The organism is Anaeromyxobacter oryzae (genome assembly GCF_023169945.1).
Classification (GTDB): Bacteria; Myxococcota; Myxococcia; order Myxococcales; family Anaeromyxobacteraceae; genus Anaeromyxobacter; species Anaeromyxobacter oryzae.
This window is the reverse complement of record NZ_AP025591.1, coordinates 4,928,201-5,041,882: the sequence shown is the minus strand read 5'-3', so window position 1 is coordinate 5,041,882 and position 113,682 is coordinate 4,928,201. Positions and strand designations below refer to the sequence as shown.

Below are 113,682 nucleotides of genomic sequence, written 5' to 3'. Positions count from 1 at the left end.
GGGGCGAGCGTGTTCATGGCGGACTTCGAGGACTCGAACTCCCCGACGTGGCGGAACAACGTCGAGGGGCAGGTGAACCTCAAGGACGCCATCGCCGGGACCATCGACCACGTCGCGCCCGAGACCGGCAAGGTCTATCGCCTCAAGGACCGGACCGCGGTCCTCATGGTGCGGCCGCGCGGCTGGCACCTGCTCGAGAAGCACGTGCTCGTCGACGGGAAGCCCGCGACCGCCGCCCTCTGGGACTTCGGCGTCTACCTCTGGAACAACGCGAAGGCGCTCCTCGCGAAGGGCACGGGGCCGTACTTCTACCTGCCGAAGCTGGAGAGCCACCTCGAAGCGCGGCTCTGGAACGACGTGTTCGTCGTCGCCCAGGAGCGCGTCGGGATCCCGCGCGGCACCATCCGCGCCACCTGCCTCGTCGAGACGCTGCCCGCCGCGTTCGAGATGGACGAGATCCTCTGGGAGCTGCGCGAGCACTCCGCCGGCCTGAACTGCGGCCGCTGGGACTACATCTTCTCGTTCATCAAGCGGTTCCACGCGGACGCGCGGATGGTTCTCCCCGACCGCGCGCAGGTCACGATGGACAAGGGCTTCCTCCGCGCCTACGTGCAGCTCCTCATCCAGACCTGCCATCGCCGCGGCGTCCACGCCATGGGAGGGATGGCCGCGCAGATCCCGATCAAGGACAACCCCGGGGCGAACGAGGCGGCGCTCGCCAAGGTCCGGGCCGACAAGCTCCGCGAGGTGACCGACGGCCACGACGGCACCTGGGTCGCGCACCCGGGCCTCGTGCCCATCGCGAAGGCGATCTTCGACCAGCACATGAAGACGCCGAACCAGATCCACCGCAAGCGCGAGGACGTGCACGTCACCGCGCGCGACCTGCTCCGCCCGGTGGAGGGCACGAAGACGGAGGCCGGCCTCCGCCACAACATCCGCGTCTCGGTCCAGTACATCGAGGCCTGGCTCCGCGGCTCCGGCTGCGTGCCGCTCTACAACCTCATGGAGGACGCGGCGACCGCGGAGATCTCCCGCGCCTCGGCGTGGCAGTGGATCCACCACGGGGTGACGCTCGACGACGGCAAGGCCCTCACCGTCGAGCGCTTCCGGACCGTCCTCGCCGAGGAGATGGACCGGATCCGCCTCGAGGTCGGGGACGCGCGCTTCGCGTCGGGGCGCTTCGAGGAGGCGCGCGCGCTCTTCGAGCGGATGAGCACGCAGGCCGAGTTCAGCGAGTTCCTCACCCTCCCCGCGTACGAGCTGCTCGAGGCGACGCCCGCCGAGACGAGCCGGATCCTCGCCGGCGCGGCGGACTCGCCGGCGCCGCCGCACCCGGATCCGCGCCGCTGGGACGGGGTCGTCCGCCGCTACACGCGCGCGGAGGTCGAGAAGCTCCGCGGGTCCGTGAAGATCGAGTACACGCTCGCGCAGCTGGGGGCGGAGCGGCTCTGGGCCCTGCTCCACTCGGAGCCCTACGTGAACGCCCTCGGCGCGCTCACCGGCAACCAGGCCGTGCAGATGGTCAAGGCGGGCCTCAAGGCGATCTACCTGTCCGGCTGGCAGGTCGCGGCCGACGCGAACACGGCGGCGCAGACCTACCCGGACCAGAGCCTCTATCCGGCGAACTCCGTCCCGGAGATCGTCCGGCGGATCAACCGCGCCTTCCAGCGGGCGGACCAGATCGAGCACGCCGAGGGGAAGGACGGAACGTACTGGTTCGCCCCGATCGTCGCCGACGCGGAGGCCGGCTTCGGCGGCCCGCTCAACGCGTTCGAGCTCATGAAGAGCATGATCGAGGCGGGCGCCGCGGCGGTGCACTTCGAGGACCAGGTCGCGAGCGAGAAGAAGTGCGGCCACCTCGGCGGGAAGGTGCTCGTGCCGACGTCGACCTTCGTCCGCACCCTCACCGCGGCGCGGCTCGCCGCCGACGTGATGGGCGTCTCGACGCTCCTCGTCGCGCGCACCGACGCGGAGAGCGCGAAGCTCGTCATGAGCGACGTCGACCCGTACGACGCGCCGTTCGTCCTGAAGGGCGAGCGGACCTCGGAGGGGTTCTACCGGATGCAGGGGGGCATCGAGGCGGCCATCGCGCGCGGCCTCGCCTACGCCCCGTACGCCGACGCGATCTGGTGCGAGACGCAGACGCCCGACCTGCACGACGCCAAGCGCTTCGCCGAGGGGATCCACGCGAAGTTCCCCGGCAAGCTCCTCGCGTACAACTGCTCGCCCTCGTTCAACTGGAAGAAGCACCTCGACGACGCCACCATCGCGAGGTTCCAGCGCGAGCTCGGCGCGATGGGCTACAAGTTCCAGTTCGTCACCCTCGCCGGCTTCCACGCCCTGAACCACGCCATGTTCTCGCTCGCCCGCGGCTACAAGGAGCGCGGGATGGCCGCGTACTCCGAGCTGCAGCAGGCGGAGTTCGGCGCCGAGAAGCACGGCTACACCGCCACCCGGCACCAGCGCGAGGTCGGCACGGGGTACTTCGACCTCGTGGCGACCACGGTGTCGGGCGGCACCGCCTCGACGCTCGCCCTCGAGGGCTCCACCGAGAAGGCGCAGTTCCAGGCCCACCCGGAGCAGAAGCCCACCCACGGCGCGGAGCAGGTGCAGCGCGCGATCGAGGAGGACCACAACCGCCTGAACGAGCTCATCCTCCGGCTGCAGCGCGCGCCGGATCCGGCGGCGATGTCCGCGACCCTCGACGAGCTCTGCCAGACGCTCCGCGAGCACTTCGCCCACGAGGAGCACGCGAAGGGCCTCTACGGCCTCCTCTCCGCCAAGAGCCCCGCTCACCGCGCCGAGCTCGGGCGGATGGTCGACGAGCACCAGCAGATCCTGCGCCAGGTGACGGGCCTGCTCGACCGTACGAAGTCGCCGAACGCGCTCACGGCGAGCGACCTCGGCCAGCTCGCCGGGGACATCGCGACCCAGATCGCGGAGCACGAGGCGCGCGAGCTGTCGCTGGTCACCGCCCTCGCCTGAGGCGGGCGTCGCGAGGTCGAGGGAGGCTCGGCTCCTTCGACCTCGCGCCCCCGGCGCTCGGCACGAGCGGTCGTGGCGCAGAAGCGGCCACGCGCCCCGCGCGCAAGGGCGCAGGTCGGCCGGGACCCCCGATCTTCACTGCGAGCGGACCCAGGATCTTCCCTCGTCTCGATCCTCCTGATAGGACATCGGACCCAGTCGAGGGAGGTCGTCCAAGGATGCGTCGTCTCAAGCTCGCCGCGGCGCTGATCGCGGTGCTCTCCGCGTGCACGCGACCCGCCCCGGTCGAGCCGGCACGCGAGGAGCCGCTCACCTACGACGGCGCCACCACGATCTCGAACCGCATCCTGCCGGACGCGCTGCCGCGCTTCGAGCGCGCCACGGGCCACCGGTTCGCGCGCGTCGAGCACAGCGGCGCGGGGCGTGGGCTCGAGGCGATGTTCGCCGGCCGGGTGACCGTCGCGGGCGTGACCCGCAACCTCACGGAGGCCGAGGTCGCGCGGTCCCCGCACGTCCAGATCATCGGGTACGACGCGCTCGGCGTCTTCGTGCACGCGGCGAGCCCGGTGCGCGGCCTCACCAAGGCACAGCTCAAGGCGCTCTACACCGGCAAGATCCGGAGCTGGAAGGAGGTCGGCGGGGCCGACGTCCCGGTGACCGTCTGCACCGAGCGGCTCGGGAGCGGGCGCGCCACCCTCGACGCCGTCCGGACGGTCGCGCTCGACGGCGCCGCGTACGGCACGGTCCGGGAGATGGACGACCCCGCCGACTGCCTGCAGCTCGTCGCCCGGGACCCCGGCGCGGTCACCGCCGCCACCATGGCGTATGCGATCCCGGGCACGCGGGCGCTCCCGCTCGACGGGCTCTCGCCGACGCCGGACCAGGTGCGGTCCGGTCACTACCTCCTCTCCCGCCCCATGCTCCTCGTCTCCCGAGAGCCGCCCACCGGCGCGCTCAAGGAGTTCTTCGAGTTCATGCTGTCGCCCGAGGCGCAGGGGATCGTCGCGGAGCGGTTCGTGCCGATCCGGTGAGCGCGCCCGCAGGCCCCGTCACCGTCCCGGCAGGATCCCGTTCCCGCCTCCCGTGTCCCCCGGAACGGGAAGGAACGAAGCCGGCGACGGCGCGGCGACGGCCGCTCACCTCGACGCAGCGCGTCTCCGGCGGCCGGACGGCCAGCCGCTTGCGTCCTGGCCCGCTGCCCCCGTAGCGTGAACCCCCGCTGGCCGTCTCCCCTCCCCGGCCCGCTCCGGAGGCGCACCCATGTCCCGTCGCATCCTCCCCGCGCTCGCCGCCGCGCTCCTCGTGCTCGGCGCGTGCGTCGCCCACGAGAAGGCTGGCGACCGCGCCGCCGCCAGCGGCGACTGGAAGACCGCGGAGCGCGCCTACGCCGAGGCGCTGCGGAGCGATCCCGACAAGAAGGACCTCCAGGAGAAGTACCAGCAGGCGCGCGCGGCGGCGGTCGTCGAGTCCACGCGACGGTCGCAGGCGTGCGCCGCGAGCAGGGACTGGGAGTGCGCCCTCGCGGAGTCCGATTACGTCCTCCAGCTCGACCCGGGCGCCGCCGCGATGGCGGCGGTCCGGCGCGACGCCGGCCGCGAGGTCGGCTACCTCCGCGCGCGCCGGGCCGGCGACGCCGCTGCCCAGGGCGACACGCGCACCGCGCTCGTCCTCCTCGATCAGGCGCGGCAGGCGACCGACGACCCGGGCGTCGGCGCCGAGGTGCGGCGCCGGCAGCCGGGCGTCGTGGCCGCCGCGGTCGACCAGGCGGAGCGGCTCCGCGCCGAGCGCCAGTACGAGCAGGCCATCGACCTGCTCGGGCTGGCCGCGCAGGCGGATCCGGGGCAGCGCGCGCGGCTCGACGGGGTGCGCGCCGAGTACGAGCGCTTCAAGGACGCCGAGGCGGAGCGGTACACGCAGGAGGGCGAGGCGCGCCTCGCGCAGCGCCGGTTCGCGGAGGCGAAGGCGAGCTTCGACGCGGCGCTCCGGCTGCGCCCGAACGGTCGCGCGCAGCCGCTCGCGCGATACGCGGCGCAGCTCACCGCGGCCGACGCCGCCGTCCAGAGGCGCGACTTCGCCGCGGCGGAGAAGGCGCTCGCCGACGCGCTCCGGACCGGGCCGAGGGACGGGATCGCGGCGCGGGAGCTCGAGCGCGTCCGGGTCCGGCCGTACGCGATCCGGCTCCGGTCGGTCCTGGTCCGCCCGACGCGGCCCGACGGCTGGCCGTGGGCCGGCGGCCGCGGCCGCGAGCTCGAGCGCGTCGTCGCACGCCTCGCGAGCTTCGAGGGCCCCGCGGCGACGAGCGGCCTCGCCCTCGATCTCGCCCGCCGGATCCCGCCGGAGAACCAGCCGGAGCTGGTGGTCACGGTCACGCTCCCCGACGGCCGCGCGCTCCGGACCCCGCCGCGCCGCGGCGTCTACGCCCTCCTGGACGGCAGCTTCGTCGTCCTCTCGAACGGCTACGACGACCGCCGCATCTCCCTGCACGTCGCGCAGCAGCTCGGCGGCGGCGCCCGGCCGCTCGACGTCGGCCTCGTCTCGTTCCGCCTGGGCGACGTCGTCTCCACGACCGGCATCGCGGGCGCGGGGCAGTCCGTCGTCGAGCTGCGGCTCGAGACGGATCCCGCCGACGCCGCCGAGGGCGCGTTCGCCGGGCTCGCGCCGATCCCGGACGGCGGGAACCTCTCCGGCGAGTGGTCCGTGCCGGCGCCGCGGGCCCGCGGCTTCCGCCTCCTGCAGGTCGACGCCGCCGGGCCGTCGGGCGCAGCCGCGCCGCCGGACCTCGCCGTCGAGATCGAGCAGCGCGGGCACGTCGTCTACCGCAGCCCGGTCGCGGCGCGCCGCGCGTCGGCGAGCTGGTCGCCCGCGGCGGCGTTCCTCTTCGCTGCGCCCGACGAGACGCTCCGCGTCCGGCTCGTCGCGAACGGCGCCCCGACGCTCTCCGAGCCGGTGAGCGGCGCGGCGCTCGAGCGGGGTGCGGTGGACGTCCGCACGCCCGCGGGGGCCAGCGTGCGCCTCCGCGTCGAGCCGCGCCGGGCCGGACCCGGCGCCGGCTAGCGAGAAGGCACGCACGGAGGGGCCCCCGCGCAGCGGAGGCACAGCCTCCGTCCCAGATGACCGCGCCGCGCGGCGCCCCGAACCGCGTTAGCTTCTCCCCGTGCTCGAGCCGACGAGAGCGGGGGAGGCGCTCGCCCCGGAGGTGGTGATCGGGATCCCGGCCGAGCCGGACCGGCTCGCCGCGAGCGAGGCGGCCCTCGCGCTCCAGGCAGGGCTCCGCGAGGCCTTCCCGGGGAAGGCCGGCCTGTCGCTCCTGCTCACCGGCGATCCCCGCGGCGCGGTCACCCCCGGCGAGCCGCTGCCGCTCGCCGGCCAGGGCCCGCCCGAGCCACCCGCCTACTACACGGGCGGTTACAGCGGGCCCCAGGCGGCGCTGCCGACGCTCCTCGAGGTGGCGGCGTCGCTGGGCGCGCCGGCGTGCGCGCTCCTCGAGCCGATGCCGCGGCCGTCGGACCCGCGGTGGCTGAAGGCGCTCCTCGACCCCGTGCTCGTCGGCGGGTTCGATCTCGTCGCGCCCGCCTACGCGCGCCGCCGCTTCGATGGCGTGCTCGTCACGGGCGTCGTGTACCCGCTCACGCGGGCCCTGTTCGGCCACCGCCTGCGTCAGCCGCTCGGGTCGGAGATCGTGCTGTCTCGGCGCCTCGCCGAGGCGCTGCTGCGCGACGAGGCGTGGCGCACCGACCCCGCCTACGCCGGCGCCGATCTCTGGGTGATCACCAAGGCGATCGCGCGGGAATGCCGGATGGCCCAGGTCTACCTCGGGCCCCGCACGCGGCCCCCGGCGCAGCCCGGCGACGTCTCCCAGGCGATCTCGAAGGTCCTCGGCGCGGTGTTCCACGAGATGACCCTGCATGCGGCGCGCTGGCAGCGCGTCCGCGGCTCGCACCCGGTCGCGACGACGGGCGACGAGCACGCGCCCGACGACCCCGGTCCCGCCCCCGCCCCCGGCCCGCTCGTCTCCGCGTTCGCCCTCGGCTGGCAGGACCTGCGCCCGCTGTGGAGCGTCGTGCTGCCACCGCAGACGCTCCTCGCGCTGCAGCGCATCCCGCGGGATCCGCCCGAGGCGTTCCGCGTCCCGGACGCGCTGTGGGCGCGCATCGTCTACGACTTCGCGATCGGCTGGCGCGTGCGGAGCATGGATCGCGAGCAGCTGCTCCGTTCGCTGACACCAATCTACCTCGGGTGGGTGGCGAGCTTCGTGAACGAGGTCGCCGCGCTCTCCGCCGCCGACGCGGACGCCCGCGTCGAGCGGCTCTGCGCCGCGTTCGAGGCGGAGAAGCCGTACCTCATCTCGCGGTGGCGGTGGCCCGATCGGTTCACTCCCTGATCGCGGAGGACGTCATGTGGGAACGCGTCGCGAGGGTGCTGTCAGAAGCGTTCGACCGCCTGGGCGCGGTGCTCGTCGCGGACCTGCCGGGGGTCGTCGCGATGGTGATCGTGCTCGTCTGCGCGCTGGCGGCCGCCTTCCTCGTCCGCACGGTGCTGCGCCGCGTCCTCGCTCGCGTCGGGTTCGACCGCCGTGCGCGCGAGTGGGGCATGACGACCGGGCGCAGCCTCGAGCCGCACCACGAGCCGTCCTGGCTCGTCGCCCGCGGCGCGTTCTGGTTCGTGATCCTGGGCGGCCTCGCCCTCGCGCTCGACGTGCTCGGGGCGAGCACGACGACCGCGGTCGGGCTGTCGATGCTCTCGTTCCTGCCGCGGCTCGTGGTCGGCGCCATCATCCTGCTCGTCGGCATCGGCGCGGCGCGCTTCCTCGAGCGGAGCGTGCTCATCAGCGCGGTGAACCAGCAGATCCAGCAGGCTCGCCACCTGTCCATCGGCGTGAAGTGGCTCGTGCTCGTGCTCGCCGCCTCCATGGCGCTCGAGCACGTCGGCGTCGGAGGGGGCCTCGTGACGATCGCGTTCGCGATCCTCCTCGGCGGCCTCGCGCTCGCCGGAGCGCTCGCCGTGGGGCTCGGCGCGCGCGACGCGGTGGCCCGGGCGCTGGATCGCCACCTCCCCGCGGACGGGGCGCCGCCCGAGGACGAGGAGCGCGACGAGCCCGGGCGTATCCAGCACCTCTAGCGCCGGGATCGGCATGCGCGACCGCCGCAGCGGGATCCTGCTCCACCCGACCTCCCTGCCCGGTCCGCACGGCGCGGGCGACCTCGGCGCCGGCGCCCACCGGTTCGCGACGTGGCTCTCCGACGCGGGGCAGCGGCTCTGGCAGGTGCTGCCGCTCTCGCCGACCGGCTTCGGCGACTCTCCCTACCAGGCGCTGTCGTCCGCGGCGGGGAACCCGCTCCTCGTCTCGCTCGAGGTGCTCCGGAACGAGGGGTGGCTCGACGACGCGGACCTCGCCGGCGCGCCGGCGGCCGCGCCCGGCCGGGCCGAGCTCGCGGGGGCGCTCGCCTGGAAGCGGGCGCGGCTGGCCCGCGCCGCCCTCACGTTCGCGGCCGGCGCGAGCGCGGAGCAGGCGGCCGAGCTCGCGGACTTCCGCGCGCGGGAGGCGGAGTGGCTCGAGGACTGGGCGCTCTTCGCGGTGCTGAAGGACCTCCACGAGGGCGCCCCGTGGACGCGCTGGCGCACGCCGCTCGCGCGTCGCGACCCGGCCGCGCTCGACGACGCGCGGGCCCGCTTCGCCGAGGCGATCTCCGCGGAGGTGTTCGCGCAGCACGCCTTCTTCCAGCAGTGGAGCGCCCTGCGCGCCCGCTGCCGCGCCCTCGGGATCGCCGTCCTCGGCGATCTCCCCATCTTCGTCGCGCACGACTCCGCCGACGTCTGGGCGCGGCCGGACCTGTTCCGGCTCGACGCGTCCGGTGAGCCGGCGGTCGTCGCGGGCGTCCCACCCGACTACTTCAGCGCGACCGGCCAGCGCTGGGGCAACCCGCTCTACGACTGGGACGCGATCGCGAGGGACGGGTACCGGTTCTGGATCGCGCGCGTGAGGCGGACGCTCGCGCTCGTGGACCGGATCCGGCTCGACCACTTCCGCGGGTTCGAGGCGTACTGGGAGATCCCCGCCGACGCGGTCACCGCCGAGCAGGGCCGGTGGGTCCCCGGGCCCGGCGCCGAGCTGTTCGAGGCGCTGCAGCGCGCGCTCGGACCGCTGCCGTTCGTGGCCGAGAACCTCGGCGTCATCACCCCGGAGGTCGAGGCGCTCAGGCGGCGCTTCGGCCTCCCCGGCATGGCGGTGCTCCAGTTCGCGTTCGGCAACGACCCCCAGGCGCCGACGTTCCGGCCGCACAACTACGCGCGCGACCTCGTCGCGTACACCGGGACGCACGACAACGACACGGTCCTCGGCTGGTGGGACGGAGGGGCGGAGGGCAGCGTCCGGACGGCGGACGACGTTGCGCGCGAGAAGGCCATGGCGCGCGAGTACCTCGGCACCGACGGCCGCGAGATGAACTGGACGATGATCCGCGCGGCGCTCGGCTCGGTGGCGGATACCGCCGTCGTGCCGCTCCAGGACGTGCTCGGGCTCGGCTCCGACGCCCGGATGAACCGGCCGGCGACGCTCGGCGGCAACTGGCGATGGCGCGTGCGCGAGGAGGCGCTCACGCCGGCGCTCGCGTCGCGGCTCGCCCGGCTCGCGTCGCTGTACGGGCGGTAGCCCCGCCTCCGGCCTCCCTCGTCCGGCGTACCCCCCGGACCCCAGGGGCATCCCTGGCTGCCGCCGGCAGGGAGTATTACGAACGTTCACGCCGAGAGCACCGGGCATGCCGGATCCGGGGGAACATCGAGAGCAGGGCGCCGCGCGCCCGGTCGAGAGCGTGCTCGGGCCGCACGCGCTCCGCGCCGCGGTGTCCGGGTTCTCCGCCGCGATCACCGGCGCGGACGTCGCGGCCTCCGTGTTCGAGCAGGCCCGGGCGCTCTTCGGAGCGACCGGCGGCAGCATCGCCTGGCGCACGTCGCCCGACACGCTCCGGATCGTCCACGCGCACGGCGAGCCGGCGGACGCGGCGGCGGCGCTCGGCACCTTCCCCGTCTCCGCGTCGCTGCCGCCGAGCGACGCCGTGCGGACCGGCGCGACGGTGCTCCTCGCGAACCCGGAGGAGATCGCGTCGCGTTACCCCGACCTCGCGGAGGCGTGCCGCGCGCGGGGCGATCAGGCGTGGATCACCGTTCCGCTGCGCGTCGAGGGCCGGTCGATCGGCGCGCTCGGGCTCACGTTCGCGCGACCGTCGCCGCTCGATCCGACCGGGCAGGCGCTGCTGCACGCCATCGCGAGCGAGTGCGCGGCGGCCCTCGCGCGGGCGCGGCGGTACGAGGAGGAGCGCACGCTCCGGGAGGCGGCCGAGCGATACGCGGAGGCGCTCGGCGCGAAGGCGCTCGAGCTCGCGCGCGTGCAGGAGGCGCTCCGCGAGCAGGTCGCGATCGCGGAGGAGCAGACGGCGCTCCTCGAGCAGCTGTTCCAGGCGAGCATGCCCGGGCTCGCCCTCGCGGACGCGGAGCTCCGGTTCGTCAAGGTGAACCCGGCGTACCGGTCCCTCACGCCGCACCCCGAGCTGGATCCCGTCGGGCGGACGTTCGAGGAGGTCTGGAGCGGCGTCGCGCCGGCGAGCGGCTCGCCCATCGTCGGACCCGGCCTCGCCGTCGTCCTCCAGACCGGGGCGCCGCTGCACGTCGACGCGTACGAGGCCGTGTTCCCGGATGGCAGCGTCCGTCACTTCTCGTCGCACGTCTCGCGAGTGCAGCACGGGGGCCGCCCGGCGCTGCTCGGCGCGCTCTGGGAGACGACGAGCCTCGTCCTCGCGCGCCGCGCCGCCGAGGCCGCCGCGGCCGGCGCGACCCGGACCGCGGCCGAGCTCGACGCGGTCCTCGCCGCGATCCCGGCCGGCGTCATCGTCTACGATCCCGAGGGGCGGATCCTGCGCATGAACGCCGCCGCGGAGGCGCTCATGGACTACGCGCCCGGCGAGCGGAACCTCCCGGCGCGGGAACGGTCCCCGGCGTTCCGCCTGATCGGCGGGGACGGCCGGCCGCTGCCCGTCGACGCGACGCCCGTGATGCGCGCGCTCCGCGGCGAGACCGTCCCCGGCGAGACGTACGCGCGCGCGCCGGCCCGGCAGGGTGGACCGACGACCTGGCTCACGGTGAGCGCCGCGCCGGTCCGCGATCCGGCGGGGAACCGGGTCGGCGCGGTCGCGGCGGTGTTCGACGTGACCACGGAGCACGGGCTCCTCGAGATGCGCGAGGACCTCCTCCGGATGGTGTCGCACGACCTCCGGACACCGCTGCACGCGGTCCTGATGCACGCGCACCTCATCCGGCGGACGACGGGCGTGCCGGAGCGGATCGCCGAGCGCGCCGACGCCATCGTCCGGACCAGCGAGCGCATGGCCGGGATGCTCCAGGACCTCGGGGAGATGGTCCTGCTCGAGTCCGGGCACCTGCCGCTCGCGCGCGTCCCGGTGGACCTCCGGTCGTTCCTGCGGGACGTCCTCCACCGGCTCGCCGCTCCGCTGCCGCCCGATCGGATCCAGCTCGCGATCGAGGACGACGTACCGTTGGTCGACGCGGACCCCGGCCGGATCGAGCGCGTCGTCGTGAACCTGCTCTCGAACGCGCTCAAGTACTCCGCGCCGGAGACGCCGGTCGAGGTGTCCGTCGCCTCGACGGCCGGCGGCGACGTCGAGATCGCCGTCGTCGACCACGGCGTGGGGATCCCTCCCGAGGACGTCACGCGCATCTTCGGCCGCTTCTACCGCGTGGCCGGCGCGAGGCAGCCGGAGGGGCTCGGCCTCGGGCTGTACATCGCGCGGCTCATCGTCGAGGCGCACGGCGGCCACGTCGCCGTCCAGTCCACGCCGGGGCGCGGGAGCCGCTTCACGGTGCACCTGCCACCCGCGCCGGCGGCCGGCGCGACGTGACGGGCGCGTGCGTCATGGCTGCGCGCCGGGCTGCTCGGCGTCGAGGTAGTCGTCGTCCTCGTAGCACCACCGCCAGTCCTCGCCCGGCTCGAACGACTGGATGATCGGGTGTCCGGTCTTCTTCCAGTGCCCGCGCGCGTGCTTGTTCTTCGACGAGTCGCAGCAGGCGACGTGGCCGCAGACCAGGCACTCGCGGAGGTGGACCCAGCGGTCCCCCTTCGCGAGGCACTCCGTGCACCCCTCGGCATCCGGCGTGACGTCCCGGATCTCCCGCGCGTGCTCGCACGTCATCTCGTCGCTCCTTCTCCCCTCCGCGGGGCTCTGGCCTCAGGGCTTGCGCAGCTCGAACCAGTAGAAGCCGTACGGCCCGAGCGTGAGGAAGTAGGGCAGCTTCCCGATCCGCGGGAACTCGGTGTAGCCGAGGATCTCGATGGGCGAGTAGCCCTCGAACTGGGAGAGGTCGAGCTCGGCGGGCTGCGCGAAGCGCGAGACGTTCGCGACGCAGAGCAGGACGTCCTCGTCGAGGCGACGCACGTAGGCGAGCACCTTCCGGTTCGCGACCGGCAGGAACTCCATCGTGCCGCGGCCGAACGCCTTGAAGAGCTTGCGGAGTGCGATGGTGTTCCGCATCCAGTGGAGGAGCGACGAGGGGTCGCGCAGCTGCGCCTCGACGTTCACCGCCTGGTACCCGTAAACGGGGTCCGAGATCGGGGCCGCGTAGAGCCGCGCCGGATCCGCGCGCGAGAACCCGGCGTTCCGGTCCGGGCTCCACTGCATCGGCGTCCGGACGCCGTCCCGGTCCTTCAGGTAGATGTTGTCGCCCATCCCGATCTCGTCGCCGTAGTAGACGATGGGCGTCCCGGGGAACGAGAACAGCAGCGAGTTCAGCAGCTCCACCCGCCGGCGGCTGTTGTCCATGAGCGGCGCGAGGCGGCGGCGGATCCCGACGTTCAGCTTCATGCGCGGGTCCTGGCTGTAGGCCAGGTACATGTAGTCCCGCTCGTCGGCGGTCACCATCTCGAGCGTCAGCTCGTCGTGGTTGCGGAGGAAGAGCCCCCACTGGCAGGTGTCCGGGATCGGCGGCGTGCGCCGCATGATCTCGATGATGGGCTCCACGTCCTCGAGCCGCAGCGCCATGAAGATCCGCGGCATGAGCGGGAAGTGGAACGCCATGTGGCACTCGTCGCCGTCTCCGAAGTACGGCCGGACGTCGGCGGGCCACTGGTTCGCCTCGGCGAGGAGCATGCGCCCGGGGAAGTTCGCGTCGACGAACGCGCGGACCTTCCGGATGATCGCGTGGGTCCCGGGGAGGTTCTCGCAGCTCGTGCCGTCCGCCTCGACGAGGTACGGCACGGCGTCGAGCCGGAACCCGTCGACGCCCATCTCCGCCCAGAAGCGGAGGGCGTCGAGCACCTCGCGCAGCACCGCCGGGCTCTCGAAGTTGAGGTCCGGCTGGTGCGAGAAGAACCGGTGCCAGTAGTACTGCTTCGCCTCCGGATCCCACGTCCAGTTCGACTTCTCGGTGTCGGTGAAGATGATGCGCGCTTCCCTGTACTTCTGGTCGGTGTCGCTCCAGACGTAGAAGTCTCGCTCCGGCGTGCCGCGCGGCGCCCGGCGCGCCCGCTGGAACCAGGGGTGCTGGTCCGAGGTGTGGTTCACCACGAGCTCGATCACGACCTTGATGCTGCGCGCGTGCGCCGCCGCGACCAGCTCGCGGAAGTCCTCCACGGTCCCGTAGTCGGGGTGGATGCTCCGGTAGTCGGCGATGTCGTAGCCGTCGTCCTTGAGCGGCGACGGGAAGAGCGGCAGCAGCCACAGGCACGAGACGCCGAGCTCCTGCAGGTAATCCAGCTTCTCGACGAGGCCGCGAAGGTCGCCGATGCCGTCGCCGTTCGAGTCGCAGAACGACTTGACGTGCGTCTCGTAGATGACTGCGTCCTTGAACCAGAGCGGGTCGACGACCCGCCTGCGCGTCGGGATGGCCATTGGTGCGGGTCCGCTCCTCGCATGAGTTAAGACCGTCTTCGCGCGCGCGCCGGGGTGTGCGCGCGTCCCGGCAGGCGCGCCCCGCGCGGCCATGCGCCCGCCCGGAGGCCCCGGCGGCGGGCGTCCCGGAGCGGCCGCCGCGCGCGCGGGGCGTTCCGCGCGGCCATGCCGCATGGCCACGTTCTGCGCGCCTTGACGCGCGGCCGACTGGAACGGCGACTCCTCCTCGCGGCGCTCGCGACGCTCACCGTGGGCGTCACCGCCTGTGACCCGTGGCGGTGCGATTTCGACAGCCACGGTGCCTGCATCGAGTTCGAGACGAACCCGGCCGATCTCGCCGCTGCGCAGGCGCGCGTGGACCGCCTCCTCGACCTGGAGCTGCCGTACTGGAACCTTCACCGCCTGGGCGGCTGGCGCATCCAGTTCCGCGACACTCCCGAGTACGTCTGCTACCTGGCGACCCGCAACGAGGGCTGCACCGACTACGTCAACAAGACGATCTCCGTCCGCGTCCCGCCCGATTCCATGGGCTGCTTCGAGGCCGCGGAGCTGCTGCATGAGCTCGGTCACTACGCGCTCGGGGATCCCATGCACGCGAACCCGGCCTGGGCCGGGGTCGACGCCCAGTTCGCGGGCATCGTGTGGGACCGGCCGGACGCGCCGGCGAGCTGCGTGCGCCGGTACGGCGGGATTCGCCACGGGATGTGGCCCGTGAACATGGATGGCTTCTAGCGGGGGCCGTGGAGGGGGTGGCGGCGCCCCTCTCACGCCTTCGGCGGGGTCCAGGGTCCCTCCACCTGCTTCCCGCGCGCGGTATCCGAAAGGGCCGCTGCGCCAGCGAGCGCATGCCGCGCGACCCGTTAGTCAATGTTTCCTGACCAGGAGGATCGCATGGCGACCATCCGGAAGCACGTGACGCGGGACGTGGTGGCCCTCGAGGCGACGGCGCCGATCCGGGAAGCGGCGCGGCTCATGGCGGAGCAACGGATCGGCTCGATCGCGGTGAAGGAGGGCGGCAGGATCGTCGGGCTCGTCACGGAGCGCGATCTCGTGCTGACGGTGCTCGCGCGCGGCGGCGATGCCGCTCAGCCGATCCGCGAGGCGATGCGGGCCGGCCTCCCGCGCGTGCAGGCGACGGCGACCGAGGTGGAGACCGCGGCGCTCATGCGCGATCACACGACGCGCCACCTCCTCGTCGAGGAGGAGGGCCAGGTCGCCGGCGTCGTCTCGATGCGCGACATCATCCAGCTCATGCTGGACGAGAAGCAGTTCCTCATCGACCAGCTGCAGACGTACATCGACGGGCGCTGACGCGGAGCGGGCGGCGCACCCGCCCCCTCGCGGTCCAGGCCGGTCCGGCTCGACCGAGCCCGCGACGCGTCTGGCATAACGGACGGCGGTCCGTTATACCGCCGGGATGTCCGAACCGGTCTCGTCCCCCGTCGTCGATGCCCGCGCCGTCCGCCTTTCGCAGGGGCTCGTCGCGGCGCTCATCGGGGCCGCCGCCGCGCTCCGCGCGTCGCCGGTCCTCCTCGCTCCCGCCGCGCACCTCGCCGCGAGCGCGTTCCTCGGCCCGCGCGGCAACGTCGTCGCGCAGCTGTTCCGCCGGCTCGTACGACCGCACCTCACCGGCGACGCGCCGGAGGACGCGCGCCCGCCCCGCTTCGCCTCGACCATCGGCGCCGTCTTCCTGTTCGCGGCGCTCCTCGCGCACGCGGCTGGCCTCGCCGTCGTCGGCTGGGCCCTGGCGGGCGCCGTCGCCGGACTCGCGCTGCTCTCCGCCGCGACGGGGCTCTGCGTCGGCTGCCGGCTGTACTGGCTCGTCGCGCTCGTCCGGCGCGCTCGGGCGCCTCGGGCGGGCGTGCCGCGCGCCTGATCACGCGCACCTCCGGTGCGTGCTGGCGCGCCCGACGGCCCGGGCCCGTATCGCCGGGCGGGCGTTCCGTGACTACAACCTCGGGTGCGCGTCCGCGACGCTCGAGCCCGACGGCTGTGCGCGCGCGCACCCGCCCCGGGGAGGGCCTTCTCCCGCGAAGCACCCGGGGGTACCCCACGCGGCCGAGGGTCATCGAGCGATGCGCATCGCGGTACTGCGGGAGACGGTGGCTGGCGAGCGGCGGGTCGCGCTCGCGCCGGAGCACGTGACACGATTGGTGAAGGGGAAGCACGAGGTCCGCATCGCGCGCGGCGCGGGCGCGGCCGCCGGCTTCCCCGACGAGGCGTACGCCGCCGCGGGCGCGGCCGTCCGGGACGAGGCCGCCGCGCTCGACGGGGCGGAGGTCGCCGTCACCGTGCAGCGGCCCTCGGACGCCCAGGCCGACGCCCTTCCCCGCGGCGCGGTGCTGATCGCGCTCCTCTCCCCGTTCCAGAACCGGCCGCTGCTCGAGCGGCTCGCGGCGCGCGGCGTCGACGCGCTGGCGATGGAGCGCGTCCCCCGGATCACGCGCGCGCAGTCGATGGACGCGCTCTCCTCGCAGGCCACGCTCGCCGGCTACAAGGCGGTGCTCCTCGGGGCGGACGCCCTCCCGCGCATCCTGCCCATGATGACGACCGCGGCGGGCACGCTCGCCCCGGCCAAGGCATTCGTCGTCGGCGCGGGCGTCGCCGGGCTCCAGGCGATCGCCACCGCGCGCCGCCTCGGCGCGGTGGTCTCCGCTTTCGACGTGCGGCCCGTCGTGAAGGAGCAGGTCCAGTCGCTCGGCGCGAGCTTCGTGGAGGTGCCGGCCGTCGCGGCGGAGGGCGCCGGGGGCTACGCGAAGGAGCTCGGCGCCTCCGAGCAGGAGCGGGTCCTCGCGGCCATCGCCGGCCACGTGAGGGACATGGACCTCGTCGTCACGACGGCGCAGATCCCCGGGAAGCCCGCGCCGCGCCTCGTCACCGCGGAGATGGTCCGGTCGATGCGGCCGGGCTCGGTGATCGTGGATCTCGCCGCCGAGACCGGCGGCAACTGCGAGCTGACGAGGCCGGGCGAGACGGTGGTCGAGGCGGGGGTGTCGATCATCGGGGCGATGAACCTGCCGTCCACGGTGCCCCACCACGCGAGCCAGCTCTACGGCCGGAACGTCGCGACGCTGCTCCAGCACCTCGGCGGCAAGGAGGGGATCCTGAAGGTCGATCCCCAGGACGAGATCGCGGGCCCGATGCTCGTCGTGAAGGACGGAAAGGTGCTCCTCTAGCCATGCACGGCACGAGCCTCCTCGAGATCTACGTCTTCGTGCTGGCGGGGTTCGTCGGGTTCTTCACGATCACCCGGGTCCCCTCCCTGCTGCACACGCCGCTCATGTCGGCGACCAACGCGATCAGCGCCATCTCGCTCGTCGGCTCGCTCGTCCTCGCCGGCGCCGACCGCGGCTGGATCCCGACGCTGCTCGGGTTCGTCGCGGTGACCTCCGCCACCATCAACGTGGTCGGCGGCTTCATCATCACCGACCGGATGCTGAAGATGTTCCGGCGCGCGCCGCGGGCGGCCGGGGAGAAGAAGTGACCGCGCGCACCGTGCTCATCGAGGCGGCGTACCTGCTCGCCTCGATCCTGTTCATCCTCGGCCTCCGCAGCCTCACGATCCCGGACCGGGCCCGCCGCGGCATGCAGCTCGCGGCGCTCGGCATGCTCGTCGCGATCGTCGGCACGCTCCTGAACCACGAGATCGTGGACTACCGGTGGATCCTCGCCGGACTCGCCCTCGGCTCCGTCATCGGGTACCCGCTCGGCGTCTACGTGCCGATGACGGCGATGCCGCAGCGGATCGCCATCTCGCACATGTTCGGCGCGATCGCCGCGACGCTCGTCGGCGTGGCGGAGTTCTACTCGCTCGGGAACGGCGGCCAGGTCGGCCGCGCCCAGATGGCGGCGCTCGGGTTCGAGGTGCTCTTCGGCGCGCTCACCATCACCGGCAGCTTCATGGCGTTCGGCAAGCTGCAGGAGCTGCTGCCGTCGCGGCCCGTGACGTTCCCCGGCCAGAACGTCGTCTCGCTGGGGATGTTCGCGGCGGCGCTCGTCCTGTTCGTCCGACTCGTCGTCGATCCCGCGCACCCCGCCGCGTTCTACGCGATGGTCGCGCTCGCGCTGGCGTTCGGGGTGTCGCTCGTCCTGCCCATCGGCGGCGCCGACATGCCGGTCGTGATCTCGCTCCTCAACTCGTACGCGGGCCTCGCGTCGTCCGCGACGGGCTTCGCCATCGGGAACAACGTCCTCATCATCGCAGGCGCGCTGGACGGCGCCTCGGGCTTCATCCTCTCCATCATCATGAGCCGGGCGATGAACCGGTCCTTCTCGAACGTGCTGTTCGGCGCGTTCGGCGCCGCGCCCCAGGCCTCCGCGAAGACCTCGGAGGGGCTCACGGTCCACTCCATCACGCCCGAGGACGCCGCGATCCAGCTCGCCTTCGCGCGCCTCGTCATCGTCGTGCCCGGCTACGGGATGGCGGTCGCGCAGGCCCAGCACCAGGTCCGCGAGCTCGCGAACCTCATCGAGAAGAACGGCGGGACGGTGCTCTACGCGATCCACCCGGTCGCGGGCCGGATGCCCGGTCACATGAACGTGCTCCTCGCCGAGGCGGACATCCCGTACGATCGGCTGAAGGAGATGGACGACATCAACGACGAGTTCAAGAACGCCGACGTGGCGCTCGTCATCGGCGCGAACGACGTCGTGAACCCCGCGGCGCGCAACGACAAGGCCTCTCCCATCTACGGGATGCCGATCCTGAACGTGGACGAGGCGAAGCAGGTGATCGTCCTGAAGCGCTCGATGAACCCGGGGTTCGCCGGGATCGAGAACGAGCTCTTCTACGCCGACAACACGGCGATGCTGTTCGGCGACGCGAAGGCCTCGCTCGCGAAGCTCGTGCAGGAGATCAAGCAGGCGTAGGGGCGGCGCGCGCCGCGCGGCGCTCATCGCCCGACGTCCTCCCGGATCGGCCAGATCTCGATCGCGCCCCTCGCCACGGCGCAGGGCGTCCCCGAGACGAGCTCGATCACCTCGTCGAGATCGCGCGCCTCGATCACCGCGAACCCGGCGAGGGGGACCTTCGCCTTCGCGAACGGCCCGCTCGTCGTCGACGTCATGTGGTTCCAGGCCCGCACGGTCACCGCTTGGCCGACCGCCGCCACGAGGTTGCCGCGCCTCCGGATCACCTCGTCGTGCGCGAGGAGCTCGTCCTGCTCCCGCTTCGGGAGCGCGTTCCAGTCCTTCTCGTCACCGTACGCCAGGCACAGGAACCTCATCGTCACCTCCCGCCGCCGGGTCGCCCCCGGTCGTGTGCATCCGATGGATCTGTCGCCTCCGGGTCGGGCCCGCACGGGCGGGGCGCGGCGGCCGTGCGGGGGTCGCGAGGCGGTGCGGCGCCTTGCCGCACCACTTTCCGAATGGCCATTCGGTCCACTTGACGTGGCGGTCGGACCGGAGCAAAAACGTCCCGTGCCCCGCCGGACCGCCACCGCCGATCGCCGCGCCCGCGAGGTCGAGCGCACCCGCCAGGACATCATGGACGCGGCGGCGCGGGTGTTCGCCGCGAGCGGCTGGCGCGACGCGACGATGCAGGCGATCGCGCGCGAGGCGGGCTTCACGGCCGCCTCCCTCTACACGTACTTCAAGAGCAAGGACGAGATCTTCGAGGCGCTGCTCCAGGACCTCAACCGGACGCTCCTGGCATCCTTCGACACGCACGTGCCCGCCGGGCTCACGTTCGAGCAGCAGCTGGAGCTGCTGCTGCACCGGCAGCTCGCCCTCGTCGCCTCGCGGCGCGACGCGCTGCGGATGGCGTTCGACCACGCGCCGCGGCGCATGCTGCCGGAGTGCGGCCCGGCCGAGTACCTCCGGCGCCTCGCGGCGTTCCTCGGCGAGGCCGGGGGGCGGCAGCTCCGGTTCGCGCCCGCGGACGCGGCGCGCCTCCTCTTCGGCATGCTGCACGCGACCCTCCTGCCCTCGATGCTCGAGGGCGACGCGCCCGACCCGGCCCTCGAGGCGGCGCGGATCCTGGACGCGTTCCTCCACGGCGCCGCGCGCGCCGGCTGACGACCTTCCTCCTCACCCATCCGCCGAATGGAGATTCGGACATGAAGCCCACCCTCCCCCTCGCGGCCGCGCTCGCCGCCCTCTCCCTCGCCGGCTGCAGCAAGGCCGGCGGCGCCGCCCTCCCGGTGGCCGCTCCGGCCGACGCGGCCACCGTCGGCGTGAAGACGGTCCGCGCCCGGTCGGACGCGGGCGCCGTGGTCCGCGCCAACGGCGAGCTGCGCGCCCGCAACGAGGCGACGCTCTCCCCGGAGGTCTCCGGCCGGATCCTGCGCTTCCGCGCGGACGTCGGCGACCGCGTCCACAAGGGCGACGTCCTCGTCGAGCTCGACGACGCCCTCGCGCGCGCCCAGGTCCAGCAGGCGCGCGCGGCCCTCGCCGCCGCCGAGGCGGGCCTGCGCAACGCCACCTCCGAGCACCGCCGCGCGAAGGAGCTCGCGCAGGGCGACGCCGCCTCGCCGGCCATGCTCGAGCGCGCCGAGATCGGCGAGCAGGCCGCCGCGGCCGCGCGCGAGCAGGCCGCCGCCGCGGTGACGGCGGCGGAGACGCAGCTCGCGAAGCACGTCCTCCGGGCGCCGTTCGACGGCTTCGTCACGACGCGCACGAAGAGCGCCGGCGAGTACGTCGCGAACATGCCGCCCACCCCGGTCATCGCCCTCGTCGACGTCGGGTCGGTCGAGATCCGCGCCGCCGTCCCGGAGTCGCTGGTGGACCTGCTCGCGCCGGGCGCGACGCTCGCCGCCACCGTGAGCCCGTCGGGGAAGGTCTTCCAGGCCCGCGTCCGCGCCATCGGCGCCTCGGTCGAGCCGGGCACCCGCACCGTCGACGTCCGCGCCGACCCGGTGGGCCCGCTCTTCCGCGAGCTGCGGCCCGGCGCCATCGTCCAGGTGGCGCTCGGCGGGAAGGCGGCGGCGGCGGAGGGGCTCTTCCTCCCGGCGAGCGTCGTCCAGAAGGGCGGCGCCGGGCCATACGTGTGGACCGTCGTCGCCGAGCGGCTCGAGCGGCGCGAGGTGAAGGTCGAGCAGCTCGACCCCGGCACGGTCCGCGTCGTCTCCGGCGTCGGCCCCGCGGACGTGGTGGTGGCGGAGGCCGGCGCCGGCCTCGCCGACGGCGCGAAGGTCCGCGTCCTCCAGTAGTCCGCGAGCGCCGGCACAGATCGAGGGAGCCTCCCGTGAGCCCCATCCGCACGTTCATCCAGCGCCCCATCTTCACGAGCATGCTGCTGCTCGCGGTGGTGGTGTTCGGCCTCTTCTCCTACCCGCGCATCGGCGTCGACCAGATGCCGGACGTCGAGTTCCCGATCGTCACCGTCACGACGATCCTCCCGGGCGCCGATCCCGAGACCATCGAGAAGAACGTCTCCAAGCCGCTCGAGGAGGCGCTGAACACGCTCTCCGGCCTCGACACCCTCCGCTCGTCCAACTACGAGAGCGTCTCGCTCGTGGTGATCCGGTTCGACCTCGGCCGCGCCGTGGACGTCGCCGCCCAGGACGTCCGCGACAAGGTGCAGGCGACCCTCTCGAAGCTCCCGAAGGAGATCGAGACGCCCGTCGTGCAGAAGCTCGACCTCGGCGCGATGCCCATCGTGCAGCTCGCGTTCTCCGGCCCGGTGCCCATCGAGGAGCTGACGCGGCTCGCGGAGGACGAGCTCAAGCCCGGCCTCCAGCGGCTCCAGGGCGTCGGCTCGATCGACGTGGTCGGCGGGCGCAAGCGGGAGATCGGCGTCGTGGTGGACCCGGTGCGGCTGCGGTCGTACGGCCTCGCCGCGACCGACCTCTCCCAGGCGATCGCCGCCCAGAGCATCGCGATCCCCGGCGGCCGCACCCTCGAGCCCGGCCGGGAGCGGGTGGTGAAGCTCGAGACCGAGGCCCGCTCGGTGGACGAGCTCCGGAACCTCGTGGTCGCGAGCCCGGGCGGCAAGCCCATCCGCGTCCGCGACGTGGCGAGCGTGGTGGACGGCCCGGCGGAGGCGCGCTCCGGCGCGGCCCTGAACGGCAGCTCCGCCGTGGGCCTCGTCATCCGCAAGCAGTCCGGCGCCAACACCGTCGCCGTCGCGGAGCAGATCAAGGAGAACCTCGCCGAGCTCAAGAAGGACCTGCCGCCCGGCTCGAAGGTGGAGGTCGTCTCCGACAACTCGCGCTTCATCCGCTCGTCGATCGAGGGCGTCCAGCACGACCTCCTCCTCGGCGCGATCCTCGCAGTGCTCGTCGTGCTGATCTTCCTCCGCGACTGGCGCGCCACCATCGTCGCCGCGGTGGCCCTCCCGACGTCGGTCATCGGCACGTTCGCGGTGATGCACTTCGCGAACTTCACCTTCAACGTCGTCACGATGCTCGCCCTCACCCTGTCGATCGGCCTCCTCATCGACGACGCGATCGTCGTGATCGAGAACATCGTCCGGCACCTCGAGAAGGGCGAGGGGCCGCGCGCCGCGGCCCAGACCGGCACGACGCAGATCGCCCTGGCGGTGCTCGCGGTGACGCTGGCGGTGGTCGCGGTCTTCGTCCCGGTCGCCTTCATGAAGGGGATGGTCGGCCGCTTCTTCTTCCAGTTCGGCGTCACCGTCGCCGTGGCCGTCGCGATCTCCTACTTCGTGTCGATGACGCTCACGCCGATGTTCTCCGCGCGCGTCCTCGCGCGGCACGGCGATCACCTCGGCGGCGCCGGGCGCACCCTCGAGCGCGGGTTCCTGGCGATCGAGCGCGCCTACCGGCGCGCCCTCCACTGGGCCCTCGACCACCGCGGGGCGACCGTCGCGATCGCGGTCGCGGTGCTCGTCGTGACGGTCGGGCTCGGCAAGTTCCTCCAGTTCACCTTCATGCCCGCGCAGGACATGAGCGCGCTCGAGGTCACGCTGGAGTTGCCCGTCGGCGCGCCCCTCGCCGACACCGAGCGGCAGGCGGCGGCGATCTCGGCGCAGATCGAGAAGCTCCCCGGCGTCGTGAACGTCTTCGCGCTCGTCGGCGGCGGCGTGGACGAGGCCGTGAACAAGGCGTCGCTCACCGTGAACCTCGTCCCGATCAAGGACCGCCGGTTCAAGCAGGAGGAGCTGAAGCGCTGGCTCCGCGCGAACCTCGCCGCCCCGCCCGGCGCCCTGCTGACGGTCGCCGACAAGCAGATGATGGCCGGCGCCGGCTCCCGCCCGCAGGCGGTCCAGTTCAACCTCCGCAGCGACGACTGGGACGCGCTGCTCGCCGCCGTCGAGAAGGTGAAGGCCGCGATGCAGGCGAACCCCGGCCTCGCGGACGTGGACACGACCTACCGGTCGGGCCGGCCGCTCCTCTCGGTGCAGGTGGACCGCGACCGGGCCGCCGCGGTCGGGCTCCCCGCCGCGGCGGTGGGCCAGACGCTGCGCGCCTTCCTCGGCCAGGACGCGTTCGCGACCTACCGCGAGAAGGGCGACCAGTTCGACGTGAAGCTCCAGCTCCCGCCCGAGGTCCGCGCCGACCCCGACGCCATCGGCGCGCTCACCCTGCGGACCCCGAAGGGCGAGCTCGTCGAGGTGCGCAGCATCGCCCGGCTCGCGCCGGGCGAGGGGCCGTCGCAGATCGAGCGGCAGTCGCTGAAGCGGCAGGTCACCCTGCTCGCCGACCTGAAGAGCTACTCGCTCGGCGAGGCGATGGCGTTCCTCGAGGGCGTCACGAAGGACCTCCCCCGGACGGTCCAGCACGACTTCGAGGGCCAGGGCAAGGAGCTCGCGAACACCGCCCGCGAGTTCCTCATGGCGCTCGTCCTCGGGATCATCCTCGTCTACATGATCCTCGCCGCGCAGTTCGAGAGCCTCCTCGACCCGGTGACGATCATGCTGTCCCTGCCGCTCGCGGTGATCGGGGCGATCGGCGCGCTCCTCCTCGTCCACGAGTACATGTCGATGCTCGCGATGATCGGCATGATCATGCTCGCCGGCCTCGTCACAAAGAACGGCATCCTCATCGTGGAGTTCACGAACCAGCTCCGCGAGGAGGGCCGCTCGACGCGGGACGCGCTGCTCGAGGCCGGCCCGCTCCGGCTCCGGCCGATCCTCATGACCAGCGTCGCCATGATCGCCGGCATGATCCCGGTCGCGTTCGCGCGCGGTGACGGCGCGGAGACCCGCACCGGCATGGCCTGGGCGATCATCGGCGGCCTCGCGGCCTCGACGGTGCTGACGCTGGTGGTGGTCCCGGTGGTCTACTCGCTGCTCGACGGGCTCCGGCGCCGGCACGCCGGCCGCCACGAGGCGCACGCCGTCCCTGCGCCCGAGCAGGCGAAGCCGGACGCCGACCGCGACGCCGCGTAGCGGCGTCCGCCCTGGAAGCGCGAGGCTCCCACGCGGGTCCGCCGCGTGGGAGCCTCGTCGTGTCCGGCCCGCCGGGCCCTACTTGTTCGACGGGGTCGTGCTGCCGGGCGTGGTGCTCGGCGTCGTGGACGTGCTGTCCTTCTCGCCCTTCATCTTCTCCGCCTTGATCTCGATGGCGGTGGGCTTGTCGCCCTTCAGGTTGAAGGACGCCTTCACGTCCTGGCCGGGCTTCAGCTCGGACAGGTGCGCCTGCTTCCCGTCCACCTCGACCTTCGTCGTGTGGTCGACGTGCAGCGTCGCGGCCGGCGCGTCCTTGCGCGCGACGGTGAGCCGGCTCGACGACACCTTGGACACCTTCCCGTCGATGTCGAACGAGTCCTTCTTCATCTCGGCGGCCTGGCCGGACTGGGCCATCTGGTCCTTGGACTCCGCCGTCTTCCCGGACTCCTGGGCGGTCGTCTGCATCCGGTCGCCGGCCTCGTTCGCCTTCTGATCCGCCTTGGCCGCCTGATCCTTCGACCAGTCCTTCGCCTCGTTCGCGCCCTGCTTGGTGTCGCGCGCGGCGGCCTGGCCGGCCTCCTTCGTCTCCTGCTGCGTGCTGCCGAGCTGGTCGTCCGCGTACGCGGCGCCGGCCACGAGCAGCGCAGCCATCACTGCGAGCTTGCGCATGCTTGGTCTCCCCTCTTGTCGGGCGTTCGCCCCACGCGGAAAGCTACGCACCGCGCAGGCGGGAGCCCACGCGGCGTGCGCTCGGACGGGGGAGGCGCGGGCGGGGAAGCGCGCGGAGAGGGGGCGGGCCTCAGGCGGTCTCGATCGAAGCCGCCTTCTGCAGCCCGAGCTCCTGGATCGCCAGCTCGCGCATCTTGAACTTCTGGACCTTCCCCGAGACGGTCATCGGGAAACCGTCGACGAACTTGTAGTACCGGGGGATCTTGTAGGTCGCGATCTTGCCCTTGCAGTAGGCGCGGATCTCGTCGCCGGTGAGCGTGACGCCGGGGCGGAGCTTCACCCACGCCATCAGCTCCTCGCCGTACTTCACGTCGGGCACGCCGATGACCTGCACGTCCGAGACGCCGGGCATCGTGTAGAGGAACTCCTCCACCTCGCGGGGGAAGATGTTCTCGCCGCCGCGAAGGACCATGTCCTTGATGCGGCCGACGATCTTCACGTAACCCAGGTCGTCCATCGTCGCGAGATCGCCGGTGTGCATCCAGCGCCCGTCGTCGATCGCCTCCCGCGTCGCGTGGGGATCGTTCCAGTAGCCGAGCATGACGGAGTACCCGCGGGTGCAGAGCTCGCCTGGCATGCCGCGTGGCACGATGCGACCGGTGGTCGGATCGACGATCTTGATCTCGACGTGCGGGTGGACCTGCCCGACGGTCGCGACGCGCTTCTCGAGCGGATCGTCCGTCTTCGACTGCGTGGAAACCGGCGAGGTCTCGGTCATGCCGTAGCAGATCGTCACCTCCGGCATGTGCATGTCCTTCTGGACCTTCTTCATCACCTCCACCGGGCACGGCGAGCCGGCCATGATCCCGGTGCGCAGGGTCGAGTAGTCGAACTTCGCGAAGTCGGGGTGGTCGAGCTCGGCGATGAACATCGTCGGGACGCCGTACAGCGACGTGCACCGCTCCTCCTGCACGGTCCGCATGACGGCGACCGGGTCGAAGGTCTCGGCGGGGATGATCATCGCGGCGCCGTGGGTCGTGCAGGCGAGGTTCGCGAGGACCATGCCGAAGCAGTGGTAGAAGGGCACCGGGATGCAGACGCGGTCCTGCTCGGAGTACCGCAGGAACTCCCCGATGAAGAACCCGTTGTTGAGGATGTTGTGGTGCGAGAGCGTCGCGCCCTTCGGGAAGCCGGTCGTGCCGCTCGTGTACTGGATGTTGATCGGATCGTCGAACTGCAGCTCGCGCTCGCGCGCCGAGAGCTCCTCGTCGGAGAGCCGCTTCGCGTCGTCCCGGAGGTCCGGCCACTCGTCGTCGATGACGATGCTCTGGCGGAGCGCCGGGCAGCGGAGGCGGACCTCCTTCAGCATCGCGACGTAGTCCGCCTGCCGGAAGCCCTTCGCGAGGACGAGCGTCGACACCCCGGAGTGCTTGAGGGCGTACTCGAGCTCGTGGACGCGGTACGCAGGGTTGATGTTGACGAGGATCGCCCCCATGCGCGCCGTCGCGTACTGGAGGATGACCCACTCGTAGCGGTTCGGGGACCAGACGCCGACGCGATCGCCCTTCTTCACACCGCGGACGAGGAGGGCGCGCGCGATGGCCGACGTCTCGTCCCAGAACTGTCGGTACGTCGCGCGGTAGCCCTGGTGCACGGAGACGAGCGCCTCCCGGTCCGGGAAGCGCTGCACGATGCGGCGGAGGTTCTCGCCGATGGTGTCGCCGAGCAGGGGGGTCGCGGAGGGGCCGCTGACGTAGGAGGGGACGGTCAAAGGTGTGCTCCTCGAGGCGCGAGCCTCGGCGCCGTTTTTCGAGGGCGGAATGGTAGACGAGCAGCGGCCCTCGAAGGAAGGGCCACGCGCACTCCGCGTGCCGCCGGCGGCGAACGCCCGCGCCGGCTCGCCGGCGCGACGCCGTGCGTCAGGGCAGCAGGATCACGGATCCGGTGGTGGCCCGCGCCTCGAGCGCCTCCTGCGCCTTCGCCGCCTCGGCGAGCGGCCACGTCCCGCCGATCTCGATCCGCACCTTGCCGGCGCGGACGAGATCGAACAGCTCGGCGGCGCCGCGCTCGAGGTCCTCGCGTCTCGCGACGTAGTGGTAGACGCTCGGACGCGTGAGGAACAGCGAGCCCTTCCGACCGAGCAGCGCCGGCTCGATGGGCGGCACGGGCCCGGACGCGTTCCCGAAGCTCACGAGCATGCCGAGCGGGCGGAGCGCGTCGAGGGAGGCGTCGAACGTCGCCTTCCCGACCGCGTCGTAGACCACGGGAACGCCCTCCCCGTTCGTCAGCTCCTTCACGCGCTTCACCACGTCCTCGCGCGAGTAGACGATCACGTGATCGCAGCCGGCGGCCCGGGCGCGGGCGGCCTTCTCGTCGGAGCCGACCGTCCCGATCACCGTCGCGCCGAGCGCCTTCAGCCACTGCACCGCGATGAGCCCCACCCCGCCCGCCGCCGCGTGCCACAGCACGACGTCGCCGCGCTTCACGGCATACGTCCGGCGCACCAGCGCCTGGACGGTGAGTCCGCGCAGGAGCATCCCCGCCGCGGTCCGGTCCGGGATGTCGTCCGGGAGCTTGACGAGCCGGTCCGCGGGCACGTTGCGGACCTCGGCGTACGAGCCCGGCCCGGCCATGTACGCCACGCGATCGCCGGGCTTCACGCCGCCGACGCCGGGACCGACCGCCTCCACGCGCCCCGCCCCCTCGACGCCGAGGCCGCTCGGGAGCGGCAGCGGGTACAGCCCGGTGCGGTGGTAGATGTCGACGAAGTTCACGCCGACCGCCGCGTGGCGGACGCGCGCCTCGCCGGGGCCGGGATCGGCGACGGGCAGGTCCTCGAGGCGCAGGACCTCGGGGCCGCCGACGGTGTGGATGCGGATCGCCTTGGGCATCTGCGCCTCCTAACCAGCCGGGCGGCGGTGCGCACGTTCCGTCACCACCACGTCCGGGATGCAGGCGGGGGAGCAGGCGGTACGAGCGTCCGGTGCCGAGAGTACCGCCGTGCGCGCCCCGCTGGTCGTCCTCCTGACGCTGGCCCTCGCATGTGGAGGGGGGAATCCCAGCCCGCCCCCATCACCGCCTCCATCGGAGCCGGCACCGCAGCCGACGCCCTCCCCGACCCCGCCGGAGCCGCCCCCATCCAATCCGACGAACCCATCCAATCCGACCACTCCGTCGAACCCGGCGCCGTCGCCGTCCCCTTCGCCCTCCCCCTCGCCGACGCCGACGCCGCCCCCCGCCCCGCTGGTCACCTTCGAGCGCCTCGACGGCAACCCGGAGTGCGACGGCCTGGTCCCGGATCGCGCTCCGGCGCCGGTGACGATCACGCGCACGCCGCCCCCGGGCTACACCTGCGCCGGCGGGACCTCCGACGGGACGGGCCACGTCGCCGTCGCCGCGCTCATCGCGGGCGCGCCGGCGAGCTGGCAGGTCTACGCCGCGGACGGGAAGGCCCGGAAGGCGTTCGACGCCTGGCCCGTGATGCCGGAACCGGAGGGCTGGCAAGGGCTGGTGGTGAAGCCCTCCACCGGCGCGAACGGCGGGAACCTGGTGCAGCACGCGGCGTTCGCGGCCGACGGGAGCGCCGGCGCCTCCACCGTCGTCTCCTGGGATCCGACCCTCGTCGGGACGACCCTCTGGAACGCGTCGCCGGATCCGCTGGGCGGCTGCCTCGTCGTGGTCGCCGGGATCGACCTCTTCCACAACCACTGGAGCGGCCTGAGAGCGCAGCGGTTCGATGCGTCCGGCGCGCCGCGCTGGTCCACGGCGGGCATGTTCGGGGCGCGGAGCGACCGGATCCTGTTCCTCGGGGGCGGCGTGTCGCGCGCGGGCGAGTCGCTCGCGATCTGGCAGCACTCCGCGTGGCTCGACGTCTCGTGGTTCGACGCGAGCGGGACCTCGCTCGGCGAGAGCGACTTCACGGAGCGCTCCGACGCGGTGCTCGGCTCGAACGCGCTCCAGCACGACATCGACCTCGTCCCGCTCCTCGACGGCGGTCTCGCCGTGCACGCCGACGGCGCGTTCCGGAGCGTCTACGCCCACCTCGCGACGGCGAGCGCACCGCTCCCGTCGTGGCTGGCCGACCACGCGACGTGGACCTACCGCTTCACGCGCGGCAACGCGGGCTACGCCCTCTTCCCGCCGCCCGGCCAGGACTCGGCCGACTGCTCGCAGGCGATCGAGCTGTACGCGCCCTCGGGCCGCCGCTGCGGCCGCGTGGCGCTGCACGGCGACGGGAGGAGCTGCTCGACCGGCAGCGTCGATCAGGGCTGGGACGGCACCGTCGTGCAGCAGGAGGCGGCCGGCGCTTGCACGTACCGGTTCTGGCCGGGACTCCTCGCGAAGCCCTGACGCGGGCCCCGAGCGCCGTCACGGCCGCGGGCCGCCGCCGCGGCCGGTCGGCGTTCCGGAGCGGGCCAGGTCCTCCCGGAGCTGGGCCACGAACGCGTCCCGCACCGGCCGGCGCGTGTCCGGCACCCACACCGCGCCCACCCGCCACCGCGCCTCCGGGATCGACAGCGGCAGGTACGCGATCCCCTCCACGCGCGACGTCGTGACCGAGTTCGGCACGATGGCGACGCCCATCCCGGCGGCGACGAGGGCGAGCACCGTGAAGAACTCGGTCGCGGACTGCACCACGCGCGGGCGGAAGCCGTACCGCGCGCACACGCGGAGGACGTTGGCGTGCAGGCTCGACGACCGCGACGGCGCGATCTCGACGAACGGCTCGTCCGCGAGCGACTCGGGCCGCCGCTTCGCCAGCTCCGCGCGGCGGCCCTCCGGGACCGCGAGGACGAGCCGCTCCTCGAGGACCGGCACGATCGCCATGGGCCGGTCCACCGGGAGCCGGACGAAGCCGAGGTCGAGGGCGCCGCGCTCCAGGGCGTCGAGCTGATCGGGCGACGACATGTCGGCGAGGGAGACGTTCACGAGCGGGTGAGACCGGCGGAAGCGCGACACCAGGCGGGGCACGAGCAGGCGCGTGGCGACTCCGAACCCGAGCCGCAGCTCGCCCGTGTCGCCGCGGGCGGCGCGGCGGACGCGCTCGAGGACGCCGTCCGCGTGACGGAGGAGCGGCCCGACGTCGGCCGCGAGCAGCTCCCCCACCGGCGTCAGGGTGGCGCCGTGCCTGCCCCGATCGAAGAGCGCCGCGCCCACCTCGTCCTCGAGCAGCACGATCTGCTTCGTGAGGGCCGGCTGGCTGAGGTGGAGCGCGCGCGCCGCGCGCCCGAAGTGTCCCTGCTCGGCGAGGACCTGGAACGACCGGAGGAGGCGAATTTCCATTTCCGATAACGGTAGGTTATCGGACATCATCCTTCAATCGATTGGACGCGGCGCGTCACCGGCGACATGTTTCCCCCCGCCGAGGAGAGCCCCGCGATCCCGCGGATCCTGGCGAGAGGAAAGAGACCCCATGAAGCCCGCCGAGACGAAGCCCGCCACCGAGCGCATCGCGCCCCGCCCGAGGACGCTCGAGGACCTGGGGGTGCCGGGGCCGCTCGCGGCCGAGCTCGAGGCGGTGTTCCGGGCCATGGGCTCGGTCCACGCCGGCCAGATCGACGGGCGCGCGTTCGTCACCCGGGACGGCGAGCGCCACGCGATCCAGGTGCCTGCCCCGAAGCGCGCCGCCTAGCGACGCCGCGCCCGGGCGCGCTACCGCAGCGACTCCATCACCTCGTCCAGCACCGCGCGGGGTGGCCGCGTCCGCTCCTCCGGGAGCGTCGCGAGCGGCTCGTCGGCCAGGTCCAGGAGGTCGACGAACGAGCTGGCCCCTGGATCGACGAAGAGCACGCCCGTGAGCACCTCGTTGCGGGCGTCCGCCTCCATGAGGCGTCCCACGGCCTTCACCCGGTCGTGCGGATCGTAGCCCTCCTCCAGCTTCCGGAGCCGGAGGTGCGAGCCGTCGTGCATCGTCACGTCGAGGGTCGCCCCCGGGTCGTACTCGACGGAGATGTCCTCGAACGCGGGGATGAAGGACAGCTCCTGCAGGGGCGCGTCGTGCTCCTTCACCCACGCGAACGACTTCGTGGAGCCCTCGTGATCGTTGAACGTCACGCAGGGCGACAGGACGTCGAGCATCGCGGTCCCGCGGTGGGCGATGGCGGCCTTGAGCAGCGCCGAGAGCTGCCGCTTGTCTCCGGAGAAGGACCGGGCGACGAACGTGGCGCCGAGCTGGATCGCGAGCGCGCACGTGTCGATGGCGGGGAGCTCGTTCACCACGCCGGTCTTGAGCTTCGCGCCGACGTCGGCGGTGGCGGAGAACTGGCCCTTCGTGAGCCCGTACACGCCGTTGTTCTCGATGACGTAGACGACCGGCAGGTTCCGCCGCATGAGGTGGACGAACTGGCCGACGCCGATCGAGGCGGTGTCGCCGTCGCCGGACACGCCGATGCCGAGGAGCGTGCGGTTCGCGAGGAGCGCGCCGGTGGCGATGGACGGCATCCGGCCGTGCACCGCGTTGAAGGAATGCGACCGGTTCATGAAGTAGGCCGGCGTCTTCGACGAGCAGCCGATGCCGGAGAACTTGGCGACGCGCTCGGGCTTCACCCCGAGCTCGAACATCGCCTCGAGGATCCGCTCGGAGATGGCGTTGTGGCCGCAGCCGGCACACAGCGTGGTCTTGCCGCCCTTGTAGTCGAGGACGGTGAGGCCGATCCGGTTCTGCCTGGCCGGGGCGGCGGGGGTCGGGCTGGCCATGTCAGCGGCCCTCCATCGAGCGGAGCTCGTCGGTGACGGACCGCGCGTCGAGCGGCAGCCCGTGGACGTGCGCGATCGATCGGAGGCGCGGGACGACCTCCGGCGCGAGGTCGAGCTTCAGGAGCGCGGCCAGCTGCCCGTCCCGGTTCTGCTCGACGACGTAGACGCGCTCGTGCCGCTCCACGAACGCGTGCACCTCGCGGGCGAACGGGTAGCCTCGCACGCGCAGGTAGTCGGTCTCGAGACCCGCCTCGCGCGCGAGCTGGACGCGCGCCTCCTCGACCGCGAAGTCCGACGAGCCGTACGCGACGATCCCGATCCGCGCCTTGCCGTCGCCGTGCACGACCGGCGGGGGGACGAGGGCGCGGGCCGTGTCGAGCTTCCGCGCCAGCCGCTCCATGTTCTGCTCGAACACGACCGGGCTCTCGCTGTACGCGGCCGTCTCGTCGTGGCCGGTGCCCCGCGTGAAGTAGGCGGCCTTCGGATGATCCGTCCCGGGCAGCGTCCGCCAGCCGATCCCGTCGCCGTCCACGTCCTTGTAGCGGGCGAACTCGCCGAGGCGGTCGAGGTCCTCCTTCGAGAGGACCTTGCCGCGATCGAGCGGCCGCTCCGGGTAGGGGAACGGGTCCGCCATCCAGTTGTTCATGCCGAGGTCGAGGTCCGTCATGACGAAGACCGGCGTCTGCAGCCGCTCGGCGAGGTCGAAGGCCTCGACGCCCATCGTGAAGCACTCCTCGACGGACCCGGGGAACAGGAGGACGTGCTGCGTGTCGCCGTGCGAGAGGAGCGCTGTCGAGAGGACGTCTCCCTGCGAGGTGCGGGTGGGGAGGCCGGTGGACGGCCCGACGCGCTGCACGTCGAAGATCACCGCCGGGACCTCCGCGTAGTACCCGAGGCCGGCGAACTCCGACATGAGGGAGATGCCGGGGCCGGCGCTCGCGGTCATCGCGCGCGCGCCCGCCCACCCTGCGCCGATCACCATGCCGATGGCGGCGAGCTCGTCCTCCGCCTGCACCACCGCGAACGTCGCCTTCCCGTCCGGGCCGGTCCGGTACTGCCGCAGGTACCCGATGAGCGTCTCGACAAGCGAGGACGACGGGGTGATCGGGTACCAGGCGACGACCGTGACGCCGCCGAACAGCGCGCCGAGCGCCGCGGCGGAGTTCCCGTCGACGATGATCTTGCCGCCGGTCGCGTCCATCCGCCGGATCCGGAGCCCGTCCCGCTTCTCGAGGGTGGCGGCGTGCTCGAACCCGGCGCGCGCGGCAGCGACGTTCAGGTCGCGCGCCTTGGCCTTCTTCCCGAACTGCTTCCCGATGGCGCGCTCGACCTCGGCCAGCTCGATGTCGAGCAGCCGCGCGAGCACGCCGACGTATGCCATGTTCCGGAGGAGCTTCCTGATCTTCGCCTCCGTCGTGACCCCCTCGATCACCTTGTCGAACGGGACCGGGTAGAACACCAGGTCGTCGCGCACGGAGGAGAGGCCGAGGGGCGCGTCGTAGACGACGACGGCCCCGGGGTCGAGGCCGAGCACGTCGTCCCGCGCCGTCTCGGCGTTCATCGCGACGAGGAGGTCCGTCTCCTTCTTCCGCGCGACCCAGCCCTCCGCGGACGCGCGGATCGTGAACCAGGTCGGCAGGCCCGCGATGTTGGACGGGAAGAGGTTCTTGCCCGAGACCGGCACGCCCATCTGGAAGATGGAGCGCAGGAGGACGCTGTTCGAGCTCTGCGAGCCGGAACCGTTCGCGGTCGCGACCTGGATCGAGAAGTCGTTGACGAGCGGCCTGGGGTCGGTGCGGCGGGTGGGCTTGGCTTCGGTGGACGGCGTGGCGGGCATGGGACTCCGGATCGGGATGCCTCCCTCTCGCCTGAGATAACGGCGGCCCGCCCCGCTTTCACCGTGCCCCGCCGGGGAGCGCGCGGCCCCCCGGCCGGTCGTCCGGGCTGCCCGTGCCTCCGGCCCCGGCCGCGCCTGCCCCGCACGCGTCACCTGTAGTGGCGGCCCAGCTCGGACGCCCAGCTCCGCCCCAGCGCCCCGCCGTGACGGTCGACCCACTCCGAGAACCGCGTCGGCCCCGTCGACGGGCCGGACGTCACGAGGAGGTCGGCGGTGAGCCCCCGCACCTCGTCCGGCGTGAGCGCGACGTCGCCGACGACCCGCCCCACGAGGCGCGCGACCGCGAGGAGGAGCGGCGCCGGGACCGGCACGATCCTCGCCCGCGACCCCACCGCGCGCCCGACGCGGCGGACCAGGTCCGCATAGGAGAAGGTCTCTGGCCCGACCGCGTCGAGCGTGACGTCCGCGCGCGACTCCGCCTGCTCCACAGCGAGCGCCGCGACGTCGTCCACGTGCACCGGGCGAATGCCGTACTCGCCCGGGACCGCGCCGAAGATCGGGAGCCGCCGCAGCAGCCAGGCGATGTTGTTCACGAGCACGTCCCGGCCGCCGAAGAACACGGCCGGGCGGAGGATCGCGTGGGAGACGCCCGACGCCCGCAGCGCGGCCTCGACCTCCGCCTTTCCGCGGAAGTACGGCAGCGGCGAGTCCGGCGACGGGTTCGTGATGGACACGTGGACGATGCGCTCGACGCCGGCGCGCGCGGCCGCGGTGAAGAGCGCCCGGCTGTGCGCGACGGCGCGGGCGAACGTGGACGCTCCGTGATCGAAGCGCACCCAGTAGGTGTTGTGGAGGACGTTCACGCCCTGGAGCGCCGCCGCGAGCGCGTCCGGATCGTCGAACCGGAACGGGACGACCTCGACGCGCCCGCCGAACGGGTCGGGCCGGTCCGGATGGCCGGTGAGGCTGCGGACCCGCACGCCGCGGGCGAGGAGCCGCTCCGTGATGTGACGCCCGCTGTAGCCGAACGCGCCGGTGACCGCGTGGATCGGGCTCGCCATGTCGTCCTCCTGATCGAGTTGCGTTTGTCGTTCAGAATCTTCTGAACGACAGGGCTGCACGTTCCCGGCGCGCGGCGGGCCGGGCCCGCGCGCCGGCCCTCCCGTCCTATCGCGTCTTCCCCTTCTTCCCGCGCCCGCCCGGGAGGCCGGTGAGGAACGCGAGCGCCGAGCGCGACGACTCGGGGTCCTTCAGGAACCGCGCGACCACGCCCTCCACGGTGGCGAGGAGGTCCGCCATCTGCTCGAGGCGCTCGCGGACGGCGCCGTCCGCGCCGGGCTCGTCGAGCACGCCGCGGACGGCGTCGAGCGCGGGATCGAACTCGCGGCGCTTCCGCTCGTGGAGGATGCGGAAGAACATCGTCCAGACGTCGGGCTCGGTGACGTAGAAGTCGCGCCGGTCGCCCGGGACCTGGACCGGCCGCGCGACGCCGAAGTTCCGGAGGTCCCGGAGCGACATCGACGCGTTCCCCTTGGACATCTGCAGGCGGTCGGCGATCTCGTCGAGCGAGAGCGGCGCCTCGCTCGCCATGAGGAGCGCGTGGACGCGCGCGACCGAGCGGTTGATGCCCCAGAGGGATCCCATCGCGCCCCAGGCGTCGATGAACTTCGCGAGGGCGTCGGGGTTCATCGGTGCCATCTGCGTTCAGAATATTCTGAACGATGACGCGCGGCAAGCCCGGAGGATCGGACCGGATGGGGCCGGCGGCCCCTTCACCGCTGCCTCTCCCCCCGCTGGCGCGGGGGGAGAGGGAGGTTCTCGATCAGGCCAGGACGAGCAGGAGATCGTCCTTCTCGACCTTGTCGCTCTCCTTGAACCGGACCTCGGCGATCTTGCAGTCCGCCTTGGCCTTCACGTTGGTCTCCATCTTCATGGCCTCGGTGACGACGAGCACCGCGCCCGCCTTCACGGCGTCGCCGGGCTTCACGTTCACCTTGAGGACCTTGCCCGGCATCGGCGCGCCGACGTGGGCCGCGTTGCCCTTCTCGGCCTTCACGCGCGCGGTGCCCGCCTGCGCCGCCGTCTGGTCGCGGACGGTGATCGTGCGGGCCTCGCCGTTCAGCTCGAAGAACAGGTCGCGCGTGCCGTCCTTCTCCAGCTTGCCGATCGTCACGAGCCGCACGATGAGCGTCTTGCCGGGCTCGATCTCGATCGAGGTCTCCTGGCCGGGCTCGAGGCCGTAGAGGAAGACCGGGGTCGGGATCACGGAGGTGTCGGAGTACTCGTCGCGGTGGCGCACGAGCTCCGCGAACACCTGCGGGTAGAGCAGGTAGGAGACGAGCGACTTGTCGTCCACGTACCCGCCGATCCGCTCCGACGCCTTCTTCCGCTCGAGCTCGAGGTCCGCCGGCTCGAGCAGCTCGCCCGGGCGGCAGGTGATGGGCTCCTGGCCCTTCAGGATGACCTTGCGGAGCTGCTCGGGGAACCCGCCGTGGAGCTGCCCGAGCATGCCGCGCGCGAGGCCGATGACGGACTCGGGGAAGGCGAGGTCCTGGCCCTTCTCGGTGAAGAGGTCCTCCGGCTCGAGGCCGTTCTTCACGAGGAACATGGCCATGTCGCCGACCACCTTCGAGGACGGCGTGACCTTCACGACGTCGCCGAAGAGCAGGTTCACCTTCCGGTACATGTCCTTGCACTCCTCCCACTTGTCGAGGAGGCCGAGCCCGGCCACCTGCGGCCTGTAGTTGGAGTACTGGCCTCCCGGGATCTCGTGCCGGTAGACCTCGGCGGTCCCGCTCTTCAGGCCGGACTCGAACGGCGCGTAGTACTCGCGCACCGTCTCCCAGTAGTTCGCGAGCAGCTGCAGCCCGTCCTGGTCGAGCCTCGGATCCCACTCGCTCCCCGCGAGCACCGCGTTGAGGGAGTTGAGGTTCGGCTGGGCGGTGAGCCCGGACAGCGACGACAGCGCGGCGTCCACGACGTCCACGCCGGCGCGCGTCGCCTCGAGGAGCGTCGCGGAGGCGACGCCGGAGGTGTCGTGCGTGTGGAGGTGGACCGGGATCCCCACGCTCTCCTTCAGCGCCTTCACGAGCTTCGCCGCCGCGAACGGCTTGAGGAGGCCCGCCATGTCCTTCACCGCGAGGAAGTGGGCGCCCATGCGCTCCAGCTCCCGCGCGAGCTTCACGTAGTAGTCGAGCGGGTACTTGTCGCGCTTCGGGTCGGTGATGTCGCCCGTGTAGCAGACGGAGGCTTCGCAGACGGCGTTCTTCTGCCGCCGCACCGCCTCCATCGCGACCTTCATGCCCTTCGTCCAGTTGAGCGCGTCGAAGACCCGGAACACGTCCACGCCGCTCTTCGAGGCCTCCTCCACGAACCGCTCGACCACGTTGTCCGGGTAGTTCGTGTAGCCGACGGCGTTCGAGCCGCGGAGCAGCATCTGGAAGAGGACGTTCGGGACCGCCTTGCGGAGCCGGTGCAGCCGCTCCCAGGGATCCTCCTTGAGGAAGCGCATCGAGACGTCGAACGTGGCGCCGCCCCAGCACTCGAGCGAGAAGAGCCCGGCGCCGAGGACGCTCGTCGCCTCGGCGATCCGGATCAGGTCGTGGCTGCGGACGCGCGTGGCGAGGAGCGACTGGTGCGCGTCGCGCATCGTCGTGTCGGTGAAGAGGAGCCGCTTCTCCGCGAGCACCCACTTCGCGAGGCCCTCGGGGCCGCGCTCGAGGAGGATGTCGCGCGTGCCCTTGGGCCGGCGCGTCACGTCGACCTTCGGGACTCGCGGCTCGCGCAGGTCGGCGGAGCGGAGCGGCTTCGCCACGCCGGCCGAGCCGTTCACGATGACGTCGCCGAGGTACTTGAGCAGCTTCGTGCCGCGATCCTTCTTCTGCGGGGCCTGGAGCAGCTCGGGGTGCGCCTCGATGAAGGAGGTGTCGCACTTCCCCTCGAGGAAGACCGGGTGGCGCATCACGTTCTCGAGGAACGAGATGTTGGTCTTCACGCCGCGTACGCGGAACTCCTGGAGGGAGCGATCCATCACGTGCGCGGCGGCCTGGTGCGTGAGGCCCCAGGTCGTGATCTTCACCAGGAGGGAGTCGTAGTGCGGCGTGATCACCGCGCCGCCGAACGCGGACCCCGCGTCGAGCCGCACGCCGAAGCCGCCCGGCGAGCGGTACGCCTTGAGGACGCCGTAGTCGGGCGCGAACCCGTTCTGCGGATCCTCGGTGGTGATCCGGCACTGGAGCGCGAAGCCGCGGCGCTGGATGTCCTCCTGGCGCGCGATCCCGATCTCCGGATCCGAGAGCCGCTTGCCCTGGGCGACGAGGATCTGCGCCTGCACCAGGTTGCGGCCGGTGATGCTCTCGGTGACCGTGTGCTCGACCTGGATGCGGGGGTTCACCTCGATGAAGTAGTGGTGGCCCTCCTGGTCGACGAGGAACTCCACCGTGCCGGCGTTCCGGTAGGAGACGCTCCGCGCGATCTTGAGCGCGTCCTGGCAGATCGCCTCGCGCTGCTTCTCGGAGAGGGCGAGCGAGGGCGCGAACTCGACGACCTTCTGGTGCCGCCGCTGGATCGAGCAGTCGCGCTCGAACAGGTGGACGAGGTTCCCGTGGTGGTCGCCGAGGATCTGCACCTCGATGTGCTTCGGGCGCTCGATGTACCGCTCGAGGAAGACGGCGGCGTTTCCGAACGCCGCCTGCGCCTCGCTGCGGGCGGAGACGAGCCCCTCGACGAGCTCGCGCTGCGTGCGGGCGACGCGCATGCCGCGGCCGCCGCCTCCCGCGCTCGCCTTGATGATGATCGGATACCCGTGCTGCTTCGCGAAGATGAGCGCCTCCTCGTCGTGGAGGATGGGCTCGGGCGTGCCGGGCACGATCGGAACGCCCGCGGCCTGCGCGGCCTTGCGCCCGGCGACCTTGTCGCCGAGCTTGCGCTGCATCTCGGCGGTCGGGCCGATGAAGACGATCCCGGCGCGCTCGCACGCCTCGGAGAACTCCGGGTTCTCGGAGAGGAACCCGTACCCGGGGTGGATGGCGTCCACCTCGAGCCGCTTCGCGAGATCGACGATCTCGTCGATGCCGAGGTACGCGTCGATGGGCTTCTTGCCCTTGCCGACGAGCCACGCCTCGTCCGCCTTGTAGCGGTGGAGGGAGAGGCGGTCCTCCTCGGAGTAGATGGCGATGGTCTGGATCCCGAGCTCGGTGCAGGCTCGGAAGATGCGGATGGCGATCTCGCCGCGATTCGCGGCCAGGACGCGCTTGAACGGGGTCGGCATGAAGGCTCCGGGGACTACGCATCGGTCGCGCCCCGGGGTGGCGCGCCGCTGGTCGCTTCGAGCTCGGAGTCCCGATCGCCGTCCGCGGCAGGGCGGGCGAGGCTGGATGCGTCGAGGATCGGGTCGGGCGTGAAACGGCTCGGCTCGGTCCAGCGCGGTTCGGCGTCGAGGGTCGGCAGGAGACCACACCTGCCCCTACTCCGTCGAGCCCCCCGGCGCGCGACGCGCCGACTGGAGAGTCAGCGCGCGGCGCGCTGGACGAAGCGGCCGAGGTCGCGGTCCGCGCCGCCGATGTGGCGCCGGAGCCAGTCGGAGAGCCAGTTGTGGAGCGTCAGCGCGAGGAGCGCGGTCGGCCCCTTCTCGTCGAACCGCGCCGCGAGCTCCTGGAAGTCTGCGCGGAACTTCCGGTGCTCGGCCTCGTGCCCGCCGTGCTCGGGATAGGACCTCGCCCGCATCAGCCGCTCCTCGGCCTCGAAGTGCGCGACGACGTACTCCGAGAGGTACCGGAAGAGCGGCCCGACCTCGGACCGATCGCCGGCGCGGAGCGCCACGATGAGCCGCTCGGCGCGCCGGAACAGCTCCTGGTGCTGCGCGTCGATCTCCGGCACGCCCACCGCGAGCGACGGGGTCCACTGGATGGGCATGGCGCGAGTATCGCCCCGCGCCCGCGCCGAGGCGAGGGAAGCGCGCGCCCCGCGACCGCGCGACCCGCGTTGGGGGTCAGGCGGTTCGCCGCGCCAGGTACCGCCCCAGCTCCCGGTCGGTGCCGGACACGTGGCGCCGGAGCCATTCGCCGAGCCAGGCGTTCACCTCGAGCGCGGTGAACGCGCTCGGCAACCTCTGCTGCTGCCGCTCCGCGAGCGCGAGCAGATCGGTGATGAACCGGTCGTGCTCCGCCTTGTGCCGGACGTACCCGGGATACTGCACGTCCCGCATCCACGCCTCCTCGAGCCCGAAGTGCTCGACGGCGTACGCGTGGAGGAACTCGATGACTTCCCGGAGCTCCTCGGGGCGGCCCTGCTTCAGCGCTTCGAGGAGCCGCGCCGCGCGCCGGAAGAGCTCCTGGTGCTGGGCGTCGATCTCGTCGATGCCCACCGCGAGCGCTGGCGTCCACTGGAGCGGCATGCGACCTCCGAGGCGAGGCGCGCCTCGCGCGCCACCCGCATCGTGGGCCGGCCGGCCGCGCCGGACAAGCCGAAAGCGCCGGCGGTCAGCGACGCAGGACGGACGCGAGCGGCCGAGAGGGCGTCGGTGTGGGTGGCCCGCGCGCGACGTGGCGCGCCAGGGCGCGGTCGGTGAAGGTGATGTGATCGACGAGCCAGTCCACGATCCAGGTGCGGGTCCGGAGCGCCACCGCGGCCGTGGGCCCCGCGACCTCGAACAGGCGCCGCACCTCCTCGAGCTCGCGGACGAAGCGATCGTGCGCCGCGCGGTGCACGGCGTACCCGGGAAACGCGATCTCGCGCATCACCCGCTCCTCCGCCCCGAAGTGCTCGACCACGTGGCCGCGGAGGAACGTGAACAGCGGCTCGACGGCGCCCCCGTCGCCCGCGTCCAGCGCGGCGGACAGCGCCGCGACGCGCCGGAAGAGCTCCTGATGCTGCGCGTCGATCGCCGGGTCTCCCACCGCGAGATCCGGGCTCCACTCGATGATCACCGCCGGTCCCTTCCCTCCCCCGAGCGGCGGAGCATCCCTTGAGGGGCCTCCCTGGGGAAGTCCCGAGTCTCCGCGACCGCCTCTGCGCGGACCCGCGCAACGGGGCGCAAACTATGCCGCCCCCTCCCGCGCGTCGGTGTCCCAACCCCGCGATTTTCATGGCCCCCCTGGAGCGACTGCGGGCACGAAAGCTGCTATCTTCGGCCGCTCCGGTCCACATGCGCCGGCCCCCCTGAGAACACCGCGATGAGCGCCACCGAGACCCCCCGCGAGATCCCGTTCAACTACACTTCGGCCGACGACCGGCAGGCCATCTCCCAGCTCCTCGGTCCCTCCACGTGGCAGAAGCTCGAGGAGCTCCGGGCGCGGCGCGTCACCGGCCGCAGCGCACGGCTGCTCTCGCGGTTCTTCGGCGAGATCCTGATCCACCGGCGGAACCCGTTCCTCTACCAGGAGCTGGTCGAGTCGGCGGCGCGGCGGCGGCGGCTGCTCGAGAACATCGAGAAGGACCTCGGGACGGTCGAGCGGAACGCGAACGGCGAGCCGCGCGTCCTCGAGATCCTCGCCGAGTGCCGCGCGCTCCTCGCCGCGTTCCGGAGCGAGGTGGACGGGGCGCCCGACCTCAGGCGGCGGATCGTGCGCGAGCTCGCGCCCGTCGTGGGCAAGGACGCGGTCCTCTTCGATCCGTTCACGCTGGTGTCCCACGCGACGGACGCGACCGACTGGCGCCTCCACCTGCCCGTCGCGGTCGTGATGCCGGACGACGAGGCGCAGGTCGCGCCGGTGCTCGCCGGAATCGCCCGCCTCGGCCTCAAGGCGATCCCGCGCGGCGCGGGCACCGGGCTGACGGGCGGGGCGGTCCCGCTCCGGCCGGACTGCGTGGTCGTGAACACCGAGAAGCTGAACCGGATCCGCAGCGTCTCGGAGCGGAGCTTCCGGCTGCCCGACGGCCGCGAGGCGCGGGCGCAGGTGCTCGACCTCGAGGCCGGCGTCGTCACCGAGAGGGCGATGGAGCACGCGGCGGAGCGCGGCCTCGTCTTCGCGACGGACCCGACGAGCGCGTGGGCGTGCACCATCGGCGGGAACATCGCCGAGAACGCCGGCGGCAAGGATTGCGTGCAGTGGGGCACCTGCATCGACAACCTCGTCTCCTGGCGGATGGCGATGCCGTCCGGGAACGGCTGGACCGTCGCCCGGACCGATCACGCCCTCCGGAAGATCCTCCCGGAGGACACCGTCACCTTCGAGGTCCGCGACGACCACGGCGCCGTCGTGAAGACGATCGCGCTCCGCGGATCCGAGGTCCGCAAGAAGGGGCTCTGGAAGGACATCACCAACAAGGCGCTGGGCGGCGTCCCCGGGCTGCAGAAGGAGGGCACGGACGGCGTCATCACCTCGGCCGAGTTCATCCTCTACCCGGAGTACGAGGCGAAGCGGACCCTCTGCCTCGAGTTCTTCGGCCCGGACTTCGACGAGGCGAGCCACGTGATCCTCGCGCTCGCCCGCGCGTTCCCGTTCCCGAACGGCGGCGAGGACGCGCTCACCGCGCTCGAGCACTTCGACGACGAGTACGTCCGCGCCATCGACTACAAGGTGAAGGCCGCCCGCGCCGAGACGCCGCGCGCGGTGCTCCTGGTCGACGTCGTGGGGCACACGCCCGAGCAGGCGCAGCGCGGGGTCGAGAAGATCCGGCACGTCCTCGAGGCGCACCCGAACACGGAGCTCTTCGAGGCGCGCGACGCCGCGGAGGGGAAGCGGTTCTGGGCGGACCGCAAGAAGCTCGGCGCCATCGCCCGGCGCACGAACGCCTTCAAGATGAACGAGGACATCGTCCTCCCCCTCGACCAGCTCGCGCCGTTCGCGCGCTTCCTCGACGAGATGAACGGCGCCGAGGAGCGGCACGCGCAGGGCCGGTTCGTCGATGGGGCGGAGGAGATCCTCCGCGCCGCGACGCCGCCGAAGGACGACCCCGAGTGGCTCGCCGCGAAGATCCCGGCGGCGCTCGAGCGGTGCGCGCGGGCGCGGGACGCCATCGCGAACGCCGGCCCGAAGGAGCTCCGGTCGCTCGCTGTGCTCGGCGAGTTCCGCGCCGATCTCGGGCAGCGCGTCCGCGGCTACCCGGACCTGGTGAAGGCGCTCGACGCCGCGCACAAGCACGTGCGCGACCGGCTCATCGTCCTCGCGACGCACATGCACGCGGGCGACGGGAACGTGCACGTGAACGTGCCGGTCCTGTCCAACGACCGCGAGATGCTGAAGCGGACCGAGCACGTCATCGACGTCGTGATGGCGAAGGTGATCGAGCTCGGCGGCGTCGTCTCCGGCGAGCACGGCATCGGCGTCACCAAGCTCAAGTACCTCGAGCCGGAGCGCATCGCGGAGCTGTCCGCGCACCGGCGCGAGGTGGACCCGGCCGGTCTCATGAACCCGGGGAAGCTCGAGGACGTCGACGTCCTCGACCGCGTCTTCACGCCGTCGTTCAACCTCCTCGAGCTCGAGGCGCGCATCCTCCAGCACGGCCAGCTCGAGGAGCTCGCGAAGTCGATCGCGCACTGCGTGCGCTGCGGCAAGTGCAAGCCGGACTGCTGCGTCTACCACCCGGCCCGCGGGATGTTCTTCCACCCGCGGAACAAGAACCTCGCGATCGGCGCGCTCATCGAGGCGCTGCTCTACGACGCGCAGCGCGAGCGGACGACCACGTTCGAGCTGCTCCGGTGGCTCGAGGAGGTCGCCGATCACTGCACGATCTGCCACAAGTGCGTGAAGCCGTGCCCGGTGGACATCGACTCCGGCGAGGTCTCGGTGCTGGAGCGCGAGATCCTCGCGAGCTGGGGCTACAAGCGGACGACGGCGGCGACGGGCGCGATCCTCGGCTACCTCGACAGCCGCTCGCCGACCTACAACAAGCTCTTCCGCAACACCGTCGTCCGCATCGGCGGCGCGCTCCAGCGCACCGGCTGCGACGTCGCGGCGCCGCTCCAGCCCGCCGACGGCAAGCCGCGGTCGTACGCGCTCCAGATGCTCCGGTCGCCGACCCCGCCGGTGCCCGCGGAGACGCTCCGCGACGTGCTCCCCGCCTGCGAGCCGGACCAGGTGCTCGTGTTCGAGCCGCAAGCGGAGGCGGCGCGCTCGGTCTTCTACTTCCCGGGCTGCGGCTCGGAGCGGCTCCAGTCGCACATCTCGATGGCGACGATCCACGTGCTGCTCGAGCTCGGCACGCGCGTCGTCCTGCCGCCGCCGTTCCTCTGCTGCGGGTTCCCCGCGCACGCGAACGCGAAGACCGAGATGTACTCGCAGACGGTCCTCCGCGACACCATCCTCTTCAGCCAGATCCGCGAGATGTTCAGCTACCTCTCGTTCGACGGCTGCGTCGTCACCTGCGGCACCTGCCGCGAGGGGCTCGACGTGATGGAGGCCGGCAAGCTCTTCGGCGGCCGGATCGTCGACGTCGCGGCGTACGCGGTCGAGCGTGGGCTGAAGCTCGACCCTTCGACTCCGGGCCCGCGGGGCGGGCCCTACGCTCCGGGTGAACGGCGGGAAGAGTGGCAATACCTCTACCACCCGCCCTGCCACGACTCGCTCCAGGGCAAGGCGCAGGACGTGCTGGTGAAGCTCGGCGGGTTCGGGAAGGTCGAGACGGTCCCGCACTGCTGCTCGGACGCGGGGACCCTTTCGCTCTCGCGCCCGGACATCACCGACGCGATGCTGCACCGGAAGCGCGAGGCGCTCGGGGAGGCGCTCCACGCCCGGCCGCGCGGCGCCACGGTCCTCACGAACTGCCCGTCGTGCGTCCAGGGCCTCGGGCGCAACGCCGCGATGGGCGTCGTGCCGAAGCACCTCGCGATCGCGATGGCCGAGAAGATCACCGGCGACGGCTGGCTCGAGCGCTTCAGGGCGCAGGCGGCGGCGGCGCGCGCGATCCAGTTCTGAGCAGGAGGCGGCGCGCCGTCCGGGCGCGCCCCCCTCGCCTTCTCCCTGCAGGAAGGAAGCACTCCCCGCCGCGCTCGCTGCTTCGGGGTATGCTCGCCCCGGGATTCGGGAGGGGAACATGTGGGGATTCCTGCTCTTCTGCGGGCTCGCGGCCTGGATCGCGATCGGCTTCGCACAGCGGAAGCGGCGCGAGCGAGAGCTCGAGGAGAAGCTCGCGACGCTCGCGAGGCGCGTGCGGGAGCTCGAGACGGCGCGGGCGGTCGGCGCGAGCGTGACTGCCGGCGGCGCCGGGACCACGAACGCGACCGTGATCGCGGGCGGCCCCCCTCACCCCGGCCCTCTCCCCCCGCTGGAGCGGGGGGAGAGGGAGGTCATCTTCGAGACCTCGATCACGACCCCGACTCCGACCGCGACCGCGACCCCAACCGCGACCGCGACCCCAACCGCGACCGCGACCGCGACCCCAACCTCCACGCCGAGCGCGACCCCGACGCCGAGCGCGTCTCCGACCGGCGCCGACCTCCCTCCCCCGCTCCCGCCCCTCCCGCCATCGGCGTCGCCGCCTCCGCCCCGGCCGCCGCGCTTCACGCTCGCCCTCCGCGTCGACTGGGAGCGGCTCGTCGGCGTGAAGCTGTACTCGTGGCTCGCTGGCGTCGCCATCGTCGTCGCGGCCGTGTCCTTCGCCCGCTACTCCGTCGACCACGGCTGGGTCACCGCGCCGGTCCGGCTCGCGATCGGAGTCGCCGCCGGGATCGCGCTCCTCGTCGGCGGCGAGACGCGACGCGCGCAGCGGTACCGCGTCACGGCCCAGGCGCTCGCCGCGGGCGGCATCGCGACCCTCTTCTCGACCTTCTACGCGGCCCACGCGCTGTGGGGCCTCGTCCCTGCGCTGCCCACTTTCGGCCTCCTCGCCCTCGTCGCCGCCGTCGCGGTCCTCCTCTCCATCCGGCGCGACGCGCTCGTGGTGGCGCTCCTCGGGCTCGTCGGCGGGTTCGCGACCCCGTTCCTGCTCTCCACCGGCGAGAACCGGCCCATCGGCCTCTTCTCCTACCTGCTGCTGCTGAACGTGGGCCTCTCGTGGGTCGCGCACCGCAAGCGGTGGCCACTGCTCTCCGCGGCCTCGCTGCTCTTCACCGCCGTGTACCAGGCCGGCTGGGTGGCGAGGTTCCTCGACGCGGCGCAGCTGCCGCTCGCGGTGGGCATCTTCCTCGTGTTCCCGGTCGTCGGGTTCGCGGGGCTCGCGCTCGCGCGCCGCCGCGAAGCCGGCGCCGCGACGCCGCCGCTCGAGCGCTTCACGGCGATCGCGGGCGCCGTCCCGCCTGCGGTGTTCGCGCTCTGGATCGCCGCGAGCGGGAGCTTCGGGGACCGCTGGCCGCTCCTGCTCGGCTTCCTCGCCGTGGTCGCGCTCGGGCTGTCCGCGGTCGCGACGTGGCAGGGTCCCCGCTGGCTCCACCTCGCCGGTGCCGGAGCGGTGCTGGTGACGCTCGCGGCGTTCCTGGCGCGCTCGTTCCAGGCGGACGCGTGGCCGGGGCTCGCGCTCTTCCTCGCCGCCTTCGTGCTGCTGTACCTCGGCGCGCCGCTCGCCGCGGCGCGGCTCGGCCGCGATCTCCGCGACGAGGGCCGCCTCGGCGCGCTCGCGGCGCCGCTCGTGCTCGCCGCCTTCCCCGTCGTCGCGGTGCGGCTGCCGGCCCCGTCCCCGGCGGCCTTCCTCCTCCCGCTGCTCGCCCTCACCGCCGCGTGCGCCGCGTACGCGATCGTCCGCCGCGACGCCCGCGTGCACCTCGCCGCGGCCGCGCTCGCCCTCGCCGCGGAGGCCGCCTGGTCGACGTTCCACCTCGCGCCGTCCACGCTGCTCGCGACGCTCCTCGCGTACGCCGCGACGGGCGCGCTCTTCCTCGCGGTGCCCCTCGTCGCCGAGCGGCTCGGGCGGCCGCTCCAGGGCGCCGCGGCCGGACCGCTCCTCCTCGCCTGCACCGGCCTGCTCGTGTTCCTCGGCGGGACCCCGGTCGCGACCGCCGGCCTCGGCGCGCTCGCGGGGCTCGTCGTCCTCGCCGCCGCGTTCCAGGCGGCGCTGTTCCGGGAGGCGGCGCTCGGGCGAACGCCGCTCCTCGCGCTCGGCGGCGTCCTCCTCGGCCTGGTCGCGCTCGCGCTCTGGTGGGTGCAGGCGCTCGCGGCCGCGGTGACGCTCCCGGCGGTGCTCGCGGCCGGGGCGCTCGCGCTCGTCGCCCTCGCGGGCGCCCTGCTCGCCGCGCCGGGCGTCCCGGAGGGCGACGCCGCGCGCGCGTTCCGGGCGGGCCCGTTCCTGGGGCTCGCCGGGCACGTGTTCCTCCTCGTCGTGGTCCTCCGGGCGGAGCTCGCGCTGCCACCGGGGGCGTGGCTCGCGGTCCTCGGGGCGCTCGACCTGGCCTTCCTCGCGGCGGCCCTCCGCGCCGGGCGCGGCGACCTCCTGCTCGGCGCCGCCGTCGCGTCCGTCGCCGTCCTCGGCGGCTTCGAGGTCGCCCTCGGCGCGGAGCCCGGCGTCGCCGGCGCGGGCGCGGCGGCCGCCCTCGCGCTCGCCGCGCTCGGGAGCGGCGGCTTCCTCGCCGCGCAGCGCACCGGGGCCGAGCCGCGCGGCCGCCCCGGTCCCTTCGTCCTCGGCGCGGCAGCGGCGCTCCACGGCGCGCAGGTCGTGCTCTACCTCGCGACGCTCGGCGCCGGCCTCCCACTCGCCGTCCTCGTCCCCGCCCACGCCGCCCTCGTCCTCGGGCTCCTCCTCGTCGCCTGGCGGGCCCCGGCCGGAAGCCTCGCGATCTCGGCGTCGACGGCGGTCGCGCTCGCGCCCCTCGCGCTCGATGGCGCCGATCCCGCCGCGCGGCTCTGGCTCGCGGTGCCGCTCCACCTCCTCTGCGCCGGTTACGCGCTCGTGCGGGCGCGCCGCGCGCCCGGCGAGCGGCTCCCGTTCGCGGGCGCGATCGCCTCCAGCGCCCTCGCGTTCCTCGTCCTGCGCCCGGCGCTGCTCGAGCTCGGCGCCGCGCCGGGGATCGGCCTGCTCCCCGTCGCGCTCGCGCTGCTCCTCGTGCCGCACCTCGTCCTGCTCGTCCGGCTCGAGCCGGCGGCGACGCGCGACGCCGGCCGGCTCGCCGCGGTGGCGGGCGCCATCCTCGCCCTCGTCACGGTGGCGATCCCGCTCCAGCTCGAGAAGCAGTGGATCACCGTCGGCTGGGCGCTGCAGGCCGCGGCGCTCGCCGCGCTCTGGCGCCGGATCCCGCACCGCGGCCTCCTCGCCTGGAGCACCGCGCTGTTCGCCGCGGTGTTCGTCCGCCTCGCGCTCAACCCGTCCGTCTTCGCGTACCACCCGAGGAGCGCGACCCCGATCTGGAACTGGTACCTGTACGCGTACCTGCTGGCCGCGGCGGCCCACTTCGCGGGCGCGCGCCTCCTCGCGCCGGGCCGCGCGCGCCTCGCGCCCGGGACCCCGCCGCTCGCGCCGCTCCTCGGCGCCGCCGGCGGGGTGCTCCTCTTCGTGCTCGTGAACATCGAGATCGCCGACTTCTGGTCCGAGGGTGGGCGGATCGCGTTCCGGTTCTCCGCGGGGCTCGCGCCGGACCTGACCTACACCATCGCGTGGGCGCTGTTCGCCATGGGCGTGCTCGCGGCGGGCGTCGCGCTCCGCAGCCGGGGCACGCGCGTCGCGTCCATCGGGCTCCTCGCGGCCACCGTGCTGAAGGCGTTCCTGCACGACCTCGCGCGCCTCGACGGCCTGTACCGCGTCGCGTCGTTCGTGGGGCTCGCGGCGAGCCTCGCCGCCGTCGCCGTGGTCCTGCAGCGGTTCGTCCTCCGCGCGCCCGACGCGCCGCCCGGACGGGAGGCCACCTGATGTCGCGCCCCACCGCATCCCTAGTCCTCGCCGCCGCCCTCGGGCTCGCCTCCGTGGCGCGCGCCGCGGAGCCGGCCGCCGGCGGCGCGCCCGCAGGCGCCGTCTCGCGCTTCGCGGTGCTGCCGGCCGGCGCGGGGCTCCAGCGGCTCGAGGCCCCCGCCGCGTTCCTCTCGGCGTCCGCGGCGGGCGATCTCGCGGATCTCCGGCTGGTGGACGCCACAGGGCGGGAGGTGCCATGGCTCCTCGTGCCGCCGCCGGATCCCGCGCCGCGCTTCGTCCGGGCGGCCTCCGTCCGGCCCATCCCCCGCACGAAGGTGGAGAGCGGTGACGAGGCCGACCTCGGCGAGCTCCGGGACGTCGCCGGCGTCCGGCTCGGCTGGGGCGGCGCGTGTCTCCTCTTCCAGAAGCGCGTCCGCGTGGAGGGGAGCGCCGACGGCCGGCGCTGGACGACGCTCGCCGACGGCGAGACCGTCTACGCGCTGGCGGCGGAAGGGCGCGACGGCTGCGCTCCAGCGGAGCGGCTCGTCCGCGACACGCTCCGGTTCGCGCCGGCGCGGGTCCGGTGGCTCCGCGTCGTCCTCGACGACCGCCGCACGCCCCGCCTCCCGCCGCTCCGATCCGCCGCCGCGCTGCTCGCGGACGGCGCGGCGCCCGCGGGCCCTCGCGTCCCGCTCCGGGTCGAGCCGCGCGCCGGGGAGCCCGGGACGTCGCGGTACGCCCTCACCCTGCCCGGGCCGCACCTGCCCGTCCGCGCGATCGTCGTCGGCACCGCGACCGGGCGGGTGTGGAGGCCGGCCCGGGTCCTCGAGCAGCGGCTCGCCGGCGCCCGGCTCGAGCCGGTCGAGCTCGGCGCCGGCGTCCTCGTGCGATCGGAGCGCGACGGCGTCGTCGCGGCCGACCTCGCGATCCCGGTCGGCGCACCGGAGGAGCTCGAGCTCGAGCTGGCGGTGGACGACGGCGACAACGCCCCGCTCGCCGCCCTGACCGCCGCCGCCGAGCTGGCGCCCGCGCCGGCGATCGTCTTCGAGAGCGCGGACGGCGCGCCCCTCGAGGCGCGCCTCGGCGACCCCGCCCTGCGCGCCCCGCGCTACGACCTCGAGGCGCTCCGGCCCGCGCTCGGCGGGATGCGAGCCGCTGCCGCGCACGTGGGCGCCCCGCTCGGTCCCGTGGCTTCGGTCGGCGCCGCCGCGACCGCCGCGCCGCCGGACGGCGTCGCCGCGGGCGCGGCGGTGGACCGCCGTGTCTTCCAGCTCTCCCGGACCGTCGCCGCGGCGCCGCCCGGCCTCGCCGCCGTCGCGCTCGACGCGGCGGTCCTCGCGCGGAGCCCGACGCTCGCGGACGTCCGGCTCGTCGGTCCGGACGGGCGGCAGGTGCCGTACCTGGTCGAGCGCCGGGACGCGCCGCTCGCGGTGCCGCTCGGCCCGCCGGCGCCCGCGGGCGGCGTCGAGGCGCTGGCCCGCAGCGGCACGCGGCTGGTCGCGCTGCCGCTGCCGGAGCCCTCGCTCCCGGCCGGGCGGCTCGTCGTGGAGACCAGCGCGCGCGTGTTCCGCCGCGACGTGCGGGTCTACGCCGATCCACCCGACCATGGCCCGCGGCGTCCGGTGCTGCTCGCGTCCGCGACCTGGGCGCACGCCGACCCCGCGCGGCCCGCGCCACCGCTGGCGCTCGACCTGCCGGCGCTCGAGGGCGAGCGCCTCGTCCTCGCCGTGGACGACGGCGACAACGCGCCCCTCCCCCTCGCGGCGGCGCGGCTGCTCGTGCCGGCGTACCGGCTGCGCTTCTTCCACCCCGGCCCGGAGCTGGCGCTCGTGCACGGCGCGCCGGACCTGGCGCCGCCGCGCTACGATCTCGCGCTGCTCGCGCCGCGCCTGCGCGCCGCGCCCGCGCGCGAGGTGGCGCTCGGCCCCGCGCCGGCGAGGCTCGCCGGGCGCGCACCGGGCGCGGCGGGGCGGACCGCGTTCTGGGTCGTGCTCGGGATCGCCGTCTCGGGGCTGCTCGCGCTCGTCGGGCGCCTCGTCGTGAAGAGCGGCCCGCCCGCGGCACCGTCACCGTGAGCGCCCCCGCGCGGTGCGCTCCCAGGTGGGCGACCCGGCCCCGGCGAGGCGCGCCGCGGCCGGTGCGGCGCCTCATCGTCTCCTCGACGGGAGTGCTCCCGCGGAGCGTGTATGAAGAGGGTCCTGTGGGTCGCGCTGCTCGCCTCGGGCTGCGCGCACGTCGCCATCCGGAAGGTCTCCGACTGCGAGAGGTTCCAGGCCGAGCAGCGCGTCGAGTGCAGCGCCTGCGTCGTGCAGAACGAGGCCCAGGGCTGGCTCGGCACCTACGAGTACCGGCCGGACGCGGCGGCGGGGAGCCGCTGCGTGCGCGTGAAGTGACGATCGCGGCCCGCGGCGCGGGCTACCGCGACGACAGCGTGAGCGGCACCTCGATCCGGACCGGGTCGCCCTTGAACTTCGGGAAGACCATCAGGCGCGCCGCGCTCTTGAGGCAGGCGCCGAGCGCCGTCGCGTTGAGCTGCACGTCGTCGAGCGTCGGGTAGGTGACCGACCCGTTCGGCTGGATGTTCAGCCGCAGCGCCACCTTCCGGCCGTCGAGCGGAAGGTCCGAGTCCTTCCCGGCGGTGGCGATGCAGTTGTCGAACGCCTTGCGGGTCGACGCGAGGACCTTCTGGATCTGGTCCTGGGACAACCCCTCGGACACGTCCGGCAGATCGACCTTCGCCTCCTGCCGCGGCGGCGGCTCGGGCGCGGCCGCCGGCTGCGTCGCGGGCGCCGGCTGCGGCGCGGCCGCGACGACCTTCTCCGGCTTCGGCTCGATCTTCCGCTCGGCGCGTCGCGCCGGCTCGCGCTGGCGCTCCGGGGCGCGCTCGACGCGGGCGGGCTTCGGCGGCGGCTCGGCCTTCGGGGCCGGCGCCGGGGCAGGCTCCGGCTCCGGTGCGGCGGCGACCGGCTCCGGCGCCTTCTCGACGACCGGCTCCGGGGCGGGCGCCGGCGGCGGTGCCGGGGCGGGCACCACCGCGGTCGCGACCGGCGGCGGCGCCGCCGCGGGGGCGGTCTTCTTCCCGCCCATCAGCGCGAAGACCAGGATGCCGATCATCACGAGCACGCCCGCGCCGATGAGCGCGAACGGGATGCCCTGCTTGCGGGGCGGCGGCCTCGGGATGTCCGGCACCTTCGGCGGGGCGAGGGGCGGCGACGTGTCCTCCGGGTGAGCGGCTCGCGCATCGGCCGCCGCAGCCGCGTCGAGCTCGGCCCGGATCGGCGCGAACGGATCGGCGGCCGGACCGCCGAACGTCTCGGGCAGCGACGACCGCGCCGCCGCGAGGAAGGGATCCAGCGGCTCCGCCTGGGGAACGGCGGCCTCCGCCTCGGGCTCGGCCTCGGCGCCGGCCGTCGCCGGCGAGTCCGCGAACAGGTCGACGTAGCCGGTGTCCCCCGGCGGAGGCGCGAAGTCGGGGTCCGGCTCGAGCGCGGCGGGCGGCGCCGCGAACGGGACGGGCGTCGGCGCCGGGAAGGGCAGCGGCGTCACGGAGGCGACCGGCGGCGGCGTGCGCGCCGAGCTCTCCTGCGAGGCCTCCGCCCGCGACAGCGACAGCTCGGTCGTGGCGGCGAGAGCGACGCCGTTCGTCGGCGTCGGCGTCGGCGAGGTGACGGGGACGAACGGCTCCGGCGCGCGAGCGTCCGATCCGATCTCCCGCGCGCTCGGCGCCGCCGTCGACGTGGCGGGCGTCGCGGCCGACGTCGCCGCCGCGCCCTTCACCACGATGAGGTGGCCGCACGCCTTGCACTTCAGCTTGTAGACGCGGCCCGGGACGGGCTTGTCGGCGGTGGCGTACTTCTTCCCGCACCGCTCGCAGGAGAATTTCACAGGAGGAATCCTACATTTGCCGCTCGCGGGGGCGCAAGGACGCCGGCGCCGCCATGGCGGTGGTACCCGCGCTGCGGCGAGGGCGCGCGCTAGCCCGGGTCGCCTTCCTCGCGGACGACCGCGCCGACCGCCACGACCTCGCCTCCGACGCGCACCGGGTAGTACGTCGCGAGGAACCGGCGCGTGGTGCCGGGGAAGGCGGGTGTCTCACCCTCGACCACCACGTCGTACGGCGCGCCCGACGCGATCACCTTCCGGAACGCGTCGTCGAGCGCCTCTCCCGGAAAGCCGGGCAGGATCTCGCGAACCGACCGGCCGACGTGCGCCTCCGGGGACGACCCGGTGATGCGCGCGAGGTGCGCGCTCACCCTCAGGAAGCGCATCTCGCGGTCGAACAGCGCGAGCCCGATCGGCGCCGCGGCGAGGGCGGCGTCGAGGGTGGCGGCGTTCCACTCGGCCTCCGCGCGATGGCGCGAGGCAGCCTCGTACAGCCGCGCGCGCTCGAGCGCCTGCGCGCACGGGATGGCGAGCATCCGGACGAAGGCCTTCTCGTCGGGCTCGAACCGATGCGGCGCCGGGAACCCCACCGTGAGCGCGCCGAGCGTCTCGCCGCCCGCGAGGAGCGGCACGACGGCCCAGGCGCCCTCGCCGCGCTCCGCGCGCTGATCCTCGAGCTCCGGGAAGCGCCCCGTGATCTCCTCCGGCGACTCGAGCCAGAGCGCCTTGCCGGTGCGGACCACCTCGGCGGCGGGGCCGGGCGTGTCGATGGGGACGACCGTGCCGACCGGCACGACGGAGACGCCGTGTCGCGCGAGCAGCACGAGCCGGTCCGGCCGCTCGAGCGCGTGCAGGTCGGCGGCGGTCGCGCCGAGCGCGGCGAGCCCGCGGAACGCCGCCTCGGCGACGCCGCGGGGCGTGGCGGCGCCGGAGAGCGCCGCCGCGGTGGAGTGGATCTGCGTCAGGCGCTCGGTGAGCCGCCGCTGCGACTCGAACAGTCGCGCGCGCTCCAGCGCCTGCGCCGCCTGCTGCGCGAGCGCGAGGACGAAGCTGCGGTCCTCGTCGCCGAGCCGCCGCCCTTCCGGGAACGTGAGCGCGAGGACGCCGACGCTGCGCGACTCCATGCGGAGGGGCACGGCGACCCACGCCCCCTCGTGGCGGCGCGCGCGACCCGGCTCGAGCTCGGGGTACGCGGCGGCGATGGCGTCCGCGTCGTCGAGGAAGATCGGCTCGCCTCGCTCGAGCGCGTCCGTGTGCGGCGCGTGGGCACCGAGCGGCACGGCCGCGAGCCGCTCCCGGAGCCCCGGATCGTCCCCGTGGCCGAACAGCAGCTCCAGCCGGTCGTCCGGCGTCCGGTAGAAGATCGCGCCCTCCTGGGCGCCCAGTCCGAGGAGCCCCCGGAACACGACCGCGGCGACCTCCGCCGGGAGGAGCGCCGCGGAGAGCGCGCCGGTGACCGTCTGGAGCGCCTGCAGCCGGTCCGCGAGCCGCTTCTGCGCCTCGTAGAGCCGGGCGCGCTCGAGCGCCTGCGCGCACTGCTGCGCGACGGCGATGACGAAGTCGCGCTCCTCCGCGTCGAACACGCGCTCGCTGTCGAACCTGAGGCCGAGCGCGCCGCGCGAGCGGTCCGCGACGAGCGGGATCGCCGCCCACGCGACGTCGCCCTCGGAGGCGACGAGCGACGCCACGTCCGGGAACCGCTCCCGGATCGCCGCCAGCGTTCCCAGCCAGACCGGCGCGCCGGTCCGGTACGCCTCGGCGCACGGGAGCGCCGCGTCGGCGGCGATGCGGCGGTAGCGGTGGGCGAACTCGTCGGAGAGGCCGAGCCCGTGCACCAGCTCCAGCGCGCCCGTCTCGCGCTCCCAGAACAGCGTCACCGCCCGCGCACCCACGAGCCCGAGGCCGCGGTCGAAGATGAGCCGCGCCACGTCCTCCGGCGTCGCCGCGGCGGAGAGCGCGGCCGTGAGGTCCTGGAGCCGCTCCAGCCGCTCCAGGCGGAGCCGGGCGGGGTCGGCGCGGAGCTGTTCGAGGAGCGCCTTCACGGTGGGGTTTGAATTAGCAGGGCGCCCACCCCGCGTGGGGGCTTTTTAGGGTTTTCCGTCGCACCCGGTCCGGCCCGGCGCGGCCGAGTCCCCTGGTTAATCGAGGGCATGGACTTCTTCCAGGATCCCCCCTCCCTCGGAAACGCCTGGACGGACGACCCCCTCCTCCGCGAGCACCTCGCCCGCCTGCTGCCGCCGGAGGCCCTGGCGAGCATCACGCCGGAGCTGGAGGAGGTCGGCGGGATCGCGACGGGGCCGCTCCTCGCGCTGCAGACGGAGGACCGGAACGCGGAGCCCGCGCTCGTCCAGTGGGACGCGTGGGGCCGCCGCGTGGACCGGATCGCCCTCACGGCCGTGTGGCGCGAGGCGGCGCGGCTCGCGGCGCGACACGGCCTCGTCGCCGTCGCGTACGAGCGGCGCCTCGGAGCGCGCTCCCGCCTCCACCAGATGGCGCTCGTCCACCTCCTGGAGCCGTCGATGGACACGTACGCGTGCCCGCTCGCGATGACCGACGGCGCCGCGCGGACGCTCCTCGACCTCGCGCCCGCGGGGATCGTCGAGCGCGCCGTCCCGCGACTCACGTCGCGGGACCCGGCGCGCGCGTGGACCAGCGGCCAGTGGATGACGGAGCGGACCGGCGGCTCCGACGTGTCCCGCACCGAGACCGTCGCCCGCCGGGACGGCGACGGGTGGCGCCTCCACGGCACGAAGTGGTTCAGCTCCGCCTCGACCGCCGAGATGGCGCTCGCGCTCGCGCGGCCGGAAGGGAACCCGCCGGGCTCGCGCGGCCTCGCGCTGTTCTACGTCGAGACGCGCGACGCCGACGGCACGCCGAACGGCATCCTCGTGAACCGGCTCAAGGAGAAGCTCGGCACCCGCAAGCTCCCGACCGCGGAGCTCACGCTCGACGGCGCGCGCGCCCTCCCCGTCGCCGGGCTCACGGACGGCGTCCGGGCCGTGGCGCCCATGCTGAACGTGACGCGGACCTGGAACGCGGTCGTCGCGGTGTCGTACATGGCCCGCGGACTCGCGCTCGCGCGCGACTACGCCCGGCGCCGCAGCGCGTTCGGCGCGCCGCTCCTCGAGAAGCCGCTCCACGCCGACACGCTCGCGGCCCTGGAGGCGGAGCGCGAGGCGGGGTTCCTGCTCGCGTTCCGTGCCGCCGCGCTGGTCGGCGCCGCCGAGGCCGGCGAGGCGACCGCGGGAGAGCGCGCCCTGCTGCGGGTCGTCACGCCGCTCGCGAAGCTCACCACCGGGAAGCAGGCCGTGGCGGTCCTGTCGGAGGTCGTCGAGGCGTTCGGCGGCGCCGGCTACGTCGAGGACACCGGGATCCCGCGGCTGCTCCGGGACGCGCAGGTCCTGCCCATCTGGGAGGGCACGACCAACGTCCTCTCGCTCGAGGCGCTCCGCGCCCTCGCGACCGAGGGCGCGCCGGAGGCGGTCGCCGGCGAGGTGCGCGGCGCGCTGGCGGCAACCCGCGAGCCGGCGCTTCGCCCCGCGGTGGAGGCGTGCGAGGTCGCGCTCGGGCGGGTCCGCGCCGCGCTCGGCGCGGGAGGCGCGGGCGCCGAGGCGGACGCGCGGCGCATCGCCCTCACCCTCGGCCGGACGCTGGCGCTCGCGCTGCTCGCGGCGCACGCGCAGTGGTGCCTCGACGCCGGCCGCGGACGGCGCGCGCTCGCCGCCGCCCGCCGGTTCGCGCGCGCCGGCGTGGACCTGCTCGACACCGGCGGCCCGCCGGACGAGTCGGCCCTCCTCGCCCGCGCCGGCGAGTAGCGGGCCCGCGCGCGGGGCTCGCCTCCGTCAGGTCCCGAAGACCTGCTTCAGGAACTTCATCGCCGCGCTCCACGACTTCACGTCGGCGTCATGGTCGTAGGCGAGCCCCTCCACCCCCGCCTTGTTCGCGTCGGGGTTCGTGAAGCTGTGCTTCGCGCCCGGGTAGGTGATGACCTCCACCTTCGCGCCGGAGTCCTTCATCTCCTGCTCGAACTGCTGGACCTGCTCCGGCGGGACCATGGGATCCGCGCCGCCGGTCTGGACGAGGATCGCGGGCTTGATCTTGCCGGGCTCGGCGGGCCCGAGGGCGGGCTCGAGCGCGCCGTGGAAGGTGACCACCGCGCCGAGGTCCTCGCCGGCGCGCGCCATCCTGAGCGCGACCCCGCCCCCGAAGCAGTACCCGAACGCCGCGATCTTCTCGGGATCGACCTGCGGCTGCTGCTTCAGCACGGCGAGCGCCGCGTCGAACCGCGCCGCGACGACCTGCGGGTCCTTCGTCGCCTCCTGGGCGAACGCCATCGCGTCCTTCGGGTGCGTCGTCACCTTCCCGTTCCCGTACATGTCGAGCGCGAAGCCGACGTAGCCCGCCTTCGCCAGGCGCCTCGCCTGGTTCCGGGCGTGCTCGTTCTGCCCCCACCACTCGTGCACGACGAGCACGCCGGGGCGCTTCCCCTTGGCCGCGTCGTCCCAGGCGAGGAAGCCGTGCAGGACCGTGTCTCCCTGCCGGTACTCGATCTTCCTCGTCTGGACCTTGGCCGCCGCCGCCGTCGCGATCGCGCAGGCGGAGACGGCGGAGAGGATCTTCGTGAGCGTCATGACGCCTCCTGGGTGGAGGGTCGTGGCGGGCGAGCCGGGGGCGCGCAAGGTCTCTCGCGGGACGGGCGGCGCTCGTCGCGGGCGGCCCGATCGATTACCGTTGGTCCGTGGCGAGGCGCGAGCGCGAGGCGGGGCCGGAGCGGCCCCCGGAGCCGAGGGGTGAGACGGTGCGCGAGGCGCTCCGGCGGGCCCTCCGCGCCGGCGGGGCCACCGCGAAGGACCTCTCGGCCGAGGTCGGCATCCGCGAGCGGGACGTCGCGGAGCACCTCGAGCACTTGCAGCGGTCGCTCGCGCACCGCGGCGAGCGGCTCGTGGTGGAGCCGGCCGCGTGCCTCGCGTGCGGGCACCGGTTCGAGGGGAGGACGCGGCTGTCGAGGCCGGGCGCGTGCCCGGAGTGCCGCTCGACGCGGATCGATCCCCCGGTCTTCTCCATCGTGGGGGAGCGGTAGTCGCCCTACTCCGCCTTCGGCGCCGCCGGCGCCTCCTCGTACACGCTCACCGTCTTCACGTTGACGAACTCGCGGATGCCGTCCCGCGCCAGCTCCCGTCCGTACCCCGACCGCTTCACGCCGCCGAACGGCAGCCTCGGGTCCGACGCGACCATCGCGTTCACGAACGTCGCGCCGGCCTCGACGTCGTTCATGAACCGCTGCCGCTCCTCGGGGTCGTTGGTCCAGACGCTCGAGCCCAGGCCGAACGGGATGTCGTTCGCGACGGCGATCGCCGCGTCCACGTCCTTCACCCGGAAGATCATCGCGACCGGACCGAAGATCTCCTCGCGGTACGACGGCGACGCCGGGGTCACGCCGGCGAGCACGGTGGGCGGGTAGTACGCGCCCTTGCCCGGCAGCGGCTTCCCTCCGCAGAGGACGCGGGCGCCGGCCTTCACCGCCGCCTCGACCTGGGCCACGAGCTTGTCCCGCTCCGACGGCGAGACGAGCGGCCCGACGTCCGTGTCCGCCGCCATCGGATCGCCGACCCGGAGCGCCTGCATCCGCTCCACGAACGCCTGCTCGAACCGGTCGTAAACCGCGTCGTGCACGATGAACCGCTTCGCGGCGATGCAGGACTGCCCGTTGTTGATGGTCCGCGCCGCCACCGCGACCTTCACCGCGCTCTCGAGGTTCGCGGAGGGCATCACCACGAAGGGATCGCTGCCGCCGAGCTCCAGGACGGTCTTCTTGATGACGCGCCCGCAGATCGACGCGACGGACGCGCCGGCGGCCTCGCTGCCGGTGAGCGTCGCCGCCTTCACGCGGTCGTCCTCGAGGATGCGCCCGACCCGCGACGAGCCGACCAGCAGCGTCTGGAAGCAGCCCTCCGGGAAGCCCGCCTCCCGGAAGATCTCCTCGATGGCGAGCGCGCACTGCGGGACGTTCGAGGCGTGCTTGAGGAGGCCGACGTTCCCGGCCATGAGGGCGGGCGCGGCGAACCGGAACACCTGCCAGAAGGGGAAGTTCCAGGGCATCACCGCCAGCACCGGGCCGAGCGGCAGGTACCGCACGAAGGAGCGCGTCGCGCTCGACTTCAGCTCCTCGTCGGCGAGGAACCGCTCCGCGTTCTCCGCGTAGAAGCGGCAGGCGGACGCGCACTTCTCGGCCTCGGCGATGGCGGACTTCAGCGTCTTCCCCATCTCCGAGGTCATGATCCGGCCCCAGTGCTCCTTCTTGCGCTCGAGCACCTCGGCGGCGCGCGTCATGTGCGCGGCGCGCTCGGCGAAGGGCCGGCGGCGCCAGGCGCGGAAGGTCTCGTCCGCGCGGGCGAGCTTGCGCTCCAGCTCCGCGTCGGAGAGCTCGTCGAACCGGGCGAGGACCTCGCCCGTCGCGGGGTTCACCGACGACATCGTGGCCATGAAGTCCGTTCCTTTCGTGGGCAGAGCTTCGGCGATAATGTGGTGCGGGTGCCGACACATAACACGGCCGGAGGGGACGCGCGGAGCGCGGCGCGGTCCTCCGCCCGGGGGGCCGCGGCGGTCTGCACCGCGGTCGCCGCGGCGCTCCTCTGGTCGCTCCTCGTCGCGGCGAGCCCGCCCCGGTTCTTCGCGTACGCGGCCCCGTTCTGCCTCGGCTGGATCGGCCTGTCGGCGCTCGCCGCCCCGCCCGGGCTCCTCGCCCGGCTCCGGCCGCGCGCGGTCGACGTCGCCCTCGGCGTCGCGACGGGCCTCCTCCTCTACGCCGGGTCGCGCCTCTTCCTGTGGGCGTTCTGCGGCGGCTTCACCGACGCGCTCTGCGCGCCGCTCGCCGCGATGTTCGACCGCTTCCGGACCCGCGCGCTGCTGCCCGGGCTCGCGCTCTTCTTCCTGGTGGCACCCGCAGAGGAGGCCTTCTGGCGCGGCGTCGTCCAGGCCCGGCTCGCGACGCGGCTCGGAGCGGCGCGCGCCGTCGTCGTCGCGACGGGGCTCGCCGTGCTGCTCGCGCTCGCGACGCGCGAGCCGTTCCTCGCGCTCGCCACCCTGCCGACCTACGCGGCGTGGGGCGCGCTCGCCGCGTGGCGCCGGAGCCTCGTCCCGGCGCTCGTGTCGCACGCGCTCTGGAGCACGCTCGTCGCGGTGCTCGCGCCGCCGGTGTAGGTCCCGGCGCGCGGTGGCGCGTCTACGCCAGCACGAGCCAGAGGAGCCCGCCGAGGAGGGCGAACTTCACGGCGTAGTACGTCGGCCGGCTCCACGCCTTGAGGCGCTTCCCGACGAGGCGCACCCGGTACACCTGCGAGAAGGCGACGTTCACGGCGCCGACCGGCTCGTCGGCGTCGTTCCGGCTCCGGCTCGCGCGCATGACGTGATCGCCGAACCAGCGGTTCACCCGGCGTGCGAGACGCGTCCGGAGCGGCCGCTCGACGTCGCAGAAGAGGATGATGCGGTCCTCGCCCGTGGCGTTCTCGGCGCGGTGGACGTAGGTCTCGTCGAACACGACCGCCTCGCCGTCGCGCCACGCGTAGGGGATCCCGTCGACCCAGATCCGGCAGGCGTCGGAGTTGGGCGTGACGAGGCCGAGGTGGTAGCGGATGGAGCCGGCGAACGGATCCCGGTGCTCCATCAGCGTCCCGCCCGCGGGGAGCAGGGCGAACATCGCCGCGCGGATCCCGGGGATCCCCTCCACGAGGGCGACGGTCCGCGGGCAGGCGGCGCGCGCCGAGCCGGGCGGCGTGCCGTACCACTTCAGATAGAACCGCTTCCAGCCCCGCCGGAAGAAGGAGTTGAACCCGGCGTCGTCGTACGCCGCGGAGGCGCGGATCCGCTCGGCGTCGCGGAGCCGCAACGCCTCGTCGCGGATCTCCTCCCAGTGCGCCCGCAGCGGCGCGAGCGCCGGGAAGTCGGCGAGGTCGAGGAACGGCCGCGCCGGGACCGCCGAGAACAGGTACACGAGCGCGTTCACCGGCGCGAAGAAGGTGGAGTGGTCGGTGAGCTGACGCAGGAACGAGTGGCGGACGCGGCCGCGGAAGTGAACGAACGCGGCCGAGCCGGCCAGGCCGCCGAGCGCGGCGAGCTTGAGCGCGAGGGCCGTCGTCACGGCGGCGAAATCTAACGCCCGCGAGGCGGAACGGCGGGCCCGGGAGGGGCTGCCGGCCGGCGGCCCGGCTCGCGGCTCCCGCGCCCGTCGCGCAGCCGCGGCGCGTAGCGGGCGACGATCGCCTCCTCGACCGCGGTCACCGCGCCGCGCAGGCCGCCCGGGCGGCGGTCGCCCGCGAGCGCGCGGCGGGCCGCCTCGTCGAACCCGAGCGGCGGCGGGAGGCCGGCGATCGTCCAGTACCGGCCGTCGCGCGGCAGGAGGTCGTGGGAGAGGCCGAGGACCAGCTCGCGGACGACGCGCCAGTCTGCGTCGGAGACGAGCTTCAGCCAGAGCGTCGACACGCGCGGGATCGGGAGCGGCGCGCGGACGGCGGGGAGCGCGCGCCCCCGGAGCGCGGCGACGTGCTCCAGGATCTCCCGGATGGCGAGCACGTCGCCGCCCGGCAGGTCGTAGCAGGCGCTCCCCGCGAGCGGCACGTCGAGCGCGGCCGCGAGCGCGCGGACCACGTCCTCGATGGCCACCGGGGAGGTGCGGCTCTCGGCCCACGCCGGGAGGAGCATGGCCGGCAGGCGCAGCGCGAGGTCCCGCACGACCTGCCACGAAGCGCTGCCCGCGCCGACGATCATCGACGCGCGGAGCTCGAGGCACGGGACGCGCCCGCTCCGCAGCACCTCGCCGACCGCGAGGCGGCTCGCGAGGTGCCGCGACGGGCGCCCGCGCGGCGCGACCCCGCCGAGGTAGACGATCCGCTCGACGCCGGCGACGTCGGCGGCGCGGCTGAACGCGGCCGCCGCACGCCGCTCCTCCTCGGCGTAGTCGTCGTGCCCGCTCGCCATCCCATGGACGAGGAAGTAGGCGGCGTCGACGCCCTCGAGCGCACGGGGCAGGTCGGCCGGCCGCGCGAGATCCGCCTCGACCCACTCGACGCCGCCGTCCCGCGCCGCCGCGCCCCGGCGCGCCGTCGCGCGGACGCGCTCGCCGCGCGCGAGCAGCGCCGGGACGAGGGCGCCGCCGACGAACCCGGTCGCGCCGGTGACGAGGACGGTCCGTCCGTGAGCGTGCTTCATCGCAGGAGTGTGCCGCCGCCAGCCGCCGCGCGCCACGGTCTCGGGCGAGCGGCGATGGACGGCCCACCCGCTCGCCCTGAGCCCGTCGAAGGGCCCCCGCGCGTACGTGGCTCGCCGGGCTCACGACGAACGGCTCCTGCGGCGCCCGCTTTCCGCTCAGCGGAGCGATGCCTGCGAGGGCTCGCCGAACCGCGCGAGCCACCGCGCGAGCGCCACCTTCTTCGCGGTGCGCTCCGACGACATCGAGCGGACGGTGCCGTAGATCGGCCGCTCCGGCCAGGGCCGGTCGTAGCGCCCGAGGCACCAGAAGATCCCGGAGACCGAGTTCGGATCCCGTCCGTCGAGCGCGTACCGATCGTTCAGATCGAGGAGGACCTCGAGCGCCGCCTCGGGAGACGCGCTCCACTCGAGGACCTTCTTTCCCCAGAGCATCCGGAGGTAGCCGTGGATCACGCCCTCGCGGAGGAGCTGGCGCTGCGCCGCGTTCCAGATCGGATCGCCGGTCGCGGCCGCCGCGAGCGCGTCGTGGCCGTAGCGGACCGGGCGGCGATCGCGAGCGTGGCGGGCGAGGGTCGTGCGCGCCCACTCCGGGAGCGACGCGTAGGCGCGGTGGTCGGGCCGGTGTGCGCACGTCACGAAGCCCAGCTCCCGCCAGGTGAGGAGCTGATCGAGGAACGCCTCGGCGCCAGCGCCGAGCCCCCAGAAGCCCGCCCTGGCGCCGTTCGCCGCCGGCGCGAGCCGCCGGGGCGTCCAGCCCTCGCGGCGGAGCACCGCCCGGAGGACGTCGAAGCTGCCCACGTGGCCGAAGTGGAGCCACGGGGAGAGGCCGCTCGCCGCCTCCGCGTCGGGATCGTTCCGGCGCTCGGCGTACGCGTCGAGCCCTCGCTCGACGAACTCCGCGAGCCGCGCCTCGCCTGCTGCCGCGCCGCCCCGGCGACACGGCGCGACGCCGTGGTCGATGGGCAGGTCCGCGAGGATCCGCCCCGGGCGCGCGAGGTCGGCGAGGTCGGTCGCGGGCCAGCGCCGCAGCACGTCCGAGGGGATCGCGGCGCGCCCCGGCCGCGGCGCCCGCGCGAGCGGGTCCTCCGCCGGGAGCCGGTCGATCCACGCCGGAAGCGTGCGCTGCAGGAAGCGGCGGTACGCGTACGCCGTCGGATGGTCCCGGCCGGCGAGCCGGAACGGGACCACGCAGCTCCCGTCCACCGCCTCGAGCGCCACGTCGAGGCGCGGCGCGACGGCGGCCAGCATCCGCGGGACGAAGAACGTGGGGAAGTCGTCGGTGACGACTGCGCAGGCGTCGCGGGCGAGCGCCTCGAGGAGCCCCTTCCCCTCCCCCGCGCGCCGCTCGAGGTACGGGAGGTGGAGCGCACGGCCCCGGATCCGCCGCGCGTTCTCGGCCATGCCCTCCATCACGAACGCGTGGAGCCGATCGCTCGCGAACGGATACCCGGCGCGGAGCGCCTCGAGGACGAGCACCGGCCGCTTCAGCTCGCGCGCGAGGTCCACCGCGCGCTCGAGCGCCGGGTTCGACCCGACGCGCCGCGTGCACGTCATCCAGTGGAGGACGAAGGCGCGGTCCGCGCGCACCGGCGCCGCGTTGAGCTTCCGGACGCGCTCCGCCGGCACCGGCATCGATCACTCGAAGTCGGTGACGCTCCGCCGGCGGCCCGCGCCCGGCCGCGGCTCGCTCCTCGCCTGGCACCCGGCGCAGAGCGCCGCGTACGGCATGAGGGCGAGGCGCTTGTGCGGGATCTCCTCCTCGCACGACTCGCAGAGCCCGTAGTCGTCGGGCGCCTCGTCGAGCTTCCGCAGCGCGCGGTCGATGCGCCCGAGGAGATCCGCCTGGCCGCGGTTCCGCTGCGACGCGAGCACCTGCAGCATCTCGGAGAGGGCCTGCGCGTCCTCGTCCGCGACGCCGGTGCTCGCCGGGTCCTGCCGGTTCGGCTCGATCTTCGCGGGGCCGGTGGAGAGGAGCTGGCGGCGGAGCCGCTCGAGGGCGAGGCGCAGCGCCGCACGCGCGTCGGGGGTCATGGCGCCCGTGAATTACCGGAAGCCGGCGCGGATCGCCAGGGACGGAGGGTGGCCGCGCCGGGGGCCCGTGCTTACTGGTCAGGCGGCCGGGCGGGACTTCACGAACGGAGCGACCATGCGCGTCGGCTGCCCGAGGGAGATCAAGGACCACGAGAACCGGGTGGGCTCACGCCCGGCGGGGCGCGGTCGCTCGTCGCGGCCGGCCACGAGGTCCTCGTGGAGGCGCACGCGGGGGAGCGGAGCGGCTTCGCCGACGCGGCCTACGCCGCCATGGGCGCGCAGGTCGTCGCGACGGCGCCGGAGGTCTTCGGCGCGGCCGAGCTCGTCCTCAAGGTGAAGGAGCCGCAGCCCGAGGAGATCGCCCTGCTCCGGCCGGGGCAGATCCTCTTCACCTACCTCCACCTGGCGGCGGACCCGGCCCAGGCGAAGGGGCTGCTCGCGCGCGGCGTGAGCGCGGTCGCGTACGAGACCATCCGCGACGCCGGCGGCCGGCTGCCGCTCCTCACGCCCATGTCGGAGGTCGCCGGGCGGATGGCGGCGCACGTCGGCGCGTTCTACCTCCAGCAGCCGAACGGCGGGCGCGGAATGCTCCTCGGCGGCGTGCCGGGCGTGCCGCCCGCGCACGTCGTCGTCCTCGGGGCGGGCGCCGTCGGGCTGAACGCGATCAAGGTGGCGGCCGGCATGGGCGCGCGCGTCACGGCGCTCGCCAGGAGCCTGGCGACGCTCCGGTACCTCGACGACATCTTCGGGAACCGGATCGAGACCCTCTGGTCGAACGAGGCCCACGTCGAGGAGGCGATCGCGCGGGCCGACCTCGTGATCGGCGCGGTGCTCGTCCCGGGCGCCGCCACGCCGAAGCTCGTGACGCGGCGCATGCTCTCCCGGATGCAGCCGGGCAGCGTCATCGTGGACGTCTCGGTGGATCAGGGCGGCTGCGTCGAGACCACGCGGCCGACGACGCACACGGATCCGGTCTACTTCGTGGACGGGGTGCTCCACTACGCGGTGGCGAACATGCCCGGCGCGCTGCCACGCACGTCGACGATCGCGCTCACGAACGCGACGCTCCCGTATGCGCTGAAGCTCGCCACGGAGGGGCTCGCGCGCGCCCTCCTCGCGGATCCCGGCTTCCTCGCCGGCCTCAACACGCACGCGGGGAGGCTCACGTGCCGGCCGGTCGCCGAGAGCCTGGGCCTGCCGTGGGAGGAGCCGCGCGCCGCGCTCGAGCGCGCCGCCTAGACGTGGTTCCGGAGCATGAGCTCCTTCGGATCGGGGTCGAGGTAGCGCTGGCCGGCGAGGTACGCGACGCCGTGCTTGCGCACGTGGTGGCGGAAGAGCGTGAGCGGCACGACCAGCGGGACGAGGCCGCGCGCGTAGTCCGTCACCGTCTCCTCGAGCTCCTTCCGCTCCGGCGCCGGGAGCACCTCGCGGAAGTAACCGAGCATGTGCTGGAGCACGTTCGCGTGGCGCCCGCGCGTGGCGGGGACGCGGAGCGCCTCCATGAACGCCGCCCCGTACGCCTCGACGGCGCGGATGGAGCCCTTCCCGAGCCCGCCCACGAGGGCGCCGAGCGCGCGGTACGCGGCGGGGCTGTGGGCCATGAGCGTCAGCTTGTGGGCCGTGTGGAACGCGACGAGATCGCCCCGGCGCATCCCGCCCGCCACCGCGCGCTTCCAGCGGTCGTACGCGAAGACCCGCTCGATGAAGCTCTCGCGGAGCGCGGGGTCGTTGAGCCGGCCCTCCTCCTCCACCGGCAGGAGCGGCAGCCGCGCGCGGAGCACCGCCGCGAACGCGCCCACGCCGTCGCGCCGCGGCGGCCCGCCCTTCTCCGGGTGGACCCGCACGCGCTCGAGGCCGCAGGAGGGCGAGTCCTTCTTCGTCACGTAGCCGGAGAGGTCCTCGCCCGCGAGCGCGGCGACGCGCCGCTCGGCGTAGCGGCGCATCGCCTCGGTGTGATCCGTCCCGCTGCGCTCACCGACGAGGCGCGGCGCGGCCGTCCGGCCCACGAGGTGGATGGGCTCCCGCGGCACGCCCATGCCGACCTCGAGCTCCGGGCAGACCGGCACCCAGTCGACGAACGGGCCGAGCACGTCGACGAGGAAGGCGTCGCGCTTGTGCTGGCCGTCGTACCGGACCTTGTGACCGAGGAGGCAGGCGGAGACGCCGACGCGGAGCCGGTGCGAGCGGGTCATGACCCGGAGCCTAGGCGAGCGTCGCCCGGACCGCAGCGGCGGCAGGTCGGGCCGTCCGGCGCCGGACGACCATCCTCCCCGCAGCACGCCAGGACGCCGGCTCACCGGCCGAGGCCGCCAGGGCCGGCTCGCCGGGGTCCTTCTTTTTCCGGAATCAGCCGTCGACATGATGCGTTGGCCGACCCTGAGGGAGCTACACTTACACCTCACCCCGGACAAGGCATAATGCGACCCGCTCTCGCGATTCCCCTTCACCCCCCCGCGCGCGAGGCCGCATCCCACATGGCTTCCGACCCTCACACCACGCCACTCCGCGCCGCTCGCCGGCGTCCGAACGGCGATCCGCTCGGCTCCGACGACGGGCTCCTCGAGGTGCTCGAGAGCGCACGCTTCGGCGTGCAGTACGAGCCCATCGTCGAGGTCGCGTCCGGGCGGACGATCGCGTACGAGGCGCTCGCGCGCTTCCACCGGACGGACGGCGCCCTGGTGCCCGCGACGCAGGCGTTCCGGTGGCTGCACTGCGCGCCGGCGCTCCTCGTCGAGACCGAGCTCGCGCTGAAGCGGCTCCAGCTCGATCGCGCGCCGGGCCACACCGTCTTCGTCAACCTGGATCCCGACAGCTACCTCGGCGCGGCCGGCGCGGCGGAGCAGTTCATCGCGCTGCTCGGGCAGGCAGGGATGGACGTCGTGGTCGAGGCCATCGAGAACCTCGACGTGGACGACGCGATCCGCGCCGGCGAGATGATCGCCGGCCTCCGCGGGGCGGGCGTCCCCTTCGCGCTCGACGACGTGGGCGCGATGGACGGGCTCGTCTCGTTCGAGTCGCTCGCCTACGCCGACTACCTCAAGTTCGATCGGTCGCTCGTGCCCGCGCCGCGCGACGGCCGGCGGCTCGCCGTGGTGCAGGCGCTCGTGGGCATGGCGCAGCGGACCGGCGCCCGCGCGGTGCTCGAGGGCGTCGAGACCGCCGAGGACTTCGAGCTCGCGCGCGATCTCGGCGTCGGCCTCGTGCAGGGCTACCTGTTCCGCGACCGGTTCGTGCACGTCGCGCCGGGCGGGCGCTAGCCGCCGTCCTCGCTCACGCCTCGCGTCGCGCGAGGAGCACCCCGGCCGCGAACCCCGCGGCGATCGCGGCGATGCCGCGGAGCGGCCCGCGCGCCCTCCGGTCCACCTTCGGCCGCCGCGCCGCCGCGGACGCCGGCGGGGCGTCGGGCAGGTCCTGCTGCGCGGCGACGCCCTCGTGCTGCGGGTGCGCTGGCGTGGTCCCCGTGTCCGCGAGCGACTTCGCGCCCTGGCGCTTCCCCTCCGGCGACGCGTGCTCGATGAACGCGTTCATCTCCGCGCCGGCGAGCAGGACGAGCGCCGAGATCCACATCCAGAAGAGCAGGACGATGACGCCGGCGATGGAGCCGTAGGTCTTGTCGTAGCTCCCGAAGTTCGAGACGTACTTGCTGAACCCCCAGGACGCGATCACCCACAGGACGACGCCGATGACGGAGCCGGGCGTGATGAACTTGAACGCCTGCTGGACGTCCGGGAGCGCGTAGTAGAGCACCGCCCAGAGGAACATCATCACGAGCCCGGCGACCGGGAGCCGGAGCCACAGGATCGCGGTGCCGACGGGGCCGCCGATCGCGTTCGCGATCGGCTCGGCGGCGACGCCGGCGAGGGCGGCGACGAGCGAGAGGACGCTCGCGACGATCGTCATGAGGAGCGCGATCCCGCGCACCTTCCAGAACGGCCGGCCCTCCTTCACGTCGTAGCAGGTGTTGAGCGCGCGCATCAGGGCGAGGATGGCGCCCGACGCCGCCCAGAGCGCGCCCAGCGCGCCGAACCCGAGCAGCGTCACGTTCTGCTGCTGCCCGAGCTGCTGGATCCGCTGGCCGACGATCTGCGTCGCCGGCCCCGGCGCGACCTGCGAGAGCTGCTGCACCAGCTGCTGCGCCTGGTCCGGCGTGATGACCACGCTCGCGAGCGCGACGAGGAAGAGCAGGAACGGGAAGAGCGCGAGGACGCCGTAGTACGTCACCGTCGCGGCGAGGTCGGTCACGTTGTCCTTCGAGATCTCCCCCGTGAGCCCCTTCGCGAACTCCTTCCAGCTCATGCCCTTCCCTGGGAACCGCATGTCGCCTCCCCCTCGATTCACACCGCCGCCCGGCCCGGCGCCGGGCACTCGCCCGGGAAGCGCCGGCAGGCCCCCTCGATGCCCGCGTACAGCGCGTACGCGAACAACCCGACGGCCGCGGCCGCGAGCAGCGTCGTCCCGTACGGCCGCGCCGCGATCACGTCGAGCGCGCCGCCCGTCCCCCTCGCCTCCGCAGGCGCGCGCCGGACCACGGCCCGGATCAGGAACGCGCCGACCATCCCGAACAGCGTCCCCTGCGCCGCGAACCCGAACGCCGCGAGCCACCGCGCCCAGCGCCGGAACGTCGTCGAGGTCGCGGAGAGATCGAGCACGCGGAGACAGCCCCCGGAGATGCCGAGGTGCGCCTGGCGGACGCCCACCCCGATGGCGACGAGCCCGATGACGACCGCGACCACCGGACCGCCCGGCAGGACGAGCGCCTCCGCGGCGCCGGTCCGCGCGAGCTGGTCGCCGCTCGGCCCGGGCGCGTGCCCGAGCGCGACGCGGAGCCCGGTCGCGGCGAGCGCGACGTAGCCGAGGCCGCCGACCGCCTGTCCGACCCTGGAGATGGCCGCCCAGGCGCCGCGGTCGCCGTTCGGGTTCACGATGCCCTCGAGCACGAACCAGAGCCCGAGGCCGGCGATGCCCGCGGCGGCGAGGACGAGCGTCGTCGAGGCGCCACGCGGCGACGCGAGCGACGCGAGCGCCTGCTTCACGTCGAACGTCGCTCCGCCACGGCCGAGCGCAGCCCGCAGCGCGAGCGCGCCGACCACGCCGTAGAGGGCGGCCTTCGCGACGAACCCCGCGCGCGCGACGAGGTGCGCGCCGCGCATGCACGCGAGCCGGATCGGCCACGTCCGGGCGTCCAGCCGGGCCTCCGCAGGGGCGCCGACGGACCCGGTCTCGTGTGTCGCGGTGCGCATCACTCCCGCAAAAGGTGGCAGGCGGGGCGGCGAGGGACAACCGCAGCCGCTGGATCAGCGGCGCTTCGTCCGCGCCAGCTGGACGACGAACCAGATCCCGAAGACCACCAGGATCGGCAGGAGCAGCCTCGGCCGCCGGGCGATCAGGGCGATGGCGGCGGCGAGCAGGAGCGCGAGGGGCCAGCTGATCCGGAGCACGGGGGAAATTGTAGTTGAACGCCTGATTGCCTGCTCGGCCGTCTCACGGCGTGCCCGCGGCCGTCACCGTGGGCCTGGCCGCGGTGCCAGCTTCCCGACTCCCGTGGCCCGTGGACCGCTTCTCGCCGTGAACCGATCTTCGTGCGAGCCCGAAGCCGTCGGGCACGGGAGCGGGCCAGGAGCCACGGGGAAGGGGGTCACGGGCACGGAGAGGCTCGGGGACGTTCAGCGGGCCCGGACACGGTAACGATTTGCCACGCACCCACCGTCCCGTTCGCCCCCTCCGCCGCGCCACGCAAGGATTCCTCCCATGAAGCTCCCCTGGTGGCTCCCCTTCGGTCGAGTTGCGGAGATCGATCCGGCCGCGCTCCACGCCGCGCTCCACTCCGGCGCGCCTCCACAGCTGGTCGACGTCCGCACCGAGCCGGAGTTCCGGCACGGGCACCTGCGCGGCGCGGTGAGCGTCCCGATCGCCACCCTCCCCGCGCGGCTCGACGCCCTCGGGCTCGACCCCACGCGGCTGGTCGTCGCCATCTGCCTCTCCGCGCACCGCTCGATCCCCGCAGTCCGGCTCCTGCGCGGGCGCGGGTTCGACGCCTGGCAGCTCGCGGGCGGGATGATCGCGTGGCGGCGCGCGGGGCTGCCGGAGGATCGCGGCTAGGACGTTCCGAGCCGCTCGCACCAGTACGGATCCGTCCGGTACGCGAGCGGCAGCTCGGCGCGACCGGCGGTGTCCGGGTGGTTCGCGAGGAGCGCGCGCACCCCGTCGACGTCAGCGTGCGCGCGCCGTCGAGCCAGTGGAACGGGAAGAGCCGCCCGGCGCGGGCTCACTCGAGCGTCCAGGTGACGAGGTCACCCGTGCACTCGATCATCAGCACCTGGGCGCCCCGGCGCGCGCCGTCGACGAACACCGCCGCCCCCTTCACGACCTGGCCGCCGACGACGTCGACCGTGAGCCCGTCGCCGCGGGGCGGCACCGAGCCCACCTCCTTGCCGTCGACGCTCACGAGGACGCTCCGAGCGGTGGTGTTCTTGAGCTGCAGCTTGCAGACGCGATCCCGTGCGGCGGCCGGCGAGACCGTGACCGCCCCCGACACGGCCGTGGGCGGCGCCGAGGTCTTCGGTCCCGCGACGGCGGCGAGCGGCAGGGCGGCGAGGGCGGCGGCGAGCGCGAGGGGACGGAAGGTGGGCACGGGTGCGACCTCCAGGGAGCGGTTGGGGGAATCTTCGTGCCCGTGGACGTGGCCGTCAACGTACGAGGACACGGGACCGGGGTCACGGGCACGGTGAGGCTCGGGTTCCCGTTCGGCGCACGGGGATGGGCAGGCGTCAGGCCTGATCCCCCGCGCTCTCCGCCCCCTCACCCTCCTCGACCAGCCGGAGCCCCGCCGGCAGGCTCTCCCCGAAGATCCTCGACTCCTCCTCCGCGCTCGCCTCGGCGACCTCCCGCACGGCGCGGACCGTCTCCTCGGGCGCGCGCGCCGCCGCGAGCGCGTCGAGCACGCGCGCCCGGGTCGCGTCGTCGACATCCCGCGCGCGGTCGCCGCTTCGCCGCGCGAGCTGGGCGAGCGGGAAGGCGAGCGCGGGCGCCGGCGCGCCGAGCGCGAGGAGGCGCGCGATCCACGCCTCCGCGGTCGCCGGCGGCACCGCCAGGTGCGCGCTCGCGTGGAACGGCACGCGCGCACCGAGGCGCCCGAGGGACCAGAGCAGGTGCGGCGCGGGGCCCTCAGCCTCGAGGCGCGCCAGGAGCCAGTCGCCCGCATCGATCTTCGCGGCGGGCTCGATCCGCTCGAGGCTGCCGACGAGCCGGATCATCTCGTCGATCGCCTCGGGCTTCGCGCCGGCGACCTTCGGCGCCGGCTTTCGCGCGTCGCGCGGTCGCACGAACGGCGCCACCGTCTCGAGGAGCCGCTCCTGCCACGCCGCGTCGAGCCCGCCGGCGATGCGCCGCCAGAGCACCCACCAGGCGGCCCAGGCCCGCGGGTCCGCCTGGTACTGCAGCCCCTCTCCGAACACCGACCAGGTCTCGGCCGCGCGCCACGCGTCGAGCGGCGCGCCGAAGCCAGGACGGAGGCAGAAGCCGGTGAGCTGCAGCCAGACGCGCTCGTGATCCGCGCTCCGCCGCCGGCGGGTCCGGCCCGCGTGCAGCGCGCCCCAGAGATCGCGCACGACCGGTGTCGCCCAGCCCTCCCGCGGGCCGAGGATCTTCTCGAGCGCACGCTGGAGCCCCTTCACCTCCTTCTTCTCGACGGCCGCCTTCTTGCCGAAGAAGAGCTCCACCTGGGCCCGGGCCTCGTCGAGCCGGCGTGGCGCCTGGCCGACCTCGGCGCGCGGCTCCTCCCGCTCACCCCGAGCCTGTCGGGGGGCCCGGAGCGAGAACTCCAGCTTCCACCGCGCGTCACGCCCCTGCGCGGCGCACCACAGCTCGAGCGTGCCGATCTCCGTCAGCGCCGCCTCGAGCCGGACCGGGACCTCCGCCGCGCCGCCCGCCGCGCCCGCGTCGCGGAGCACGGCCTCGACGGGCGGCAGCGCCACGAGATCGTCGGTGACCGGCACCACGTCGCCGGGGCGCTCGAGCCGCGCCTGCGCCGACGCGAAGAGCGGGAACCGCACCGGCCGGTTGAGGGCGAGCGCGAACGGCCGGGGCACCTCGACGCGGCTCCCCTCCTCGAGGTGTCGGGGCACGACGCAGAGCGCGCGCTCGCCGTCCGGCGTCGCGATGCCGACGTAGAACGCCCGCGGGCTCCCGCCGCCGATGCGGAGGCCGATCCCGTGCCGGACGAGGGCGGAGGCGACCGCGCCGCGCGCGACGGCGAGGTCGAGCGCCGGGCTCGCGAGGAGGCGGACCGGCGGCGCCCCCGGGAAGAGCGCCGAGACCGCCTCGACGAGCCGGTCGCGCAGGAGCCCCGGCGTGAACACGCCGCCGTTCACGAGGATCGCGTCCGGCCGCGCGAGGCCGCCCACGGCCGCGCCGGCCTCCGCCGCGTGCGCCGCGAGGAACGCGACGACGTGGCGGGTGACCGCCGGATCGGGCTCGTAGGGCAGGCCGAGCTCGGCGAGCCCGGCGGTCCGGGGGGCGCGGCGGGGGCGATCCGCCGGCCCGACCCCCGGGAAGAAGCCGTCGAGCAGGACCGCCCGGACCTCGTCGCGCGAGAGCTCGGCGGAGACCGCGCTCCCGACGAGGCGGCTCCCGCGCCCCACGACGGCGACCGGGAGCTTCGCCGGCCCACCCTCGGAGAGGAGCGCCTCCTTCGCGTTCCGGCACGCCAGGACGAGCGCAGAGAACCGCGCGGGGTCGAGCCTCTCGCCGAGGCGGGCCTCGACCGCGCGCGCCAGGGCGAGGTCGACGTTGTCGCCGCCGAGGAGCAGGTGGTCGCCGACCGCGAGGCGGGTGAACGCCGGCCGGCCGTCCTGGACGCGCGCGGCGACGAGGGTGAGGTCGGTCGTGCCACCGCCGACGTCGACGACCAGGACGAGCCGCGCCCCCGCGAGCGCCGCCTCGAGGTCGGCGCGGTGGCGGCTCGCCCAGTCGTGGAAGGCGGCGGCGGGCTCCTCGAGGAGGGTCACGCGGTCGAGCCCCGCCTCGCGGGCCGCGGCGAGCGTGAGCTCGCGCGCCGCCACGTCGAACGAGGCGGGGACGGCGAGGACGAGGTCCTGCGCCGCGAGCGGCGCGTCCGGATGCGCGTGGTCCCACGCGTCGCGGAGGTGCCCGAGGTAGAGGGCCGACGCCGCGACCGGCGAGAGGCGCGGGACGCCCTCCGGCGCGCCCCACGGCAGGATCGGCGCGGTCCGGTCCGCCCGCGCGTTCGCGAGCCAGCTCTTCGCGGACGTGACGAGGCGCCCCGGGACGCGGGCGCCCTGGTCGCGCGCCCCCTCCCCGACGAGGACGTCGCGCGGTCCCCACGGCAGGACGAGCTCCTCCGGCGGCAGCTCGGGGCCGGGCAGGTACACGCACGACGGCAGGAGGCGCCGCGCGGCGACTCCGCCGGGGACGCGCTGCGGGATCGGGATCGCCTCGATGGCCTCCGCGAGGTCGCCCTGGCGCGCGAGGTCCACCGCGGCGAGCGCGGAGTTCACCGTCCCGAGGTCGATCCCGACGAGGAAGCGCGGTCCCGCCATCTTCCTCACGCGGGCGGCGCCGCGCCGGGCCCGCCAGCGTCCGCCGCCTCTGCGCCCCCGGGCGCGTGCCGGAGGTTCCACTCGAGCCGGTACGCGCTGCCCTCGCGCCCGACGCACTCGAGCTCGAGGGTGCCGATCTCCGTGACGTGCGCGCGGAGCTTCACGGGGACGACCTCGCCCGCCGGACGCGCCCCGGCGGGCACCGTCGCGGTGACCGGCGGCAGCTCCGCGAGCGCCTCCTCGTCCTCGACCACGTCTCCGGCGCGGTCCTCGCGCCGGTTCGACGACGCGAACAGCCGGAAGTCCACCGGCTCGCCGACGACGAGCCCGACCTCCTCGTTCGGGAGATCCGCCGTCGTCCCCTCCTCCATCCCCATCGGCGCGAGGCAGACGGCGCGCACCGGCGTCGGGAGCCCGGGGACCGCCGGCATCGAGGCCTCCACGCCGACGTAGTAGGCGCGCGCCGTGCCGCCGCGGATCCGGATGCCGTGGCCCGCCCGGACCCGGCCGTAGGCCGCCGCGCCGCGGGCCACCGCGAGGTCGGGGTCCGCCGCGGGCAGCACCTTCGGCGCGGCCGCGCCCTCCGCCGCGAGCCAGGACCCGACCACGTCCACGATGCGCTCGGTGAGCGGCCGCGCCTTGGTGACGCCGCCGTTGAAGAGGATCGCCGTCGGGTGGAGGAACGCCTCGCCGGCGAGCGGGACCGGGGCGGCGTCGCCCTTCAGGCCCGCCCGGTGGCGCGTGAGGAAGGCCGCGAGGTGCCGGGTGACCGCGGGATCGGAGGCGTACGGCAGGCCGAGGGTCGTCAGGCCGGTGCGGCGCGCCGCGACGGGCGCCGAGGTCACCGCGACCTTCGGGAAGAAGCCGTCCACGAGGACGCCGGTGAGCTCCGCCTGCGACAGCGACGTGCGGAGCGCGCCGCCGACGAGGGACGACCCGCGCCCGGGGATCGCGATGGGCGCCTCGGCGAGCGCCGGATCGGCGAACAGCCGCTCCTTCGCCTCGCGCGCGCCGTGCGTCAGCGCCACGAGCTGCCAGCGATCGAGCTTCCGGCCCTCGCGCGCGAGCTTGTCCGCGAGCGCGTACGCGAGCGCGAGGTCCATGTTGTCGCCGCCGAGGAGGATGTGGTCGCCGACTGCGACGCGCTCGAGCCCGAGGTCGCCGACCCGATCGACGACGGCGATGAGGGAGAGGTCGGTCGTCCCGCCGCCGACGTCCACGACGAGGACGAGGTCCCCCGGTTTCACCTCGCCCCGCCACGCGTCGCCCATCGCCTCGACCCAGGCGTAAAGCGCCGCCTGCGGTTCCTCGAGGAGCGTCACCGCCGGGAGGCCGGCGGCGCGCGCCGCCTCGACGGTCAGCTCGCGCGCCACCGCGTCGAACGACGCGGGCACCGTGAGCGTCACCTGCTGTCGCGCGAGCGCCGCGTCGGGGTCCTCCCGCGCGAACGCCTCGTCCCAAGCGGCGCGGAGGTGGGCGAGGTAGCGCGCGGACGCGTCGAGCGGCGAGACGTGGGGCACCTCCGGCGGTGCGCCGGCGGGCAGCACCGGCGCGCGCCGGTCCACTCCGGCGTGCGACAGCCAGCTCTTCGCCGACGCGACGAGCCGGATCGGCGTCTGCGCCCCGAGGCTCCGCGCGAGGACGCCGACGACGGCGCCCTCCGCACCCGGATCCCACGGCAGCGCGGTCGCGCCCGACGGCAGCTCCGCCTCGTGCGGCAGGTACAGGAACGACGGCAGGAGCGGCCGGGCCTCCACCTCGCCGGCATGGACGAGCTGCGGGATCGGCAGCACCTCCGCGGCGCCGCTCTCCGCGCCGAGGGCCCGGTGGGCGAGCGCGGAGTTGGTCGTGCCGAGGTCGATACCGACGGCCCGTGGAGTCATCGCCATCCCCGTCCCTCCGTCCGCGCCGAGCCCGTCGAGGGGCGACCCGTGACGACGGGCTCACCACGAACGCGCAGCAGCGTCACAGCTCCACCTCCGCCGGCGCGAGGATGTTCGGGTCCTTCCCGTCCGCCGGCGGGAGCTTCACCTCGCGCGCGCGCCAGCCGTGGTGCTTGAGGCTGCCCTTGAAGGGCGGCTTCCCGACGACGTTCCCGGTGAGCCGGATCGCGGCAGGATCGAAGCCGGTAGGGACGGTGACCTGCGCCCCCTCCGACTCCCGGAACACGGGCTCGAGCCGGAACAGCTCCTCGATCGCGCGCTTGCACCCTGCGTGCACCGTGCGCGCCGCGGCGCCGATGGCGGCGTCGGGGAAGCCGGTCAGGTTCTCCTCGATGAAGTCCACGAGGCGGCCCTCGCGCTGCAGGATGGAGAGGACCTGGAGGGCGGCGCGGGTGTCGGGCGCGGACGGCGCGGGCGCGGCGACGGGAGCCGGCTTCGACGGCGCCGTGGGCGCGGGCGCCGCGGCGGGTGCGGGTACCGCGGCGGGCGCCGGTGCGGGCGCCGCCGCGGGCGCGGGCCCACTGGTGGGCGGCGCGGCCGCGGGCCTGGCGGGTGCTGGAGCGGCGGCGGGCGGCGCGGCCGCGGGCTTGGGGGCGGCGGCGGGCGGAGGCGCGGCCGGGACCGGCTCCGGGCGCGCAGGCTCCGGGCGCGCGCCGGGGCTCGGCGGCGGCAGGCTCTCGCGCCCGCGCCGGAGCGCGCGCAGGCGTTCGACCTCCCGCGCGACGTCGGCGCGGAACAGCACCGCGAACAGCGCCCAGAAGGCGAGGACGAGGCGCTGCCAGGGGGTGAGCTCGTAATCGGACATGGATAGGACCCTCGGTCGAGGCCCCATCATGCAGTGCGCCGCGCCGGGGACGAGCCCCGGTACGGGGCGCACCGAATGAGGGCGCCTTCCGCGGAGAGGAACCCCCGCAATGTGCGGCGGGAAGCGCCATCGCGCGAGCCTTTTTCACCCGGAGGCTGGCCCACGTGCCTTTCCCACCGCGCCGCGGGTGGGCGAGCCACCCACCGACGGCTCGCCAGCCACCGGATCGGGGGGCACCGCTCTCGCCGCGCCGGCGCCCGACCGTGGCCCGGGCGAGACCCCTTTCGCGGTCGCGCGCCGGCGGAGTCAGCCCGCTAGTGCACCGGGCGTGACGATCCGGATCGGGACGAGCGGCTGGAGCTATGCGGCCTGGAAGGGCCGCTTCTACCCCGCCGACCTCCCCACGACGCGGATGCTGGCGTTCTACGCGGGGCGGTTCGGCGCGGTGGAGGTGAACAACACCTTCTACCGGATGCCCCGGGCGGCGACGCTCGCCACCTGGCGAGAGGAGGTGCCCCCCGCGTTCGTGTTCGCGCTCAAGGGACCGCAGCGGGTGACCCACTTCCAGCGGCTCGCCGGGGTGGAGGAGCCGGTGGGCTACTTCTACCGGACGGCGGCGGAGCTCGGGCCGTCCCTCGGGCCGATCCTGTGGCAGCTCCCGCCGACGCTGAAGAAGGACGTCCCGCGCCTGCGCGACTTCCTCGCGCTCCTGCCGCGCGGCGGCCGCGCCGCGCTCGAGTTCCGCCACCCGAGCTGGCTCGAGGACGATTCCCTCGCCCTGCTCGCGGATCACGGCGTCGCCCTCTGCGTCGCCGAGGACGAGGAGCACGCGATCCCGCTCGTCGCGACCGCGCCGTTCGGCTACCTGCGCCTGCGCCGGCCGGACTACGACGCGCCCGCGCTCCTCGCGTGGGCGGAGCGCGTCGCGGCGCAGCCGTGGGAGGACGCGTTCGTCTTCTTCAAGCACGAGGACGAGGCGCGCGGGCCGGCGTTCGCGCTGGCGTTCGCGGAGCTCGCCGGGGTGCCGGCGGGCGCGGGGGCGCCGGGGCCGTAGGTTCGCCGCATCCAGGTGGTCGCGGAGAGAGCTTCCGGGCGACGCCGCTCGCCGCGCCGCGTGCCGCGGTTGACAGCTCGGTTAGCGTTTGCTAACCAGACACGGTGACGCGCCGGCAGCCCGCGACGAGGTGCTTCGTCTCCGACGAGGATCCGCCGTCGAAGCAGGGCGTCCTGCGCGCCGCGCTCGAGCTGTTCGTGGAGCACGGGCTGGACGGAACCAGCGTCCGGATGATCGCGGAGCGGGCCGGGTACACGAACCCGGCGATGTTCAAGTTCTTCGACTCCAAGGACGCGCTCGCCCTCCACCTCTTCGAGCGCTGCTACGACCGGATCTTCGGCGCGTTCGAGACCGCGGCGGCGCGGAGGCCGTTCGAGGAGGCGCTCCAGGGGGTCCTCGACGCGTTCGTGTCACTCGTGGAGGATGATCTCGAGGCGGTGCTGTTCGTCCAGGACAACCTGCGCGCGCTCTGGCCGCGGCTGTCGGCGGCCGCGCGGAAGCGCTCGATGCTGAGGCTCTTCCGCGACCTGTTCGAGCGCGGCGTCCGCGAGGGCGCGGTGACCGGGTATCGAGCGCCGGACGTCCCCGTCGCGGCGCTGGTCGGGCTCATGGCCCAGCTCGGCCGGATGGCCTACTTCGGCGAGCTCGCGGGCCCGGCCCGCCTGCACCGCGGGGAGCTCGAGCTCGCCGTCACGAGGTTGCTGAAGGGCTGACGCGATCACGGTCGCCGCGGAGCGGTTCACACGACCCGCGGTCAGCAGGCGCTGACCAGGAGGCTGGCAATGACCCTCGGACGGCGCACGACGCGGTGGCGGTGGCTCCTGTCGGCGACGGTGGTCGCGCTCGTCGCCGTGAACACGCTCGACGTCCCGCTCTCGGTCCCGCGAATGCGGGCGCTCGCCGGAGGCCAGACGATCCTCGACCTGCGCCTCGGGTACGGCCCGGATGACGCGTACCGGCTGCTCGACGCCCTCGGTGCCGCGGGCCGCCACGCCTACCTTCGCATGCTGTGGACCGTGGACCTCGCGCTGCCTGCACTCTTCTCCGGGTTCCTCTGGAGCGCGGTCGGCGCGGGCGCGCTGCGGAGGTCGCGCTGCGCGACCTTGCTGCCCGCGGTCGCCGACTACCTCGAGAACGCAACGATCACCGCGCTCCTCCTCGGCTATCCTGCCCGCTGGAACGCCGTCGCCCGGCTGGCGGGCGCCTCGACGGTGGCGAAGCACGCGCTGTACATGGCGTCGCTCGCCGTCGCGATCGGCGGCGCCGTCGTCGAGCGGAGGCGGACACGGGCTCGCGAGGCGCTTCCGCCTGCCGTCCACCGCCCCACCCAGGAGATCCCGTGAACGTCCTCGTCGTCCTCGCGCACCCCGATCCCGCGAGCTTCAACCACGCGCTCGCGGCCACCGCGGTGGACACCGCGCGGCGGCTGGGTCACCGCGTCGTGCTCCACGACCTCCACGCCGAGTCCTTCGATCCGATCCTGCCGGCGCCCGAGATCGCGAAGGGCGCGCCGATCGAGCCCTGGCTGGAGCGCCACTGCGACGAGCTCGCCGCGGCCGACGGGGTGGTGATCGTTCACCCGAACTGGTGGGGACAGCCGCCCGCGATCCTCACCGGATGGATCGATCGCGTCGTCCGCCCCGGCGTCGCGTACGCGTTCGAGGAGGGCGACGGAGGCGAGGGCGTGCCGGTGGGGCTCCTCCGGGCACGAACTGCCGTCGTGATCAACACCTCCAACACGCCGGCCGCCCGCGAGCGGAAAGTGTTCGGGGATCCGCTCGAGGCGATCTGGAAGCGCTGCGTGTTCGACCTTTGCGGCGTGAAGGACGTGCGCCGGCGCACGTACTCCGTGGTCGTGACGAGCACGCCGGAGCAGCGAGCGCGCTGGCTCGAGGACGCGCGGGAGCTCGTGAGCTCGGCGTTCCCGCGGAGCGGCTGAGCCCTCACCGCGCCGACGTCGCTCCTACCGGTTCACCGTCGCCATCCCCTGCGGCGGATACCGGTCGCCGGCGGCGACGCCCCGCGGCGCGACGGCGTCGATACGCGCGAGGTCCTCCTTCGTGAGCACGATCCGCGCCGCCGCCACGTTCTCCTCGAGGTGGGCGCGCGTCGTCGTGCCCGGGATGGGCGCGATGTCCTTCCCCTGCGCGAGGACCCACGCGAGCGCGAGCTGGGATGGCTTCGCGCCCTTCTCGCGCGCCATCTCGTGGATGCGGTCCACGACGTCGAGGTTCTTCTGGAAGTTCGCGCCCTGGAACCGCGGCGCGTTCCGGCGGTAGTCGCCGGGTGGGAGGTCCTCGGGCCGCCGGAACCGGCCGGTGAGGAACCCTCGGCCGAGGGGGCTGTATGGTACGAAGCCGATCCCGAGCTCGCGGACGGTGGGGAGGATCTCGTCCTCCGGATCCCGCGACCACAGCGAGTACTCGGTCTGGAGCGCGGAGATCGGGTGGACCTTGAACGCGTGCCGGATCGTCGCGGGCGCGGCCTCCGAGAGGCCCAGGAACCGGACCTTCCCCGCGCGGACGAGGTCCGCCATCGCGCCGACGGTGTCCTCGATGGGCACGTTCGGATCCACCCGGTGCTGGTAGTAGAGGTCGATCCGGTCCACGCCGAGGCGCTTCAGCGACGTCTCGCACGCGCTCCGGACGTACTCCGGCCGGCCGTTCACGCCGAGGAAGCTGCCGTCCGCGCCGCGCTGGTTCCCGAACTTGGTGGCGAGGACGACCCGATCGCGCCGGCCGCGGATGGCCCGGCCGACCAGCTCCTCGTTCTTGAACGGACCGTACATGTCGGCCGTGTCGAGGAACGTGATCCCGAGCTCGAGGGCGCGGTGGATCGTGGCGATGGACTCGGCCTCGTCCGCCCCCGCGTAGAACTCGCTCATCCCCATGCAGCCCAGGCCGATCGCCGAGACCGCGAGCCCCTGCCCGCCGAGCTTCCGCTGCTCCATGTGCGCGCCCCTCCGGTGGTCCGTGCCGCGTCTCATAACGCGGCCGGCCGGAGCGCGCGACGACCCCGGGGCGAGGTACAATGCCGCCGTGCCTCACCCCATCCTGCGCAAGAAGAACCCGTTCGCCATCGACGCGCCGCTGCCGCCACGCGGCCCGGCGCGATGGGCCGCCATCACCGGGCTCGTCGTCGGCGGGATCGTCGCCGTGCTGGTCCCGATCTTCTTCCTCGTCTTCGTGATCGGCCTGCTGCGCGGCCCGTAGGACGTCGCGGGCCGCGCCGGCGCGGCCGGGATCAGATCCGGAACGCGGCGAAGATGCCGAGCGACCGGAAGTCGGTGTTGTTCGCCGTCTTGCCGAGCAGGTCCGGGTAGGTGAAGCTCGCCCCGATGTCGATCCAGCGGATCGGCGTCACGATCACCGCCGCGCTCACCGGTACGCGGTAGTAGTCGCCGAAGCTCCCGGCGGACGGGTTGATCGGTCCCTCGATGGCGATGCCGCCCGCGAGCGCGAGCGTCGGGCCGAGCTGGAGCTGCAGCGTGCCGGGGACCGAGATGATCTCGCGGTTCTCGCCCTTGACGACGCCGCCCGAGGAGATCTCATCCGGGATCGGACGGACGAGGTTGTACGTCCCGCCGACGTCGAACGTCCCCGCCGCCCACTTCGTCCGGGTGTCGCGACCGTTCAGGCCGAAGTTGATGGTCGGCGCGACGGTGAGCGCGAGCGGGCCGCCGCCGGCGCGCACGATGACCCGCGCCTCGCCGCTCCAGGCCTTTTCGGCGATGGGCGCGTAGTTCACGGCGAGGCCGAGGCCGAGGTCGAGGCCGGCGGCGCGGCCGAGCGAGAACACCGTGTCGACGCTCACGTCCTGGTAGAAGCGGTCACAGCCGTTGGAGCTGCCGCTGTAGCAGAGGCCGACGAGGTGGCGGACGCCGATCATCCACGAATCCGTGAGGCCGAAGTAGAGGCTCGGGTTCGACGAGATCGGCTTCCCCTCCTCGTTCTTCTGGAGGTTGATGTTCACCGGGAAGTAGACCTCGGCCATCCCGGCGCCGAGCGTCAGCGGGCGGCGCGTCACCTCGGTCGGCCAGTCCGCGACCCCGTGCGATCCGAGGATCGGCGTGTCGGTGGTGGTCTGAGCACGGACGGTGAACGCAGCGAGCGCCGCCACGGCGGCGGCGCACAGACGGATCCTCTTCATGTTTCCCCTCCCTCGACTGCGGGTATGACGCCCCGAATCTGGGCTCCCGGCCTGCGCGTGGCCAAGCACCGGGCGGGGCCGGAGGCGGCGCGCCGGGGCCTCGGCCTGCGCACGGGCAGCGCGGCGCTCTCCCGCGTGCCCGACCCCCGCCGTGCGCACCTCGTGGGCCGCGCCCATCTTGCCGGGAAGGGGGGAGAGTCATGCGAGCTCGAGGGTGGGCGATCGCGGCGGCGGTGCTCGCCGTCGCCGGGTGCAAGACGTCGACGAGATCCGGCGACCGCGTCGCCGCCGAACCCGCGCCGGGGACGGCGCCGGAGGCGCGGGCCGGGGGCGACGGCAGCGGCTCCGTCGCGGCGGAGGGCCAGGGCGGCACGCAGCAGGGCGGCGTCGCGGCTGGCGAGACGGCGGCCGCGGGGGCCGGCGCGCCGGAGCAGGCGAACCAGGTCACGGGGCGCGTCGCGCTGGTGGACAAGCAGCAGCACGAGCTCGCGATCGACGCGGGCACCGCGACGACGCAGGTGAAGGTCGCGCAGAACGCGAAGATCACCGTCGACGGGAAGAGCGCGTCGTTCGACGACATCCGCCAGGGCGCCGAGGTCCGCGCCACGATGGACCGGAGCGGCGACACGCCCCAGGCGACGGAGATCGCGATCACGCACTCCAGTCAGCCGTCGCAGAAGAAGTAGCGCCGTGCGAAGGACCGGACGCGCCGCCCGGGGACGCCCGCGCGGCGCGTCGCGTTGCCCCGCCGGGCGCGCCGGCGTAAGAGGGCTCCATGCCGCCCCGCTTCGCGCCACGGCGCGCCATCGGCCGCACCGGGTTCGTCGCCACCGCCATCGGACAGGGGGATCTCGCCGATCGGTCCGTCCCGAAGGAGCGCTGCGTGGCCACGCTCCGCCGCGCGCTCGACGCCGGCGTGAACGTCGTCGACACCGCGCCGATGTACGAGGACGGGTACTCGGAGGAGATCGTCGGGGAGGCGCTGCGCGGCCGGCGCGACGGCGTCTTCGTCGTCGACAAGATCGACGACCTCGACCGGCCGGTGTCACCCCAGCTCGACGCGAGCCTCTCGCGCCTGGGCCTCCCCTCCGTGGACCTGCTCGTCTTCCACTCCGTCTCCGAGCCCGCCGCGTGGGCCCGGCTCGCCGCGCCCGGCGGCGGGATGGACGCGCTCGCGGGGGAGATCGCCCGCGGGCGGGCGCGGTTCCGCGGGATCTCGAGCCACGACCCGGACGTGCTCGCCGCGGCGCTCGCGTCGGGCACGTGCGACGTCGTCATGTTCCCCGTCGGCCCGTTCGTCGACGCGCGGTACGTCGACGAGCTCCTCCCGCGCGCGCGGGCGCTCGGCGTCGGGACGATCTGCTTCAAGACGTTCGGCGCCGGGAAGCTCGTCGGCGACACCGAGGGGTACGGGCGGCCGCTGTCGGAGCGGCCGCGCGGGAAGCTCTCGTCGGGAGGCTCCGACGCCGCGGCGCCGACGCTGCCCCACCTCTCCGTCGGCGACTGCGTCCGGTACACGCTCACCTGCGATCCGGACGTGGCGCTCCTCGGCCTCTCGTTCGAGAACGAGCAGGACGCCGCCTTCGCGGCCGCCGCCGCGTTCCGGCCGATGAGCGCGGCGGAGCTCGCGGAGACGCGCCGCCGGGCCGCGGAGGCGATCGCCGGGAAGGGCCGGATCTGGTGGAACCCGGCGGGCTAGCCCCCGCCGCGCCGCGCCCCTCGATTTCGCGCAGAAAAACGCGCGTTCGCCGGTTGGCGGCGCCGGCTCCTGTGCCGAACGTTGCGGCGACGGAGGAGACACATGGCGCGCATCGCGTTCATCGCCGACGACCTGTTCGAGGACTCGGAGCTGCGGATCCCGTGGGACCGCGCCCGCGCGGCAGGCCACGAGACGGTCCTGGTGGGGCTCGAGAAGGGGAAGCGGATCGAGGGCAAGAAGAAGAAGGAGACGTTCACGACCGACGCCTCGGCCAAGGACGTCTCCGCCGACCAGTTCGACGCGCTCGTGATCCCGGGCGGCTACTCGCCGGATCACCTCCGGACGGACATCGACATGGTGCGGCTCGTCCGGACGATGTTCGTCGCCGGCAAGCCGGTCGCCGCCGTGTGCCATGGCCCGTGGATGCTCGTCGAGGCCGACGCGCTCGACGGGAAGACGGTCACGTCCTGGCCGTCCCTCAAGACCGACCTCATCAACGCAGGCGCGCGCTGGGTGGACCGGGAGGTCGTGGAGGACGAGAACCTCATCACCTCCCGGAACCCGGGCGATCTGGAGGCCTTCTCGCGGACGCTCCTGCAGCGCGTCGGCGAGGGCGCGCAGGCGCGCGAGGGTCGGGCGGGCGCGGGCGAGCAGCCCTCGGCCGGCGCGTAGCCGCTCGAGGGGTCCTCCCGTCGCGAGGGGCCCGCTTGCAGGCGGTGGGGCTCCGGGGCTAAGCATCGACGACCGCCCCGGGAGCCCTCGCATGCTCGATCTGCTCGTCGCCCTCGCGCTCTCCGCCTCTCCGGCCGCACCCGTCCCGCCTGCGCTGCCCGCGGACCGGGCGCCGCTCCGGTATCCCGAGACCCGCCGCGACGGTGTGGTGGACGACTTCTTCGGGACGAAGGTCGCGGATCCGTACCGCTGGCTCGAGGACCCTGACAGCCCCGACACGCAGGCCTGGGTGCAGGCGCAGAACGCGCTCACGCAGGCGTGGCTCGCCGCGGTCCCGGAGCGGGCCGCGATCCGCGACCGCCTCACGCGCCTGTTCGATTTCGAGCGCTTCACGGAGGCGCGGCGGCGCGGCGGGCGCGTCTTCTTCCTGCGGAACTCCGGGCTGCAGAACCAGTCCGTGCTCTGGGTCGCCGACCGCCCGGGAGACGCCGGGCGCGTGCTGCTCGATCCGAACGGGCTCTCGCCGGACGGCACCGTCGCGCTGTCCGAGTGGGCGGTGTCGGAGGACGGGAAGCTCCTCGCGTACGCGCTCGCAGACGCCGGCTCGGACTGGCTCACCTGGCGCGTCCGGGACGTGGAGACCGGCGCGGATCGCCCGGACGTCGTGTCCTGGTCGAAGGCGAGCCGGGCGAGCTTCACCCGTGACGGCAGCGGCTTCTTCTACAGCCGGTACGACGCGCCGAAGGAGGGCGCCGCGCTCACGGCGGTGAACCAGGATCACCAGGTCTGGTTCCACCGCCTGGGGACGAAGCAGGACCAGGATCGGCTCGTCTTCCGCCGGCAGGACCAGCCGGAGTGGTACGTCGGGGGCGAGGTGACGCTCGACGGGCGGTGGCTCGTGATCACCGCGAGCAAGGGGACGAACCCGGAGACCTCCATCTTCCTCGTCGACCTCGCGAGGCCGGAGTGGAAGGCGGAGCCGTTCCTCGACGCGATGGACGCGACCTACGCGGTCGTGGGGAACGAGGGCGACACCTTCTACGTCCTCACCAACAAGGACGCGCCGCGCTCCCGGCTCGTCGCGATCCGGCGCGACGCGCGCGCGCCGGCCGCGTGGCGGACGATCGTGCCCGAGGCGAAGGGCCGCGACGTCCTCGCGAGCGCGGCGTGGGCCGGCGGCCGCCTGGTCGTGCAGTGGATGCGCGACGCGCACGACGAGCTCGAGGTGTGGGGCGAGGACGGCAAGCGCGTCGCGAAGGTGAAGCTGCCGGCGCTCGGGACCGTGCGCGACCTCGACGTGCAGGGGCCGGTGGCGGAGGCGGAGGTGTACCTCGGCTTCAGCGGCTTCACGACGGCGCCCATGCTCCTCCGCCTCGACGCGAAGACGGGCGCGCTCGACACGTTCCGCGCGCCGAAGGTGGCGTTCGACGGACGCCGGTACGTGACGCGCCAGGTCTTCTACCGGTCGAAGGACGGGACGCGGATCCCGATGTTCCTCGTCCACCGGAAGGGGATCGCGCTCGACGGCCGGAACCCGACGCTGCTCTACGGCTATGGCGGCTTCAACATCCCCCTCACGCCCGAGTTCAAGGTCTCGCGGCTCGTGTGGCTCGAGATGGGCGGCGTGTACGCGATGCCGAACCTCCGCGGCGGCGGCGAGTACGGGAAGGAGTGGTACGACGCCGGGCGGCTCGCGCGGAAGCAGAACGTGTTCGACGACTGCATCGCGGCGGCGCAGTGGCTCGTCTCGAACGGCTACACGACGCCCTCGCGGCTCGCCGTGAACGGCGGGTCGAACGGCGGGCTCCTCGTCGGGGCGGTCGAGACGCAGCGCCCGGACCTGTTCGGCGCCGCCGTGCCGGAGGTCGGGGTCCTCGACATGCTGCGGTTCCACCGGTTCACGCTGGGCTGGGGCTGGAAGAGCGACTACGGGTCGGCCGAGACGAAGGAGGGCTTCGACGTCCTCTACCGCTACAGCCCGCTGCACGCGGTGAAGCCCGGGACCCGCTACCCGCCGACGCTGGTGGTCACCGCGGACCACGACGACCGCGTGGTCCCCGCCCACAGCCACAAGTTCACCGCCGCCCTGCAGGCGGCGCAGGCGGGCGACGCGCCGATCCTGACGCGCATCGAGACCCGCGCCGGCCACGGCGCCGGCAAGCCCACCTCGAAGCAGATCGAGGAGCGCGCCGACGTGTACGCGTTCCTCGTGCGGGCGCTCGGGATGGAGCTGCCGGCGGGGTTCGGGGGGGAGGGCGGCGCGCCGGCGGCGGACAAGAAGGCGGCGCGGTAGCGGGATCCGCGGCGGATTCTTGCCCGCTCCTGTCTGCGCAGGCGACACTCGCCCCGATGCCCCCCGACTCCCCGATCTTCACGGTCGCACGCGTCATCCAGCTCTCGGTCGCACCCGTCTTCCTCCTCACCGCGCTCGGCACGCTCCTCGGCGTCTTCTCGTCGCGGCTCGTCCGCGTGGTGGACCGCGCGCGCGTCCTGAACGAGAAGCTGCCGACCATGCCGGAGGACCGCAGGGCCCGGCTCCGGGCGGAGTTCGACGTGCTCATCACCCGCCGGAAGCTCGTGAACACCGCCATCACGTTCGCGATCAGCGCGGCCCTCCTCGTCTGCGCCCTCATCGCGACCGCGTTCGTCGGCTCCATGCTGCGCCGCGACTTCTCGCATCCCGTCGCGACGCTCTTCATCCTCGCGATGGTCGCGTTCATCGGCGCGCTCCTGTCCTTCCTCGCCGAGGTGCTGCTCGCGGTGCGGAGCGTGCGGATCGAGCACCCGTGACGGCGTCCGGGGCGCGCCCGGAGCGGGCAAAGGAGCGCCCCGCGCGCGTTCCTGCTAGAACGCCGCCGTGACCCACCCGCCTGCCCCTCCCGCCCCGGCGCCCTTCCCCGACCTCGGCGCCCACCCCGCCCTCGCGCGCGCCCTCGAGCGCAAGGGCTACGCCGAGCCGACGCCGGTGCAGGCGGCGGTCCTCTCGCCCGATCTGCGCGGGAAGGACCTGCTCGTCTCGTCCCGCACCGGCTCGGGGAAGACCGTCGCGTTCGGCCTCGTCCTCGCCGACGCGCTCCTCGGGGAGGCGGCGGCGTTCGGCGAGGCCGGCCCCCCCGCGGCGCTCGTGGTGGCGCCGACCCGCGAGCTGGCGCTGCAGGTCCAGCGCGAGCTCTCGTGGCTCCTCGCCGAGACCGGGGCGCGCGTCGTCGCCTGCGTCGGCGGCATGGACGCGCGCCGGGAGGCCCGCGCCCTCGGGCAGGGCGCGCATCTCGTCGTCGGCACGCCGGGGCGGCTCCTCGACCACCATCGCCGCGGCGCCCTCGACCTGTCCGCCCTCGCCGCCCTCGTCCTCGACGAGGCGGACGAGATGCTCGACATGGGCTTCCGGGACGAGCTCGAGGCGCTGCTCGCCGCGGCCGCGCCGGACCGGCGGACGATCATGTTCTCGGCGACGCTCCCGAAGCCGATCGTCGAGCTCGCGCACCGGTACACCCGCGACGCCGTGCGGGTGGCCGCGACGCCGGCGCGCGAGGCGCACGCGGACATCGCGTATCGCGCCCACCTCGTCGCGCCGGCCGAGCGCGAGCTCGCCATCGTGAACGTGCTCCGGGCCGTGGATCCGCCGAGCGCGCTCGTGTTCCGGGCGACGCGCGAGGCGGCCCACCACACGGCGGCAGCCCTCGACGAGCGCGGCTTCTCCGCGGTCGCCATCTCCGGCGAGCTGACGCAGGCGGAGCGGCTCAAGGCGCTGAAGGCGCTCCGGGACGGGCGCGCCCGGCTCCTCGTCGCGACCGACGTCGCGGCGCGCGGCCTCGACCTCCCGAACATCGGCCTCGTCCTGCACGGCGATCTCCCCCGCGATCCGGAGGCGCTCCAGCACCGGAGCGGCCGGACCGGCCGCGCGGGGAAGAAGGGCATCGCCGTCCTCCTCGCCGAGCCGCGCGAGCGGTTCAAGCTGGAGCGGATGCTGCGCGAGGCGAACGTCCGGGTGGAGTGGGCGGCCGTGCCGGCCGCGGACGCGATCCGCGCCCAGGACGAGGAACGGCTCGCGGCCGAGGTGGAGGCGCTCGCCACGGACGCCACCGACGACGAGCGGGCCGCCGCGACGCGGCTCCTCGAGGGCCGCGACCCGCTGCTCGTCGCCGCCGCGCTGGTCCGGGAGAAGCGGGCCCGCCTCCCCGCCCCGGAGGAGCTGCCGGAGACGGCCGTCGCCGCCACCGAGCGCCCGGCGCCGCCGCGCGAGCGGAAGGCGCGCGGGGGGCCGCCGACGGACGTCGTCTGGTTCAAGATCACGATCGGGCGGGAGCGGAACGCCGATCCGAAGTGGATCCTCCCGCTGCTCTGCCGCCGCGGCGGCGTGACCCGCGACGCGATCGGCAAGATCGTCGTGGACGACCGGGAGACCCGGTTCCAGATCGCGCGTGCGTCCGCCGACGCGTTCGCTCAGGCGGCGCGGCGCCCCGATCCGCGCGCGCCGGGCGTGCGGATCGAGGTGGTCCGGGGTGGTGGCGAGGCGCCGGCGTTCCGCGGCGGGCCCGCGGGTCGCGCTTCGACGGGCCCCGGGCGAACGGATGCGCACCCCGCGCGCGCGACGAGCCACGCGCCCGCGCAGCGCTCGGGGACCGGGCACGCGGAGCGGAGCGGCGACGGCCACTCCGAGCGCCGCGGCGCCGGTCACTCCGACCGGAAGGTCCGGATTCCGAAGAGGGCCGAGACGACCCACGAGAGGAAGGCGAGCGCGAGCGCCACCAGGAGGGACTGGAAGAAGCCGAGGCCGTAGCTCCCCATCACGACGGCGAGCCAGACGAACACGTAGAGCAGCCACGGCAGGACGAGGAACCAGAGGAACCGCGCGAGCGTCATGTAGTACGCGATCGAGAGGACGATCGAGACGAGCACGGCGCGGCCGAAGGTGTTGGCGGGGTTCCCGGGGCTCACCCACGCGACCGCGAGCCAGAGGACGGCCGCCGACGCGACGAGCCGGACGACGAAGGCGATGGCGTGGTGCGGCTCGCGAGCTCCGTTCATGGCGGCCTCCGGGGGAGACCGTAGCACGCGTCCGGAGAGGGCTTAGGCACTTCTTAGGATCGCGTTAGGGATCATTCAGGAACCGCGACGCGGCGCCGCCGGCATCCTCTCCCCGTCACCCACGACGGGAGAGAGCACATGAGCCGAGTCGATCTGTACGGGACGGTCCACAAGGGGATCCGCGGCCTGCTCGCCGGGACGGCGGCGCTGGCGGGGCGCACCGACTTCGCGCGCGCCGAGGAGGCGGCGCGGGCCGCGGCGGAGGTCCGGCGCCTGCTCGGGTTCCTCGACGAGCACGCCCACCACGAGGACACCTGGGTCATGCCGGAGGTCGCCCGGATCGCGCCGGAGCTGCACGCCGACCTCGCCGCCGACCACGTGCGCACGGACGGGCTCCACCGCGAGCTCGCCGGCCTCGCGGCGCGCGTGGAGGGCGCCACCGAGGCGGAGCGGGTCTCGCTGGGAGCCCGCATCCACGAGCGGCTCTGGCGGCTCGCCGCGGAGCACCTCCGCCACATGGCGCGCGAGGAGGCCGACGCGCAGCGGGTCCTCTGGGCGCACCGGACGGACGAGGAGCTGGGCCAGCTGCACGGGCGCCTGCTCGCCTCCATCCCGCCGGCCCGGATGGCCGAGTGGAGCGCGATCATCCTCCCCGCGCTCGCGACGCGGGAGCGCGCCGGGATGCTCGCCGGGATGCGCGCGGCGATGCCTCCGCCGGTCTTCGAGCGGATCACCGCGCCCGCGCGGGACGCGCTCGGTCCCGTCGAGTGGGCCGCGACCGCGGTCGCCGCGGGGTTCTGACGTCCGCGTCGCCCCCGCGGGGGCGGCGCGGCATCGGTGCGGCGCGCCCCGGCCCGGCCTAGGATCCCGTGCCGGGGCGCCCGCGTGATCTCGACGGAGCTGGCAGGATTCCTTCAGTCCGGCATCTCGATCCTGGTGGGCACCCGCGACGCCCGCCTGTTCCCGGACTGCGTCCGCGCCGTCGGCGCGCGCTGCGCACCGCCGGGGGAGCTGACGATCTTCCTGCCCGACGCGACGGCCGGCACCTGCATCGCGAACGCGCGCGACAACGGCCGCGTCGCCGCGACGTTCTCGCGCGCGCACGACCACCGCTCGATCCAGGTGAAGGGGCGCGCGATCGAGGTCCGCCCCTGCGACGCCGCGGAGCGGGCCGCCATCGACGCCTACCGCTGCGCGTGGGCTCAGGAGCTCGCGATCATCGGGATGCCGCCGCGGGTGACGCTCCGCATGTCGCACTGGCCGGCGCACGCGGTCCGGCTCCGCGTCGAGGCCGTCTACGTCCAGACCCCCGGCCCGGGCGCGGGCGCGCCGCTCGTCGCCCCGGAGGCCGGGCGGTGAGCTCCGCGCTCGAGGCGCTCGGGCCCTGCTTCCAGGGCGTCATCCCGTCGATCATCACGACGTGCTCGCGCGACGGCGAGCCGAACACGACCTACCTCTCGCAGGTCCACTACGTGGATCCCCGTCACGTCGCCCTCTCCTGCCAGTTCTTCAACAAGACGAAGCGGAACGTCGCGGAGAACCCGCACGCGACGGTGCTCGTCCACGATCCGGTGACGTTCGACACCTACCGCCTGCGGCTCCGGTTCGACCACTCCGAGACCGAGGGGCCGCTCTTCGAGCGGATGGCGCTCCGCATCCAGGCGATCGCGTCCCACAGCGGGATGGCGGGCGTCTTCCGGCTCCTCTCCTCGGACGTGTACGAGGTGCTCGCCGTCGAGCGGCTCGACGCGTTCCTCCAGCCTCCGGACCCCGTGCTGGACGCGTCGCCCGCGGCGGCGCTCGGGCCGGGCCCGCTCACCGAGCTCCGCGGCGTCCAGGCGATCTCGGAGCGGATCGCGCGCGCCGGGGACCTCGAGACGCTCCTCGGCGGAACGCTGGCGGCGCTGGACGAGCTGCTCGGCTTCTCGCACGCGATGGTCCTCGTGCCCGACGAGCGCGGCGACCGGCTCCTGGCGCTCGCCAGCCGCGGCTACGGCGCGGGCGGGATCGGCGCCGAGGTGCTGGTGGGGGACGGCATCATCGGGACCGTCGCCGCGCGCCGGCGCATGATCCGGGTCGCGGGCGTCGGCCAGGAGCTCCGGTACGGCCGGGCCATCCGCGGCCGCGTCGCGGAGTGCGGGGACGCCGCCCGGCTCGGACCCGAGATCCCCCTCCCCGGCCTGCCCGACGCGCAGGCCCAGCTCGCGCTCCCCCTCGTGGCCGGCGACCGGCTCGTCGGCGTGCTCGCGGTGGAGAGCCGCGATCCGCTCCAGTTCGACGACTGGGACGAGGCGTTCCTCCAGATCGTGGCGAACCAGATCGCGATGGGGATCGACCGGATGAGCGCGGCGGCCGAGGAGGACCCCGAGCCGACGCCGGCACGCCGCGCGCCGCCCGTCGCCGCGCCCCGCCGGACCCGCGCGTTCACGTACTACCGGAACGACGACTGCATCTTCGTCGACGGCGAGTACCTCGTGCGGAACGTCCCGGGGAAGATCCTCTGGAAGGTGCTCGGGCTCCACCGCCGCGAGGGCCGCAGCGAGTTCACCAACCGCGAGCTGCGGCTCGACCCGACGCTCGGGCTCCCCCCGCTCAAGGACAACCTGGAGAGCCGGCTCATCCTCCTGCGGCGCCGGCTCGAGGAGAAGTGCCCGGACGTCCGGCTGGTGCCGGTGAGGCGCGGGCGCTTCGCGCTCGAGCTCGGCTGCGCGGTCGAGCTGGTCGAGAAGGAGTGCGCGTAGCGCTTCCCTCCGGCGCGCGGACGGGGATACTCCACCGTCATGAGCAAGATCCCATCGACGCCGGCGACCCGGCTCCTCCGCGAGAAGGGCGTCGCGTACACCGAGCACCCGTACCGCTACGAGGAGCGGGGCGGCACCGCCGTGTCCGCCCGCGAGCTGGGCGTGGACGAGCACGCGGTCGTGAAGACGCTCGTCATGGAGGACGAGGACCGGGAGCCGCTCCTCGTCCTCATGCACGGCGATCGCGAGGTCTCCACGAAGGCGCTCGCGCGCCTCCTCGGGAAGAAGTCGATCCAGCCCTGCAAGCCGGAGGTGGCGAACCGCCACTCGGGGTACCTGGTCGGCGGCACGAGCCCCTTCGGCACCCGGAAGGCCATGCCCGTCTACATGGAGCGGACGATCGCGGACCTGCCGCGCGTCTACATCAACGGCGGATCGCGAGGGTTCCTCGTCGGGATCGCGCCGGCGGACGTCGTGAAGGTGCTCTCGCCGACGCTGGTGGAGGTGGCGATCGAGGGCTGAAGCAGAGAGGCGCCGGCGACTCCCGGTCGCCCCGGGCGTGGCGCGCGCGGAGTCGAAGGGCTCCTCAGGATCCGTTCAGGACCCTGAGCCCGCGCGGCGGCCTCGGCGCGGGCGCGGCCTCGGGCGCGGGCAGGCCCCACGCGCGCTCCCGCAGCTCCGCCACGTGGCAGGCCCGCGACGACGGGCCGTCGAGGTCGCCGTCCTCGAGCAGCGCGAGGGCGCTGCAGCGGCCGCAGTAGCCGCTCCGCGGGCAGGTCGCGCACTCCGGCAGGCCGCCCCAGCGGCGCGCGCGGAGGCGGCGGAAGACCTCCGACTCGCGCCAGATGACGTCGAGCGGCGCCTCCCGGACGTTCCCGGCGGAGAGCGGCATCGCCACGCACGGGAGGACGTCGCCCGAAGGGCTCACCGCGACGAAGCTCCGCGCCATCCCGCACGGCGCGCGGTCCGGCGGCGCCGTCGCGGGCGGACCGCCCTCCGGAGGCGGACCGCTCGCGGCGAGCGCCGCCTGGATGGCGGCGTCGTCGCCGCGGCACCGCGTCGGGCCGGTGCCGCCGCCCGAGGCCGCGAAGAGGTGGGGATCGAGCTGGAGCGCGGCGCCGAGGCGCGCCGCCAGGGCGGCGACCGCGCCGTGATCGCCGGCCGCGTCGCCCACGAGGGGGCACTTCAGCGCGACCCGGACGCCGGCCTGGCGCAGCCGCAGCGCCCCCCGCACCGCCGCGCGGAGGGAGCCCGGGACGCGCGTCACCGCGTCGTGGCGGTCGGGCCGCGTGCTGAAGATCGAGATCTCGACCGACGCGGGCGAGAGCGCCGCGAGGCGGCGGACGCAGGCCCGGTCGAGGAGGAGGCCGTTCGTGAGCACGGTGACGGCGAGCCCCACGCGGCGCGCGTGCTCCGCGACGTCCCAGAACCGGGGCGACAGGAGCGCCTCGCCCCCGGAGATCGTGAGGAACAGGACGCCGAGCCGGCGGGCCTGGTCGAGCACCGCGCGCCAGGCGCCGGCGTCGAGCTCGTCCGGCGCCGCCGCCCGCTCCTGGAAGCAGTGGACGCAGCGCGCGTTGCACCGGTACGTCAGCTCGACGTGCAGCGCGAGGGGGATGCCCTTCTCGCGCGCGATGGCCCGCACGTCGGCGAAGCTGCGCCTCACGCGGCGGCACTCCCCGCGCGGCGGAGCAGCGCGTCGACGTCGCTGTCGCGCCGGAAGGAGAGGCGCCGGAAGGGAGCGGCCGCCGCGATCCGGCCCGCCGCGGCGAACGCGGCCGCGCGCGCAGAGGGATCGTCGACAGGGAGCGCGAGGTGGGTCGCGACGTGGCGGAGCGCGTCGCGCCGGGGGAGCTCCTCGACGCGCTCGATGTCCCAGGCGAGCGCGTACACCGCCGCGAGCGGCGCGGGCCGCGGATCGCCGCGCCACCACGGCGTGCCGTGGACGAGGAGCGCGCCGTCCGGTCGCGGCAGCACGGCGGCGAGCTCGTCGGCGATCCCGTCGCGCGCGAGCGACGCCAGCGTGGACTTCCCTGCGCCGGAGGAGCCGGGGACGAGGTGGGCGGCCCCGCCGACGCGCAGCGCGGCGGCGTGCACGAGGACGCCGCCGCGCGCCAGCACGTGGCGAGAGACGAGGGCCCTCACGAACGCGTCGAGCGCGTTCACCCGGCGGTCGAGCGCGACCACGCCCGCGCCGGCGGCGACGTCGAGGTGGCCGAGATCGTCGCGCCCCTGGATGGTCCAGCGCCCGGCGCGTTCGACGACGCGTGGCGGCGCGTCCGGCGGCGCGTCCGGGCCCCCCACGAGCTCGATCGTCGCGTCCGCTCGCCCGGCCTCGCGCTGGAACGGCCCGTACCGCGCCGCGAGCGCCGGAGGCCCCTCCGCGCCGCGGAGGTCCACCCGCACCCCCGCGATCTCGAGGGCGAGGCGCGTCACTCCGTGATGACCACCGCGGCCTGGGCCAGCGCCGGGCCGTCGTCCACGGCCAGCACGAACGTCCAGGTTCCGGTCTGGTGGTAGCGGTCGATGGGCGTGCCGCGGACCTCCAGGACGCGCGTCAGCGTCGCGTCGCCGGACGCACCGGGATCGATGCTTCCCTGCAGCTGCGCGTACAGGTCGCCGGAGGGCGCGAGGACGTCCACGCGAGCCGCGTGCGCCCCCGGGGTACCGCCGCGGACGTGGGCCACGACGGTGAGCGCGGTCATCCCGGCCAGCGCGAACGCCGTGGGCTGCGCGGCGTCGCTCGTGATCGCGAGCGTCCCGCTGAGGTCGGTGACGGGGGGCGGGCGCCCCGAGGAGCCGCCGCTGCAGGCGGCGGCGGCGAGGGCGGCGAGCACGGGCCAGCGGCGCATGGGGGGTTCTCCTAGAACGCCGGGATGGCGAAGACGCGGCCCTTCGCCGTCGCGAAGACGAAACGGCCGTTGGTCCGGTCGAACACCGGCGGGCCGACGAGGATGCTCGTCGCGGGGCCGGGGACGTCGCGGGAGTCGAGGAGCGCAAGCCCGTCGAGCGAGAGCTTCCGCAGCTTCTTGTCGCTCGCGGCGACGAATGCGGTCCCGGTCGAGGGGAACGGCTGCGCCATGGATAGCGTCGCGCCGGACGGCGCGTTCCATTGCGCCGTGGCCGAGAGCACGCCGGACGTGGAGATCACGAGCCGCTGGACCGCGCTCGCGCTCGACACGAGGTAGCCGTGCGTCGCGCCGACGACGGTGCGGAGGTCGGTCGCGCTCGCGAGCGCCGAGGAGATCGGCGTGCCGTACCGCGGCGCCCCGGTCGACACGTCGAGGACGACGAGCTGGCCCGTCTTGTCCAGGCAGGCGAGGTCGGTCGTCAGCGGCCCCTGGGAGCACGCGACGGTGTAGCTGCCCGTGCCGGCCGGCCAGCCCGCCACCGGCGTCGGCGCCGCCGCGCCGGCGCCCACGTCGTATGCGCGGACGCCGCCGCCCGCGTCCACCGCCACGAAGAGCCGGTTCGTCCCGGCGTCGTAGATGGGCGCGGCGTAGAGCCCCTGCCCCGTCGCGCCGACCTGCAGCGTCCACACCGTGGCGCCGGTGTCGTGCCGGACGCCGAGGAGCCGGCCGGTCTTCGAGGCGAGGAGGATGGTGTCGTAGGGCGCGGTGTAGGCCGCGCTCGCGTACTGCTTCACGATCCCGGTGATCTCGGCGACGAAGCTCTCGCCGGTCCTGGTGACCTGCCAGGTGGTCGTTCCGGCGTCGAGGTCGAAGCCGAGGGCGAGGCCGCCCTGATCCGCGGCGAAGAGCATGTTGCGCCCGCTCGCCATCGCCGCCGCCGGCGTGTTGCCGGCCGGCAGGGACGCGAGCGCCACCGGGTCGAACGTCCGGAGTCCGGTGGCGAGGTCGAGCACCGTGACGTCCGGCCGGTTCGTGGCGACGGCGACGCGGCTCCCCGGGAGGACGCCGGGCTGGAGCAGCGACGTCCCGCCGAGCTGGTGCGTCCAGCCGCCCACCGGCGCCGCGACGGAGTCGAGGTAGCCCTTCGCGGTCCAGTATCCGCTGGTGCAGCTCGAGTAGACGAACAGCGCGTCGTGGTTGCAGACCCGGTAGTTGTACGCGCCGACGGCCGGATCCGCGGCCGTTCGCGTCGGCGAGCCGTCCCGGTCCGCGTACAGCACCGTCCCGGTGGCGAGGGCCTGGTTCGCGGGATCCGAGTAGTCGACGAAGTCCGCCGGGACGAACGGGTCCGTCCCGGAGGGCGTCCGGAAGATCGCGACGCCGTCGTGGGCGTTCCCCGTCGTGCCGCTCGTGTTCGTCCACGCGAGCGTCTGGCCCGAGCCGTCGGACAGGATCGTGAAGCCCGCGACGTCCGGGATCGGTGTGGGGACGATCGAGACCGTCTCCTCGTAGTTCGTGTTCACCGCGCGCGAGCCGTTCGACACGACCGTCGTGACCTGGAACGGGTACGCGGTCGTCTGCGTCACGGCCGGGAGCGAGGAGAAGCTGAACTTCAGGGTCGCGGTGCTCTTGGATGGCACCGTCAACGTGTACCTGAGCGTGTCCGTCGGGTTGCCGGAGGTCTTGACGGAGCCCGTCGGGCTCATGCTGACGTACGTGAGCCCTCCCCACCCGTTCGCCGGCGGGGCGTAGACGTCGATCTCGGTCATCGACGCGCCGCCGTTGTTCACGACGGTCACGGTGAAGGTCCACGGCCCCTTCGGCGTGCGGGAGGGGACGATGCCGGCGGGTGACCAGGCCACCGTCGACGCAGCGACCGTCCCGGCGGGCGTGATCGCGAGGTTCGTCGTGCTCCCGGCGGGCGAGATCGCCGGCGTGCCCTGGGCGCGATACGCGGAGCCGACCACCCCGGTCACGTCGAACGTGTACGTGACCGACCCCGTGGCGCCGGCCGCGAGCGGCACGTCCGCGGGGTTGTTCGTGCCGCTGGTCTGGGCGAGGCCGGCGAGCGTGAGCTGGTTGTACCTGGGCGGCGAGACCGTCACTGCCGCCGCCGTGTTGTTCTGGAACGTCATGACCGCCTGGACCTGATCCCCCGGTCCGGCGGTCAGGTTGGTGAACGCGAACGAGGCGGTCACGCCGGCCGTGCGGACCGGTCCGGCGATCGCGCCCACGGCGGACACGCCGGAGCCGGCCGCCGTCGCGCCGAACGTGTACACGCCCGCCTGGGCCAGCGGGTACGAGCAGCTGAACGTCGCCGACGCACCGGCCGCGCCGGCGGCCGCGAGCGACAGCGACGCGGGTGCGGGCGTGCACGCGAGAACGGCCCCGCCCTGGGGCGTGATCCTCACCGCCGGCGTCACGGTCGTCGCGGCGGTGGCGAGGTTCGTGACCGTCCAGGTCGAGGTCGCCGTCGTCGGCACCGGCCCCTGGACCGGGGAGACGCTGCCCGTGACGGCGAGCGCCTTCACCGGGATCGTGACCGCGCTCGCGCTCGTTACGTTCCACCCGGTCTGCCCACCGCAGGGATCGGACGCGGTGATGCGGCTCAGGTTGTCCGACCAGTCGCCCGCGACGGCGCCGCCGGGGGGCGTGACGTCCAGGCGGAACGTCCCGGCGCTGCCGTTGACGATCCCGCCGACGGCGCCGGCGCTGCAATCGGCGACCTGGAAGCGGATCGAGTAGAGCCCGTTCGTCTGCAGGCGCGTGACCGTCCAACCGTCCGGACCGGCGCCGCCCTGCGCCGACCAGCCCTGGGGCAGCCGGAACTCGATCTGGCGGAGGATCGTCCCGCTCTTCGAGTTCGCGACGTCGAGGTGGAAGGACGACGCCGTCCCGTTCGTCACCGCGTTCGCGAGCGGCGCCGTCCCGGCCGCGCTCGGGGTGACGGCGAGGTTCACCTGCGCGCGCGCCGCGCCGGCCACGAGCAGCGCGCCCGCCGTGACGACGAGGCGGACGGCGCGACTCATAGGACGTTGCACCGCTGGAGCTCGGACATCATGTTCGGGCCGTTCGGCGCACCGAAGGAGGCCGCGGTCAGCGGCTCGAAAGCCTCGTCCCACGCGATCGCCGGCGGCTCGTACGGCGGCGTGGTCGTCGGCGGACTCCGCTCCGTCTCCGTTTCCTGCCTCGTCCCGTTCATGCTCGCCTCGCCCGCTCTCGAAAGCTGGTGATGAAACACGGCGCTCGACCTCGCACCAACGTCCCCGCCCCACCACTCACGGCGTCGTCACCTCGACGAGCCCGCGCCGGACGAGCTCCCCGATGAACGCGCCGACGTCCGCGAGCGCCCGCTCCGCCGAGACGCCGAACCGCGCCGCGACCTCGCCCGCCAGCGCCGCGACGCTCCGCTCGCCGTCGACCCGCCCGAACACGAAGCTGCCCACCGGGTTCAGGCCCACGATCCGCCTCCCGTGCAGGTCGAGGAGGACCGCCTCGCCCTCCACCACCTGCCAGGCGCAGCGGCCCGCGACGCGAAGGACCGCGCCAGGAGCCGGAGGCGGCGGAGCGGCTCCGGGGGCGCCGGCGGGATCGGCTGCTCCCGCCCGCGACGACGCCGGGCCACCGCCGTGAAGATGACCTGGCGCGGAGCCCAGGTCGGATCGTTTCTCGGACACGCATCACCTCGGGTGATGATCCCGCCTGCTCCGGCGCCGACCACGCGGTGGATGACGAGCCCCGCCCGGCCCCGCGCGACGACCACGTCTCCCGGCGCCGGCGCGCCGTCGACGAACGCGAGCTGCACCTCGTCGCCCTCGCGGAGCGTCGGGGCCATGCTGCGGCCGCGTACCGGTTGCCAGATCGCCGTCATGGATTCGTGGAGGAGCGCCACCACCGACGCCCATCATCGGCCAGTCTCGTCGGACCCGCCAAAAACCCCCAGTCCCGGGTTGGCGTGACGTCAGGGTCGGCGACTCAGGCGGTGTAGGAGCCGGTGCGTGTTCCTCCGCACCGTCCACACGCCGTGGTGCGCGAGCCGCGCCGCGGCGACCGTGGCGCGATCCGCGAGCACCGCCTCGAACGCCATGCCCCACGCCCAGAACACGCGGTCCCGCGCGACGCCGGCGCGCGCGAGTGCCCGTTGGCGCAGCGCCTCGGCGACGCGCAGGCGTGTCGCGCCGGGCGACCGCGGAAGGCCCTCCGGCAAGGGCGCGCCGAGCTCGGCGAGCGCCGCGGCCGTGAAGGCGAGCGCGCGCGAAGCCCCCCACGCACGCGCCCGCGCCGCGACCTCGGCGCCGTCCACCGGCGGCCCGGCCTCGAGCAACAGGAGCAGGTCGAGCAGCCACCCGAGCCGCTCGTGGAGGTGCCGGGCGGAGTGGATCGCCAGGAAGATCAGCTCGTCCTCCGGCGCGAGCACGCGGACGGCGGCGCCGGAGGCGGTGCGGTGATCCCGGGCGCGCCCGAGGAGCGGCGCCGCCTCGAGCACGGCACCGAAGCCCACGTTCGCACGGAAGTGGACCTCGACGTCCGGGCCGCCAGGGCGCCCGAGGTGAACGTGGTGGTGGTGGCGACGCGCGTACGCGTCCGAGAACACGAACTCGCCTCGCTCGGGACACCACCCGCGCGCGGCGAGCGCCGCGAGGGCGTGATCCAGCTCGGCCGGGTCCACGAGCAGGTCCAGATCCCCCGACTCCCGGAGCGCGGGATCGGCGTAGGCGCGCTCCGCGAGGATCGGGCCCTTCAGCGCGACGGGGACGATGCCGCGCGCGGCGAGGGCCGCGAGCGCCTCGTCGAGCGCCGCTCGCAGCCGCGCGTCCTGGATCCGGCGCGCGAGCACGTTCCGCTCCACGCGCGCGCGGAGCGCGGCGAGGTCGGCGTCTGGGCCGGGCGGGGGGAAGCGCCGCACGAGCTCGTGCGCGAGCCCGTGCCGGAGCGCGGCGTCCGCGAGGCGCCGCGCGCGCTCCGCCGCGAGCGGCGGGAGCGGCGCCGCGGGGCGGGAGAGGAGGGCCCTGAGATCGGCCTCGAGCTCGTCGTGTCCGTCGTCCAGATCGTCGCGAGCATGGACGGGGTGCCCCGCTCCGGGCAAGCCCACGCGGCGAGATCCGCGAAGCTCCACGTCTGTCCCGCGATCCGGGTTCCCTCCCTGGGCGGGATCTCCGTCCGGGGCGGAGCCAACCGCCCTTCATCGGCGCATGTTGGGTCCTCGCCGCGCCCGCCGGGCACGGAGGGAACCATGACTGTGTACGCCCTGCTCGCACTCGCCTTCGCCGCCCTGGGGCTCGTCTCGACCCTGTTCCTGCGTCACAGGCGGTCGACGCGGTTGCCGCTGGATCCCCTCCCCGCGGGCCTGAAGCACCTCGCCGCCCATGTCGGTTCCCTGAGCCGGTTCGGCGCGGACCTGCAGGTCCGTCCCGGGGAGCGGTGGCGGCGCATCGGCTCCCTCGGCCGTTGAGCCCCGACCGTACCGCATGACCGGACGGCCGCTCGCCCGGCCGCCTGTCGCTCACCCGGCACCCGACACTCGTTCGCGCACCTACGATTCCACCCGCCCCGCACGGCGCCGGAGGCCGCGCGGGACGAGCAGCGGCTCGAGCGCGTCGAACCCGCTCTGGACGAGCAGCGCGAGCGCGGCCGCCGGGATCGCACCCTCGAGGATGAGCGGCACCGACGCGAGCCGGATCCCCGTGAGGATCGGCTGGCCGTAGCCGCCAGCGCCGGCGAGCGCGCCGAGCGTCGCGGTGCCCACCGCGATCACCGCCGCCGTCTTCACGCCGGCCAGGATCGCGGGCGCGGCGAGCGGAAGCTCCACGAGCCGGAGCCGCGCCGCCGGCGGGAGGCCGATCGCGCGCGCCGAGTCGGTCAGCTCGGGCGGGATGCCCGTGAGGCCCGCGTGCGTGTTCCGCACGATGGGCAGCAGCCCGTAGAGGAAGAGCGCGGCGATCGCGGGGCCCGCCCCGATCCCGAGCAGCGGGATCATGAAGACGAGGAGCGCGAGCGAGGGGATCGTCTGGACGACGCCCACGAGGGCGAGGACGCCGCGCCCGATCCGCGGCCGCCGCGCGGCCAGGACGCCGAGCGGGACGCCGAGGAGGATGGCGCCCGCGAGCGCGGTCGCGACGAGCGCGAGGTGCTCGCGGGTCCGGGCGAGGATCCGCTGCCACCGGTACTCCGGCGGGACCTCGGGCGCGAGCCCGAGCGCCGCGCGCAGGAAGCCGGCGGCGGCGGCGTCCGGCGCGGCGCCGTCGATCCGCACCCGCGCGTTCAGGTCGATCATGGCGGAGGCGCCGATGCGCCCCTCGAGCCGGCGGAGCGCCGGGAGCGCGGCCGGCGCGCGGGCCTCGAGATCCAGCCGGTACACGTAGACGGCGCGGTACTCCGGGAAGACGTGGAGGTCGTCCTCGAGCACCGCGAGGCCGTAGCGCCCGATCTCCGCGTCCGTCGAGTAGACATCGGTGACGTCGATCTCGCCCGCCGCGAGCGCCGGGTACGCCAGGTCGTGCGCGAGCCCGCGGACGTCGCGCTGCGGGAGCCGGTACCGCGCGCGGAGCGCGGGCCAGCCGTCCTTGCGGTCCATGAACTCGCTCGTGAAGCCGATCCGGAGCGCCGGCAGGCGCGCGAGGTCCGAGACGCGCCGCACGCCGAGCCGGTCGGCCACGTCCCGCCGCATCGCGAGCGCGTACGTGTCCTCGAAGCCGAGCGAGCGCGTGATCCCCACGCCCCGCGGGGCGAGCGCGGCCCGGAGCGCCTCCTCGTCCGGGCGGACCGCGCCGCCGAGGATCTCCTCCGAGATCGTGCCGGTGTAGTCGGGGTAGACGTCGAGGTCGCCGCGGAGGAGCGCCTCCCAGAGGATGCGCGTACCGCCCAGCGCGCGGCGGTGCTCCGCCGGCACGCCCCCCGCCGCGAGCGCCTGCGTCGCCATCGCGCCGAGGATCTCGGACTCGGTGAACTCCTTCGAGCCGACGCGCACCGGCGCCGGCGCGCCCAGCGCGAGCGCGGCGGTGAGCGCGACGGCGGCCGCGCCGATCACGAGCCCTCCGGCGGGACGGGCAGCGCACGGTGCGCGTGCACGAAGCGCGACACGTACGGCTCCGCGGGCGCCCGGACCAGGTCCTCGAGGGTGCCGTCCTGCACGATCCGCCCGTCGCGGAGGACGACGAGGCGGGGCGCCAGGTACGCGGCCTCGGCGAGGTCGTGGGTCACGAGCACGACGGTCCTCCCGAGGGCGCGGAACGCGGCGCGCAGGTCGTCCTGCAGCTCGGCCCGGGTGATCGGGTCGAGCGCGCCGAGCGGCTCGTCGAGGAGCAGCACCTCCGGGTCGAGGAAGAGCGCGCGCATGAGGCTCACGCGCTGCGCCTGGCCGCCGGACAGCTCGGACGGGAACCGCTCGAGCGCGCCGGCCGGCAGCCGCGCCAGGGCCGCGAGCGCCTCGAGCCGCGCCCGGACGCGCGCGCGGTCCCACCCGAGGTGCCGCGCGACGAGCGCCGCGTTCGCGGCCGCGGTGAGGTGCGGGAAGAGGCCGCCGCCCTGGACCACGTAGCCGAACCGGCGGCGGACCGCGGGGTCGTCCCGGAGCGGCGCGCCGGCGAGGAGGACCGTCCCCGCCTCGGGCGCGAGCAGCCCGAGGAGCAGCTTCAGCACCGTGGACTTGCCCCCGCCGCTCGGGCCGATGAGCGCGACCACCTCGCCGGCGCCGATCGCGAGCTCGAGCGGTCCGGCGGCGAGCGCTCCGCCGTAGCGTTTCTCGACACCGCGGAGCTCGAGCATCGGCGGGCTCACGATTCGTCACATCCCGACGACGCCCCGTGGCTCGACACCCCCGGAGGTGCGCGTCGCGCCCACACCGTCGCCGCGGGCGTTTTCTTGCGATCGCGTGCAGGCGACCGACGATATCGCTCGATGTCGATCCGCCGGTCGCTCCTCGCCGCCTCCGCCGCCGTGCTCGCCGCCTGCGCCCAGCCGGCGGCGCACCGCCTCGGCGCGTCGGCGCGCCTCGCGCGGTTCCCGCCGCGGCCGCCCGCGGCGCGGGCGCCGTTCCAGCCGCCGCGGGGCGACGCGATCTTCGCGAACGCGGTGCACGTGCTCGCCGACGCGGGGTACGCGGTCGACAGCTGCGACGCCGACCTCGGCGCGGTCGCCACCGAGCGCGTCGAGCTCGACGTCCCCTGCTTCGGCGGGACCTGCCTCGCGCGCGACACGGTGAAGGTGAAGCTCGGGTACAAGATGGCGAAGGTGATCGTCGTGCGCGAGCTCTGGGACTGGAGCCTCAAGGAGTGGGCGCCGATCCAGGACGAGGATCTCCGGGACGGCGTGACGGAGGAGGAGACGGCGCTCCTCGCCCGCATCATGGACGTCCCGCGGCCCACCCTGAACGGCCCCGAGCGGTTCGGCGACCCGTGCCGGCCCGGGCCGTGCGCGGTCGGCGTCTGCATCGGCCTCGCGCCCGTGGCCGCGCCCTAGCGCTGCCCGCGCCGCGCGCGGTAGCGGCGGAGCAGCGCGTTCGTGGACGAGTCGTGCGCGAGCGCCGGCTCCGCGGCGCTCTCCAGCTCGGCGACGATCCGCGTCGCGAGCACCTTCCCGAGCTCGACGCCCCACTGATCGAACGAGTCGACGTCCCAGATGACGCCCTGGGTGAACACGGCGTGCTCGTAGAGCGCGACGAGGGCGCCGAGCGTCGCCGGCTCGAGCCGATCGGCGAGGATCGTGGACGACGGCCGGTTCCCGGGGAACGTGCGGTGCGGGACGAGCCGCTCCGGCGTCCCCTCCGCACGCACCTCGTCGGCGGTCTTCCCGAACGCGAGCGCCTCGCCCTGCGCGAGGAGGTTCGCCACGAGGAGGTCGTGGTGCCTGCCGAGCGGGTTCAGCGTCCGGCAGAACCCGATGAAGTCGCACGGCACGAGGTGCGTGCCCTGGTGGAGCAGCTGGTAGAACGAGTGCTGGCCGTTGGTCCCCGGCTCCCCCCAGTAGATGGCGCCCGTCGAGTAGTCCGCGATCGGCGCGCCCGCGACGCTCACGCGCTTGCCGTTCGACTCCATCGTGAGCTGCTGCAGGTACGCGGGGAACCGCTTCAGGTACTGGTCGTACGGGAGCACCGCCACGGTGACGGCGCCCAGGAAGTCGGTGTTCCAGACGCCGAGCAGCCCGACCAGCACCGGCAGGTTCCGGTCGAGCGGCGCCGTCCGGAAGTGCTCGTCCATCGCCCGGAACCCGCCGAGCAGCTCGCGGAAGCCCTCGGGGCCGATCGCGATCATGGTCGAGAGCCCGATGGCCGAGTCCATGGAGTAGCGGCCACCGACCCAGTCCCAGAACCCGAACATGTTCGCCGGGTCGATCCCGAACTTCCGCACCTCCCCCTCGTTCGTGGAGACGGCGACGAAGTGGCGCGCCACCGCGCGCTCGTCCCCGAGCGCGGCGAGGACCCACGCGCGCGCGGACGCGGCGTTCGTCATCGTCTCGAGCGTCGTGAACGTCTTCGACGACACGACGAAGAGGGTCTCGGCGGGGTCGAGATCACGGGTCGCCTCGGCGAGGTCGGTGCCGTCGACGTTCGAGACGAAGCGGAAGACGAGGTCGCGGGCGGCGTAGTGGCGGAGCGCCTCGTACGCCATCACCGGGCCGAGGTCGGACCCGCCGATGCCCACGTTCACCACGTTGCGGATGCGCTTGCCGGTGAAGCCCGTCCACGCGCCGCTCCGGACGCGCGCGGCGAAGTCGCTCATCCGGTCGAGGACCGCGTGGACCTCCGGGACGACGTCCTTCCCGTCGACGAGGATCCGCGCCGAGCGCGGCGCCCGCAGCGCCACGTGCAGCACCGCCCGCCCCTCGGTGACGTTGATCTTCTCGCCCGAGAGCATCGCGTCGCGGCGCGCGGCGACCCCCCGCTCCTCGGCGAGGCGGACGAGGAGGCGCATCGTCTCGTCCGTGACGCGCTGCTTCGAGTAGTCGAGGTACAGGCCGGCGCCCTCGGCGACGAGCCGCTCGCCGCGGCCCGGATCGCGCGCGAACAGGTCGCGGAGGTGCGCCGTGCCGGTCGCGTGGCAGTGGGCCGCGAGCGCCGTCCAGGCGGGCGTGCGGGTGAGCCAGGTCGGTTCGATGGCCATGGCGACGCTCTTTATCCCACCGTGACGGCGGTCGCACGCACCGTCGCGAAGGCTCGGGCGGGGTGCCGCGCGAGGCTACGCGCCCCACTCCAGCCCGAAGCGCGCCGCGGCGGCGTCCCAGGTGCGGACGTGGTCGTCGAACCAGGCCGGGTGGACGTCCGCGAGGAAGGTGCGGAGCGCCTCCGCGTCGCCGGTCTCGCGGAACCGGCGCTCCTGGGAGTCGAGCGCCTCGAGCACGCGCTCGTGCTCGACCCGGTGCGCGGCGTGCTCCGGGTAGGCCGCGGCCTGGGTGGCGGCGTCCTCGCGCTCGAAGTGCGCCCGCGTGTGGGCGTACAGCGCGTCGAGCGCGTCGATCACCGCGGCCGCGTCCGCCTCCCCGGCGAGGTGCCGGTCGACGATGGCCGCCGCGGCGTTCAGGAGCCGCGCCTCCTCGGCGTGGTCCGCGTTGATGGTCGGCAGCACGACCTTCGGGATCTGGCTCTCGTCGATGATGGGCATGGGCCCTCCGCGCACCGAGGGTCCTAACCGACGGGCACAGGGACCGCCGTGGCGGGGGACGGCGCCCCGACCGGGCCTGGCGTGCGCACCCGCCCGCGCGCGGATGAGACCTACTGGAAGCGGAACCCGTTCCGGTGGGAGTGGCAGGTGAGGCAGTTCGTGCCGGCGTGCGCGTTCCCGACACCGCGACCGGAGCCGTCGTTCCGGAAGATGGGGTTCTGCGCCTCCCACGCTCCGGTTCCGGTCGTCCCCTTGTACCCGCCCGCCACGAGCGTGAGGGCGCCGGTCGTCGTGTTGATCGTCGCGATGCGCGTCCACGCGGCCGCGTTCGTGCCGTCCGGCGCGGTGGTCCGGCGGACCTCCCATCCGGCGGCGAGCCCGGTGAGCGTGCCGCCCGTGATGCTCGCGGCGGTCGACCCCGTGGTGAAGGAGCTCGTGGTCCCGGTGGTCGGAGCGCTGTGGCGGGTCCTCGTGTGACAGGCCTCGCAGATGCCGGCACCGGGCGTGTCGGAGCGCGCGAGACCGAAGCTCTCGAACCCGCCCGTGATGGAGCGGAGATCGATGTCCTTCACGCCGGACGCGGGCGTCGTGACCGACGGGCTCACGAGCGTCACGTTCGACGTCCGGTGTGGCTGGTGACAGGTGAGGCACGTCCACGTGGTACCCCAGGTTCCGTACTTCGTGCTCGTCGTCGCGCTCGAGTGGAGGAGCGTGCCCGGGTGACACGCCTCGCACGTCTCCGCGGGCGCGCGGCGGAGCAGGTTCCCGTCGCCCGCCCCGCCCGCACGATCGTCGTGCGTCGTCGAGCTCGAGTCCGCGTAGTGGACGCCGTGGCAGCTCATGCAGACCACGTTGCCGGCCGTCGCGCTCGTGCCGGACGCGCCAGCGAGGAGGACGTCGTTCGACCGGTTCCCGTCCGCGTCGATCTCGTACTCGTCGCCGAACCGGACGACGCTCGCGAGCGCCGCGGTCCATCCCAGCTGCGCGCCGGAGACCGACGCGATGACGCGCGTCTGGCCGACGTTCGCACCCGACGTGAGCCGCACCACCTGCCCGATGACCGTGCTCGTGTAGCTCTTCCCGCTCGCGACGAGCGTCGTGGACGACCCGCCTGCCGCGACGCCGCCGTCGCCCGCGACCTGCGCCACGGTCCCGCCGGGCTCGACGGGCACCGCGCGGGTGTTCACGTTCGCGAGCGGGACGCCCACGGCGTGGCTGAGGGTCTTGCCCGCGACGTACGTGCCCGCGCCGGACGCGCCGGTGTACGCCGCGACGAGCGTGAGGCTCGTGTTCGTGTTCACGCTCTTCACCACCGCCCAGGCGCTCGCGGGATCGGACAGGCGCTTGATGCGCCAGCCCGGCTGGACGTTGCCCACGAACGTCGTGCCGGTCCCCGTCACGGTCGTCCCCGAGAAGCTCGCGGTGCCGCTCGTGTAGTAGGTGCCGGTCATCGCGCTCGCCTGCGCCCACGGGGCGTGGCAGTCGACGCACAGCGCGTTCGAAGCATTGGCCGAGCGCAGGAAGTGACGGCCGCCGCCCGCCGCGGGCGCCGCGACGTCGAACGGCGCCGCAGCCTGCGAGTGCTCGTCGTGGCACGCCGAGCACTGCAGCTTCTGCCCGGCGGCGAGGTGCGGCGCGATCGCGGAGGACGGGAGCACCGCTCCATGGACCGGATTCACCGCGAGCGCGTCCCAGCGGTGAGAGGTGCCTCCGGTCCCGGGCGTCGCCTGGTCCGTGTCGTTCCAGGTCTGGAGCGCGACGTTCGCGGTGGACGCATGGCACGACTTGCAGAGGAGCGCGTTCGTCGCCTCCGCGGTGAGGGTCGCTCCCGTCGCCGAGTGCAGCACGTGGCAGTCGCGGCACGTCCTGGGCAGGTTCGCGTCGTCGTGCGGCGAGTCCGACGGGCGCGCCGGCGCCGCGGCGATCGCCGCGGCCACCGCGGCGATCCGGAGAAGGCTCGTGCGCGTCATCGGTGGCTCCCCTCGCTCCCGTCCAGCGGCCGGTGGATTCCTCGCCTGCGGTCCAGCGCGCGATCCGATGCGTCGGCTGGCTCGAGCACCTCGATCCTCACCGTCGCCGGCGCGCTCCGGACGGGGCCGTCCTCGACCTCGAGCTGGAAGACGTAAGTCCCAGGCTGCGCGGCGCGGAACGCAGGGCGCGCCCCATCGCGTTCGTCGAGGGCGACCCACGGGCCGTCGAGCTGGCGCCAGCGGTGGCGCAGCGCGCCCGCTGCGACCCCACGGCTCGCCGAGCCGTCGAGGACCACGCGGTCGCCCTGCCGCGCCGTCGCGCCGGCCCGGGCGACCGCGGTCGGCAGCGGCGCGCCCGCGGCCGCGTTCACTCGGAGCCGGACCGGGACCCCCGGGCCCGCGTCGTCCTCGACGGAGAGCTCGAGAACGAAGCTGCCCGGCTCGAACGCGACGAAGGTCGCCGCGGCGCGGTCCGCGTCGGTGAGGCCGCCGGCGGGTCCCGCGACCTGCCGCCACGCGAAGCGCCCCGCCGGCCCCGTCACGCTCGCGGCACCGTCGAGGACGACGGGCTCGCCGACCTGCGCCGCCCGGACCGGCGCGATGCGCGCCTCTGGCAGCGCGCGGCCGGGCGCCGAGACGTAGACGTCGACGCGACCGGCCGGGAACACCCCCCAGGGGCCGTCGAGCCGGACCTCGAAGGCGTAGCGGCCGGGCGTCGATGGCACGGCGCGCGCGACCGGGCGCGCCTCCCCCTCGAGCGAGGCCGGCGGCCCGTCCACCTGCCGCCAGGCGAAGGCGTGCCCGAGCGCGACGCTCGCCGAGGCGTCGAGCCTCACGGCCTCGCCGGCAACGCCGGTGACCGGCGAGACCGCGAGCGCGGTCGGCACCGTCCCGCTCGGCGGGACCCCCACGACCTGCACCGGCGCGGTCGCGGCGCCGCCCTGCCCGTCGTTCGCCTCGAGCTCCAGCTCGACGAGGCCGCGGCGCGCCCGGAACGTCGAGAGCGGCCCGGTGACGTCACCCATCACCGGGAAGCCGAGCGTCTGGGCCCAGGACAGGGAGACCGGATCGCCGTTCGGGTCGCGCGTCGCGCTCCCGTCGAGGAGCACGTCCTCACCATAGGAGACGACGAGCCGGTCCGGATCGGGCCGCGGCGGGACGTTTCGGACGCGCGCGACGAGCACGGCGGGAGCGGACGTCACCACGCCGCACGTCGCGACGCCCTCGAACCGGTACTCGCCGGCGGCGCGCGCGACGAACCTGGGCGCGAGCGAGGCGGCCCCGCGGAGGGCGACGGCGGCCCCCGACACCTGCCGCCAGCGGACGTCGCACGGGATCGCGGTGCGCAGGCCGGCGCCGAGGCGGAGGAGCCCCGGAGCGCCCTCGACGGGCGCGCCGGCGATCAGCTCGGGCCGATCCACGATCAGCGGATCGAGGCCGGCCGCGAGCTCGGCGCCGTCGGAGAGCCCGTCGCCGTCGGTGTCCGCGCGGCGCGGGTCGGTCGCAGCGAGGTACTCCTGCCGCGCGGTGAGCCCGTCACCATCCTGATCCAGGTCGGCGTCCGATGCGGCGTCCGGATCGAGGCCGTTCGCGAGCTCCCACGCGTCCGGCAGACCGTCGCAGTCGCGATCGCCGGCGCACGCGCCCGTTCCGCCCGCGACGGCGAAGACCTCGACGCGGCCGTTCTGCGTGTTCGTGACGAGCACCCGCCCGCGGGGATCGACCGCCACGTCCAGCGGCACGTCGAGCGCGCCCACGCCGCGACCGTGCGCGCCGAGGGTGCCGAGGGGGGTGCCCGCGGCGTCGAGCGCCACGACCTGCGACTGGAACGTGTCCACGACGTACAGGGTGCCGTCGGCGCCGACCGCGACTCCGCCGGGCCGGACCAGGCCCGCGGCCGCGCCGTCCACGACGACCCCGGCGTCCGCGCCGTCGAGCCCGAGCACGCGGACGCGCGCGCCCTGCGCGTCGGAGACGTAGACGCGACCGGCAGCGACGTCGATGGCGATCCCGGCGGGCCGCCCGCCGATGGCGACCGAGCCGGCCCGGGTGCCGTCTGCCTCGTACATCCGCACCGTCCCGGTCGAAGCGTCGCCCACGTAGATCCGGCCGGTGACCGGGTGGACCGCGATCGCGACCGGCGCGCGGAGCTCGCCCTCGCCGGCGCCGAGGGCGCCGACGCGGCGGCCGCCGGGCAGGTACACGTCCACGGCACCCGCGTCGAGATCGCCGACGTACACGAGACCACCCGGCGAGAGCGCGATCCCCCCCGGCGTTCCCTCGACCGGCAGCGTCCGCGCGCGGGCGCCGTCCGCGGAGATGACGACCACCACGCGCCGCCGCGGGTCGACGACCCACGTCTCGCCTCCAGAACCCGCAGCGACGCGCGCCGGGAACGGTGCAGCCGCCGCGGCGAGCGGCGCGAGGGGGTCCGCCCAGCGCACGGCGACGTCCACGCTCCGCGAGGCGGTGCGCCCGAGGGCGTCCGTCACCGCGAGCCGGATCGTGAAGGTGCCCGCGGTCCGCGGCGCGGTCCAGCGCGCGAGGGGTCCGTCGCCGGCGACCGTACCGCCGGTCGCGGTCCACGCGTACGCGAGGCCGTCGCCGTGCCCGGCCGCGGACAGCGTGACCGTCTCGCCGACCCGGACCGAGGTGGCGCTCGCGTCGAGCGCGTCCACGCCGGGCGGGTTCGTCACCGCGACCGTGTCCACGGTCAGCGCCTTCGAACCGGTCGCGGCCGCGCCGAACGTCCCGCCCGTGTCCGTCGCGGTGCACGTGACCGTGTACGTCCCGGGCGCCGGGGTCGACCAGTCGACCGCCGCCGTAGCCGTCGCCGTGGGCCCCGGGAAAGAGACGGTCTGCGAGGCGCTCCCCGCGAGGCCGCCGCCGCTCACGTCGATGCGCAGGCTCGCGATCCCCGCGTCGTCGGTCGCCGAGCAGGAGACCGTCGCATTCGCGGACGCAGGCAGCGGCGTCGGAGAGACGGACAGCGCCGTCACGGCCGGCGGCGAGTTGCCGAGCCCCATCGCCGCGACCGTGGCGGGAAAGCTCCCGGCGGTGAGCGCGAGCGCCGCAAGGACGAGCAGCGTGTGGACGGGCGGTACCAGTTGCATGACGACCCCTTGGGCGATGACCCGAAAGGGCCCGGATGCAAGCCTCGCGCCGGCCAGGCGCCAGCCCGCCTCCGGCTCCGGAAGCACAACCTCCGCAAAGAAGAAGGGATTTGGGCCGACCCGACATCCGCGCCCGGACGCAGAGTGGCCTCTACACCCGAAGATGCGTGACTTGGCGCACATGGGGACCTGCCCGGACCGGCACAGCGCCGCCGGCGGCACAGCGCCGGCCCCGGCGCCGGCGGGCCTGTCACCGTGGCCCTATCCACCCGCGGCTACCGCGGGTCCTCGGTCAGCGAGTTCGAGTCGGCGTTGTGCGGGGCGTGGCACGTGAGGCACCGCACCTGGTTCGCCGAGTCGAGCACGAGCTTGTTCGTCACGAGGGGATCCGCGCCGTCGCCGCCCTGGGGCGCGCCGTTCACGTCGAGCGGCTGCGGGACGCCGCCCGCGACGCGATCGTGATCCTGCCGGAACGTGACGCCGGGCCCGGACGGATGGCTGTACGCGATCCCGGTGCTCGCGGCGCAGCTGTCGCCGCCCCCGGTGGTCGCCGCCGCGGAGCCCTCGACGCACGCCGCGGTCTGGACGCGGTCGCGGTGGCAGTCCTCGCACATCGCGCTGTCCAGGTTCGACACGCGCAGGAACGGGTAGGCCACCGTGAAGGTGCTCCACTGATCGGCGGGCGGGCCCGCGCTGAACGTCCCCGAGAACGTGACCGTCACCGCCGCGCCCTGCTCGTCCGTGTCGAGGATCACCGGACTCGCCGTGCTGGCCGGGGCGGACCAGGTGCGGCCGTTGTCGGACGACACGACGTACGTCGCCGATCCTGCGACGCCGCCGGTCGCGATCCGGACGAGGTACCCGCGCGGCTGCGCGCCGGACCGCGTCGCCGTCGGCGCGCTCACGCTGGTCAGCGTGAGCGTCCCGGTGCCCGCCCCCGCCGACCGCGAGAGGGTGGAGCCGACGGCGAGCTTCCCCCCGGCGGTGAACACGTGCTGCGTCGCGCCGCGCGCGGTCGCGAGCGCACGGCCGTGCTCGTCGTGGCACACCGAGCAGGTGATGCGCCCCGAGTCGATGCGCTTCGCCATCTCGGCGTCGAGCGGCGGCTTCGCGCCGTGCAGCGTGCTCGACGCCATCGCGTCCCAGCGGTGCGACCGCCCGCCCGCGCCCGGGACCGCCTGGTAAGCCGCCGTCCACGGGAACCCGAGGCGCATGCCGACGTTCGGCTGGTCGTGGCAGCTGAAGCAGACGTTCGCGTTGCCGAACACGGTGAGCAGCGTCCCGCCCGGCGCGGAGTGCGTCACGTGGCACAGCGTGCAGGTGACCGCCGGCGACCCCGACGCGTCGTGCGGCGCGTCGAGCGCGCGCCCGGGGGCGGCCAGGAGGAGCGCGACGGCCGCGACGGCGACCGCGGCGGTGGAGCGGCGGTTCATGGCGTGACGCTCCCGTCGGAGAACACGAGGACGCTCACCGTCGCGGGCGCGCCACGGATCCCGCCGCGGTCCACCTCGAGCTCGAACACGTACAGGCCTGCGCTGCGCGGGGTGAAGGTGGCCTTCTGCGCGGTCGCGCCGTCGAGCGCCACCCAGGGGCCGCCGACCTGCGTCCAGCGGTACTTCACCGCCGGACCGCCGCTGCCGCTCGCGTCGAGGGTCACCAGCGCCCCGGCCCAGGCCGTCCCCGGCCCCGCGGCGACCGCGACCGGCGGGGCGCGACCGGGAGCCGAGGCGAGCACCGTCACCGTCGCCGGCAGGCTCACCGCCTCGCCCTCCGCGACCACGAGCTCGAAGGCATGGATCCCCGGCTCGAACGGCACCGCCGAGGCGATCGGGCGATCCGCGTCCGTCAGGCCGGCCGCCGGCCCCTGGCGCTGGCGCCACCGGTGCGCGAGGACCCCGCCGCCGGCTGCGGCGCTCCGCGAGCCGTCGAGGAGGATCGGCTCTCCCACCGGGACCGTCGCGGGCACGGGCGCCACGCGCGCGAGCGGCAGCGCCTCCCCCGCCGAGACGTAGACGTCGACGCGCGCGGGAGGCGAGCGGAGCGGGCCGGCGGTCACGGTCGCCTCGAAGGCGTAGTGTCCGGGCCGCGCCGCGAAGAAGGTCGGCCGCGAGCCGTCCGCGGCGTCGAGGACCACCGCCGCACCGTCCACCTGGGCCCAGGACCACGAGAGCGCGCCAGCGGGCCCGGTGCTCCCGGTCGCGTCGAGCGCGATGGCCTCGCCGACCGGCCCAGTGACCGGGGTCGAGACGATCGCCGTCGGCGTCTCGGCCGTGCGGCTCAGGACGAGGAGCGGGACCTCACGGCTGGCCGAGGCGCCGCCCGGATCGACCGCCGTGAGCTGGAGCTCGAAGAACCCCGGCTGCCGGGGTCGCAGGGGGAGCACCGGGCCGCGAGCCGAGGTCGACAGCGGCGGCCCGAGGGTCTGGTCCCACTCGAAGCGGAGCTCGTCCCCGTTCGCGTCGGAGGAGCCGCGGCCGTCGAGGGCGACGCGGTCGCCGTCCGCCACGACCAGCATGCGGCCGGGATCCGGGCGCGGCGGGACGTTCCGGATGGTCGCCTCGAGCACCGCCGGCGCGGTCTGCACGCCACCACAGGTCGCGACGCCCTCGAGCTGGTAGCGCCCGGCCGTCCGCCCGACGAAGGACGGCGTGAGCCCGCCGGCGCCCCGGAGCAGGACCGGAGGCCCGAGCCGCTGCCGCCACACGACGGTGCATCCGGCCGGCCCGCTGAGGGTCGCCGTGAAGCGCACGAGGCCCGGATCGCTCTCCTTCGGGCCTGGCACGACCAGCGTGGGACGGTGGTCGCTGGGATCGAGCGGGTTCGAGCCGGCCGCGATCTCCGCGCCGTCCGGCACGCCGTCGCCATCCGAGTCGGGGTCGTCGGGGTTGGTGCCGAGCAGGTACTCGGCGAGGTCGGTGAGGCCGTCGTGATCGACGTCGAGGAGGGCGTCCCCCGCCCAGCTCGGGTCGAGCCCGTGGAGCAGCTCCCACACGTCCGGCATCCCGTCGCAGTCGGAGTCGCCCGGACACGTGGGGAGCGGCGCGCCGGTGCCGTAGCGCTCGAGGCGGCCCGCGCCCTGGTTCAGGACCACCACGTCGGAGCCGGGGAGGACCGCGACGTCGGCGGGCTGCTGCAGCTGGCCGGGCGCCGTGCCGAACGAGCCGAGCGTCGCGACGGGTACGCCGGCGGCGGTCACCACCTGGACGTGTCCCTGGAAGACGTCGGCGACGTAGACCTGGCCCGCCCCGTCGACGGCGAGGCCGCCCGTCCGCGTGACCTGGCCGGCGCCGCCGCCGAACCCGACGATGCTCCGGACGTACGCGCCCCCGAGCGTGAACGCGTGCACGAGCGGACCGGACTCGTTCGAGAGGAGGGCGACCCAGACCGTCCCGTGGGCCGCGTCCACGGCGAGCGCGGCCGGGGCGACCAGCGGCGTCGCGCCCGCGGTGGTGAGCACGGCCGCGACCGAGCCGTCCGGCCGGAGGGCCCGGACGCGGTTCAGCTCGCGCTCGGCGGTCCAGACGACGCCGGTCGAGGGATCGCAGGCGAGCGCGACCGCGACGGCGCCGAGAGCCTGCGCGCGCAGGATCCGGCCCGTCCCGGGGTCGAGGGCGAGGAGCCGGCCGTCCGCCAGCGAAACGAACAGCTCGTCGGCGCCGAACGCGACGGCGACGGGGCGCCCCGGCAGCGGGTACGCGCCCATGGGATCCCCACGCCGCGACACCGCGAGGAGCTGCCCCTTCATCGCGTCCACGACGTACAGCTCGCCGGAGGGCGAGACGGCGAGCCGCTGGGGCGCGCCGGGCGTCGCGGCGAGGCTTCCCTCGTAGCCGGCGAGCACCACGGGCAGCGTGATCGTGGCCGCGGCGCCGAGGCCCGTCGTCGACGAGACCGTCACCGTCGCGACGTAGGTCCCCGGCGACGCCGGCGCGGTCCACGTCGCCGTCGGTCCCACCGCCTGGATCGTGCCCGCCGTGGCGGTCCACGCGTAGCTCAGGGTCCCGCCGGCGGGGTCGTGCGCCTCGACGGACAGCGCCGCGCGCGCCCCGGGGAAGAGGTCGGCCGAGGGACCCGTCACGCGATCCACGACCGGCGGCGGCGTCGACACGACCGTCGTGACCGCGACCGTGAACGGGGCGCTCCACGCGTTCGCGCCGCCGAAGCCCCCGGTGTCGTCGTCCAGCGCCTCGCACGTCACGGAGACCGCGCCCGGGCCGGGCGTCGTCCAGGTGATGGCGCCGGTCGCGGGGCTCGCCGGCGTCACGTCCACCGTGGCCACGGTGCCGCCCCCCGGGAGCGTGCCGCCGCTCACGGTGAAGC

Annotated in this window: 94 protein-coding genes and 1 pseudogene (2 of these 95 only partly in view); 45 read left to right on the top strand and 50 right to left on the bottom strand. The window is 74.5% G+C overall.

All coding sequences use genetic code 11. The annotated features are described in order from the left end of the window. The 7 genes from aceB to AMOR_RS21915 all read left to right on the top strand — a co-directional run. Positions 1 to 2,988: the 3' portion of a malate synthase A gene (gene aceB / locus AMOR_RS29750; RefSeq protein WP_318653823.1), read on the top strand. 339 nt of this gene lie to the left of the window's left edge; 2,988 of the gene's 3,327 nt are visible here — the last part of the coding sequence; the start codon falls outside the window, past its left edge; its stop codon occupies positions 2,986 to 2,988. Between the two features lie 218 nt (positions 2,989 to 3,206). Continuing rightward, positions 3,207 to 4,019 carry a substrate-binding domain-containing protein gene (locus AMOR_RS21940; protein ID WP_248354120.1) on the top strand — a complete coding sequence of 271 codons (813 nt, stop codon included), beginning with the start codon at positions 3,207 to 3,209 and terminating at the stop codon, positions 4,017 to 4,019. Positions 4,020 to 4,248: 229 nt separating this feature from the next. Continuing rightward, positions 4,249 to 6,042, top strand: a complete 1,794-nt coding sequence (locus AMOR_RS21935) for a hypothetical protein (RefSeq protein WP_248354118.1) — start codon at positions 4,249 to 4,251, stop codon at positions 6,040 to 6,042. Positions 6,043 to 6,142: 100 nt separating this feature from the next. After that, positions 6,143 to 7,369: a hypothetical protein gene (locus AMOR_RS21930; RefSeq protein ID WP_248354116.1), complete on the top strand. Its 1,227-nt coding sequence runs from the start codon at positions 6,143 to 6,145 to the stop codon at positions 7,367 to 7,369. Between the two features lie 14 nt (positions 7,370 to 7,383). Further along, positions 7,384 to 8,106: a hypothetical protein gene (locus tag AMOR_RS21925; RefSeq protein WP_248354113.1), complete on the top strand. Its 723-nt coding sequence runs from the start codon at positions 7,384 to 7,386 to the stop codon at positions 8,104 to 8,106. A gap of 13 nt (positions 8,107 to 8,119) precedes the next feature. Then, entirely contained in the window at positions 8,120 to 9,637 is a 1,518-nt protein-coding gene (malQ, locus tag AMOR_RS21920; RefSeq protein WP_248354111.1) for a 4-alpha-glucanotransferase, read from the top strand. Between the two features lie 106 nt (positions 9,638 to 9,743). Then, positions 9,744 to 11,897, top strand: a complete 2,154-nt coding sequence (locus tag AMOR_RS21915) for a sensor histidine kinase (protein ID WP_248354108.1) — start codon at positions 9,744 to 9,746, stop codon at positions 11,895 to 11,897. Between the two features lie 12 nt (positions 11,898 to 11,909). On the opposite strand, the gene AMOR_RS21910 is transcribed toward AMOR_RS21915, so the two are convergent. Continuing rightward, on the bottom strand, positions 11,910 to 12,188 hold the full coding sequence (locus tag AMOR_RS21910) for a UBP-type zinc finger domain-containing protein (protein WP_248354106.1): 279 nt from the start codon (positions 12,186 to 12,188) through the stop codon (positions 11,910 to 11,912). Between the two features lie 36 nt (positions 12,189 to 12,224). Then, positions 12,225 to 13,883, bottom strand: coding sequence for a maltose alpha-D-glucosyltransferase (gene treS / locus AMOR_RS21905; RefSeq protein WP_248354104.1), 1,659 nt, complete (start codon positions 13,881 to 13,883; stop codon positions 12,225 to 12,227). A 192-nt stretch (positions 13,884 to 14,075) separates the two neighbouring features. Between treS and AMOR_RS21900 the strand changes: the two genes are divergently transcribed. From AMOR_RS21900 to AMOR_RS21875, 6 genes are all read left to right on the top strand, one after another. Further along, the gene (locus tag AMOR_RS21900; protein ID WP_248354102.1) at positions 14,076 to 14,615 is read left to right on the top strand and encodes a hypothetical protein; all 540 of its coding nucleotides are present in this window, start codon (positions 14,076 to 14,078) and stop codon (positions 14,613 to 14,615) included. Positions 14,616 to 14,774: 159 nt separating this feature from the next. After that, entirely contained in the window at positions 14,775 to 15,194 is a 420-nt protein-coding gene (locus AMOR_RS21895; RefSeq protein WP_248354100.1) for a CBS domain-containing protein, read from the top strand. Between the two features lie 106 nt (positions 15,195 to 15,300). Beyond that, a complete protein-coding gene (locus tag AMOR_RS21890; RefSeq protein ID WP_248354098.1) occupies positions 15,301 to 15,759 on the top strand; it encodes a DUF4395 family protein in 459 nt (152 codons plus the stop codon). A 199-nt stretch (positions 15,760 to 15,958) separates the two neighbouring features. Then, positions 15,959 to 17,059 carry a Re/Si-specific NAD(P)(+) transhydrogenase subunit alpha gene (locus AMOR_RS21885; protein WP_248354096.1) on the top strand — a complete coding sequence of 367 codons (1,101 nt, stop codon included), beginning with the start codon at positions 15,959 to 15,961 and terminating at the stop codon, positions 17,057 to 17,059. A 2-nt stretch (positions 17,060 to 17,061) separates the two neighbouring features. Further along, entirely contained in the window at positions 17,062 to 17,367 is a 306-nt protein-coding gene (locus AMOR_RS21880) for an NAD(P) transhydrogenase subunit alpha (protein WP_248354094.1), read from the top strand. Continuing rightward, entirely contained in the window at positions 17,364 to 18,752 is a 1,389-nt protein-coding gene (locus AMOR_RS21875; RefSeq protein ID WP_248354092.1) for an NAD(P)(+) transhydrogenase (Re/Si-specific) subunit beta, read from the top strand. Before AMOR_RS21880 ends, AMOR_RS21875 begins: the two co-directional genes overlap by 4 nt. A 23-nt stretch (positions 18,753 to 18,775) precedes the next feature. On the opposite strand, the gene AMOR_RS21870 is transcribed toward AMOR_RS21875, so the two are convergent. Then, entirely contained in the window at positions 18,776 to 19,108 is a 333-nt protein-coding gene (locus AMOR_RS21870) for a YciI family protein (protein WP_248354089.1), read from the bottom strand. A gap of 193 nt (positions 19,109 to 19,301) precedes the next feature. Here AMOR_RS21870 and AMOR_RS21865 point away from each other — a divergent pair, with 193 nt between their 5' ends. Genes AMOR_RS21865 through AMOR_RS21855 form a run of 3 tightly spaced genes read left to right on the top strand, consistent with a single transcriptional unit; the run spans position 19,302 to position 24,174 of the window. Continuing rightward, positions 19,302 to 19,898, top strand: coding sequence for a TetR/AcrR family transcriptional regulator (locus AMOR_RS21865; protein ID WP_248354086.1), 597 nt, complete (start codon positions 19,302 to 19,304; stop codon positions 19,896 to 19,898). Positions 19,899 to 19,939: 41 nt separating this feature from the next. Further along, positions 19,940 to 21,031: an efflux RND transporter periplasmic adaptor subunit gene (locus tag AMOR_RS21860; protein ID WP_248354084.1), complete on the top strand. Its 1,092-nt coding sequence runs from the start codon at positions 19,940 to 19,942 to the stop codon at positions 21,029 to 21,031. Positions 21,032 to 21,066: 35 nt separating this feature from the next. Continuing rightward, positions 21,067 to 24,174, top strand: coding sequence for an efflux RND transporter permease subunit (locus tag AMOR_RS21855; protein ID WP_248354081.1), 3,108 nt, complete (start codon positions 21,067 to 21,069; stop codon positions 24,172 to 24,174). Between the two features lie 78 nt (positions 24,175 to 24,252). On the opposite strand, the gene AMOR_RS21850 is transcribed toward AMOR_RS21855, so the two are convergent. The 3 genes from AMOR_RS21850 to AMOR_RS21840 form a co-directional block, all read right to left on the bottom strand. Then, positions 24,253 to 24,843 (bottom strand): hypothetical protein, encoded by a 591-nt coding sequence (locus AMOR_RS21850; protein WP_248354078.1) that lies wholly within the window; start codon positions 24,841 to 24,843, stop codon positions 24,253 to 24,255. A 130-nt stretch (positions 24,844 to 24,973) separates the two neighbouring features. Beyond that, positions 24,974 to 26,614, bottom strand: a complete 1,641-nt coding sequence (locus AMOR_RS21845) for an AMP-binding protein (protein WP_248354075.1) — start codon at positions 26,612 to 26,614, stop codon at positions 24,974 to 24,976. A 148-nt stretch (positions 26,615 to 26,762) separates the two neighbouring features. Beyond that, a complete protein-coding gene (locus AMOR_RS21840; protein WP_248354073.1) occupies positions 26,763 to 27,734 on the bottom strand; it encodes a quinone oxidoreductase family protein in 972 nt (323 codons plus the stop codon). A 424-nt stretch (positions 27,735 to 28,158) separates the two neighbouring features. Here AMOR_RS21840 and AMOR_RS21835 point away from each other — a divergent pair, with 424 nt between their 5' ends. Then, entirely contained in the window at positions 28,159 to 29,193 is a 1,035-nt protein-coding gene (locus AMOR_RS21835; RefSeq protein ID WP_248354071.1) for a hypothetical protein, read from the top strand. Positions 29,194 to 29,211: 18 nt separating this feature from the next. Here the strand turns inward: AMOR_RS21835 and AMOR_RS21830 are convergent, their stop codons facing one another. Then, positions 29,212 to 30,126 carry a LysR family transcriptional regulator gene (locus AMOR_RS21830; RefSeq protein WP_248354069.1) on the bottom strand — a complete coding sequence of 305 codons (915 nt, stop codon included), beginning with the start codon at positions 30,124 to 30,126 and terminating at the stop codon, positions 29,212 to 29,214. A gap of 130 nt (positions 30,127 to 30,256) precedes the next feature. Here AMOR_RS21830 and AMOR_RS21825 point away from each other — a divergent pair, with 130 nt between their 5' ends. Beyond that, positions 30,257 to 30,475 (top strand): hypothetical protein, encoded by a 219-nt coding sequence (locus tag AMOR_RS21825; protein ID WP_248354067.1) that lies wholly within the window; start codon positions 30,257 to 30,259, stop codon positions 30,473 to 30,475. A gap of 20 nt (positions 30,476 to 30,495) precedes the next feature. Here AMOR_RS21825 and AMOR_RS21820 read toward each other — a convergent pair whose 3' ends face one another. The 8 genes from AMOR_RS21820 to AMOR_RS21785 form a co-directional block, all read right to left on the bottom strand. Beyond that, positions 30,496 to 31,539, bottom strand: a complete 1,044-nt coding sequence (locus tag AMOR_RS21820; protein ID WP_248354064.1) for a 2-oxoacid:ferredoxin oxidoreductase subunit beta — start codon at positions 31,537 to 31,539, stop codon at positions 30,496 to 30,498. A 1-nt stretch (position 31,540) separates the two neighbouring features. Further along, the gene (locus tag AMOR_RS21815) at positions 31,541 to 33,376 is read right to left on the bottom strand and encodes a 2-oxoacid:acceptor oxidoreductase subunit alpha (RefSeq protein ID WP_248354062.1); all 1,836 of its coding nucleotides are present in this window, start codon (positions 33,374 to 33,376) and stop codon (positions 31,541 to 31,543) included. 149 nt (positions 33,377 to 33,525) lie between these two features. Beyond that, positions 33,526 to 34,437: an SDR family oxidoreductase gene (locus AMOR_RS21810; protein WP_248354060.1), complete on the bottom strand. Its 912-nt coding sequence runs from the start codon at positions 34,435 to 34,437 to the stop codon at positions 33,526 to 33,528. Between the two features lie 106 nt (positions 34,438 to 34,543). Then, positions 34,544 to 35,074, bottom strand: a complete 531-nt coding sequence (locus AMOR_RS21805; protein ID WP_248354058.1) for a GbsR/MarR family transcriptional regulator — start codon at positions 35,072 to 35,074, stop codon at positions 34,544 to 34,546. 124 nt (positions 35,075 to 35,198) lie between these two features. Continuing rightward, positions 35,199 to 38,645 (bottom strand): pyruvate carboxylase, encoded by a 3,447-nt coding sequence (locus AMOR_RS21800; RefSeq protein WP_248354056.1) that lies wholly within the window; start codon positions 38,643 to 38,645, stop codon positions 35,199 to 35,201. Positions 38,646 to 38,884: 239 nt separating this feature from the next. Further along, complete coding sequence (locus AMOR_RS21795; protein WP_248354054.1) at positions 38,885 to 39,289, bottom strand: bacteriohemerythrin; 405 nt, start codon at positions 39,287 to 39,289, stop codon at positions 38,885 to 38,887. Between the two features lie 76 nt (positions 39,290 to 39,365). Continuing rightward, the gene (locus tag AMOR_RS21790) at positions 39,366 to 39,770 is read right to left on the bottom strand and encodes a bacteriohemerythrin (RefSeq protein WP_248354051.1); all 405 of its coding nucleotides are present in this window, start codon (positions 39,768 to 39,770) and stop codon (positions 39,366 to 39,368) included. A gap of 85 nt (positions 39,771 to 39,855) precedes the next feature. Next, positions 39,856 to 40,302 carry a bacteriohemerythrin gene (locus AMOR_RS21785; protein WP_248354048.1) on the bottom strand — a complete coding sequence of 149 codons (447 nt, stop codon included), beginning with the start codon at positions 40,300 to 40,302 and terminating at the stop codon, positions 39,856 to 39,858. Between the two features lie 246 nt (positions 40,303 to 40,548). Here AMOR_RS21785 and AMOR_RS21780 point away from each other — a divergent pair, with 246 nt between their 5' ends. The 4 genes from AMOR_RS21780 to AMOR_RS21765 all read left to right on the top strand — a co-directional run bounded on the left by AMOR_RS21780 (position 40,549) and on the right by AMOR_RS21765 (position 50,460). Then, complete coding sequence (locus AMOR_RS21780) at positions 40,549 to 44,232, top strand: DUF3683 domain-containing protein (protein WP_248354045.1); 3,684 nt, start codon at positions 40,549 to 40,551, stop codon at positions 44,230 to 44,232. A 118-nt stretch (positions 44,233 to 44,350) separates the two neighbouring features. After that, entirely contained in the window at positions 44,351 to 48,088 is a 3,738-nt protein-coding gene (locus tag AMOR_RS21775; RefSeq protein WP_248354043.1) for a DUF2339 domain-containing protein, read from the top strand. Next, the gene (locus AMOR_RS21770; RefSeq protein WP_248354040.1) at positions 48,088 to 50,142 is read left to right on the top strand and encodes a DUF3999 family protein; all 2,055 of its coding nucleotides are present in this window, start codon (positions 48,088 to 48,090) and stop codon (positions 50,140 to 50,142) included. The genes AMOR_RS21775 and AMOR_RS21770 overlap by 1 nt, the downstream gene beginning before the upstream one ends. 111 nt (positions 50,143 to 50,253) lie before the next feature. Beyond that, the gene (locus AMOR_RS21765) at positions 50,254 to 50,460 is read left to right on the top strand and encodes a hypothetical protein (RefSeq protein WP_248354038.1); all 207 of its coding nucleotides are present in this window, start codon (positions 50,254 to 50,256) and stop codon (positions 50,458 to 50,460) included. Between the two features lie 22 nt (positions 50,461 to 50,482). Here the strand turns inward: AMOR_RS21765 and AMOR_RS21760 are convergent, their stop codons facing one another. Both AMOR_RS21760 and AMOR_RS21755 read right to left on the bottom strand, forming a co-directional pair. After that, positions 50,483 to 51,952: an AgmX/PglI C-terminal domain-containing protein gene (locus AMOR_RS21760; protein WP_248354036.1), complete on the bottom strand. Its 1,470-nt coding sequence runs from the start codon at positions 51,950 to 51,952 to the stop codon at positions 50,483 to 50,485. Between the two features lie 89 nt (positions 51,953 to 52,041). Beyond that, the gene (locus AMOR_RS21755) at positions 52,042 to 53,991 is read right to left on the bottom strand and encodes a GAF domain-containing protein (protein WP_248354034.1); all 1,950 of its coding nucleotides are present in this window, start codon (positions 53,989 to 53,991) and stop codon (positions 52,042 to 52,044) included. A 108-nt stretch (positions 53,992 to 54,099) separates the two neighbouring features. Between AMOR_RS21755 and AMOR_RS21750 the strand changes: the two genes are divergently transcribed. Next, the gene (locus tag AMOR_RS21750; RefSeq protein ID WP_248354031.1) at positions 54,100 to 55,764 is read left to right on the top strand and encodes an acyl-CoA dehydrogenase family protein; all 1,665 of its coding nucleotides are present in this window, start codon (positions 54,100 to 54,102) and stop codon (positions 55,762 to 55,764) included. Between the two features lie 27 nt (positions 55,765 to 55,791). Here AMOR_RS21750 and AMOR_RS21745 read toward each other — a convergent pair whose 3' ends face one another. Continuing rightward, on the bottom strand, positions 55,792 to 56,580 hold the full coding sequence (locus AMOR_RS21745; protein WP_248354029.1) for a dienelactone hydrolase family protein: 789 nt from the start codon (positions 56,578 to 56,580) through the stop codon (positions 55,792 to 55,794). 107 nt (positions 56,581 to 56,687) lie between these two features. On the opposite strand from AMOR_RS21745, the gene AMOR_RS21740 reads away from it, so the two are divergent. Further along, positions 56,688 to 57,029, top strand: coding sequence for a transcriptional regulator (locus AMOR_RS21740; RefSeq protein ID WP_248354027.1), 342 nt, complete (start codon positions 56,688 to 56,690; stop codon positions 57,027 to 57,029). Between the two features lie 5 nt (positions 57,030 to 57,034). Here the strand turns inward: AMOR_RS21740 and AMOR_RS21735 are convergent, their stop codons facing one another. After that, positions 57,035 to 58,432: an NAD-dependent succinate-semialdehyde dehydrogenase gene (locus AMOR_RS21735; protein WP_248354025.1), complete on the bottom strand. Its 1,398-nt coding sequence runs from the start codon at positions 58,430 to 58,432 to the stop codon at positions 57,035 to 57,037. Positions 58,433 to 58,480: 48 nt separating this feature from the next. On the opposite strand from AMOR_RS21735, the gene AMOR_RS21730 reads away from it, so the two are divergent. Next, positions 58,481 to 59,149, top strand: coding sequence for a CPBP family intramembrane glutamic endopeptidase (locus tag AMOR_RS21730; RefSeq protein WP_248354023.1), 669 nt, complete (start codon positions 58,481 to 58,483; stop codon positions 59,147 to 59,149). Between the two features lie 22 nt (positions 59,150 to 59,171). On the opposite strand, the gene AMOR_RS21725 is transcribed toward AMOR_RS21730, so the two are convergent. The 4 genes from AMOR_RS21725 to AMOR_RS21710 all read right to left on the bottom strand — a co-directional run bounded on the left by AMOR_RS21725 (position 59,172) and on the right by AMOR_RS21710 (position 63,184). After that, complete coding sequence (locus AMOR_RS21725) at positions 59,172 to 60,086, bottom strand: aspartyl/asparaginyl beta-hydroxylase domain-containing protein (protein ID WP_248354021.1); 915 nt, start codon at positions 60,084 to 60,086, stop codon at positions 59,172 to 59,174. An 11-nt stretch (positions 60,087 to 60,097) separates the two neighbouring features. Then, positions 60,098 to 61,153: an NAD(P)H-binding protein gene (locus AMOR_RS21720; protein WP_248354019.1), complete on the bottom strand. Its 1,056-nt coding sequence runs from the start codon at positions 61,151 to 61,153 to the stop codon at positions 60,098 to 60,100. A 156-nt stretch (positions 61,154 to 61,309) separates the two neighbouring features. After that, positions 61,310 to 62,785, bottom strand: a complete 1,476-nt coding sequence (locus tag AMOR_RS21715) for a cryptochrome/DNA photolyase family protein (protein WP_248354016.1) — start codon at positions 62,783 to 62,785, stop codon at positions 61,310 to 61,312. Between the two features lie 3 nt (positions 62,786 to 62,788). Next, the gene (locus tag AMOR_RS21710; protein WP_248354014.1) at positions 62,789 to 63,184 is read right to left on the bottom strand and encodes a TraR/DksA family transcriptional regulator; all 396 of its coding nucleotides are present in this window, start codon (positions 63,182 to 63,184) and stop codon (positions 62,789 to 62,791) included. A gap of 115 nt (positions 63,185 to 63,299) precedes the next feature. Between AMOR_RS21710 and ald the strand changes: the two are divergent. Continuing rightward, positions 63,300 to 64,423, top strand: a pseudogene (gene ald, locus AMOR_RS21705) (alanine dehydrogenase). On the opposite strand, the gene AMOR_RS21700 reads toward ald, so the two are convergent. Then, positions 64,420 to 65,376 (bottom strand): YbgA family protein, encoded by a 957-nt coding sequence (locus tag AMOR_RS21700; RefSeq protein WP_248354012.1) that lies wholly within the window; start codon positions 65,374 to 65,376, stop codon positions 64,420 to 64,422. The pseudogene ald and the gene AMOR_RS21700 overlap by 4 nt on opposite strands. A 282-nt stretch (positions 65,377 to 65,658) precedes the next feature. Between AMOR_RS21700 and AMOR_RS21695 the strand changes: the two genes are divergently transcribed. Beyond that, positions 65,659 to 66,441: an EAL domain-containing protein gene (locus AMOR_RS21695; protein WP_248354011.1), complete on the top strand. Its 783-nt coding sequence runs from the start codon at positions 65,659 to 65,661 to the stop codon at positions 66,439 to 66,441. 13 nt (positions 66,442 to 66,454) lie between these two features. On the opposite strand, the gene AMOR_RS21690 is transcribed toward AMOR_RS21695, so the two are convergent. The 3 genes from AMOR_RS21690 to AMOR_RS21680 are packed head-to-tail and all read right to left on the bottom strand — an operon-like array spanning position 66,455 to position 68,622. Beyond that, entirely contained in the window at positions 66,455 to 67,501 is a 1,047-nt protein-coding gene (locus tag AMOR_RS21690) for a YihY/virulence factor BrkB family protein (RefSeq protein WP_248354009.1), read from the bottom strand. 17 nt (positions 67,502 to 67,518) lie between these two features. Beyond that, positions 67,519 to 68,424: a DUF1206 domain-containing protein gene (locus tag AMOR_RS21685; RefSeq protein ID WP_248354007.1), complete on the bottom strand. Its 906-nt coding sequence runs from the start codon at positions 68,422 to 68,424 to the stop codon at positions 67,519 to 67,521. A gap of 54 nt (positions 68,425 to 68,478) precedes the next feature. After that, positions 68,479 to 68,622: a hypothetical protein gene (locus AMOR_RS21680; RefSeq protein WP_248354005.1), complete on the bottom strand. Its 144-nt coding sequence runs from the start codon at positions 68,620 to 68,622 to the stop codon at positions 68,479 to 68,481. Between the two features lie 310 nt (positions 68,623 to 68,932). Between AMOR_RS21680 and AMOR_RS21675 the strand changes: the two genes are divergently transcribed. Then, the gene (locus AMOR_RS21675; protein ID WP_248354003.1) at positions 68,933 to 69,283 is read left to right on the top strand and encodes a rhodanese-like domain-containing protein; all 351 of its coding nucleotides are present in this window, start codon (positions 68,933 to 68,935) and stop codon (positions 69,281 to 69,283) included. A gap of 166 nt (positions 69,284 to 69,449) precedes the next feature. Here AMOR_RS21675 and AMOR_RS21670 read toward each other — a convergent pair whose 3' ends face one another. From AMOR_RS21670 to AMOR_RS21655, 4 genes are all read right to left on the bottom strand, one after another. After that, positions 69,450 to 69,815: a hypothetical protein gene (locus AMOR_RS21670; RefSeq protein WP_248354002.1), complete on the bottom strand. Its 366-nt coding sequence runs from the start codon at positions 69,813 to 69,815 to the stop codon at positions 69,450 to 69,452. 136 nt (positions 69,816 to 69,951) lie between these two features. After that, positions 69,952 to 72,741, bottom strand: coding sequence for an Hsp70 family protein (locus AMOR_RS21665; RefSeq protein ID WP_248354000.1), 2,790 nt, complete (start codon positions 72,739 to 72,741; stop codon positions 69,952 to 69,954). A 5-nt stretch (positions 72,742 to 72,746) separates the two neighbouring features. Next, complete coding sequence (locus AMOR_RS21660) at positions 72,747 to 74,624, bottom strand: Hsp70 family protein (protein ID WP_248362584.1); 1,878 nt, start codon at positions 74,622 to 74,624, stop codon at positions 72,747 to 72,749. Between the two features lie 82 nt (positions 74,625 to 74,706). Further along, positions 74,707 to 75,489: a DUF2760 domain-containing protein gene (locus tag AMOR_RS21655; protein ID WP_248353998.1), complete on the bottom strand. Its 783-nt coding sequence runs from the start codon at positions 75,487 to 75,489 to the stop codon at positions 74,707 to 74,709. Positions 75,490 to 75,817: 328 nt separating this feature from the next. Between AMOR_RS21655 and AMOR_RS21650 the strand changes: the two genes are divergently transcribed. The 4 genes from AMOR_RS21650 to AMOR_RS21635 all read left to right on the top strand — a co-directional run bounded on the left by AMOR_RS21650 (position 75,818) and on the right by AMOR_RS21635 (position 78,482). Next, on the top strand, positions 75,818 to 76,543 hold the full coding sequence (locus AMOR_RS21650) for a DUF72 domain-containing protein (protein ID WP_248353995.1): 726 nt from the start codon (positions 75,818 to 75,820) through the stop codon (positions 76,541 to 76,543). 104 nt (positions 76,544 to 76,647) lie between these two features. Further along, on the top strand, positions 76,648 to 77,256 hold the full coding sequence (locus tag AMOR_RS21645; protein ID WP_248353992.1) for a TetR/AcrR family transcriptional regulator: 609 nt from the start codon (positions 76,648 to 76,650) through the stop codon (positions 77,254 to 77,256). Between the two features lie 69 nt (positions 77,257 to 77,325). Further along, complete coding sequence (locus AMOR_RS21640; RefSeq protein WP_248353990.1) at positions 77,326 to 77,886, top strand: hypothetical protein; 561 nt, start codon at positions 77,326 to 77,328, stop codon at positions 77,884 to 77,886. Beyond that, positions 77,883 to 78,482, top strand: coding sequence for an NAD(P)H-dependent oxidoreductase (locus AMOR_RS21635; RefSeq protein WP_248353987.1), 600 nt, complete (start codon positions 77,883 to 77,885; stop codon positions 78,480 to 78,482). The genes AMOR_RS21640 and AMOR_RS21635 overlap by 4 nt, the downstream gene beginning before the upstream one ends. A 24-nt stretch (positions 78,483 to 78,506) precedes the next feature. Here the strand turns inward: AMOR_RS21635 and AMOR_RS21630 are convergent, their stop codons facing one another. After that, positions 78,507 to 79,493 carry an aldo/keto reductase gene (locus tag AMOR_RS21630; RefSeq protein ID WP_248353984.1) on the bottom strand — a complete coding sequence of 329 codons (987 nt, stop codon included), beginning with the start codon at positions 79,491 to 79,493 and terminating at the stop codon, positions 78,507 to 78,509. An 88-nt stretch (positions 79,494 to 79,581) separates the two neighbouring features. Between AMOR_RS21630 and AMOR_RS21625 the strand changes: the two genes are divergently transcribed. After that, positions 79,582 to 79,755, top strand: a complete 174-nt coding sequence (locus AMOR_RS21625; protein WP_248353981.1) for a hypothetical protein — start codon at positions 79,582 to 79,584, stop codon at positions 79,753 to 79,755. A gap of 31 nt (positions 79,756 to 79,786) precedes the next feature. Here AMOR_RS21625 and AMOR_RS21620 read toward each other — a convergent pair whose 3' ends face one another. Next, entirely contained in the window at positions 79,787 to 80,692 is a 906-nt protein-coding gene (locus AMOR_RS21620) for a hypothetical protein (RefSeq protein WP_248353979.1), read from the bottom strand. 200 nt (positions 80,693 to 80,892) lie between these two features. On the opposite strand from AMOR_RS21620, the gene AMOR_RS21615 reads away from it, so the two are divergent. The 6 genes from AMOR_RS21615 to AMOR_RS21590 all read left to right on the top strand — a co-directional run bounded on the left by AMOR_RS21615 (position 80,893) and on the right by AMOR_RS21590 (position 87,843). After that, complete coding sequence (locus tag AMOR_RS21615; protein ID WP_248353976.1) at positions 80,893 to 81,378, top strand: hypothetical protein; 486 nt, start codon at positions 80,893 to 80,895, stop codon at positions 81,376 to 81,378. An 89-nt stretch (positions 81,379 to 81,467) separates the two neighbouring features. Beyond that, a complete protein-coding gene (locus tag AMOR_RS21610; RefSeq protein ID WP_248353974.1) occupies positions 81,468 to 82,391 on the top strand; it encodes an aldo/keto reductase in 924 nt (307 codons plus the stop codon). A gap of 102 nt (positions 82,392 to 82,493) precedes the next feature. Beyond that, on the top strand, positions 82,494 to 83,063 hold the full coding sequence (locus tag AMOR_RS21605; RefSeq protein WP_248353971.1) for a type 1 glutamine amidotransferase domain-containing protein: 570 nt from the start codon (positions 82,494 to 82,496) through the stop codon (positions 83,061 to 83,063). A gap of 91 nt (positions 83,064 to 83,154) precedes the next feature. Next, positions 83,155 to 85,356, top strand: coding sequence for a prolyl oligopeptidase family serine peptidase (locus AMOR_RS21600; RefSeq protein ID WP_248353969.1), 2,202 nt, complete (start codon positions 83,155 to 83,157; stop codon positions 85,354 to 85,356). Between the two features lie 56 nt (positions 85,357 to 85,412). Beyond that, positions 85,413 to 85,853, top strand: coding sequence for a DUF2721 domain-containing protein (locus AMOR_RS21595; RefSeq protein ID WP_248353967.1), 441 nt, complete (start codon positions 85,413 to 85,415; stop codon positions 85,851 to 85,853). A gap of 67 nt (positions 85,854 to 85,920) precedes the next feature. Then, a complete protein-coding gene (locus tag AMOR_RS21590; protein ID WP_248353965.1) occupies positions 85,921 to 87,843 on the top strand; it encodes a DEAD/DEAH box helicase in 1,923 nt (640 codons plus the stop codon). On the opposite strand, the gene AMOR_RS21585 is transcribed toward AMOR_RS21590, so the two are convergent. Beyond that, positions 87,738 to 88,091, bottom strand: a complete 354-nt coding sequence (locus AMOR_RS21585) for a hypothetical protein (protein WP_248353963.1) — start codon at positions 88,089 to 88,091, stop codon at positions 87,738 to 87,740. The genes AMOR_RS21590 and AMOR_RS21585 overlap by 106 nt on opposite strands. 138 nt (positions 88,092 to 88,229) lie before the next feature. Here AMOR_RS21585 and AMOR_RS21580 point away from each other — a divergent pair, with 138 nt between their 5' ends. The 4 genes from AMOR_RS21580 to ybaK all read left to right on the top strand — a co-directional run bounded on the left by AMOR_RS21580 (position 88,230) and on the right by ybaK (position 91,354). Further along, positions 88,230 to 88,892 carry a hemerythrin domain-containing protein gene (locus tag AMOR_RS21580; protein WP_248353961.1) on the top strand — a complete coding sequence of 221 codons (663 nt, stop codon included), beginning with the start codon at positions 88,230 to 88,232 and terminating at the stop codon, positions 88,890 to 88,892. Between the two features lie 84 nt (positions 88,893 to 88,976). Next, a complete protein-coding gene (locus AMOR_RS21575) occupies positions 88,977 to 89,450 on the top strand; it encodes a hypothetical protein (protein ID WP_248353959.1) in 474 nt (157 codons plus the stop codon). Further along, positions 89,447 to 90,832, top strand: a complete 1,386-nt coding sequence (locus AMOR_RS21570; protein WP_248353958.1) for a GAF domain-containing protein — start codon at positions 89,447 to 89,449, stop codon at positions 90,830 to 90,832. Before AMOR_RS21575 ends, AMOR_RS21570 begins: the two co-directional genes overlap by 4 nt. A 39-nt stretch (positions 90,833 to 90,871) precedes the next feature. Beyond that, positions 90,872 to 91,354 (top strand): Cys-tRNA(Pro) deacylase, encoded by a 483-nt coding sequence (ybaK, locus tag AMOR_RS21565; RefSeq protein ID WP_248353956.1) that lies wholly within the window; start codon positions 90,872 to 90,874, stop codon positions 91,352 to 91,354. 64 nt (positions 91,355 to 91,418) lie between these two features. On the opposite strand, the gene AMOR_RS21560 is transcribed toward ybaK, so the two are convergent. From AMOR_RS21560 to AMOR_RS21525, 8 genes are all read right to left on the bottom strand, one after another. Next, positions 91,419 to 92,498, bottom strand: a complete 1,080-nt coding sequence (locus tag AMOR_RS21560; RefSeq protein WP_248353952.1) for a radical SAM/SPASM domain-containing protein — start codon at positions 92,496 to 92,498, stop codon at positions 91,419 to 91,421. Continuing rightward, on the bottom strand, positions 92,495 to 93,268 hold the full coding sequence (locus tag AMOR_RS21555; RefSeq protein ID WP_248353949.1) for a hypothetical protein: 774 nt from the start codon (positions 93,266 to 93,268) through the stop codon (positions 92,495 to 92,497). Before AMOR_RS21555 ends, AMOR_RS21560 begins: the two co-directional genes overlap by 4 nt. Continuing rightward, entirely contained in the window at positions 93,265 to 93,684 is a 420-nt protein-coding gene (locus tag AMOR_RS21550; RefSeq protein WP_248353947.1) for a hypothetical protein, read from the bottom strand. Before AMOR_RS21550 ends, AMOR_RS21555 begins: the two co-directional genes overlap by 4 nt. Before the next feature lie 11 nt (positions 93,685 to 93,695). Further along, positions 93,696 to 96,713: a PQQ-binding-like beta-propeller repeat protein gene (locus AMOR_RS21545; protein ID WP_248353944.1), complete on the bottom strand. Its 3,018-nt coding sequence runs from the start codon at positions 96,711 to 96,713 to the stop codon at positions 93,696 to 93,698. Next, positions 96,710 to 96,886, bottom strand: coding sequence for a hypothetical protein (locus AMOR_RS21540; protein WP_248353942.1), 177 nt, complete (start codon positions 96,884 to 96,886; stop codon positions 96,710 to 96,712). The genes AMOR_RS21545 and AMOR_RS21540 overlap by 4 nt, the downstream gene beginning before the upstream one ends. A 76-nt stretch (positions 96,887 to 96,962) precedes the next feature. After that, complete coding sequence (locus AMOR_RS21535; RefSeq protein ID WP_248353940.1) at positions 96,963 to 97,145, bottom strand: PqqD family protein; 183 nt, start codon at positions 97,143 to 97,145, stop codon at positions 96,963 to 96,965. After that, positions 97,136 to 97,519 carry a S24/S26 family peptidase gene (locus tag AMOR_RS21530; RefSeq protein WP_248353937.1) on the bottom strand — a complete coding sequence of 128 codons (384 nt, stop codon included), beginning with the start codon at positions 97,517 to 97,519 and terminating at the stop codon, positions 97,136 to 97,138. Before AMOR_RS21530 ends, AMOR_RS21535 begins: the two co-directional genes overlap by 10 nt. 126 nt (positions 97,520 to 97,645) lie before the next feature. Further along, positions 97,646 to 98,770 (bottom strand): nucleotidyltransferase family protein, encoded by a 1,125-nt coding sequence (locus AMOR_RS21525; RefSeq protein ID WP_248353935.1) that lies wholly within the window; start codon positions 98,768 to 98,770, stop codon positions 97,646 to 97,648. A gap of 147 nt (positions 98,771 to 98,917) precedes the next feature. Between AMOR_RS21525 and AMOR_RS21520 the strand changes: the two genes are divergently transcribed. Further along, a complete protein-coding gene (locus AMOR_RS21520) occupies positions 98,918 to 99,136 on the top strand; it encodes a hypothetical protein (protein ID WP_248353933.1) in 219 nt (72 codons plus the stop codon). 81 nt (positions 99,137 to 99,217) lie between these two features. Here the strand turns inward: AMOR_RS21520 and AMOR_RS21515 are convergent, their stop codons facing one another. Next, positions 99,218 to 100,708: a glycine betaine ABC transporter substrate-binding protein gene (locus tag AMOR_RS21515; protein WP_248362582.1), complete on the bottom strand. Its 1,491-nt coding sequence runs from the start codon at positions 100,706 to 100,708 to the stop codon at positions 99,218 to 99,220. Then, a complete protein-coding gene (locus AMOR_RS21510) occupies positions 100,708 to 101,448 on the bottom strand; it encodes an ATP-binding cassette domain-containing protein (RefSeq protein WP_248362580.1) in 741 nt (246 codons plus the stop codon). Before AMOR_RS21510 ends, AMOR_RS21515 begins: the two co-directional genes overlap by 1 nt. Before the next feature lie 132 nt (positions 101,449 to 101,580). On the opposite strand from AMOR_RS21510, the gene AMOR_RS21505 reads away from it, so the two are divergent. After that, positions 101,581 to 102,141, top strand: coding sequence for a hypothetical protein (locus tag AMOR_RS21505; protein WP_248353931.1), 561 nt, complete (start codon positions 101,581 to 101,583; stop codon positions 102,139 to 102,141). Here AMOR_RS21505 and pgi read toward each other — a convergent pair. The 6 genes from pgi to AMOR_RS29690 form a co-directional block, all read right to left on the bottom strand. Then, positions 102,138 to 103,781, bottom strand: coding sequence for a glucose-6-phosphate isomerase (gene pgi / locus AMOR_RS21500; RefSeq protein WP_248353929.1), 1,644 nt, complete (start codon positions 103,779 to 103,781; stop codon positions 102,138 to 102,140). The two genes, AMOR_RS21505 and pgi, sit on opposite strands and share 4 nt — an antisense overlap. Before the next feature lie 75 nt (positions 103,782 to 103,856). Continuing rightward, positions 103,857 to 104,279: a bacteriohemerythrin gene (locus AMOR_RS21495; RefSeq protein WP_248353927.1), complete on the bottom strand. Its 423-nt coding sequence runs from the start codon at positions 104,277 to 104,279 to the stop codon at positions 103,857 to 103,859. Positions 104,280 to 104,389: 110 nt separating this feature from the next. After that, a complete protein-coding gene (locus AMOR_RS21490; RefSeq protein ID WP_248353924.1) occupies positions 104,390 to 106,249 on the bottom strand; it encodes a cytochrome c3 family protein in 1,860 nt (619 codons plus the stop codon). Further along, entirely contained in the window at positions 106,246 to 109,362 is a 3,117-nt protein-coding gene (locus AMOR_RS21485) for an NHL repeat-containing protein (protein WP_248353923.1), read from the bottom strand. The genes AMOR_RS21490 and AMOR_RS21485 overlap by 4 nt, the downstream gene beginning before the upstream one ends. A 275-nt stretch (positions 109,363 to 109,637) precedes the next feature. After that, a complete protein-coding gene (locus AMOR_RS21480) occupies positions 109,638 to 110,795 on the bottom strand; it encodes a cytochrome c3 family protein (RefSeq protein ID WP_248353921.1) in 1,158 nt (385 codons plus the stop codon). Further along, on the bottom strand, positions 110,792 to 113,682 hold the 3' portion of the coding sequence (locus AMOR_RS29690) for a PKD domain-containing protein (RefSeq protein WP_263009828.1). It continues 208 nt past the right edge of the window; only the last 2,891 of its 3,099 coding nucleotides appear in the window; its start codon lies beyond the right edge, outside the window; the stop codon is at positions 110,792 to 110,794. The genes AMOR_RS21480 and AMOR_RS29690 overlap by 4 nt, the downstream gene beginning before the upstream one ends.

Excerpts from the sequence above, each read along its gene's own strand:
- AMOR_RS21880 (WP_248354094.1), top strand. The coding sequence starts at position 17,062 with ATGCACGGCACGAGCCTCCTCGAGATCTACGTCTTCGTGCTGGCGGGG.
- AMOR_RS21780 (WP_248354045.1), top strand. The coding sequence starts at position 40,549 with ATGAGCGCCACCGAGACCCCCCGCGAGATCCCGTTCAACTACACTTCG.
- AMOR_RS21665 (WP_248354000.1), bottom strand. The coding sequence starts at position 72,741 with ATGGCGGGACCGCGCTTCCTCGTCGGGATCGACCTCGGGACGGTGAAC.
- AMOR_RS21700 (WP_248354012.1), bottom strand. The coding sequence starts at position 65,376 with ATGACCCGCTCGCACCGGCTCCGCGTCGGCGTCTCCGCCTGCCTCCTC.
- AMOR_RS21610 (WP_248353974.1), top strand. The coding sequence starts at position 81,468 with ATGCCGCCCCGCTTCGCGCCACGGCGCGCCATCGGCCGCACCGGGTTC.
- AMOR_RS21915 (WP_248354108.1), top strand. The coding sequence starts at position 9,744 with ATGCCGGATCCGGGGGAACATCGAGAGCAGGGCGCCGCGCGCCCGGTC.
- AMOR_RS21765 (WP_248354038.1), top strand. The coding sequence starts at position 50,254 with ATGAAGAGGGTCCTGTGGGTCGCGCTGCTCGCCTCGGGCTGCGCGCAC.
- AMOR_RS21715 (WP_248354016.1), bottom strand. The coding sequence starts at position 62,785 with ATGCCGGTGCCGGCGGAGCGCGTCCGGAAGCTCAACGCGGCGCCGGTG.
- AMOR_RS21695 (WP_248354011.1), top strand. The coding sequence starts at position 65,659 with ATGGCTTCCGACCCTCACACCACGCCACTCCGCGCCGCTCGCCGGCGT.
- AMOR_RS21830 (WP_248354069.1), bottom strand. The coding sequence starts at position 30,126 with ATGGAAATTCGCCTCCTCCGGTCGTTCCAGGTCCTCGCCGAGCAGGGA.
- AMOR_RS21775 (WP_248354043.1), top strand. The coding sequence starts at position 44,351 with ATGTGGGGATTCCTGCTCTTCTGCGGGCTCGCGGCCTGGATCGCGATC.
- AMOR_RS21850 (WP_248354078.1), bottom strand. The coding sequence starts at position 24,843 with ATGCGCAAGCTCGCAGTGATGGCTGCGCTGCTCGTGGCCGGCGCCGCG.
- AMOR_RS21825 (WP_248354067.1), top strand. The coding sequence starts at position 30,257 with ATGAAGCCCGCCGAGACGAAGCCCGCCACCGAGCGCATCGCGCCCCGC.
- AMOR_RS21675 (WP_248354003.1), top strand. The coding sequence starts at position 68,933 with ATGAAGCTCCCCTGGTGGCTCCCCTTCGGTCGAGTTGCGGAGATCGAT.
- AMOR_RS21890 (WP_248354098.1), top strand. The coding sequence starts at position 15,301 with ATGTCCGAACCGGTCTCGTCCCCCGTCGTCGATGCCCGCGCCGTCCGC.
- AMOR_RS21935 (WP_248354118.1), top strand. The coding sequence starts at position 4,249 with ATGTCCCGTCGCATCCTCCCCGCGCTCGCCGCCGCGCTCCTCGTGCTC.
- AMOR_RS21685 (WP_248354007.1), bottom strand. The coding sequence starts at position 68,424 with ATGCGCACCGCGACACACGAGACCGGGTCCGTCGGCGCCCCTGCGGAG.
- AMOR_RS21510 (WP_248362580.1), bottom strand. The coding sequence starts at position 101,448 with ATGCTCGAGCTCCGCGGTGTCGAGAAACGCTACGGCGGAGCGCTCGCC.
- AMOR_RS21540 (WP_248353942.1), bottom strand. The coding sequence starts at position 96,886 with ATGAACGGGACGAGGCAGGAAACGGAGACGGAGCGGAGTCCGCCGACG.
- AMOR_RS21620 (WP_248353979.1), bottom strand. The coding sequence starts at position 80,692 with ATGAAGAGGATCCGTCTGTGCGCCGCCGCCGTGGCGGCGCTCGCTGCG.
- AMOR_RS21485 (WP_248353923.1), bottom strand. The coding sequence starts at position 109,362 with ATGCAACTGGTACCGCCCGTCCACACGCTGCTCGTCCTTGCGGCGCTC.
- AMOR_RS21885 (WP_248354096.1), top strand. The coding sequence starts at position 15,959 with ATGCGCATCGCGGTACTGCGGGAGACGGTGGCTGGCGAGCGGCGGGTC.
- AMOR_RS21655 (WP_248353998.1), bottom strand. The coding sequence starts at position 75,489 with ATGTCCGATTACGAGCTCACCCCCTGGCAGCGCCTCGTCCTCGCCTTC.
- AMOR_RS21870 (WP_248354089.1), bottom strand. The coding sequence starts at position 19,108 with ATGAGGTTCCTGTGCCTGGCGTACGGTGACGAGAAGGACTGGAACGCG.
- AMOR_RS21810 (WP_248354060.1), bottom strand. The coding sequence starts at position 34,437 with ATGGCGAGCCCGATCCACGCGGTCACCGGCGCGTTCGGCTACAGCGGG.
- malQ (WP_248354111.1), top strand. The coding sequence starts at position 8,120 with ATGCGCGACCGCCGCAGCGGGATCCTGCTCCACCCGACCTCCCTGCCC.
- AMOR_RS21910 (WP_248354106.1), bottom strand. The coding sequence starts at position 12,188 with ATGACGTGCGAGCACGCGCGGGAGATCCGGGACGTCACGCCGGATGCC.
- AMOR_RS21750 (WP_248354031.1), top strand. The coding sequence starts at position 54,100 with ATGGACTTCTTCCAGGATCCCCCCTCCCTCGGAAACGCCTGGACGGAC.
- AMOR_RS21520 (WP_248353933.1), top strand. The coding sequence starts at position 98,918 with ATGACTGTGTACGCCCTGCTCGCACTCGCCTTCGCCGCCCTGGGGCTC.
- AMOR_RS21630 (WP_248353984.1), bottom strand. The coding sequence starts at position 79,493 with ATGGAGCAGCGGAAGCTCGGCGGGCAGGGGCTCGCGGTCTCGGCGATC.
- AMOR_RS21770 (WP_248354040.1), top strand. The coding sequence starts at position 48,088 with ATGTCGCGCCCCACCGCATCCCTAGTCCTCGCCGCCGCCCTCGGGCTC.
- AMOR_RS21585 (WP_248353963.1), bottom strand. The coding sequence starts at position 88,091 with ATGAACGGAGCTCGCGAGCCGCACCACGCCATCGCCTTCGTCGTCCGG.
- pgi (WP_248353929.1), bottom strand. The coding sequence starts at position 103,781 with ATGGCCATCGAACCGACCTGGCTCACCCGCACGCCCGCCTGGACGGCG.
- AMOR_RS21615 (WP_248353976.1), top strand. The coding sequence starts at position 80,893 with ATGCGAGCTCGAGGGTGGGCGATCGCGGCGGCGGTGCTCGCCGTCGCC.
- AMOR_RS21820 (WP_248354064.1), bottom strand. The coding sequence starts at position 31,539 with ATGGCCAGCCCGACCCCCGCCGCCCCGGCCAGGCAGAACCGGATCGGC.
- AMOR_RS21550 (WP_248353947.1), bottom strand. The coding sequence starts at position 93,684 with ATGCGCCGCTGGCCCGTGCTCGCCGCCCTCGCCGCCGCCGCCTGCAGC.
- AMOR_RS21495 (WP_248353927.1), bottom strand. The coding sequence starts at position 104,279 with ATGCCCATCATCGACGAGAGCCAGATCCCGAAGGTCGTGCTGCCGACC.
- AMOR_RS21660 (WP_248362584.1), bottom strand. The coding sequence starts at position 74,624 with ATGACTCCACGGGCCGTCGGTATCGACCTCGGCACGACCAACTCCGCG.
- AMOR_RS21895 (WP_248354100.1), top strand. The coding sequence starts at position 14,775 with ATGGCGACCATCCGGAAGCACGTGACGCGGGACGTGGTGGCCCTCGAG.
- treS (WP_248354104.1), bottom strand. The coding sequence starts at position 13,883 with ATGGCCATCCCGACGCGCAGGCGGGTCGTCGACCCGCTCTGGTTCAAG.
- ybaK (WP_248353956.1), top strand. The coding sequence starts at position 90,872 with ATGAGCAAGATCCCATCGACGCCGGCGACCCGGCTCCTCCGCGAGAAG.
- AMOR_RS21815 (WP_248354062.1), bottom strand. The coding sequence starts at position 33,376 with ATGCCCGCCACGCCGTCCACCGAAGCCAAGCCCACCCGCCGCACCGAC.
- AMOR_RS21600 (WP_248353969.1), top strand. The coding sequence starts at position 83,155 with ATGCTCGATCTGCTCGTCGCCCTCGCGCTCTCCGCCTCTCCGGCCGCA.
- AMOR_RS21490 (WP_248353924.1), bottom strand. The coding sequence starts at position 106,249 with ATGACGCGCACGAGCCTTCTCCGGATCGCCGCGGTGGCCGCGGCGATC.
- AMOR_RS21505 (WP_248353931.1), top strand. The coding sequence starts at position 101,581 with ATGTCGATCCGCCGGTCGCTCCTCGCCGCCTCCGCCGCCGTGCTCGCC.
- AMOR_RS21860 (WP_248354084.1), top strand. The coding sequence starts at position 19,940 with ATGAAGCCCACCCTCCCCCTCGCGGCCGCGCTCGCCGCCCTCTCCCTC.
- AMOR_RS21690 (WP_248354009.1), bottom strand. The coding sequence starts at position 67,501 with ATGCGGTTCCCAGGGAAGGGCATGAGCTGGAAGGAGTTCGCGAAGGGG.
- AMOR_RS21805 (WP_248354058.1), bottom strand. The coding sequence starts at position 35,074 with ATGGCACCGATGAACCCCGACGCCCTCGCGAAGTTCATCGACGCCTGG.
- AMOR_RS21925 (WP_248354113.1), top strand. The coding sequence starts at position 7,384 with ATGTGGGAACGCGTCGCGAGGGTGCTGTCAGAAGCGTTCGACCGCCTG.
- AMOR_RS21640 (WP_248353990.1), top strand. The coding sequence starts at position 77,326 with ATGACCCTCGGACGGCGCACGACGCGGTGGCGGTGGCTCCTGTCGGCG.
- AMOR_RS21580 (WP_248353961.1), top strand. The coding sequence starts at position 88,230 with ATGAGCCGAGTCGATCTGTACGGGACGGTCCACAAGGGGATCCGCGGC.
- AMOR_RS21480 (WP_248353921.1), bottom strand. The coding sequence starts at position 110,795 with ATGAACCGCCGCTCCACCGCCGCGGTCGCCGTCGCGGCCGTCGCGCTC.
- AMOR_RS21800 (WP_248354056.1), bottom strand. The coding sequence starts at position 38,645 with ATGCCGACCCCGTTCAAGCGCGTCCTGGCCGCGAATCGCGGCGAGATC.
- AMOR_RS21790 (WP_248354051.1), bottom strand. The coding sequence starts at position 39,770 with ATGCCGCTCCAGTGGACGCCAGCGCTCGCGGTGGGCATCGACGAGATC.
- AMOR_RS21735 (WP_248354025.1), bottom strand. The coding sequence starts at position 58,432 with ATGGCCACGATGTCGTCGGTGAACCCCGCGACGGGCGAGGTCCTCGCC.
- AMOR_RS21795 (WP_248354054.1), bottom strand. The coding sequence starts at position 39,289 with ATGCCCATCCAGTGGACCCCGTCGCTCGCGGTGGGCGTGCCGGAGATC.
- AMOR_RS21530 (WP_248353937.1), bottom strand. The coding sequence starts at position 97,519 with ATGGCCCCGACGCTCCGCGAGGGCGACGAGGTGCAGCTCGCGTTCGTC.
- AMOR_RS21605 (WP_248353971.1), top strand. The coding sequence starts at position 82,494 with ATGGCGCGCATCGCGTTCATCGCCGACGACCTGTTCGAGGACTCGGAG.
- AMOR_RS21545 (WP_248353944.1), bottom strand. The coding sequence starts at position 96,713 with ATGAGTCGCGCCGTCCGCCTCGTCGTCACGGCGGGCGCGCTGCTCGTG.
- AMOR_RS21710 (WP_248354014.1), bottom strand. The coding sequence starts at position 63,184 with ATGACCCCCGACGCGCGTGCGGCGCTGCGCCTCGCCCTCGAGCGGCTC.
- AMOR_RS21840 (WP_248354073.1), bottom strand. The coding sequence starts at position 27,734 with ATGCCCAAGGCGATCCGCATCCACACCGTCGGCGGCCCCGAGGTCCTG.
- AMOR_RS21720 (WP_248354019.1), bottom strand. The coding sequence starts at position 61,153 with ATGAAGCACGCTCACGGACGGACCGTCCTCGTCACCGGCGCGACCGGG.
- AMOR_RS21745 (WP_248354029.1), bottom strand. The coding sequence starts at position 56,580 with ATGACGCTCACGAAGATCCTCTCCGCCGTCTCCGCCTGCGCGATCGCG.
- AMOR_RS21940 (WP_248354120.1), top strand. The coding sequence starts at position 3,207 with ATGCGTCGTCTCAAGCTCGCCGCGGCGCTGATCGCGGTGCTCTCCGCG.
- AMOR_RS21595 (WP_248353967.1), top strand. The coding sequence starts at position 85,413 with ATGCCCCCCGACTCCCCGATCTTCACGGTCGCACGCGTCATCCAGCTC.